The organism is Corticimicrobacter sp. (assembly GCF_040137905.1).
Classification (GTDB): Bacteria; Pseudomonadota; Gammaproteobacteria; order Burkholderiales; family Burkholderiaceae_B; genus Corticimicrobacter.
Map to the genome: position 1 here is coordinate 1 of NZ_JBEFDG010000066.1, position 111,358 is coordinate 111,358.

106 protein-coding genes and 7 tRNA genes are annotated in these 111,358 nt (G+C 61.0%); 76 read left to right on the forward strand and 37 right to left on the reverse strand.

Annotation, left to right across the window (positions count from 1 at the left end):
* From ABN482_RS10665 to ABN482_RS10685, 5 genes are all read left to right on the forward strand, one after another.
* The coding region (locus ABN482_RS10665) for an efflux transporter outer membrane subunit (protein ID WP_349503973.1) at positions 1-1,021 on the forward strand (1,021 nt) is incomplete at its 5' end.
* A 109-nt stretch (positions 1,022-1,130) separates the two neighbouring features.
* On the forward strand, positions 1,131-1,460 hold the full coding sequence (locus ABN482_RS10670) for a DUF7878 domain-containing protein (protein ID WP_502877279.1): 330 nt from the start codon (positions 1,131-1,133) through the stop codon (positions 1,458-1,460).
* 143 nt (positions 1,461-1,603) lie between these two features.
* A complete protein-coding gene (locus tag ABN482_RS10675; RefSeq protein ID WP_349503975.1) occupies positions 1,604-2,212 on the forward strand; it encodes an imm11 family protein in 609 nt (202 codons plus the stop codon).
* Between the two features lie 23 nt (positions 2,213-2,235).
* A complete protein-coding gene (locus ABN482_RS10680) occupies positions 2,236-2,808 on the forward strand; it encodes a hypothetical protein (protein WP_349503976.1) in 573 nt (190 codons plus the stop codon).
* A gap of 138 nt (positions 2,809-2,946) precedes the next feature.
* On the forward strand, positions 2,947-3,474 hold the full coding sequence (locus ABN482_RS10685) for a hypothetical protein (RefSeq protein ID WP_349503977.1): 528 nt from the start codon (positions 2,947-2,949) through the stop codon (positions 3,472-3,474).
* A gap of 18 nt (positions 3,475-3,492) precedes the next feature.
* On the opposite strand, the gene ABN482_RS10690 is transcribed toward ABN482_RS10685, so the two are convergent.
* From ABN482_RS10690 to ABN482_RS10715, 6 genes are read right to left on the reverse strand one after another with little or no spacing between them, the layout of a single operon-like run.
* On the reverse strand, positions 3,493-4,014 hold the full coding sequence (locus tag ABN482_RS10690; RefSeq protein WP_349503978.1) for an SMI1/KNR4 family protein: 522 nt from the start codon (positions 4,012-4,014) through the stop codon (positions 3,493-3,495).
* A 16-nt stretch (positions 4,015-4,030) separates the two neighbouring features.
* Complete coding sequence (locus ABN482_RS10695) at positions 4,031-4,435, reverse strand: hypothetical protein (RefSeq protein WP_349503979.1); 405 nt, start codon at positions 4,433-4,435, stop codon at positions 4,031-4,033.
* A 43-nt stretch (positions 4,436-4,478) separates the two neighbouring features.
* Positions 4,479-5,357, reverse strand: coding sequence for a formyltetrahydrofolate deformylase (gene purU, locus ABN482_RS10700; protein WP_349503980.1), 879 nt, complete (start codon positions 5,355-5,357; stop codon positions 4,479-4,481).
* Between the two features lie 29 nt (positions 5,358-5,386).
* Positions 5,387-5,908, reverse strand: a complete 522-nt coding sequence (locus ABN482_RS10705) for a flavin reductase family protein (RefSeq protein ID WP_349503981.1) — start codon at positions 5,906-5,908, stop codon at positions 5,387-5,389.
* A 7-nt stretch (positions 5,909-5,915) separates the two neighbouring features.
* Positions 5,916-6,551, reverse strand: a complete 636-nt coding sequence (pdxH, locus tag ABN482_RS10710) for a pyridoxamine 5'-phosphate oxidase (protein WP_349503982.1) — start codon at positions 6,549-6,551, stop codon at positions 5,916-5,918.
* Positions 6,552-6,583: 32 nt separating this feature from the next.
* Entirely contained in the window at positions 6,584-7,135 is a 552-nt protein-coding gene (locus ABN482_RS10715; protein ID WP_349504068.1) for a gamma-glutamylcyclotransferase, read from the reverse strand.
* A gap of 250 nt (positions 7,136-7,385) precedes the next feature.
* Between ABN482_RS10715 and ABN482_RS10720 the strand changes: the two genes are divergently transcribed.
* From ABN482_RS10720 to ABN482_RS10765, 10 genes are all read left to right on the forward strand, one after another.
* Positions 7,386-8,210 carry a tRNA threonylcarbamoyladenosine dehydratase gene (locus ABN482_RS10720; protein WP_349503983.1) on the forward strand — a complete coding sequence of 275 codons (825 nt, stop codon included), beginning with the start codon at positions 7,386-7,388 and terminating at the stop codon, positions 8,208-8,210.
* Complete coding sequence (locus ABN482_RS10725; RefSeq protein ID WP_349503984.1) at positions 8,207-8,926, forward strand: alpha/beta fold hydrolase; 720 nt, start codon at positions 8,207-8,209, stop codon at positions 8,924-8,926. The genes ABN482_RS10720 and ABN482_RS10725 overlap by 4 nt, the downstream gene beginning before the upstream one ends.
* Positions 8,920-9,855: a LysR family transcriptional regulator gene (locus tag ABN482_RS10730; protein WP_349503985.1), complete on the forward strand. Its 936-nt coding sequence runs from the start codon at positions 8,920-8,922 to the stop codon at positions 9,853-9,855. Before ABN482_RS10725 ends, ABN482_RS10730 begins: the two co-directional genes overlap by 7 nt.
* Before the next feature lie 123 nt (positions 9,856-9,978).
* The gene (locus ABN482_RS10735) at positions 9,979-11,007 is read left to right on the forward strand and encodes a TRAP transporter substrate-binding protein (protein WP_349503986.1); all 1,029 of its coding nucleotides are present in this window, start codon (positions 9,979-9,981) and stop codon (positions 11,005-11,007) included.
* 20 nt (positions 11,008-11,027) lie between these two features.
* The gene (locus ABN482_RS10740; protein ID WP_349503987.1) at positions 11,028-11,522 is read left to right on the forward strand and encodes a TRAP transporter small permease; all 495 of its coding nucleotides are present in this window, start codon (positions 11,028-11,030) and stop codon (positions 11,520-11,522) included.
* Between the two features lies 1 nt (position 11,523).
* Positions 11,524-12,801: a TRAP transporter large permease gene (locus ABN482_RS10745; RefSeq protein ID WP_349503988.1), complete on the forward strand. Its 1,278-nt coding sequence runs from the start codon at positions 11,524-11,526 to the stop codon at positions 12,799-12,801.
* Positions 12,798-13,568 carry a M15 family metallopeptidase gene (locus ABN482_RS10750; protein WP_349503989.1) on the forward strand — a complete coding sequence of 257 codons (771 nt, stop codon included), beginning with the start codon at positions 12,798-12,800 and terminating at the stop codon, positions 13,566-13,568. Before ABN482_RS10745 ends, ABN482_RS10750 begins: the two co-directional genes overlap by 4 nt.
* 8 nt (positions 13,569-13,576) lie before the next feature.
* A complete protein-coding gene (locus ABN482_RS10755) occupies positions 13,577-13,873 on the forward strand; it encodes a hypothetical protein (RefSeq protein WP_349503990.1) in 297 nt (98 codons plus the stop codon).
* A gap of 12 nt (positions 13,874-13,885) precedes the next feature.
* Positions 13,886-14,380 carry a hypothetical protein gene (locus ABN482_RS10760; protein ID WP_349503991.1) on the forward strand — a complete coding sequence of 165 codons (495 nt, stop codon included), beginning with the start codon at positions 13,886-13,888 and terminating at the stop codon, positions 14,378-14,380.
* 14 nt (positions 14,381-14,394) lie between these two features.
* Positions 14,395-14,763 (forward strand): hypothetical protein, encoded by a 369-nt coding sequence (locus ABN482_RS10765; RefSeq protein WP_349503992.1) that lies wholly within the window; start codon positions 14,395-14,397, stop codon positions 14,761-14,763.
* A gap of 20 nt (positions 14,764-14,783) precedes the next feature.
* Here ABN482_RS10765 and ABN482_RS10770 read toward each other — a convergent pair whose 3' ends face one another.
* The 6 genes from ABN482_RS10770 to ABN482_RS10795 all read right to left on the reverse strand — a co-directional run bounded on the left by ABN482_RS10770 (position 14,784) and on the right by ABN482_RS10795 (position 22,340).
* The gene (locus ABN482_RS10770; RefSeq protein ID WP_349503993.1) at positions 14,784-15,179 is read right to left on the reverse strand and encodes a hypothetical protein; all 396 of its coding nucleotides are present in this window, start codon (positions 15,177-15,179) and stop codon (positions 14,784-14,786) included.
* Between the two features lie 3 nt (positions 15,180-15,182).
* Positions 15,183-16,364: a 2-methylaconitate cis-trans isomerase PrpF gene (gene prpF, locus ABN482_RS10775; protein WP_349503994.1), complete on the reverse strand. Its 1,182-nt coding sequence runs from the start codon at positions 16,362-16,364 to the stop codon at positions 15,183-15,185.
* The gene (acnD, locus tag ABN482_RS10780) at positions 16,361-18,973 is read right to left on the reverse strand and encodes a Fe/S-dependent 2-methylisocitrate dehydratase AcnD (protein ID WP_349503995.1); all 2,613 of its coding nucleotides are present in this window, start codon (positions 18,971-18,973) and stop codon (positions 16,361-16,363) included. Before acnD ends, prpF begins: the two co-directional genes overlap by 4 nt.
* Before the next feature lie 20 nt (positions 18,974-18,993).
* On the reverse strand, positions 18,994-20,244 hold the full coding sequence (gene prpC, locus ABN482_RS10785; RefSeq protein ID WP_349503996.1) for a bifunctional 2-methylcitrate synthase/citrate synthase: 1,251 nt from the start codon (positions 20,242-20,244) through the stop codon (positions 18,994-18,996).
* A 57-nt stretch (positions 20,245-20,301) separates the two neighbouring features.
* On the reverse strand, positions 20,302-21,195 hold the full coding sequence (prpB, locus tag ABN482_RS10790) for a methylisocitrate lyase (RefSeq protein WP_349503997.1): 894 nt from the start codon (positions 21,193-21,195) through the stop codon (positions 20,302-20,304).
* A 155-nt stretch (positions 21,196-21,350) separates the two neighbouring features.
* Entirely contained in the window at positions 21,351-22,340 is a 990-nt protein-coding gene (locus ABN482_RS10795; RefSeq protein ID WP_349503998.1) for a malate dehydrogenase, read from the reverse strand.
* 270 nt (positions 22,341-22,610) lie between these two features.
* Between ABN482_RS10795 and ABN482_RS10800 the strand changes: the two genes are divergently transcribed.
* From ABN482_RS10800 to ABN482_RS10850, 11 genes are all read left to right on the forward strand, one after another.
* Entirely contained in the window at positions 22,611-23,426 is an 816-nt protein-coding gene (locus ABN482_RS10800; RefSeq protein ID WP_502877280.1) for a GntR family transcriptional regulator, read from the forward strand.
* A 125-nt stretch (positions 23,427-23,551) separates the two neighbouring features.
* Positions 23,552-23,965: a succinate dehydrogenase, cytochrome b556 subunit gene (gene sdhC, locus ABN482_RS10805; protein ID WP_349503999.1), complete on the forward strand. Its 414-nt coding sequence runs from the start codon at positions 23,552-23,554 to the stop codon at positions 23,963-23,965.
* Positions 23,966-23,968: 3 nt separating this feature from the next.
* Positions 23,969-24,352 carry a succinate dehydrogenase, hydrophobic membrane anchor protein gene (gene sdhD, locus ABN482_RS10810; protein ID WP_349504000.1) on the forward strand — a complete coding sequence of 128 codons (384 nt, stop codon included), beginning with the start codon at positions 23,969-23,971 and terminating at the stop codon, positions 24,350-24,352.
* Between the two features lie 3 nt (positions 24,353-24,355).
* Positions 24,356-26,134 carry a succinate dehydrogenase flavoprotein subunit gene (sdhA, locus tag ABN482_RS10815; RefSeq protein WP_349504001.1) on the forward strand — a complete coding sequence of 593 codons (1,779 nt, stop codon included), beginning with the start codon at positions 24,356-24,358 and terminating at the stop codon, positions 26,132-26,134.
* Between the two features lie 14 nt (positions 26,135-26,148).
* On the forward strand, positions 26,149-26,865 hold the full coding sequence (locus tag ABN482_RS10820) for a succinate dehydrogenase iron-sulfur subunit (RefSeq protein ID WP_349504002.1): 717 nt from the start codon (positions 26,149-26,151) through the stop codon (positions 26,863-26,865).
* 13 nt (positions 26,866-26,878) lie between these two features.
* Positions 26,879-27,142, forward strand: a complete 264-nt coding sequence (locus ABN482_RS10825) for an FAD assembly factor SdhE (protein WP_349504003.1) — start codon at positions 26,879-26,881, stop codon at positions 27,140-27,142.
* A gap of 97 nt (positions 27,143-27,239) precedes the next feature.
* On the forward strand, positions 27,240-28,550 hold the full coding sequence (gltA, locus tag ABN482_RS10830; protein ID WP_349504004.1) for a citrate synthase: 1,311 nt from the start codon (positions 27,240-27,242) through the stop codon (positions 28,548-28,550).
* A 276-nt stretch (positions 28,551-28,826) separates the two neighbouring features.
* A complete protein-coding gene (locus ABN482_RS10835; RefSeq protein WP_349504005.1) occupies positions 28,827-31,694 on the forward strand; it encodes a 2-oxoglutarate dehydrogenase E1 component in 2,868 nt (955 codons plus the stop codon).
* A 91-nt stretch (positions 31,695-31,785) separates the two neighbouring features.
* Complete coding sequence (odhB, locus tag ABN482_RS10840; protein ID WP_349504006.1) at positions 31,786-32,982, forward strand: 2-oxoglutarate dehydrogenase complex dihydrolipoyllysine-residue succinyltransferase; 1,197 nt, start codon at positions 31,786-31,788, stop codon at positions 32,980-32,982.
* A gap of 34 nt (positions 32,983-33,016) precedes the next feature.
* The gene (gene lpdA / locus ABN482_RS10845; RefSeq protein ID WP_349504007.1) at positions 33,017-34,447 is read left to right on the forward strand and encodes a dihydrolipoyl dehydrogenase; all 1,431 of its coding nucleotides are present in this window, start codon (positions 33,017-33,019) and stop codon (positions 34,445-34,447) included.
* A gap of 209 nt (positions 34,448-34,656) precedes the next feature.
* Entirely contained in the window at positions 34,657-35,079 is a 423-nt protein-coding gene (locus ABN482_RS10850; RefSeq protein WP_349504008.1) for a hypothetical protein, read from the forward strand.
* An 80-nt stretch (positions 35,080-35,159) separates the two neighbouring features.
* Here ABN482_RS10850 and ABN482_RS10855 read toward each other — a convergent pair whose 3' ends face one another.
* Positions 35,160-37,082 (reverse strand): TonB-dependent receptor plug domain-containing protein, encoded by a 1,923-nt coding sequence (locus ABN482_RS10855; RefSeq protein ID WP_349504009.1) that lies wholly within the window; start codon positions 37,080-37,082, stop codon positions 35,160-35,162.
* Between the two features lie 2 nt (positions 37,083-37,084).
* Positions 37,085-38,245: a YncE family protein gene (locus ABN482_RS10860; protein ID WP_349504010.1), complete on the reverse strand. Its 1,161-nt coding sequence runs from the start codon at positions 38,243-38,245 to the stop codon at positions 37,085-37,087.
* Positions 38,246-38,531: 286 nt separating this feature from the next.
* On the opposite strand from ABN482_RS10860, the gene zapE reads away from it, so the two are divergent.
* Complete coding sequence (gene zapE / locus ABN482_RS10865) at positions 38,532-39,626, forward strand: cell division protein ZapE (RefSeq protein ID WP_349504011.1); 1,095 nt, start codon at positions 38,532-38,534, stop codon at positions 39,624-39,626.
* Here the strand turns inward: zapE and ABN482_RS10870 are convergent.
* Positions 39,596-39,976, reverse strand: a complete 381-nt coding sequence (locus ABN482_RS10870; protein WP_349504012.1) for a DUF423 domain-containing protein — start codon at positions 39,974-39,976, stop codon at positions 39,596-39,598. The genes zapE and ABN482_RS10870 overlap by 31 nt on opposite strands.
* 55 nt (positions 39,977-40,031) lie before the next feature.
* Here ABN482_RS10870 and ABN482_RS10875 point away from each other — a divergent pair, with 55 nt between their 5' ends.
* The 3 genes from ABN482_RS10875 to ABN482_RS10885 all read left to right on the forward strand — a co-directional run bounded on the left by ABN482_RS10875 (position 40,032) and on the right by ABN482_RS10885 (position 42,235).
* Positions 40,032-41,393 (forward strand): tryptophan--tRNA ligase, encoded by a 1,362-nt coding sequence (locus ABN482_RS10875; protein WP_349504013.1) that lies wholly within the window; start codon positions 40,032-40,034, stop codon positions 41,391-41,393.
* Positions 41,394-41,513: 120 nt separating this feature from the next.
* Positions 41,514-42,047 (forward strand): rhodanese family protein, encoded by a 534-nt coding sequence (locus ABN482_RS10880; protein ID WP_349504014.1) that lies wholly within the window; start codon positions 41,514-41,516, stop codon positions 42,045-42,047.
* Entirely contained in the window at positions 42,044-42,235 is a 192-nt protein-coding gene (locus tag ABN482_RS10885) for a YgaP family membrane protein (RefSeq protein ID WP_349504015.1), read from the forward strand. The genes ABN482_RS10880 and ABN482_RS10885 overlap by 4 nt, the downstream gene beginning before the upstream one ends.
* Here ABN482_RS10885 and grxB read toward each other — a convergent pair.
* Both grxB and ABN482_RS10895 read right to left on the reverse strand, forming a co-directional pair.
* Positions 42,229-42,867, reverse strand: a complete 639-nt coding sequence (gene grxB / locus ABN482_RS10890; RefSeq protein WP_349504016.1) for a glutaredoxin 2 — start codon at positions 42,865-42,867, stop codon at positions 42,229-42,231. The genes ABN482_RS10885 and grxB overlap by 7 nt on opposite strands.
* A gap of 8 nt (positions 42,868-42,875) precedes the next feature.
* Positions 42,876-45,278 carry a Tex family protein gene (locus tag ABN482_RS10895; RefSeq protein WP_349504017.1) on the reverse strand — a complete coding sequence of 801 codons (2,403 nt, stop codon included), beginning with the start codon at positions 45,276-45,278 and terminating at the stop codon, positions 42,876-42,878.
* 99 nt (positions 45,279-45,377) lie between these two features.
* Between ABN482_RS10895 and yoaA the strand changes: the two genes are divergently transcribed.
* Positions 45,378-47,354: a DNA repair helicase YoaA gene (gene yoaA, locus ABN482_RS10900; RefSeq protein ID WP_349504018.1), complete on the forward strand. Its 1,977-nt coding sequence runs from the start codon at positions 45,378-45,380 to the stop codon at positions 47,352-47,354.
* A 79-nt stretch (positions 47,355-47,433) separates the two neighbouring features.
* Here the strand turns inward: yoaA and ABN482_RS10905 are convergent, their stop codons facing one another.
* Positions 47,434-48,225, reverse strand: a complete 792-nt coding sequence (locus ABN482_RS10905; protein WP_502877281.1) for an outer membrane protein assembly factor BamD — start codon at positions 48,223-48,225, stop codon at positions 47,434-47,436.
* Between the two features lie 109 nt (positions 48,226-48,334).
* Here ABN482_RS10905 and ABN482_RS10910 point away from each other — a divergent pair, with 109 nt between their 5' ends.
* The 5 genes from ABN482_RS10910 (at position 48,335) to phaR (ending at position 53,318) form a co-directional block, all read left to right on the forward strand.
* On the forward strand, positions 48,335-49,321 hold the full coding sequence (locus ABN482_RS10910; RefSeq protein ID WP_349504019.1) for an RluA family pseudouridine synthase: 987 nt from the start codon (positions 48,335-48,337) through the stop codon (positions 49,319-49,321).
* A gap of 48 nt (positions 49,322-49,369) precedes the next feature.
* Positions 49,370-50,179: a peptidoglycan editing factor PgeF gene (gene pgeF, locus ABN482_RS10915; protein WP_349504020.1), complete on the forward strand. Its 810-nt coding sequence runs from the start codon at positions 49,370-49,372 to the stop codon at positions 50,177-50,179.
* A gap of 136 nt (positions 50,180-50,315) precedes the next feature.
* Positions 50,316-51,905, forward strand: coding sequence for a class I poly(R)-hydroxyalkanoic acid synthase (phaC, locus tag ABN482_RS10920; RefSeq protein ID WP_349504071.1), 1,590 nt, complete (start codon positions 50,316-50,318; stop codon positions 51,903-51,905).
* Between the two features lie 94 nt (positions 51,906-51,999).
* Complete coding sequence (gene phbB / locus ABN482_RS10925) at positions 52,000-52,737, forward strand: acetoacetyl-CoA reductase (protein ID WP_349504021.1); 738 nt, start codon at positions 52,000-52,002, stop codon at positions 52,735-52,737.
* Between the two features lie 17 nt (positions 52,738-52,754).
* Complete coding sequence (gene phaR, locus ABN482_RS10930; RefSeq protein WP_349504022.1) at positions 52,755-53,318, forward strand: polyhydroxyalkanoate synthesis repressor PhaR; 564 nt, start codon at positions 52,755-52,757, stop codon at positions 53,316-53,318.
* Between the two features lie 52 nt (positions 53,319-53,370).
* Here the strand turns inward: phaR and ABN482_RS10935 are convergent, their stop codons facing one another.
* Positions 53,371-53,535 carry a DUF1328 domain-containing protein gene (locus tag ABN482_RS10935; RefSeq protein ID WP_349504023.1) on the reverse strand — a complete coding sequence of 55 codons (165 nt, stop codon included), beginning with the start codon at positions 53,533-53,535 and terminating at the stop codon, positions 53,371-53,373.
* Between the two features lie 188 nt (positions 53,536-53,723).
* Between ABN482_RS10935 and ABN482_RS10940 the strand changes: the two genes are divergently transcribed.
* Both ABN482_RS10940 and ABN482_RS10945 read left to right on the forward strand, forming a co-directional pair.
* On the forward strand, positions 53,724-55,700 hold the full coding sequence (locus tag ABN482_RS10940) for a BCCT family transporter (RefSeq protein WP_349504024.1): 1,977 nt from the start codon (positions 53,724-53,726) through the stop codon (positions 55,698-55,700).
* A gap of 157 nt (positions 55,701-55,857) precedes the next feature.
* Positions 55,858-57,057 (forward strand): NAD(P)H-dependent flavin oxidoreductase, encoded by a 1,200-nt coding sequence (locus ABN482_RS10945; RefSeq protein WP_143857738.1) that lies wholly within the window; start codon positions 55,858-55,860, stop codon positions 57,055-57,057.
* A 151-nt stretch (positions 57,058-57,208) separates the two neighbouring features.
* Here ABN482_RS10945 and hemN read toward each other — a convergent pair whose 3' ends face one another.
* Both hemN and ABN482_RS10955 read right to left on the reverse strand, forming a co-directional pair.
* On the reverse strand, positions 57,209-58,630 hold the full coding sequence (hemN, locus tag ABN482_RS10950) for an oxygen-independent coproporphyrinogen III oxidase (RefSeq protein WP_349504072.1): 1,422 nt from the start codon (positions 58,628-58,630) through the stop codon (positions 57,209-57,211).
* 127 nt (positions 58,631-58,757) lie between these two features.
* Positions 58,758-60,938 (reverse strand): malate synthase G, encoded by a 2,181-nt coding sequence (locus ABN482_RS10955; protein ID WP_349504025.1) that lies wholly within the window; start codon positions 60,936-60,938, stop codon positions 58,758-58,760.
* Between the two features lie 123 nt (positions 60,939-61,061).
* Here ABN482_RS10955 and ABN482_RS10960 point away from each other — a divergent pair, with 123 nt between their 5' ends.
* A complete protein-coding gene (locus ABN482_RS10960; RefSeq protein WP_349504026.1) occupies positions 61,062-61,958 on the forward strand; it encodes a LysR family transcriptional regulator in 897 nt (298 codons plus the stop codon).
* 46 nt (positions 61,959-62,004) lie between these two features.
* Positions 62,005-62,571 carry a cob(I)yrinic acid a,c-diamide adenosyltransferase gene (locus ABN482_RS10965; RefSeq protein WP_349504027.1) on the forward strand — a complete coding sequence of 189 codons (567 nt, stop codon included), beginning with the start codon at positions 62,005-62,007 and terminating at the stop codon, positions 62,569-62,571.
* Between the two features lie 9 nt (positions 62,572-62,580).
* Here ABN482_RS10965 and cycA read toward each other — a convergent pair whose 3' ends face one another.
* Positions 62,581-63,984 carry a D-serine/D-alanine/glycine transporter gene (cycA, locus tag ABN482_RS10970; RefSeq protein WP_349504028.1) on the reverse strand — a complete coding sequence of 468 codons (1,404 nt, stop codon included), beginning with the start codon at positions 63,982-63,984 and terminating at the stop codon, positions 62,581-62,583.
* Between the two features lie 246 nt (positions 63,985-64,230).
* Between cycA and ABN482_RS10975 the strand changes: the two genes are divergently transcribed.
* Positions 64,231-65,181 carry an MBL fold metallo-hydrolase gene (locus ABN482_RS10975; protein ID WP_349504029.1) on the forward strand — a complete coding sequence of 317 codons (951 nt, stop codon included), beginning with the start codon at positions 64,231-64,233 and terminating at the stop codon, positions 65,179-65,181.
* Positions 65,182-65,311: 130 nt separating this feature from the next.
* Here ABN482_RS10975 and ABN482_RS10980 read toward each other — a convergent pair whose 3' ends face one another.
* Together ABN482_RS10980 and ccoG are read right to left on the reverse strand one after the other, a co-directional pair.
* Positions 65,312-66,340, reverse strand: coding sequence for a DUF3829 domain-containing protein (locus ABN482_RS10980; RefSeq protein WP_349504030.1), 1,029 nt, complete (start codon positions 66,338-66,340; stop codon positions 65,312-65,314).
* Positions 66,341-66,522: 182 nt separating this feature from the next.
* Positions 66,523-67,935, reverse strand: coding sequence for a cytochrome c oxidase accessory protein CcoG (ccoG, locus tag ABN482_RS10985; protein ID WP_349504031.1), 1,413 nt, complete (start codon positions 67,933-67,935; stop codon positions 66,523-66,525).
* A 203-nt stretch (positions 67,936-68,138) separates the two neighbouring features.
* Here ccoG and ABN482_RS10990 point away from each other — a divergent pair, with 203 nt between their 5' ends.
* The 4 genes from ABN482_RS10990 to ABN482_RS11005 all read left to right on the forward strand — a co-directional run bounded on the left by ABN482_RS10990 (position 68,139) and on the right by ABN482_RS11005 (position 72,562).
* The gene (locus ABN482_RS10990; RefSeq protein ID WP_349504032.1) at positions 68,139-69,533 is read left to right on the forward strand and encodes an aminotransferase-like domain-containing protein; all 1,395 of its coding nucleotides are present in this window, start codon (positions 68,139-68,141) and stop codon (positions 69,531-69,533) included.
* Between the two features lie 84 nt (positions 69,534-69,617).
* Positions 69,618-70,088 carry a hypothetical protein gene (locus ABN482_RS10995; RefSeq protein WP_349504033.1) on the forward strand — a complete coding sequence of 157 codons (471 nt, stop codon included), beginning with the start codon at positions 69,618-69,620 and terminating at the stop codon, positions 70,086-70,088.
* Between the two features lie 103 nt (positions 70,089-70,191).
* Positions 70,192-71,967, forward strand: a complete 1,776-nt coding sequence (locus ABN482_RS11000; RefSeq protein WP_349504034.1) for a sensor histidine kinase — start codon at positions 70,192-70,194, stop codon at positions 71,965-71,967.
* Positions 71,930-72,562: a response regulator transcription factor gene (locus ABN482_RS11005; RefSeq protein WP_349504035.1), complete on the forward strand. Its 633-nt coding sequence runs from the start codon at positions 71,930-71,932 to the stop codon at positions 72,560-72,562. Before ABN482_RS11000 ends, ABN482_RS11005 begins: the two co-directional genes overlap by 38 nt.
* 22 nt (positions 72,563-72,584) lie before the next feature.
* On the opposite strand, the gene rarD is transcribed toward ABN482_RS11005, so the two are convergent.
* Positions 72,585-73,487 (reverse strand): EamA family transporter RarD, encoded by a 903-nt coding sequence (rarD, locus tag ABN482_RS11010; RefSeq protein WP_349504036.1) that lies wholly within the window; start codon positions 73,485-73,487, stop codon positions 72,585-72,587.
* A 106-nt stretch (positions 73,488-73,593) separates the two neighbouring features.
* Here rarD and ABN482_RS11015 point away from each other — a divergent pair, with 106 nt between their 5' ends.
* The gene (locus ABN482_RS11015) at positions 73,594-74,085 is read left to right on the forward strand and encodes an Lrp/AsnC family transcriptional regulator (protein ID WP_349504037.1); all 492 of its coding nucleotides are present in this window, start codon (positions 73,594-73,596) and stop codon (positions 74,083-74,085) included.
* A 122-nt stretch (positions 74,086-74,207) separates the two neighbouring features.
* On the opposite strand, the gene ABN482_RS11020 is transcribed toward ABN482_RS11015, so the two are convergent.
* The 4 genes from ABN482_RS11020 to ABN482_RS11035 form a co-directional block, all read right to left on the reverse strand.
* Positions 74,208-75,098 (reverse strand): c-type cytochrome, encoded by an 891-nt coding sequence (locus ABN482_RS11020; RefSeq protein WP_349504038.1) that lies wholly within the window; start codon positions 75,096-75,098, stop codon positions 74,208-74,210.
* A 13-nt stretch (positions 75,099-75,111) separates the two neighbouring features.
* On the reverse strand, positions 75,112-76,473 hold the full coding sequence (locus ABN482_RS11025; protein ID WP_349504039.1) for a c-type cytochrome: 1,362 nt from the start codon (positions 76,471-76,473) through the stop codon (positions 75,112-75,114).
* 208 nt (positions 76,474-76,681) lie between these two features.
* Positions 76,682-76,766: transfer RNA gene (locus ABN482_RS11030), tRNA-Leu, on the reverse strand.
* A gap of 100 nt (positions 76,767-76,866) precedes the next feature.
* A tRNA-Leu gene (locus ABN482_RS11035) sits at positions 76,867-76,951 on the reverse strand.
* Positions 76,952-77,131: 180 nt separating this feature from the next.
* Between ABN482_RS11035 and rnr the strand changes: the two genes are divergently transcribed.
* From rnr to ABN482_RS11090, 11 genes are all read left to right on the forward strand, one after another.
* On the forward strand, positions 77,132-79,600 hold the full coding sequence (gene rnr / locus ABN482_RS11040; protein WP_349504040.1) for a ribonuclease R: 2,469 nt from the start codon (positions 77,132-77,134) through the stop codon (positions 79,598-79,600).
* 73 nt (positions 79,601-79,673) lie between these two features.
* Entirely contained in the window at positions 79,674-80,411 is a 738-nt protein-coding gene (gene rlmB / locus ABN482_RS11045) for a 23S rRNA (guanosine(2251)-2'-O)-methyltransferase RlmB (RefSeq protein ID WP_349504041.1), read from the forward strand.
* Between the two features lie 27 nt (positions 80,412-80,438).
* Positions 80,439-81,680 carry a cystathionine gamma-synthase family protein gene (locus tag ABN482_RS11050; protein WP_349504042.1) on the forward strand — a complete coding sequence of 414 codons (1,242 nt, stop codon included), beginning with the start codon at positions 80,439-80,441 and terminating at the stop codon, positions 81,678-81,680.
* Positions 81,681-81,926: 246 nt separating this feature from the next.
* Complete coding sequence (locus ABN482_RS11055; RefSeq protein WP_109060223.1) at positions 81,927-82,199, forward strand: HU family DNA-binding protein; 273 nt, start codon at positions 81,927-81,929, stop codon at positions 82,197-82,199.
* A gap of 47 nt (positions 82,200-82,246) precedes the next feature.
* A tRNA-Val gene (locus tag ABN482_RS11060) sits at positions 82,247-82,322 on the forward strand.
* A 110-nt stretch (positions 82,323-82,432) separates the two neighbouring features.
* Positions 82,433-82,702, forward strand: a complete 270-nt coding sequence (rpsO, locus tag ABN482_RS11065; protein ID WP_109060224.1) for a 30S ribosomal protein S15 — start codon at positions 82,433-82,435, stop codon at positions 82,700-82,702.
* 89 nt (positions 82,703-82,791) lie between these two features.
* Positions 82,792-84,960: a polyribonucleotide nucleotidyltransferase gene (gene pnp, locus ABN482_RS11070; RefSeq protein WP_349504043.1), complete on the forward strand. Its 2,169-nt coding sequence runs from the start codon at positions 82,792-82,794 to the stop codon at positions 84,958-84,960.
* A 177-nt stretch (positions 84,961-85,137) separates the two neighbouring features.
* Entirely contained in the window at positions 85,138-86,355 is a 1,218-nt protein-coding gene (locus ABN482_RS11075; RefSeq protein ID WP_349504044.1) for a threonine ammonia-lyase, read from the forward strand.
* A 106-nt stretch (positions 86,356-86,461) separates the two neighbouring features.
* Positions 86,462-86,977, forward strand: coding sequence for a sigma-70 family RNA polymerase sigma factor (locus ABN482_RS11080; RefSeq protein ID WP_349504045.1), 516 nt, complete (start codon positions 86,462-86,464; stop codon positions 86,975-86,977).
* Positions 86,974-87,984: a FecR family protein gene (locus tag ABN482_RS11085; protein ID WP_349504046.1), complete on the forward strand. Its 1,011-nt coding sequence runs from the start codon at positions 86,974-86,976 to the stop codon at positions 87,982-87,984. Before ABN482_RS11080 ends, ABN482_RS11085 begins: the two co-directional genes overlap by 4 nt.
* Positions 87,985-88,100: 116 nt before the next feature.
* The gene (locus tag ABN482_RS11090; RefSeq protein ID WP_349504047.1) at positions 88,101-90,575 is read left to right on the forward strand and encodes a TonB-dependent siderophore receptor; all 2,475 of its coding nucleotides are present in this window, start codon (positions 88,101-88,103) and stop codon (positions 90,573-90,575) included.
* Between the two features lie 43 nt (positions 90,576-90,618).
* On the opposite strand, the gene ABN482_RS11095 is transcribed toward ABN482_RS11090, so the two are convergent.
* From ABN482_RS11095 to ABN482_RS11110, 4 genes are all read right to left on the reverse strand, one after another.
* A complete protein-coding gene (locus tag ABN482_RS11095) occupies positions 90,619-92,055 on the reverse strand; it encodes an FAD-binding oxidoreductase (RefSeq protein ID WP_349504048.1) in 1,437 nt (478 codons plus the stop codon).
* Positions 92,056-92,189: 134 nt separating this feature from the next.
* A complete protein-coding gene (locus ABN482_RS11100; RefSeq protein WP_349504049.1) occupies positions 92,190-92,795 on the reverse strand; it encodes a PIN domain-containing protein in 606 nt (201 codons plus the stop codon).
* Positions 92,796-92,935: 140 nt separating this feature from the next.
* On the reverse strand, positions 92,936-93,139 hold the full coding sequence (locus ABN482_RS11105) for a helix-turn-helix transcriptional regulator (protein ID WP_349504050.1): 204 nt from the start codon (positions 93,137-93,139) through the stop codon (positions 92,936-92,938).
* A 3-nt stretch (positions 93,140-93,142) separates the two neighbouring features.
* The gene (locus ABN482_RS11110; RefSeq protein WP_349504051.1) at positions 93,143-93,553 is read right to left on the reverse strand and encodes a hypothetical protein; all 411 of its coding nucleotides are present in this window, start codon (positions 93,551-93,553) and stop codon (positions 93,143-93,145) included.
* 127 nt (positions 93,554-93,680) lie between these two features.
* Here ABN482_RS11110 and ABN482_RS11115 point away from each other — a divergent pair, with 127 nt between their 5' ends.
* Positions 93,681-94,580, forward strand: a complete 900-nt coding sequence (locus ABN482_RS11115; RefSeq protein ID WP_349504052.1) for an alpha/beta fold hydrolase — start codon at positions 93,681-93,683, stop codon at positions 94,578-94,580.
* 76 nt (positions 94,581-94,656) lie between these two features.
* Here ABN482_RS11115 and ABN482_RS11120 read toward each other — a convergent pair.
* Positions 94,657-94,733: transfer RNA gene (locus ABN482_RS11120), tRNA-Arg, on the reverse strand.
* Between the two features lie 372 nt (positions 94,734-95,105).
* On the opposite strand from ABN482_RS11120, the gene ABN482_RS11125 reads away from it, so the two are divergent.
* Positions 95,106-95,306: a CsbD family protein gene (locus tag ABN482_RS11125; RefSeq protein WP_349504053.1), complete on the forward strand. Its 201-nt coding sequence runs from the start codon at positions 95,106-95,108 to the stop codon at positions 95,304-95,306.
* A 58-nt stretch (positions 95,307-95,364) separates the two neighbouring features.
* Entirely contained in the window at positions 95,365-95,529 is a 165-nt protein-coding gene (locus ABN482_RS11130) for a DUF1328 domain-containing protein (protein ID WP_349504054.1), read from the forward strand.
* Between the two features lie 41 nt (positions 95,530-95,570).
* Here the strand turns inward: ABN482_RS11130 and ABN482_RS11135 are convergent, their stop codons facing one another.
* The 3 genes from ABN482_RS11135 to ABN482_RS11145 form a co-directional block, all read right to left on the reverse strand.
* A complete protein-coding gene (locus ABN482_RS11135) occupies positions 95,571-95,873 on the reverse strand; it encodes a hypothetical protein (RefSeq protein WP_349504055.1) in 303 nt (100 codons plus the stop codon).
* Between the two features lie 21 nt (positions 95,874-95,894).
* A tRNA-Leu gene (locus ABN482_RS11140) sits at positions 95,895-95,981 on the reverse strand.
* 5 nt (positions 95,982-95,986) lie between these two features.
* Positions 95,987-96,076 (reverse strand) — tRNA-Ser (locus ABN482_RS11145).
* A 150-nt stretch (positions 96,077-96,226) separates the two neighbouring features.
* Here ABN482_RS11145 and ABN482_RS11150 point away from each other — a divergent pair.
* From ABN482_RS11150 to rpoD, 16 genes are all read left to right on the forward strand, one after another.
* The gene (locus ABN482_RS11150; RefSeq protein ID WP_349504056.1) at positions 96,227-97,204 is read left to right on the forward strand and encodes an NAD(P)H-quinone oxidoreductase; all 978 of its coding nucleotides are present in this window, start codon (positions 96,227-96,229) and stop codon (positions 97,202-97,204) included.
* 64 nt (positions 97,205-97,268) lie between these two features.
* Positions 97,269-98,060 carry a triose-phosphate isomerase gene (tpiA, locus tag ABN482_RS11155; protein WP_349504057.1) on the forward strand — a complete coding sequence of 264 codons (792 nt, stop codon included), beginning with the start codon at positions 97,269-97,271 and terminating at the stop codon, positions 98,058-98,060.
* Positions 98,061-98,084: 24 nt separating this feature from the next.
* Positions 98,085-98,558 (forward strand): preprotein translocase subunit SecG, encoded by a 474-nt coding sequence (secG, locus tag ABN482_RS11160; RefSeq protein WP_349504058.1) that lies wholly within the window; start codon positions 98,085-98,087, stop codon positions 98,556-98,558.
* Positions 98,559-98,610: 52 nt separating this feature from the next.
* Positions 98,611-98,695, forward strand: a tRNA-Leu gene (locus tag ABN482_RS11165).
* Positions 98,696-98,931: 236 nt separating this feature from the next.
* Positions 98,932-99,180, forward strand: coding sequence for a glycine zipper 2TM domain-containing protein (locus ABN482_RS11170; protein WP_349504059.1), 249 nt, complete (start codon positions 98,932-98,934; stop codon positions 99,178-99,180).
* Entirely contained in the window at positions 99,180-99,566 is a 387-nt protein-coding gene (locus ABN482_RS11175; RefSeq protein ID WP_349504060.1) for an EF-hand domain-containing protein, read from the forward strand. Before ABN482_RS11170 ends, ABN482_RS11175 begins: the two co-directional genes overlap by 1 nt.
* 180 nt (positions 99,567-99,746) lie before the next feature.
* On the forward strand, positions 99,747-99,983 hold the full coding sequence (hfq, locus tag ABN482_RS11180; protein WP_109060241.1) for an RNA chaperone Hfq: 237 nt from the start codon (positions 99,747-99,749) through the stop codon (positions 99,981-99,983).
* Between the two features lie 146 nt (positions 99,984-100,129).
* Positions 100,130-101,236 carry a GTPase HflX gene (hflX, locus tag ABN482_RS11185; RefSeq protein WP_349504061.1) on the forward strand — a complete coding sequence of 369 codons (1,107 nt, stop codon included), beginning with the start codon at positions 100,130-100,132 and terminating at the stop codon, positions 101,234-101,236.
* Entirely contained in the window at positions 101,202-102,542 is a 1,341-nt protein-coding gene (gene hflK, locus ABN482_RS11190) for an FtsH protease activity modulator HflK (protein ID WP_349504062.1), read from the forward strand. The genes hflX and hflK overlap by 35 nt, the downstream gene beginning before the upstream one ends.
* A gap of 13 nt (positions 102,543-102,555) precedes the next feature.
* Positions 102,556-103,440 carry a protease modulator HflC gene (hflC, locus tag ABN482_RS11195; protein ID WP_349504063.1) on the forward strand — a complete coding sequence of 295 codons (885 nt, stop codon included), beginning with the start codon at positions 102,556-102,558 and terminating at the stop codon, positions 103,438-103,440.
* Between the two features lie 222 nt (positions 103,441-103,662).
* The gene (locus tag ABN482_RS11200) at positions 103,663-104,826 is read left to right on the forward strand and encodes an ATP phosphoribosyltransferase regulatory subunit (RefSeq protein ID WP_349504064.1); all 1,164 of its coding nucleotides are present in this window, start codon (positions 103,663-103,665) and stop codon (positions 104,824-104,826) included.
* A gap of 80 nt (positions 104,827-104,906) precedes the next feature.
* Positions 104,907-106,202 carry an adenylosuccinate synthase gene (locus ABN482_RS11205; RefSeq protein WP_349504065.1) on the forward strand — a complete coding sequence of 432 codons (1,296 nt, stop codon included), beginning with the start codon at positions 104,907-104,909 and terminating at the stop codon, positions 106,200-106,202.
* 8 nt (positions 106,203-106,210) lie between these two features.
* Positions 106,211-106,762, forward strand: coding sequence for a phosphoribosyltransferase (locus tag ABN482_RS11210; protein WP_109060247.1), 552 nt, complete (start codon positions 106,211-106,213; stop codon positions 106,760-106,762).
* Positions 106,763-106,872: 110 nt separating this feature from the next.
* Positions 106,873-107,085: a 30S ribosomal protein S21 gene (gene rpsU, locus ABN482_RS11215; RefSeq protein WP_066130597.1), complete on the forward strand. Its 213-nt coding sequence runs from the start codon at positions 106,873-106,875 to the stop codon at positions 107,083-107,085.
* A 67-nt stretch (positions 107,086-107,152) separates the two neighbouring features.
* Positions 107,153-109,264: a DNA primase gene (gene dnaG, locus ABN482_RS11220; protein ID WP_349504066.1), complete on the forward strand. Its 2,112-nt coding sequence runs from the start codon at positions 107,153-107,155 to the stop codon at positions 109,262-109,264.
* 132 nt (positions 109,265-109,396) lie between these two features.
* On the forward strand, positions 109,397-111,358 hold a 1,962-nt coding region (gene rpoD / locus ABN482_RS11225), incomplete at its 3' end, for an RNA polymerase sigma factor RpoD (RefSeq protein WP_349504067.1).

A 111,358-nucleotide genomic window follows, 5' to 3' on the forward strand; every position in this document is an offset into this window, starting at 1 on the left:
GCTACCGGATATATGGGGGCGCGTGAGCCGACAGGTCGAGGCGGGCCGGGCAGACCTCGATGCCAGCCAGGCCGATCTGGCGGCGGTGAAACTGGCGATGCAACTGCAACTGGCGCAACAGGTGTTCGGTGTGCGCGTGCTGGATGCGCAGAAGTTCGTGCTGGAGGGCGCAGTCCAGGCCTACCTGCGCTCGCTGCAACTGACGCAGAACCAGTACGAGGCAGGCCTGGTGGCGCGCAGTGATGTGGTGCAGGCACAGACTCAGCTGAAAGTGGCGCGGGTGCAATTGTCCGAGCTGGAATGGCAGCGGGCGCAGATGGAGCATGCCGTCTCTGTGTTATTGGGGCGTACGCCGGGCGCGCTCGACTGGGCCGGCCAGCCGGGTTTCATGCCGTCACTGGCACCGGTGCCGACACTCGTGCCTTCGACCTGGCTGGCCAGCCGGCCCGATATCGTCGCGGCAGAACGCCGCGTGGCGGCTGCCAACGCGCGGGTCGGCGTGGCGCAGACCGCCTGGTTTCCTGACCTGACGCTGGGTGGTTCGGGAGGCTGGCAGGGCAGCCGTGCCAGCCAGTGGCTGTCCGCACCATACCGGATCTGGTCGCTAGGGCCTGCGCTGGCGCTGACCCTGTTCGATGGCGGCAAGCGCAGCGCCGCACTGGATCAGGCCGAAGCGCAGTATGACGAGACCGTGGCTGCCTATCGCCAGAAAGTGCTGGATGCCTTTCGCGAGGTCGAGGATGCGCTGGCGATATTACGGGTGCTTGAAACAGAAGCTGGACAGCAGGCGCAGGTGGTGGCGCTGGCCGAGGAGGGCGAGCGGCTGGTATACAACCGCTATCAGTCCGGCATGGTGTCGTTCCTGGAGGTCACGGTGGCGCAGAACACCACGCTGGCTGCGCAGCGCACGATGCTTGATCTGGAGGGGCGGCGGCTGGATGCTGCCGTCAAGCTGCTGGCGGCGCTGGGCGGGGGATGGCAGGGGTTGGACGATGAGCAGTCTGGTCGCGTGACGCAGTAGGTTGCTGCTGTGAATCTGAAAGGGGCTCTGGATGGAAATAGGTTTCAAGAATCTGGGTTTTGGAAGCAGCACATCCGGTTCGATTCTTACATCCTAGATTGAAGGTACGGTGTGGATAAGAGTCGGAAGGCGCTTATTTTTTGAGGAACAGAATATTTTGGTTGTGGAGTTGGCAGAATGCTTGACCCGATGGCTCGATTCTGGTGGTGATTTTTATTATTTTTCAATGGATTATGAGGAGGGGCCGATTTTTTCCTTTGTGGAGAAAAGTGGTGGTTGGCATTTGTCCAGTGTGTGGTCTCAACAGTCTTTCGATGGTGTGAAAAAGATTGATTTGTTGTATGCCGTAAAGGGTTTTCTGTCTGGCATTACTGATGCCCTGAAGGATAGGGGTATCGATTTTATTTATGTGGGAAGTGCCATTCAATATGTGCGGTAGACTGGTTTTTATGAGAGAGTGTCGAAAATCAGGATTTATATTGCATGGCAGAGATTTATTGTAAAGTTTGTTGTCAGTGTTTGATATGAAATGTTAATTGCCCTGTTTCAATTAATATTGAAATGCTCGTTAAGGCCTTGTTTATGAAATCTGGAGATGAGTTTTTTATCGTCAATTCCGCTCCTGGAGAGCCGGGTGTTCCGTATTTTTTTGATAAAGACTGGATGCCTGACTTGCCGGATTGCTTTGCTGATTTTTACACCTCACCACTCGATGAGAGCATGTTTTCAGGTCACTATGCGCTTCGGGCCAAAACTTATCAGTTGAACGGTGACTTTTTTATCGACGATCATCTGGCTTCGCGGCAGATGTGTGATGTGTGTGCAAGGCTGGATGTTGACTACATACAAATTCCTGTCGATGTCAGCCTGTATCGAGGCAAGGTTCCGGAGAAGAAGTATTTTCTATTTTTCTTGAAAAAATACATTTCCATATTGGATGCAGATAAATCGATCTATACAATTTTCTCAGACTCCGAAGATCTGGAGCACACGTATTACGATTCGATAGATCTTTTCAAGATCAGGGCTGGGGTGGTCGATAATCTGTTCTTTTGCAAAGAGCTGAAGATGCCGGTCTGTTCGGGGCTTTTCAAAGATGAATGCGAAAAGCTTGGTCTGACGGGATTTGCCTTTCAGCCCCTGAATGATACATATAGGTATTCAGCTTGGGAGGATCTGGATCTTGCCTGATCAGATTGGTTGAGTTAATTTTTATGAGAAGAATCAAGGGAGTGAAAGTGAAAATTTCATGGCTGGCCAGCCTTGCTGTGATGGCTGCTTTGGTTTCAGGATGCTCAATATGGCCGAATAATTCGTTTTTTAGTCCGCCCGCTGAAAAAGATGATTCACCATGGGTGCGTATCGTAGATAACACGGAGCAGACAAGCATCTACCAGACGTTAAACGGCACACGCATCGGCGGTCTTGTCCGTTCCAGCGAGTGGGTTTTGCAGAATACCCGGGATCGCGGAGTGCCAAAAGTGTCTGGAGAAAAATACGATATTGACTACTACGAAACCCCATTGGAGCCAGGCCTTGAAACGGCAATTATCAATGTTTATGTTGAAGGCAAATACTCATGCCTTGTTGCCACGCGCTTTGTTCCAGAAAAAGGCAAAAAATATCAATTCCAGTTGGAAGCCGATACCTTGCGCTACCAGTGTCGCGTACAGGCCAGCGAGCTTGTGAAAGACAGTGATGACCAGTGGAAGCTTGTGCCGCTGCAGAATGTTCGCTACGGCGCGAAAGAGGGAAATGGTTGGCATCCGATGCACAGTGGGAGCTGATCATAGCGGTTTCCACCTGTTCCGGATCCCTGTTGACGTCAGTCTGTTCGGGATTTTTTAAAGACGAGTCCGAGAGGCCTGGCCTGGCAGAGTTGGCCTTTCAGCTTTTGGATGATGCATATAGGTATCTAGCCTGGCATGAACTGGATCTTGCTTGATTTGGCTGTGCACAAGAGGCAATCCTTTGGCGGGGATTGCTGTGTTGCTCCAGCGGATGCTGACCAAACTTTCTCTGGAAAAATTCCGAGCTTAATGAAGGGGGTCTACAAAAACGCCAGCCCGATGCTGGCAGCACGCTTTTCCCGGTATGGACGCTGGGCGCATGCAACACATGGGCATTGGTTGAGCGTTGCCGATATGGAAACGCTATGGCAAGACGATATTCAGGACGCATTTCTTGATCAGATCAAGTTTCAGGCTGAGTGTCTGAAGACCGATTGGGACAACAATGCGTTTGGTTTGTTTCGGGAAGATCGCCTCTCGCTGTTCGCGGGGAGCGATATGGGCAATGAGGCCATATTCCTGCTGTGGCTGGATGGCTACGATGAGCCTGAACTGTGGGTCTATGACGCCAACGGCGAGTCCAGATATGCAAACCTTGAGGCCTATCTGGCTGCGTATCTGGCCGATGATGTGAGTGCTGCAAACGTTTCGTGGCGTCTTTGAGCAGGTGATCGGCAACCCTTAAAATTGAGTGAAACCAACCTCTCCATCTGGAAAACTGCCAGGCAAAGATTGTGGCTTCAACGTACCTGCCAGGATGCCGAAAAGCAGGGTCGTCAGATTTTGATCGAAATATTCCACATCAGGTGATCTGGCGGCAATGATGGCAGTGCCCCATGTGTTGCTATCGCGAGTGTTGGAGACAGTCCAGAACAGATAGTCACCATTGTCTGTCAGGCCGATTGGTAACAGGCCATTTTCTTCGGGGTAAAGCGGGTACTTGAAATAATCTGGGTCTTCCTGGTTCAGAGACTCAAGATCGCCAAGGATCAGTGTTTTCTGCTTGAAGAAGTTAATATCTTCATTAGCGGTAAATGGATTGAATATGGCGATGAAGTCGGCGATCCGGCCCGTACCGTAACTGCGAATGAACGCGACATAATCGTCCGGAAAAGAGAGGTCGCCATCTATGCTGGGCCAGGTTTCGCTGTTTCCGGATTCGGATGGATGCCTGGGTGGCGGCATCAGTGCTGTCAACGCCATCAACTGAACCAGGCCGCTATTCCGGGCCAATCTGAACCCCGTCGAGCACGGCCCACATTGCCCAGCCGTCCGCTGCCTGCTGACACCATTCGGCCTCGCTCAACCCTTCGGAATTCTGTTTGATCGGCTTGCGTGTTTCGAGCAGGAATCCCTTGGCACCATAGGCCTGGGCGGCATCTCCACCACTTTTGTCCGGCTGCCAGCGTTCCAGCGAGGCCGTCAGCGTGTTGGCATGTTCGATGCTTTCCTGAGTCAGGTAGCCTTTGCGAACACAGTAGGCGGCCAGTCCCTGCATATTGCGCATGACGGCATAGGCTTCGGTGGCTGTCTCTTGGTCGAGGGTGTAAGCCAGTGCGGGGGCAGGGGCTGTTGCAGCGACCACAAGGGTGGCTGAAAGCAAAACCAGGGTTTTTGAAATCATCGCGGTGTTTCTTGAATGATGGGTCCGTGCAAAGGCCGAAGCCTTAGCGGAACACCACCGTCCGATTGCCATTGAGCAGGATGCGATGCTCGACGTGGCGCCGCACGGCACGCGAGAGCACCAGCGACTCGATGTCGCTGCCCACGCGGGTCAGGTCTTCGGCACGCATGGTGTGATCCACACGGGCAATGTCCTGCTCGATGATCGGACCTTCGTCCAGGTCCGAGGTCACGTAGTGGGCCGTGGCACCGATGATCTTGACGCCGCGCTGCCAGGCCTGGTGGTAGGGGCGTGCGCCCTTGAAACTCGGCAGGAAGCTGTGATGAATATTGATGGCCCGCCCGGTCAAGGCTGCCGACATGTCGGCCGACAGGATCTGCATGTAGCGCGCCAGTACCACCAGGTCGATCTGTTCGCGCTCGACCAGGTCCAGGATCTGGCGTTCCTGCTGGGGCTTGGTATCGGGTGTGATCGGCAGGTGGTGGAAAGGAATGCCGTACGATTCGGCCAGTGCCGCATAGTCGGGATGGTTGGAGACGATGGCGGCGATGTCGGCCTTGAGCTGGCCGCTGTGCGCACGAAACAGCAGATCGTTGAGGCAGTGTCCCTGCTTGCTGACCATGATCAGCAGGCGCGAGCGCTTGCTGTTGTCGCGAATCTGCCAGTTCATCTGCAGTGGGCCGGCCAGTTCCGCGAAGCGTTCGCGCAACGTATCGATGTTGTGCGCCGTGGGCAGCGCAAAATGCACGCGCAGGAAAAAACGGCCGGTTTCCGTGTCGCCATACTGCTGCGCGTCGAGAATATTGCCTTCGTGCTGGTAGAGCAGACCCGATACGCGATACACGATACCGGTGGTATCCGGGCAGGACAGGGTCAGGACGAAGTCCTGATTCGAAGCGGCTACATCGACAGGCTGGGACATGAAAAAAACCGGAAAGACTGAAGGGAAGGCTAGCGTTCGGACGCGGTGGCCGGGATGGCCGGCGTGAGGTCGAACCCGCCGGCATGATACACCAGCGGCAATGATTCGTTATGGCCGCAGTGCTCGACCTCGCCCACCAGGATCAGGTGATCGCCTTCCGGGTAGCGGCTGCGGTTGCGGCACTCGAACCAGGCTGCGCTGTCGATGGCGGGCATGAATGTGCCACCAGGGGCACGGTCTGCCGGCAGGTCGGCAAAGCGTCCGGCCATGTCGCCATAGGCAAAGCGCCCGGCCAGTTCAGGCTGGTCGGCACGCAGAACCTGGATGACGTAGCGTTCGCATTGCTGGAATACCTCCAGCAGGCTGGACGTATTGGACAGGCTCCAGAGGACCAGTGGCGGTACCAGCGAGACCGAGTTGAATGAGCTGATCGTCAGGCCGACAGGGGCCTGACCGGGCAACTGGGCGCAGACGATGGCCACGCCGGTCGGAAAGCGGCCCAGTGCCTTGCGGAAATGGGTTGGGTCGGAGGCGATAGGGGAAACGGACATGTCTCTCTTAGGGGGCCAGGCGCTGGGTAGTCCAGCCACCCTGGCCGTTGGTGTGGTAGACAATGCGGTCGTGCAGGCGTGACGGACGGCCTTGCCAGAACTCGACTCGCTCGGGCAGCAGGCGGTAGCCGCCCCAGTGGTCGGGGCAGGGAGGATGGTCGCCATACTGTGCTTCGAACTGCTGTACGCGACGCTCGAGTTCGCTGCGGTCGCCGATGGGGTGGCTCTGCTGCGAGGCCCAGGCACCAATGCGTGATCCCAGCGGACGGCTGTGGAAGTAGGTCTGGCTTTCTTCGCGGGAGACCTGTTCGGTCGTGCCCTCGATCAATACCTGGCGCTGCAGCGGTTGCCAGAAGAATGACAGACTGGCTCGCGTATTGTGGGCCAGCTCATGGCCTTTGCGCGACTGGTAATTGGTGTAGAACACGAAGCCGCGTGCGTCGTAGTCCTTGATCAGGACGATACGGGCCGAGGGTTGGCCGCGTTCGTCGACCGTGGCCAGCGTCATGGCGTTGGGCTCGGGTACGTCGCCTTGCAGGGCCTGGCTGAACCACAGGTCGAACTGGTCGAACGGGGTGGCAGCGAGATCGGATTCCTGCAGATTGAATTTATCGTAATCCTGGCGCAGATCTGAGACGGACATGACGGGTTCCTGTCGAACGGCAAAATGCCAGTTTAATGCGGCTGCAACAGGTGCTGGGCGAAATTTTCCAGACGCATGTCGCGGATGCCGGCTGCACGCAGGGCCGAGGCCGTCTCGAGTACGTATTCGACGCAGGGGCCATTGGTGCCGTGCGCCCGGCGCACGACGGCCAGCATGTGCTCATGCTGCAGGTCGCCGGCATAGCCGGGATTGCGCCGGTCCATCAGGAACGCCAGTGCCTGTACCCGGCCTTCCGGCGTGTCGCAATGAATCCAGCGCGGGATATAGGCACCGGTGGACATCTCGCGCGCCCACAGTGGCGGGAAAACATCCTGCACGCTGTCACCTGAGATCCTGAACACCATGCCGCGGCAGGCACCGCCACGATCCAGGCCGAAGACCAGACCGGGCACTTCAGGTGTGCCCCGGTTGACGCGCGACCACAGGCACAGCGAGCGGTGATGGCCGCGCAAGGTGGCCAGCCGTCGCTCCAGGTATTCGAATTCGGGACGCCAGATCAGCGAGCCGTAGGCATAGATCCAGATGTCCTGGCCGGGCCGCCAGTGGCACAGCGTGGCGTTCATCGAGGCGAGACGCTCTTCCGGCGTCCAGAGGCGGATCGCGTTCGGGGAGGGCTCAAGGGCGGAAGACAATGCAGTCAGTGAGGCAGGGGAATCCATGCGGTGGCAAGTCAGGTCGTGCTGAAAACTGGTGATTGATTTTAGTCATTGGATTGGGCGTTGTCATCGGAGTGCATAAAAAGCAACATGCTTATTTCCTGTGCTTATATGAATGCAAAAAAATCATCATCGATTCGTGGGAAAATAGCCACCCATGAATATGCAGCAACCTGACCTCGAACGCCGTTTCGGCGGCCTGAACCGACTCTATGGCGCAACCGCCCCTGATGTACTGGCGCGTGCTCACGTTGCAGTGGCCGGCATTGGCGGTGTCGGCTCCTGGTCGGCCGAGGCCCTGGCGCGCTGCGGGATCGGTGCGCTGACGCTGATCGACATGGACCATGTTGCCGAATCCAACATCAATCGCCAGATCCATGCGCTGGGTGCCACGCTGGGGCAGGCCAAGATCGAGGCCATGGCGGCGCGTATCCGCGACATCAATCCGGCTTGTCGCCTGACACTGGTCGACGATTTCGTCTCGCCCGACAATATCGAGTCGCTGTTCACGGCCTGCCTGCCGGATTTCCTGATCGATGCCACCGATCAGGCCGCCGCCAAGATTGCCATGATCCTGTGGGCACGTCGCCAGCGTTGTGGCCTGCTGGTCTGTGGCGGCGCGGGCGGCAAGACCGATCCGCTCGCCCTGCGCGGTGGCGACCTTTCAAGCAGCGTCAATGATGCGTTGCTGAGCAAGCTGCGCCAGCGCCTGCGCAAGGAACATGGTTATCCGGGCGGTGGCATGGCGGCTGGCAGGGCAGGCAAGCGAGTGCCGAAAATGGGTGTGTCGGCGCTCTGGTTCGACCAGCAGGCCCTGTTGCCCGACGCCTGGGCGCAGCAGCAGTCATCGCCGGCCCAGGGGCCGCAAGGGCTGTCGTGTGCCGGCTATGGCTCGGTCGTCATGGTGACGGCAGCCATGGGCATGGCGGCGGCAGACAGGGCCGTCAAGGCAGTGCTGGCTGCGGCCCCGTCCAACCGATGACGGCGCTGGTTCTGCTGCCTGGCCTGGATGGTACCGGCCGCCTCTTCGATGCCTTTGCCACCGAGATGGCCGTGCAGCATCCGGGACTGGAGATCATCGTGGCCTCGTACCCGGTGGATGAACCGCTGGACTACGATGCGCTGGAGCCAATGGTACGCGCGCTGCTGCCGCAGGGACAGCCCTTTTTCCTGCTGGGCGAATCCTTTTCAGGCCCGCTGGCCATCCGTCTGGCGGCGACACAGCCGCCAGGGTTGCAAGGCCTGATCCTGAGCTGTTCTTTTGCCAGCATGCCGGGTTTCGGTTGGCTGTCGCCGATGCTGCCCACGGTACCGCTGTCTTTCCTGCCGACACCGTTGCTGGGCTATCTGACGCTGGGCCGGATGTCTGCTTCGCCCCTGCTGGATGATCTGCTCGAGATTCTGGGGACTGTCGATTCTGCCGTGCTGCGTACGCGTGCGCAGGCCGCGATGTCGATCGATTGCAGTGCGCTGCTGGGCAGAATCCAGACACCGCTGCTGTATCTCCAGGCACGCAACGACCATATCGTGCCCGAGTCGGCTGGTTTGCTGGTGCGCCGCCTGGCACCGCAGACCCAGTTGAAGGTGTTCGATGCGCCGCACCTGCTGCTGCAATCGCTGCCTGTGGATGCGGCGCTGACTGTCTGCGGCTTCATGGCAGCCAGCCAGCCGGTGCAGGCCGGGATGGCGGCATGCTGAATGTGCGTGCCCTGCATTACCTGTCCGAGGTGGTGCGCAAGGGTTCGGTGCGCAGGGCGGCGGCTGCACTGGGGGTGGATGCTACCGCCATCAGCCGGCAACTGAAGGCGCTGGAAGAAGAGATCGGCCTCGAACTGTGCGAGCGTACGGCAGCAGGCATGAGGGCGACGGACGCCGGGGAGTTGCTGGTCAGGCACTACCAGAACCAGAAAACGACCGAAGAGGCCGTGCTGTCGCGTCTTGATGCGATGCGCGGACTGCATGCCGGGCAGGTACGGATTGCACTGGGCGAGGGGTTCATCGCCGATCTGATCGCGGCACCGTTGCAGTCATTTCTGGCACGGCATCCCGGCATTGCGCTGGATGTCCAGATGGCGGGTGTGAACGAGGCCGTGCAATTGCTCAAGGACTACGATACCGATGTGGCGCTGCTGTACGCACCGCCGCAGGATCGCGATCTGGTGGCGCATGTGGAAACCCGCCATCCCCTGCACCTGATCGTGCCGCCGAACCATGCCCTGGCCGGCAGCTCGCGCCAGCTTGACCTGGCCGACATCCAGGATTGCCGGCTGGCCCTGATGGGGAACCAGTTCGGCATGGGCCAACTTGTTGGGATGGTGGCGCAGCAGGAGCGCGTGGAACTGGCTCCCGTGCTGCGAACCAACTCGGTTGCCGTCCTGCGTCAGTTCGTCCTGTCGGGAACCGGCGCAGCCTTCATGCCCGAGACGACCGTGCAGAACGATGTCAAGCGTGGTGACCTGGTCGTGCTGCCGATGCGCCATCCCGTGTTTGCCCAGGCGCGGGCGCAGATCGCCAGCCGTGCGGATCGCAACCTGACGGTAGCCACCCAGGCCTTCCTGGATCACCTGCGTCGCAATATGCGCTTCTTCCGCGAGCACGCACCTGATCGACACGGTGTTCCAGCGTAGCTTTTTAGGCTACGGATGTGCAATTGATTTGTCTACGCGGCTACGGTTAGGATGCCCTGACCGTCTGGTGCCCGTGTGCCTGCGGATATTTCAATAAATCATCGAAAGGGGAAACCAATGCGAATGACCGCATCCGCCATCGTCAAGAAACTGTGCGCAGCCGGCCTGCTCGGTCTGGCCGGCATGGGGGCCGCCGTGGCCGCCACGACTGTCAACCTGAGCTACAACGGTGCGCCTGATCCGCAGAAAAACGCCGTGCATGTCTTCGCCCAGACGCTCAAGGAATTGGTCGAGGAAAAGACCCAGGGCGAACTGAAGATCACGCTCTATCCGAACAGCATGCTGGGTGACGAAGAGGCCCGCATGGAGCAGACCATGGCGGCAGCCAACCTGAACATCGCCTCTTTCTCGGGCATCTCGCCGCTGGCACCGGAAATTTTCGTGAGTGCGATCCCCTTCATGTTCAGCGGTTTCGAGCCGGCCCGCCATTTTTTCGATGAGGGCGAGTACTGGAAAGCGCTCAGCGAGGCGTTCCGCGAGCGTACCGGGGTGGAAATGCTGGCAGTCGTCGAGGAAGGCGGTTTCCTGGCATTCACCAACAGCAAGAAGGCGATCCGCACGCCTGATGACTTCAAGGGCCTGCGTTTCCGTGCCATGGACCCGAGCCAGGTCGCGCTCTATGAATCGTTTGGCGCGACCGGCACGCCGATTCCCTGGACCGAGGTCTACATGGCGTTGCGCACGGGCGTGGCCGATGGGCAGATGAACCCGCCCATGTACATCATCCTGGGCAGTCTCTACGAAGTGCAGAAGTACCTGACGCTGGCCAATATCCAGTATTCGGATCAGTTCCTGGTGGGCAATGCGGCATTTCTCGACAGTCTGTCGGAACCTGTCCGGGCGGCGTTCCACGAGGCCGTGCGCGAAGCCAACCAGAAGGCACGCACCGAGAACGAACGTGATGTCGAGAACCGCATCCAGTACCTGGCCGACAAGGGCATGGAAGTGATTCATCTCACGGATGAAGAGCGCGCCGCATTCCGCGGCAAGGCACAGCCTTCGTACATGAACTGGTTGCATGCACAGGGCATCGATCGCAAGTGGATCGACATGGCGCTGAAGGATGCCGGGCTGGAACCGGTCAAGGAATAACCTGCGCAGGATGATCTGACATGAACATGCATACGCTGCGCGAATGCCTGCTCAGGTACAGCCGCGCAGTGACGATTACCGTCGCTGCGCTGTTGCTGCTGGGCAACCTGACCGTGATTCTGTACGGCGTCTTTATGCGCTACCTGGCAGGGGGCGCACCTGTCTGGATGGATGAACTGTCCCGCTTTCTGATCATCTCGACGGTGATGCTGGCTGCCGGTGCCGTCTGGGTCGAGGGCATACACATGAGGGTGGCGCTGGTGGAGCGCCTGCTGCCTGCGCCGGCGGGTCGTGTGCTGGCCCTGTACCAGTGGGTGCTGACGATCGTGCTGGCGTTTGCCGGGGCCTGGATCTGCTGGCGTTATGCGCAGTCGGTGGCCATGTTCCGCACCATGGGGCTGGGGATCAGCCGCAGCATTCCCGTCATGGCAATGCCCATCGGTTTCGCACTGCTGGGCTGGCAGGCCTTGCTGTACGGCCCGCGTTTCCTGCCTCTCCAGGAAGAGGACATCTGACATGATCATCGCTATTTTGCTGACCTTCCTGGTCCATGTCTTCCTGGGACTGCCGCTGTTCCTGGCGTTGCTGTCGAGTGCCGTGGTCGGATTTTTCTTCATCGATCCCGCCATGATCCCGCGCATGATGCCGCAGCAGTTCTACGGTGGCATCAATGCCTTTTCGCTGATGGCCATTCCGCTGTTCATCCTGGCGGGCAACCTGATGAATGCGGCTGGCATGACCGAGCAACTGATGCGCCTGGCGCGTCTGCTGGTCGGTCACCTGCGCGGTGGCATCGGTCATGTCAACGTGCTGTCCAGCGTGTTCTTCGCGGGTGTCAACGGTTCGGCCGTTGCCGATACGTCGGCGCTCGGGCCGCTGCTGGTGCCGGCCATGCGCAAGGAGGGCTACGACAAGGCTTTTGCAGCGGGGCTGACGGCGGCCAGTTCTCTGGTGGGGCCGATCATCCCGCCCAGCATTTTCATGATCCTCTACGCATCGCTGACCAATGTGTCGGTCGGCAGCCTGTTCCTGGCCGGCGTGATTCCGGGGTTCGTGATCGCCGCGGCCTTCATGGCAATGAATGGCTGGTACGCCTGGCGTCACCAGTTGCCACGCAATGGCCGTGCGCCCACCATGAAGGAACTGGGCGCTGCCGTCGTACAGGCGATTCCCGCACTGGTTGCGCCAGTGATCATTGTGCTCGGGATCGTCATGGGGCTGGTTACGCCCACTGAATCCGGTGGATTGATTGCGCTCTATGTCGTCATCTGCGGCGTATTGCAGCGACGCCTGCGTCTGCGGGATGTCTGGGCCAGCCTGACCGAAACGGTGCGCCTGACATCAGCGATCTTCCTGATCATGGCGGCATCGGCCACCATCAGCTGGCAGTTGTCGTATGCCCAGGTGCCGGCACAACTGACGACGCTGTTCACGCCGTTCCTGGACAGTCCACTGCTGATCCTGCTGTTGCTCAGCCTGATCATCTTCACGGTGGGGATGTTCATGGAGGAGGTGTCTGCCCTGATGCTGCTGACGCCCATTCTGGTGCCGGTTGCGCTGGCGGCAGGGATCGACCCGGTGCAACTGGGCGTTATCGTGACACTGAACATCACGATCGCCCTGATTACCCCGCCCATGGGGGCCTGCCTGCACGTGGCGGCGGCAGTGAGCAAGCTGGAAATCACGGCGCTGTTCCGTTCCATCTGGCCGTTCGTGCTGGTGGCGCTGGGCGTGCTCGGCTTGCTGATTGTCTTCCCGCCTCTGACCCTGTGGCTGCCAGGATTGTTTGCATGACGGCTGCCGATATGATGCATACGCCCATTCCCTTGCTGGCCGATCCCGATTGGCCACAGGTGGGGGCCATCGCCATTGGCGAGTGTGGCGAGCGCCTGGTACCGACCAGTCTCATGCCACGTCCCGTGCTCACTTTTCCTGCCTATGCGCGCCAGGGGGTCGCCGGGGCGCACCAGGAGTGCTATGTACGCGAGGATGTGGGCCGGCGTCTGTTGCAGGCGGCCCGCAGCCTGCCGGATGGCCTGCATCTGGTCGTGCTGGATGGCTGGCGTCCATGGCGGGTGCAGCAGCAACTGTTCGATGCCTATCAGGATACGCTGCGGCGGCACCATCCTGACCTGTCGGCCGAACGGCTGCTGGCCCTGACCCGCGAGTTCGTGTCGCTGCCCAGTACCCATCCTGCCCGTCCCAGTCCGCACCTGACCGGGGGGGCGGTCGATGTCACGCTGTGCAGTCATGATGGTGTCTGGCTGGACATGGGGACACCTTTCGATGCCACGGTACCGGCATCGCACACGGCCTATTACGAAAGCACGGTCGACAGTGATTCGCAAGCCGATGCTGCCGTGTTCCGCCAGCGTCGCCGGATTCTCTACCATGCAATGCGGGCGGCAGGCTTTACCAACCTGCCCAGTGAATGGTGGCATTTCGACTGCGGCGACCAGTTGTGGGCATGGTATGCCGGCCAGCCGCAGGCACGCTATGGCCCGGCCCCCCTGACGGGTTGCGTGCCGCTGGTGCCGATGGAGATTGCGGACCACGCATAACTCTGGGTATGCTGTGCGCCACTATGGGCGTCGAATATCTGATCACATATCCAGCGCATCCTGCCGAGTCACTGCAGGAGACGCTGGCACGTTTGGCGAGTCACTGGGACAGTGAGGCCCGGGCCGGTTATTTCAGTACGGTGGAGATGCTGGCTGAAAACGCCATGCCCGATGCTTCCCTGGCGATCGAACCGGCAGGCATCTATTTCTGCGATCATGGCGGGCAGGGCAGGGCATTTCTGGGGCGGCTGGTGGCTGCACTGGTGTCCCGCTACGATCAGGTGACGGTGCAGGAGTATGAGTAGTGCGGGAGAGTAATGCCAGATGCTGCTGGAGGGCATGTGTCAAATGACGTTTTTGGATACGTGCAGCCATTCCCGGCTCCGGCGGCCTATGCAAAACTGATGGAGTATGTCACCGGTGTAGGGGTTGGTCTGATCCGGATCGACAGGAAAGCGCTTTTTAATTTCCCTGATGAAGCCTTGCCTGATGGGGATTGTTTTGCTTTCCTGGTGGGAGACAGGCCGGATTATCCTAATGCGACATACTTGATTGACTACTGCGAGTATGATCCGGATGATTTTAATATCGGTTTTCCACCTGATCCAAAGGCCAGGCTGAAATTGCTGCTGGATGTTTTGAGCAATATTTTTTCCCTGGTGAACCCTGACAGGATGTTTGTGGCGATTTCCGATAGCAGTCAGATCGAGACTTTCAGAAAAATAAAAATCCATGAAATCCACGAAGAGATTGGTCATGACTTTGAGATCCATGACGGACCTCCTGATACCTTGTACGAGATGGTGCGCTAGTGCAATCTGAAGAGATGGAGATACACAGGGTTCTGGATGCCATCACGCATGGCGATGACGGTCTGGTCAGGAAAGTATGCCTGCTGTCGCTCAGTGATGCCGTGGTGGTCATTTCCGCCAGACGCAAGGACAGCGCCGAGTGGGTGAATGTCGAATTCAGGATCTCGGGGCTGACGGAGTTCTCGGTCAGGCAGTCCGCCGGTTTTTCGAATGTCGTGCTGTCCGGTGGCATTGCGCATCAATGTATAGGTGGCATCCAATTTCTGGACTTTGCGCCGTATTCCGATGCCATGGAGGGCGCTGATGACTTCAGGATGTCCGGTCTGTATTTTGCGGGCGCGAGTGTGGCTTGCGGCTTCCTGCCTTATTCGGAATGCGCGTGACTTGAAAGAACCGTAATCTTTCACCATGACTTCAGCGCCGTCGCGAACATGCCGTTCTCAAAATAGATTTTTACATGCTGCGTTGTGACCAGAATCTGTTGGTCGTCCTGGGTGCATTCAGTATAGGAAATGCGCATAGCATCAAGATACCCCTTGAAATCCTGGAGGGAGGTCTGACCAGTGATGAGATTGCCTGCCAGGCAGAGCGTCCCCAGCCTGGCAATTTCATATTGAACCAGGCATAGCCTGCCATCTTCGAATAGCAGTTCTATGCCGTCAGGATACAGGGCGAAAGCGCCAGACGCTTTGTCGATGTCGTGGCGTCTGATGGTTTTGACGCCTTCGGGTAACGCCTCATATGTCGTCCCGAAGGCCACCGATACCTGCCCATGGGCGATAAAAGACTGAAAATCCACGGATTACCCCGGTATATGAATCCGTCCGTCCATCAGGACCCGCGCACTGCGACTCATGATGGCCTTGGTCACGGTCCAGTGTCCCTCCTGCTGGTGGGCTTCGGCACCGACTCGCAGCGTGCCGGACGGATGGCCGAAGCGGACTGACTGGCGTGCGCCACCGCCGGCAGCCTGGTTGACCAGCGTGCCGGGAATGGCGGCTGCGGTGCCGATGGCGACAGCAGCCGTGCCCATCATGGCGTGGTGCAGCTTGCCCATCGACAGTGCCCGCACCAGCAGGTCGATGTCACCCGCCTCGATATGCCTGCCGCTTGAGGACGTGTAGGCAGCGGCAGGCGCGACAAATGCGATCTTGGGGGTGTGCTGGCGTGTGGCAGCCGCTTCCAGGCGGTCGATCAGGCCCATGCGCAGGGCACCATGGGCCCGGATGGTTTCGAAGCGAGCCAGCGCCTGGGCATCCCCGTTGATAGCTTCCTGCAACTCGGCCCCGGTATAGCCCAGTGCTGCGGCATCCAGAAAAATCGTCGGGATGCCGGCATTGATCAGCGTGGCTCTGAACGTGCCGATGCCCGGCACCTCCAGTTCGTCCTGCACGTTGCCGGTCGGGAACATTGCGCCACCATCACCGTCTTCGTCGGCAGCAGGATCCAGGAATTCGAGCTGGATCTCGGCGGCCGGAAACGTCACGCCATCCAGCTCGAAATCGCCGGTTTCCTGCACGGCACCGTTCGTGATGGGGACATGTGCCACGATGGTCTTGCCGATATTGGCCTGCCAGATGCGGATGGTGGCCACACCATTCAGTGGAATGCGGGCTGGGTCCACCAGCCCGCTGGCAATGGCAAAGGGGCCGACGGCCGCCGACAGATTGCCGCAATTGCCGCTCCAGTCGACAAAGGGGCGGTCAATGGCGACCTGCCCGAACAGATAGTCGACATCATGGCCGGGCCGTTCGCTGCGCGAAACGATCACTGTCTTGCTGGTGCTGGAGGTGGCACCGCCCATGCCGTCGATCTGTTTGCCATAGGGATCGGGGCTGCCGATGGCGCGCAACAGCAATGCATCGCGGACGACACCGGGCTGCCGGGCGGCCAGCGGCAGGTCCTGCAGCCGGAAAAACACGCCCTTGCTCGTGCCCCCACGCATGTAGGTGGCCGGGATGCGGGTTTGAGGGGCCTGGCTCATTGTGTTTCCTCCATCTCCAGGAAGTCCTGGGCGAAACGCTGCAGGACACCGCCTGCCTCATAGATCGAGACTTCCTCTTCGGTATCGAGCCGGCAGGTGACCGGCACCTCGAGGGTGTCCCCGTTGCGACGGTGGATCACCAGTGTCAGGTCGGCGCGCGGGGTGCGGGCACCGGCCACATCATAGGTTTCGGTGCCGTCGATGGCCAGTGTCTTGCGGGTGGTGCCCGGCTTGAACTCCAGTGGCAGCACACCCATGCCGACCAGGTTGGTACGGTGGATGCGTTCGAAACCTTCGGCCACGATGGCCTCGACACCGGCCAGGCGCACCCCCTTGGCGGCCCAGTCGCGTGACGATCCCTGGCCGTAGTCGGCACCGGCGATGATGATCAGCGGCTGCTTGCGATCCATGTAGGTTTCGATGGCTTCCCACATCCGCACGACCTGGCCTTCCGGCTCGATGCGGGCCAGCGAACCTTTCCTGACCTGACCGTCGACCACGGCCATTTCGTTGACCAACTGAGGGTTGGCGAACGTGGCGCGCTGCGCGGTCAGGTGATCACCCCGGTGGGTGGCGTAGGAGTTGAAGTCCTCTTCCGGCAGTCCCATTTTTGCCAGGTATTCGCCGGCGGCCGAGTCGGGCAGGATGGCGTTGGAAGGCGACAGGTGATCGGTGGTGATATTGTCCGGCAGGACAGCCAGCGGGCGCATGCCGCGCAGTGTGCGCTCGCCTGCCAGTGCGCCTTCCCAGTACGGCGGGCGACGGATGTAGGTGCTGGTCGGACGCCATGCATACAGCGGGCTGTCGGCTTCCTGCACCGTGCCCAGGTCGAACATCGGCATGTAGACCTGGCGGAATTGCTCGGGCTTGACGCTGGCGGCGACCAGGGCATCGATTTCCTCGTCGCTGGGCCACAGATCCTTGAGCGTGATGGGTCGGCCCGACGCATCGTGGCCGAGTGCATCCTGCTCGATATCGAAACGTATCGTACCGGCAATGGCGTAGGCCACCACCAGGGGAGGCGAGGCCAGGAATGCCTGCTTGGCGTAGGGATGGATCCGACCGTCAAAATTGCGGTTGCCGGACAGCACGGCGGTGGCATACAGGTCGCGGTCAATGATTTCCTGCTGGATCGCAGGGTCAAGCGCGCCGGACATGCCATTACAGGTGGTGCAGGCATAGGCCACGATGCCAAAGCCCAGTTTCTCCAGCTCGGGCAGCAGGCCGGACGCTTCCAGGTACAGACGGGCGACCTTGGAGCCGGGGGCAAACGAGGTCTTGACCCAGGGCTTGCGTGTCAGGCCGAGAGCATTGGCCTTGCGAGCCAGCAGCCCGGCCGCTACCACGTTGCGGGGATTGGATGTGTTGGTGCAACTGGTGATGGCGGCGATGATGACGGCACCATCCGGCATCAGGCCCTGTGCCTGTTCAGCCTGGCCAGCCGCCAGCCGGGCGGGATCGGCGATGCCGCGTTCGCGCAGGGCCGAGGTTGGCAGACGCCGATGCGGATTGGACGGCCCGGCCATATTGCGCTCGACGGTCGAGAGGTCGAACGTCAGTGTGCGCTCGTATTCGGCGCTGCGCAGCGCGTCGCTCCACAATCCGGTGGTTTTCGCATAGTTTTCCACCAGTGCCACCTGCTCGGGCTCGCGGCCGGTCAGCCGCAGGTAGTCGAGCGTCTGCTGGTCGATATAGAACATGGCCGCCGTGGCACCGTACTCCGGGCACATATTGGAGATGGTGGCGCGGTCTCCGATGGTCAGGCTGTCGGCCCCTTCGCCAAAGAATTCGACATAGGCACCGACGACCTTCTCGCGGCGCAGGAACTCGGTCAGCGCCAGCACGATGTCGGTGGCGGTGATGCCGGGCTGGCGTCGTCCCGTCAGCCTGACGCCGACGATATCCGGCAGTCGCATCATGGAGGCGCGGCCCAGCATGACGCTTTCGGCCTCGAGGCCGCCCACGCCGATGGCGATCACGCCCAGCGCATCGACGTGCGGCGTGTGGCTGTCGGTGCCGACACAGGTGTCGGGAAAGGCGACGCCGTTACGGCTCTGGATCACCGGCGACATTTTCTCCAGATTGATCTGGTGCATGATGCCGTTGCCCGGCTGGATCACGTCCACGTTCTTGAAGGCAGTTTTGGTCCAGTTGATGAAGTGGAAGCGGTCATCGTTGCGGCGGTCCTCGATGGCGCGGTTTTTTTCGAAGGCGTCGGGCTCGAAGCCGGCATGCTCGACTGCCAGGGAGTGGTCCACGATCAACTGGGTTGGCACCACCGGGTTGACCTGTGCCGGATCGCCGCCTTTTTCGGCAATCGCATCGCGAAGCCCGGCCAGATCCACCAGTGCGGTCTGGCCCAGGATGTCATGACAGACGACGCGGGCCGGATACCAGGGAAAATCCAGGTCGCGGCGACGCTCGATGAGCTGTTGCAGCGCTTCGGTCAGCCGGGCTGGATCGCAGCGCCGCACCAGGTTTTCCGCCAGTACGCGCGAGGTGTAGGGCAGCGTGTCGTAGGCACCGGGCTGGATAGCCTCGACGGCAGCGTGTGCGTCGAAGTAGTCCAGTGCGGTATGGGGCAGGGGTTTGCGGTATGCGCGGTTCATGGCAGCATCCTCGGTATGGGTCAGCGCTTGCCGATAGGCACGAACTTGCGGTCTTCCGGGCCGACATAATTGGCCGTCGGGCGGATGATCTTGTTGTCGGCGCGTTGCTCCAGAATGTGCGCCGCCCAGCCGGCCGTGCGGGCGATCACGAACAGCGGCGTGAACATCGCGGTCGGTACACCCATCAGGTGATACGACACGGCCGAGAACCAGTCCAGGTTGGGGAACATTTTCTTGGCGTCCCACATGACTGCCTCCAGGCGTTCCGCAATGTCATACATCTTGGTGTTGCCTGCCTTCTTGGCCAGGCTGCGTGACACGTCCTTGATCACCTTGTTGCGCGGATCGGAGACGGTATAGACCGGATGGCCGAAACCGATCACCACCTCCTTGTTCTCGACGCGACGCCGGATGTCGGCCTCGGCCTCGTCCGGGGTTTCGTAGCGTTGCTGCACCTCGAAGGCGACCTCGTTGGCACCGCCGTGCTTGGGGCCGCGCAGTGCGCCGATGGCTCCGGCGATGGCCGAATAGATATCGGAACCGGTGCCGGCGATCACGCGTGACGTGAAGGTGGATGCGTTGAATTCATGCTCGGCGTACAGCACCAGCGAAGTGTGCATGGCCTGGACCCATTCGTCGGAGGGTGCCTGACCGTGCAGCAGGTGCAGGAAGTGGCCGCCGATGCTGTCATCATCGGTTTCGACGTCGATGACCCGGCCATTGTGGCTGTAGTGATACCAGTAGAGCAGGGCCGAACCCAGGTTGGCCATCAGGCGATCGGCGATGTCGCGTGCGCCGGGGGCGTTGTGGTCATCCTTCTCGGGCAGCACGCAGCCGAGCACCGAGACTGCCGTGCGCATCACATCCATGGGATGGCTGGCCGCAGGCAGCGACTCCAGAATCTGCTGCAGATGCAGGGGCAGGCCGCGCAGGCCACGCAGCTTTTGCTTGTAGGCAGCCAGCTCGGTCTTGTTGGGCAGTTTGCCATGCACCAGCAGGTGAGCGATTTCCTCGAACTCGCTGGCCTTGGCCAGATCCAGGATGTCGTAGCCGCGATAGTGCAGGTCATTGCCGCTGCGGCCGACCGTGCAGAGCGCGGTGTTGCCTGCGACCACGCCCGACAGGGCGACGGATTTCTTGGGCCTGGGGCCGGTCGCAGGTGCCGCGCTGGCAGCGGTCGTGGTATCGACCGGGGCGGCGGCCTTGGCTGCCGCCTGGGGGGCGGTCGAACGTTTGTTACTATTCTTGGCGGTCGTTTTGCGGGTATTCATTTGTCTCTGCTCCTTGAGTTTTCTGGGGGTGCCCCGATGCGGGGTGCCGAACTGGGGTCAGGCTTTCTTGCCCTGGGCGAAAAGGGCATCGAGGCGAGCCTCGTAATCGTGGTAGCCGATGCGGTCGTAGAGTTCTTCGCGGGTCTGCATCAGTTCCAGGACATCATGCTGGTGACCGTCGCGGCGGATGGCGGCATAGACCAGTTCGGCGGCCTTGTTCATGGCGCGGAAGGCCGACAGCGGGTACAGCACCATGCCGACGCCTGCGCTGTCGAGTTCTTCGACGGTGAACAGCGGCGTCTTGCCGAATTCGGTGATGTTGGCCAGTACCGGTACGGGTAGCGATTCGGTGAAACGGCGATAGGTGGGCAGGTCGTAGGCGGCTTCGACAAAGATCGCGTCAGCGCCGGCTTCGGCGCAGATATGGGCGCGCTCGAGTGCGGCGTCCACACCATCGACGGCAATCGCGTCGGTACGGGCAATCAGGTAGAAGTCTTCATCGGTACGAGCATCGGCAGCAGCCTTGACGCGGTCGGCCATCTCGGCGGTGGAGACGATCTCCTTGCCCGGGCGGTGGCCGCAGCGCTTGGCACCGACCTGATCCTCGATATGGCAGGCGGCTGCGCCGAACTTGATCAGGCTCTGTACGGTCCGCGCAATGTTGAAGGCGGAGGGGCCGAAGCCGGTATCGATGTCAACCAGCAGCGGCGTATCACAGACATCGGTGATGCGGCGTACATCGGTCAGCACGTCGTCCAGCGTGTTGATGCCCAGGTCGGGCAGTCCCAGCGAACCTGCGGCGACGCCGCCACCCGACAGGTAGATGGCACGATAGCCTGCACGTTTGGCCAGCAGTGCATGGTTGGCATTGATGGCACCGATGATCTGGAGGGGATGCTCTTCCTGCAGGGCGCGGCGAAAGCGTGCGCCGGCGGATTCGGGTCGTGACATGGAAACTCCGTATGAAATGACAGTGGGAAATGTGTCTTGAAACATCCCAGGTGTCCGGAGCCGCCGTCCGGCTCGACGTTTCCACCATGGGGTCGGAAAGCGCGGCCGAGCCGGGCCGGCAGCGTCCGCGCAGAACGCGGACGCCGGGGGGCTGTTTAGGCCAGCAGGTCCTTGACGCCGTCGCGCTCTTCGAGCAGTTCGTTCAGCGTGAAGTCCATGCGCTCACGGGAGAAAGCATCGATCTCGAGGCCTTCGACACGCTTGTACTCGCCATTCTCGGTCGTGACCGGCACACCGTAGATGATGCCTTCGGGGATACCGTAGGAACCATCCGAGGGCACGCCCATGGTGACCCACTTGCCGTTGCTGCCCAGCACCCAGTCGCGGATGTGGTCGATGGCGGCGTTGGCTGCCGAAGCGGCCGAGGACAGGCCACGGGCCTCGATGATGGCGGCACCACGCTTGCCGACCTTGGGAATGAAGGTGTCGCGGTTCCAGGCGTCGTCGTTGATGGTCTCGGCCAGTTTCTTGCCGTTGACGGTGGCGAAGCGGATATCCGGATACATGGTGGGCGAGTGGTTGCCCCAGACGATCAGCTTCTCGATGTCACCGACGGCCACGCCGGCCTTGGCCGACAGTTGCGACAGGGCGCGATTGTGATCCAGGCGCAACATGGCGGTGAAGTTCTTGGCGGGCAGGTCGGGTGCCGACTTCATGGCGATGTAGGCATTGGTGTTGGCCGGGTTGCCGACCACCAGCACCTTGACGTTGCGGCTGGCGACATCGTTCAGGGCCTTGCCCTGTTCGGTGAAGATCTTGGCGTTGACCTGCAGCAGATCCTTGCGCTCCATGCCGGGGCCGCGGGGACGGGCACCGACCAGCAGGGCCACGTCGGCATCCTTGAAGGCAGTGCGGGGATCGCTGTGGGCCGTGACGCTCTGCAGCAGGGGGAAGGCGCAGTCGTCCAGTTCCATGATCACGCCCTGCAGTGCCTTTTGCGCTTTTTCGTCAGGAATTTCCAGCAGTTGCAGGATGACGGGCTGATCTTTGCCGAGCATCTCGCCGGAGGCGATGCGGAACAGCAGGGCATAGCCGATCTGACCAGCGGCACCGGTTACGGCGACGCGCAAAGCGGGTTTGGACATGAAAAATCTCCGTATATATGTGAGTGGATAGAGCATCAAACAGTTTACCGGTCAAACTGTCGTGCTGACAGCCCCGGGACGCGTCATCCAGTGCAAATATCGTAGACCCATACTTGATCTTCGTCAATGGTCTTATATCTTATATAAGACATAAGATCTGGACGCTGGATTCGGCTTATGCCACAATGCTGAAAACCCTTTTCCGAAAAAGGCCGGGCGTGCTGTATGTGGAAACCGCATTCAGCAAGTGCGCCGGCCTGAACTGTGTGCATGAACCCAACGGATGACAACGCCCTGCAGTCTGCGGCGCCCGCTACAGCGGGCGGCCTGGCAGTGCCTGCGGCGCAGGCGCGTGCCGGACGCATGCATGGTGCCGCCTTCAGTCCGCTCTATCGTCAGATCAAGGCACTGTTGGTGCAAAGCCTGGATCGGGGTGACTGGAAACCCGGCGAAGCCATTCCCAGCGAAATGGAACTGGCAACGCGATTCCAGGTCAGCCAGGGTACAGTGCGCAAGGCGATCGATGAGCTTGCGGCCGAACACCTGCTGCTGCGTCGCCAGGGCAAGGGTACCTTCGTTGCCACCCATCATGAAGCTCGCGTGCGCTATCGATTCCTGCGGCTTGCGCCCGATCAGGGGGTGCCGCAGCCGGCCCAGAGCCAGGTTCTGTCGTGTGGACGCATCCGCTCCAGCGCAGAAATTGCCCGGGCACTCGAGATCCGTACCGGCGAGCAGGTCGTGGCGATCCGCCGCGTCCTGAGCTTTGCCGGAAAAGCCACCGTGGTGGACGATATCTGGCTGCCCGGCGATGTGTTTCGCGGACTGACGGCCGAGCTGCTGGGCAGCTATCGCGGCCCGTTGTATGGATTGTTCGAGACCGAGTTCGGCGTCAGCATGGTGCGCGCCGACGAAAAACTGCGTGCCGTCACGGCGGGCGAAGAATATGCCACCCTGCTGCAGGTCGAACCAGGTACGCCGCTGCTGCAGGTCGAGCGCGTTTCCCATACCTACGGCGATCGCCCCATGGAGGTGCGTCGCGGGCACTATCTGACTGAGGGGTATCATTACCGCAACAGTCTGAACTAAAAGGGTTTTTTCGCTTGCTTGGTGTTCGTGTGCCAAATGAGTGAAAATATTGTGTTTATGTCCGGATATGTAACCGGACGACGAGTTTGCAGTCTTTAGTCATTACGTATCCACCGAGGCCTTCAATGTCCGATACCGCCGCCAAGCCGCGCCCGCAGTTTCGCAATATCAGCATATCCAATCTCACGCAGTACCGGCTGCCCTGGGCCGGCAAGGTGTCGATCCTGCACCGTGTCAGCGGTGTGTTGCTGTTTCTCTGTATTCCCTTGGTCATCCTGCCGCTGTTCGAGCGCAGCGTGACCTCGGAAGCGGGTTTCGCCAGCCTGCACGCGCTGGTGTCGTTCCCCCTGGTCAAGCTGGTACTGCTGGCATTGATCTGGGGCTATCTGCATCACTTCTGCGCCGGCATCCGGTTCCTGGTGCTGGATCTGCACATCGGCACGACCAAGGAAGGCTCGCGCAAGAGCGCAGTATCCGTCCTGATCGTCAGCCTGGCCCTCACGGCCCTGTTCGGTCTCAAACTGTTTGGAGTCTGGTAAAAAATGGCAAGCCCGCAAAACGTCGGCCCCAAGCGTCTCGTAGTCGGGGCGCACTACGGCCTTAAGGATTTCATCGCCCAGCGCGTCACGGCCGTGGTGCTCGCGGTCTATACGCTGGTGCTGTTCATCGGCGTGCTGTGCATGCCTGCATTTACCTACGAGCACTGGAAAGCGCTTTTCACGTTCAAGGTTTTCGCGATCCCGCTGGGGCAGGTGCTGGCTTCGCTGGCGTTCATCGCGCTGGCCTGGCATGCCTGGATCGGCGTGCGCGACATCTGGATGGACTATGTCAAGCCTGCGGGCCTGCGTCTGACCCTGCATGTCCTGACGATCCTGTGGCTGCTTGGTTCGGTCATCTATTTCGCCCAAATCCTCTGGAGTATCTAAGCCGTGGTCGCTGTCAAGAATTCCCTTCCCCGCCGCAAGTTTGATGTGGTGGTCGTCGGTGCAGGTGGTGCCGGCATGCGTTGCTCCCTCCAACTGGCACAGGCCGGCCTGTCGGTCGCCGTGCTTTCCAAGGTGTTTCCGACCCGCTCGCACACGGTTGCGGCCCAGGGTGGGGTGAGCGCCTCGCTCGGCAACATGAGCGAAGACAACTGGTACTGGCACATGTACGACACCGTCAAGGGTTCGGACTGGCTGGGCGACCAGGATGCCATCGAGTTCATGTGCCGCGAGGCACCCAATGCCGTGTACGAACTCGAACACTTCGGCATGCCGTTTGACCGCAATGCCGATGGCACCATTTACCAGCGTCCGTTCGGCGGCCATACCGCCAACTTCGGCGAAAAGCCGGTGCAGCGCGCCTGTGCCGCCGCTGACCGGACCGGCCACGCCATGTTGCATACGCTGTATCAGCGCAACGTCGCTGCGCGTACCCATTTCCTGGTGGAATGGATGGCGCTCGATCTGCTGCGCGACGATGATGGCGATGTGGTCGGCGTGACTGCGCTCGAAATGGAAACCGGCGACATCTATATCCTCGAAGCCAAGACCACGGTCATGGCCACGGGCGGTGCCGGCCGTATCTGGGCCGCCTCGACCAACGCCTTCATCAATACCGGCGATGGCCTGGGCATGGTGGCGCGTTCGGGTCTGCCGCTCGAAGACATGGAGTTCTGGCAGTTCCACCCGACCGGCGTGGCCGGCGCGGGCGTGCTGATCACCGAAGGCGTGCGCGGCGAGGGCGGTATCCTGCTCAACAAGAACGGCGAGCGGTTCATGGAGCGCTATGCGCCCACCCTCAAGGATCTGGCACCGCGCGATTTCGTGTCGCGCTCGATGGACCAGGAAATCAAGGAAGGCCGTGGCTGTGGTCCCGATGGCAGCTATGTGGTGCTCAAGCTCGATCACCTCGGTTCCGATGTGATCAACAAGCGCCTGCCCTCGATCCGCGAAATCGCCATCAAGTTCGGCAACGTCGATCCCATCAAGGACCCGATCCCGGTCGTGCCGACCATTCACTATCAGATGGGCGGCATCCCGACCAATTACCACGGGCAGGTCATGGCGTGGGCCGATGGGGCCAACCGTGTGGTCAATGGCCTGTACGCGATCGGCGAGTGTGCCGCTACCTCGGTGCATGGTGCCAACCGTCTGGGTACCAACTCACTGCTCGACCTGATCGTGTTCGGCCGCGCTGCCGGCAACCACATCGTGGCTGCCCACCCGGAACGCCAGAAAACCCACAAGCCACTGCCCCAGCAGTCGCTCGAGTTCTCGCTGGATCGCGTCAATGCCCTGGAGTCGCGCGCCAATGGCGAAAAGACCCAGGATGTTGGCAACGCCATCCGCGTGTCGATGCAACGCCACTGTGGCGTGTTCCGTACCCTCGAACTGCTGGAAGAGGGTGTGGGCCAGATCGCCGATCTCGCCGAGCGCGTTCAACACGTTTCGTTCAAGGACAAGTCCAAGGTCTTCAATACCGCTCGTATCGAGGCGCTTGAGCTGAGCAACATGATCGAAGTGGCACGTGCCACCGTCCTGGCAGCGTCCAAGCGGACCGAAAGCCGCGGCGCGCATGCCCTGGACGATTTCCCGACCCGTGATGACGAGAACTGGCTGAAGCACAGCCTGTGGTATTCCGATACCAACAGTCTGGACTACAAACCGGTCCAGATGAAACCCCTTACGGTTGATAGCTTCCCGCCCAAGGCGCGGACTTTCTAAGCAGGACGCTGGCAATGAGCACCAAACGCATCGTTAAATTCGAAATCTACCGCTACGATCCTGACAAGGACGAGCGCCCCTACATGCAGAAGCTGGAAGTCGAGCTGCAACCGACCGACAAGATGCTGCTGGACGCGCTGGTCCGCATCAAGAACGATGTGGACGACAGTTTCGCCATCCGCCGTTCCTGCCGCGAGGGGGTCTGCGGGTCGGATGCCATGAACATCAATGGCAAGAACGGCTTGGCCTGTACCACCAACCTGCTTGAACTCAAGGAACCCATCGTGCTGCGCCCGCTGCCGGGCCTGCCGGTGATCCGCGACCTGATCGTCGACATGACGCACTTCTTCAACCAGTACCACTCGATCCGGCCGTACCTGATCAACGATACGCCGCCGCCCGAGAAGGAACGCCTGCAATCGCCCGAGGCTCGCGAGGAGCTCGACGGCCTGTATGAGTGCATCCTGTGTGCGTGCTGCTCGACGTCGTGCCCGTCGTTCTGGTGGAATCCCGACAAGTTCGTGGGGCCGGCAGGGTTGTTGCAAGCCTATCGCTTCATTGCCGATAGTCGTGATGAGGCAACCAGTTCGCGACTGGATGATCTGGAAGACCCGTATCGCCTGTTCCGTTGCCACACGATCATGAACTGTGTCGATGTCTGTCCGAAGGGGCTGAACCCGACACGCGCAATCGGCAAGATCAAGGAACTGATGGTGCGTCGCACTGTCTGAGCAGGAGTAGAGCATGGCTGCATTGCTGTCCGAACTGGATCGTACCCGTCTGCGGTGGCGCGCCCGCCGCGGCCTGCTGGAAAACGATCTGATCATCACCCGTTTCCTGGATGCCTGGGAAACGACGCTGACCGACGAGGATGTAGCCTCGCTTACCCAGCTGTTCGAGCTTGGAGACAACGAACTGCTGGATCTGCTTTTGGCGCGCAAGGAGCCCGACGGTGCGCTGGATACGCCCGAAATCCGCACCATGCTGGGGCGGTTGCGTACGGCGTAGGGATTGATCGGGCTGACAGCCCAAACGTTGCAGGCCCCGGTCAAGGTCGGGGCCTTTTTCCAAAATAACGAGTTGCAAGAAACGAGAGGAACGATCGATGAAGCTGTCCGATAAGAAAGCCACGCTGAGTTTTTCAGATGGTTCGCCTTCCATTGACCTGCCGGTCTATCAGGGGACCGTGGGCCCCGATGTCATTGACATCCGCAAGCTCTACGGCCAGACCGGCATGTTCACCTATGATCCGGGTTTTCTGTCGACGGCGGCCTGCGCCTCGGGCATTACCTACATTGACGGCGACAAGGGCGAGCTGCTCTATCGCGGCTACCCGATCGAACAACTGGCGGTCAAGTGTGATTTCCTGGATATCTGCTACCTGATTCTCAATGGCGATCTGCCCAATGGGAACCAGAAAACCGATTTCGACGGCCTGGTCGTTCACCACATGATGGTGCACGAGCAGATGCAGTTCTTCCTGCGCGGATTCCGTCGTGATGCCCACCCGATGGCCGTGTTGACGGGTCTGGTCGGTGCCATGTCTGCCTTCTACCACGACTCCACCGACATCACCAATCCGCAGCATCGTCAGATCTCCGCAATCCGGCTGATTTCCAAGATGCCGACGCTGGTGGCCATGGCCTACAAGTATTCCCAGGGCCAGCCCTTCATCTATCCGCAGAACAATCTGTCCTACACGGGCAATTTCCTGCGCATGATGTTCGCCACGCCGTGCGAAGACTACAAGGTCAACCCGGTGGTCGAGCGTGCACTGGACCGCATCTTCATCCTGCATGCCGATCACGAGCAGAATGCCTCGACTTCGACCGTGCGCCTGTGCGGTTCGTCCGGTACCAATCCGTTTGCTGCCATCGCGGCTGGCGTCGGCTGCCTGTGGGGCCCGGCACATGGCGGTGCCAACGAGGCATGCCTGCAGATGCTCGAAGAGATCCAGGCCAGCGGTGGCTTGGCCAAGGTCGGCGAGTTCATGGAAAAGGTCAAGGACAAGAATTCGGGCGTGCGCCTGATGGGCTTTGGTCACCGCGTCTACAAGAACTACGACCCGCGCGCCAAGCTGATGCAGGAAACCTGCAAGGAAGTGCTGCAGGCGCTGGGTCTCGAAAACGATCCGCTGTTCAAGCTGGCCATGGAACTCGAGCGCATCGCGCTGGAAGATCCTTACTTCGTCGAACGCAAACTGTATCCCAATGTCGATTTCTACTCCGGCATCGTGCAGCGCGCCATCGGCATCCCGACCTCGCTGTTCACTGCCATCTTCGCGCTGGCCCGCACCGTGGGCTGGATTGCGCAGTGGGGTGAAATGCTGTCCGATCCCGAGTACAAGATCGGCCGTCCGCGCCAACTCTTCACCGGTGCCGTGCCGCGTGACGTCGTTGATATCGCCAAGCGCTGAGCCACTTCGCAGCCAGTTCTGCAAGCCTTGTTCTGTGTGCGGCGCAGCATGATTTCGTTTCAGTTGCACTGACACCTCAGGCAAGCCCACCCATCAAAAATGGGTGGGCTTTTTTGTGGTACTCATGGTCGCAACAGGGTTATACTGGTTTCACAACGGCTCTTTAGGCTTGTTATCGTGCCTTCTGCCCCCGCTATCCGCTATCCGGTCTGGCCGTGTCGCGGAAGGTTTTCCTGCATCGCACCGGGTGAAACACCCGTATAGGTGAAGCGTTATATGTCTACGGAAAAAGAAGTCCAGTCTTACTCCTATCTGTTCGGGGGCAATGCTCCCTATGTCGAAGAGCTTTATGAAGCCTACCTCGACAATCCCGCCTCGGTAGCGGACAACTGGCGCCAGTATTTCGACCAGCTCCAGCATGTGCCGGCCACCGACGGTCAGGAAAGCACTCGCGACCAGGCCCACGCTCCCATCATCGAGTCGTTCGCGCAGCGCGCCAAGGCCAACGCCTTCGTGACCCGCGCCCAGGAACCCGATCTGACCGTGGCCAGCAAGCAGGTTTCGGTGCAGTCCATCGTCGCTGCCTATCGTTCGCTGGGTCTGCGCTGGGCCGATATCGATCCCCTGCAGCGCCAGGAGCGCCCCGAGATTCCCGAGCTGACGCCGGCCTTCTACGGCCTGACCGAAGCCGATCTCGACAAGGTCTATTCGGCCACCAATACCTACTTCACCACGGCCGAAACCATGACGCTGCGCGACTTGATCAAGTCGTTGCGCGATACCTACTGCCGCTCCGTTGGTGCCGAGTTCATGTATATCTCGGATCCGGTGGCCAAGCGCTGGATCCAGGAACGTCTCGAATCGACCGTCGCTGCGCCCAACTACTCGGTCGACGAAAAGCGCCACATCCTGCAGCAGCTTACCGAGGCCGAAGGCCTGGAACGCTTCCTGCACACCAAGTATGTCGGCCAGAAGCGCTTCTCGCTCGAGGGTGGCGAAAGCTTCATCGCCTCGATGGATGCCGTGGTCAGCCACTCCGGTGAAAACGGCGTACAGGAAATCATCGTCGGCATGGCCCACCGCGGTCGCCTGAACATGCTGGTCAACATCATGGGCAAGATGCCCGGTGACCTGTTTGCCGAGTTCGAGGGCAAGCATGCCGAAGGCCTGACCGATGGCGACGTGAAATACCACAACGGTTTCTCCAGCGATGTCTCGACCAAGGGCGGTCCGGTCCACCTGTCGCTGGCTTTCAATCCGTCCCACCTCGAAATCGTCAACCCTGTGGTCGAAGGCAGCGTCCGCGCCCGCCAGGAACGCCGCAGCGACACTGACGGCAGCCAGGTGCTGCCGGTGCTGGTGCACGGTGATGCCGCCTTCGCCGGCCAGGGTGTGGTCATGGAAACCCTCAGCCTGGCGCAGACCCGCGGCTACGGCACGGGTGGTACGCTGCATATCGTCATCAATAACCAGATCGGTTTCACTACCTCCGACCCGCGTGATACGCGCTCGTCGCTGTATTGCTCCGATATCGTCAAGATGATCGAGGCCCCGGTGTTCCACGTCAACGGCGATGATCCCGAGGCCGTGGTGTTCGTTACCCGCCTGGCGTTGGACTACCGCCGTCAGTTCCGCCACGACGTGGTGGTCGATATCGTCTGCTTCCGCAAGCTGGGTCACAACGAGCAGGATACTCCGGCGCTCACGCAGCCCCTGATGTACAAGAAAATCGGCAAGCACCCCGGCACCCGCCAGGTCTATGCCGACAAGCTGACCACTCAGGGTGTATTGGCTGAAGGTGAGTCTGACGAACTGGTCAAGAAATACCGTCAACTGATGGAAGACGGCAAGCAGACCATCGAACCCGTGCTGACCGACTACAAGGGCAAGTACGCTACCGACTGGTCGCCGTTTGCCAATGCCAAGTGGACCGATGCCGGCGATACGGCCGTGCCGATGGCCGAACTGCAACGCCTGGGCGAGCGGATCACGACGGTGCCGGAAAGCTGCACGGTGCATCAGCTGGTCAACAAGCTGCTCAACGACCGCCGCGCCATGCTCAAGGGTGAGCTCAATATCGACTGGGGCATGGGTGAGCACCTGGCCTACGCCAGTCTGGTAGCCGCCGGTTATCCGGTGCGTCTGTCGGGTGAAGATGCCGGCCGCGGCACGTTCTCGCATCGCCATGCTGTCTGGCATGACCAGAAGCGTGAGCGCTGGAACGACGGTACCTACATTCCCCTGCAGAATGTCTCCGACAAGCAGGCCCCGTTCGTCGTGATCGACTCGGTGTTGTCTGAAGAGGCCGTGCTGGGCTTCGAATATGGCTACTCGGCAACCGACCCCAACACGCTGACCATCTGGGAAGCACAGTTCGGCGACTTCGCCAATGGTGCCCAGGTCGTGATCGATCAGTTCATCGCGTCGGGCGAGGCCAAGTGGGGCCGTTATTCCGGCCTGGTGATGCTGTTGCCGCATGGCTACGAAGGCCAGGGTCCCGAGCACTCCTCGGCCCGCATCGAACGCTATCTGCAACTGTGCGCCGACAACAACATGCAAGTGGTGCAGCCGACCAACGGTGCGCAGATTTTCCACTTGCTGCGTCGCCAGATGATCCGTCCGTTCCGCAAGCCGCTGGTGGTGCTGACACCCAAGTCGCTGCTGCGCAACAAGGACGCGGGCGTGCCGCTGAGCCAATTGGCCGAAGGTCAGTTCCAGCCGATCATCGGCGAAACCGACAAGGCCATCAAGGCGGCGGCTGTCAAGCGCGTGCTGGTCTGCTCGGGCAAGGTCTACTACGATCTGGTCAACGCCCGCAAGGAGCGTGATGCCAAGGATGTGGCCATCGTCCGCGTCGAGCAGCTCTATCCGTTCGCGCACAAGACCTTCGAAACCGTGCTGGGCAAGTACAGCAAGGCTACCGAAGTCATCTGGGTGCAGGATGAGCCGCAGAATCAGGGCCCGTGGTTCTACGTGCAGCATCACATCTACCAGAACATGAAGGCCGGCCAAAAGCTGGCTTATGCAGGCCGTGCCGCATCGTCGTCACCGGCCGTCGGCTACCTGGCCAAGCACGTCGAACAGCAGAAGGCCCTGATCGAACAGGCTTTCGGCCGTCTCAAGGGCTTCAGCCTGACCAAGTAACGTCCTGCTGCGTGCGCTCTGCCGTGGAGCGCACGCGTTTTTGACCGATCACATCTCTGACAGATCAACTTTCATTACCGGAACCACCACCATGGCCAAAATTGACGTCGTTGTCCCCCAGCTTTCCGAATCCGTTTCCGAGGCGAGCCTGCTCAACTGGAAGAAGCAGCCCGGCGAAGCCGTTGCGGCGGATGAAATCCTGATTGAAATCGAGACCGACAAGGTCGTGCTCGAAGTGCCCGCACCGTCGGCCGGCGTGCTGGCCGAAATCGTCAAGGGCGATAGCAGCACCGTCACCTCGGGCGAACTGATTGCCCGCATCGATACGGCTGCCAAGGCCAGCGCTGCGCCGGCACCTGCCGCCGAAGCCGCTCCTGCTGCAGCGCCTGCCGCAGCCGCTCCGGCTGCTGCCGGTGCGATTGCCTCGCCTGCCGCTGCCAAGCTGATGGCCGACAACAACCTGACCGACGTGGCCGGCACCGGCCGTGGCGGTCGCATCACCAAGGGCGACGTGCTCAATGCACAGTCGGGCTCGGCTGCCAAGCCTGCCGCCGCTCCGGCTCCGGCCCCCACGCTGTCGCTGGACGGTCGTCCCGAGCAGCGCGTGCCGATGAGCCGCCTGCGTGCCCGCGTGGCCGAGCGCCTGCTGCAGTCGCAATCCGAAAACGCCATCCTGACCACCTTCAACGAAGTCAACATGAAGGCCGTCATGGATCTGCGCAACGCCTACAAGGACAAGTTCGAGAAGGAACACGGCGTCAAGCTGGGCTTCATGTCGTTCTTCGTCAAGGCTGCCGTGGCCGCACTCAAGAAGTACCCGGTCCTGAACGCCTCGGTTGATGGCAAGGACATCATCTATCACGGTTACTTCGACATCGGTATCGCCGTGGGCAGCCCGCGTGGCCTGGTGGTGCCGATTCTGCGCAACGCCGACCAACTCAGCATTGCCGAGATCGAAAAGACCATCGCCGATTTCGGTACCCGTGCCCGTGACGGCAAGCTGGGCATCGAAGAACTGACCGGCGGTACGTTCTCGATCTCCAACGGTGGCGTGTTCGGTTCGATGCTGTCGACCCCGATCATCAACCCGCCGCAAGCCGCGATCCTGGGCATCCACGCCACCAAGGAGCGTCCGGTCGTCGAAAACGGCCAGATTGTGATCCGTCCGATCAACTACCTGGCCATGTCCTACGACCATCGAATCATCGATGGTCGCGAAGCCGTGCTGGGCCTGGTCGCGATGAAGGAAGCGCTGGAAGATCCGCAACGCCTGCTGCTCGAAGTCTGAGCCCTGGCCAACCGAATACAGGAGTAACACAAGCATGTCCAAGAATTTTGACGTTGTCGTCATCGGTGCCGGCCCTGGCGGCTACATCGCCGCCATCCGCGCTGCCCAACTGGGCCTGAGCGTGGCCTGCGTCGATGCCGCAAGCAATGCCAAGGGCGATCCGGCTCCTGGCGGCACCTGCACCAATGTCGGCTGCATTCCCTCCAAGGCGCTGTTGCAATCGTCCGAGCACTACGAGCAGGCCGGCCACCATTTTGCCGAGCACGGCATCGAGGTCAAGGGCCTGTCGCTCAAGCTCGACACGCTGATCGGCCGCAAGGATGAAGTCGTCAAGCAGAACAATGACGGCATCCTCTACCTGTTCAAGAAGAACAAGGTCACGTTCTTCCACGGTACGGCTGCATTCACCGGCCAGGTCGAGGGTGGCTGGGGTGTTGCCGTCGAAGGCAAGAAAGCCAAGGAAGCGCTGGTCGCACGTCATGTGATCATCGCCACCGGCTCCGCGCCGCGCGAGCTGCCGGGTCTGCCGTTCGACGAAAAGACCGTGTTGTCCAATACCGGCGCACTGGCACTGGGCAGCGTGCCCAAGCGCCTGGGCGTGATCGGTGCCGGCGTGATCGGCCTGGAGTTGGGCAGCGTCTGGCGTCGCCTGGGTTCCGAAGTCACCGTTCTCGAAGCTGCGCCTGAGTTCCTGGCCGTGGCCGACCAGCAGGTGGCCAAGGAAGCCCACAAGGCATTGACCAAGCAAGGCCTCAAGATCGAAACCGGCGTCAAGCTGGGCGATACCAAGGCCACGGCGCGCACGGTCAATGTGCAGTACACCGACGCGGCAGGCGCAGCCCACAAGCTGGCAGTGGACAAGCTGATCGTCTCGATCGGCCGCGTGCCGTTCACGGGTGGTCTCAATGCCGAAGCGGTCAGCCTCAAGCTGGACGAACGTGGTTTCGTGGTCGTCGATGACGACAACAAGACCAACCTGCCCAACGTCTGGGCCGTCGGCGACGTGGTACGCGGTCCGATGCTGGCGCACAAGGCCGAGGAAGAGGGCGTTGCCGTGGCCGAGCGTATCGTCGGCCAGCACGGTCATGTCAACTTCAATACGATTCCGTCGGTCATTTACACCTCGCCCGAGATCGCCTGGGTTGGCCAGAACGAGCAGCAGCTCAAGCAGGCCGGTCGTGCCTACAAGGCGGGCAGCTTCCCGTTCATGGCCAATGGTCGCGCTCGTGCGCTGGGCGACACCACCGGCTTCGTCAAGGTGCTGGCCGATGCCGCTACCGATGAAGTGCTGGGCGTGCACATCGTGGGCCCGCAGGCTTCCGAGCTGATTTCCGAAGCCGTGACCATCATGGAGTTCCGCGGCGCTGCCGAGGACATCGCCCGGATCTGCCATGCGCACCCGACGCTGTCCGAAGCCGTCAAGGAAGCGGCCCTGGCCGTGGACAAGCGCACGCTGAATTTCTGAGTGCGTACTGATCTCTGTCTGCCGCATAATATGGGATAGGCAGGGATCGGACAGGTTCCGTCAGGTTTTGCGCCTGTTCGGGAACGACACAGCCCCGGCATGCCGGGGCTTTTTGTCGCCGGGCCGCCCCAAGGCAAAAAACGTCCCTCCAGGGAGCAGCGCCGGAGCGTAGCGACAAGCGTGGGGGCTGTTTTGTTTTGGATGATATTGTGAAGCGTATCGAAAAGCTCAGACGTTCATGCGAGGATCAGCAGCGTGCTCTGGATCAGGCTACGCGGGAGATTGCGCGCAGCCGGGCAAAGCGGTGGTACCTGTTGGGGGCAGGGTTGCTGTTCGGCGTGACGGTGGCTGGCATCTTTGCCTATCAGCTATTTCAGGCCGTCACACAGGGCTATCTGCTCGACTGCCCCCGCTTTTCGACGCTCAATTGCCATCGCCTGTTCCCGGGTGATGTGTCATATTGGGTGGGCATGGCCGTACGGGTTGTGGTGAGCGTGCTGTTTTTGTCTGCTGCGGTGGTGATGGCTGTTTTCATGCGGGCCTTGACCCGGCCTGCGCCTGTCCTGCAGATGATGCGCCAGCGCCTGCAAAGATTGCAGGCTGATCTGGAGGCACTGGAAGGCCGAGAGTAATTCCGACAGGGCGGGTGGCCCTGCACGGCAGATACGGCATGACGACCATGCTGTATCTGCGCAGTGCTGGTGCTGGTGCCTCAGAAGGTCACATCCATGCCCAGCCAGAAGGTGCGGCCCTGTTCGGCATAGCCGAACAGATCGGACTTGGCCTCGAGGTCGGTGTCGGTCAGGTTGGTGATGCCGGCACGCAGGTCCACCTGTCGGTTCAGCGCGTAGCGCACGTTGGCATGGAAGAGACTGTAGCCCGGGGCGCGTGCCAGTGCGTTGGATTCATCGGACATGTACTGGCGACCGATGTATTGCCATTCCAGCCCGGCATCGACCTGTCCCTGCTGCCAGCGCAGCGTGGTAGAGCTGCTGACAGAGGGACGGTAGGGCAGATCTTCCCCGGTATCGCGGTTGCGGCTGTGCAGCAGGTTGACCGAAGCATCGACCGAGAAGCCATGCGTCAGGGACTGGCTGGTTGCCAGTTCCATGCCGCGCAGGCGGCTGCGGGCGATATTGTCGTAGATGTAGGTCCGGCGTACGCCCTGGATGCTGACGAGGCGGGTGCTGATCAGGTTCTTGATCGAGCTTTCGAACACGGTGGCTGAATAGCTGCTGCGATCGCCTTGCCAGCTCAGGCCGAGTTCGTAGGAGCGACTGATTTCCGGCTTGATGTCGCTGTTGCCCAGGAATGTATGAGGCCCTTCTGCACCCACGTAGCTGCTGGAACTCTGCTTGAGCGTAGGCGCACGGAATGCGGTACCGAAGCCGGCTTTGACGGTCAGGCGATCGGTGGCATGCCAGACCGTATAGGCGCGTGGGCTGAAGCGTGAACCGAACGTGCCGTGGTGATCGTAGCGTCCGCCCAAGGTCAGGCCCAGGTCGTCGAGCAGGCGGATTTCATCCTGCAGGTAGACCGACCGGTGATCGACCTCGTCGGAACCGCCGATCATGCCATCATTGCGCAGGTACTCATTGCGATGTTCTGCCCCCAGCGTGAAGTCATGACGATTGCCCAGCGAGAAATAGGCGTTGCCATTCCAGATCCTGTCGCGCAGATATTGCGGACGGGTTGCCGCCACGCCGTTGCTGCGGCGGTTGGTGACATCGAAGCTCGAGACGGCATAGCTCATGTCGGTGCGCAATGCCTGCCAGTCGCTCTGCCATGACAGGCTCTTGTGTTCGCGGGTCAGGGCATATTCGTTGCGGTAATAGACCTGGCGGCTGTTGACGGTATCGTAGGCGCGGTCCTCAAGGGTGCGGCTGATGTCGGCCTGCAGACGTTGCCCCTGGATCGGCGTGAAGCCCAGTCGCGCACTGCCGCTGCGGCGGTTGCTGCTTTCGATGGAAGTCAGGCGGGGATCCTTGTCGGAGGCCACGCTGCCGCGCCGGGACTGCTCGGCGGTCATGCTCAGGTCGAAATGCTCGCCCAGCCCGCCGGATACCCAGGCCGACGCCTGGTGGCCATTGCCGCCATGGCCATTGGTGGCATCGCCGCGCAGCGAGAAGCGGGCCGTCCATTCATCCGGTGCCTTGCGGGTGATGATGTTGACGACACCGCCCAGCGCCTCGGAACCGTACAGAGCCGACATGGGGCCGCGTATGATCTCGATGCGTTCGATCTGCTCCATCGGCACCCAGCCGTACTGGTAGTCGGAATGGCCGATGTAGTCATCCGTCGACGAAATGCGCTGGCCGTCGACCAGCACCAGGGTGTGCTTGTCGTCGGCACCGCGAATGCCGAATGTCTTGCGCCCGGCCAGGCCATGACCGGTCACGGTGATGCCCGGCGTGCCGCGAATGGCTTCCAGCAGGTTGCTGGCACCTTTGCGGCGGATGTCTTCGGCCGTCACGACGCTGATCGAGGCAGGGGCGTCGTTCAGGTTCTGCTCGCTGCGGGTTGCCGTGACCACCACCGTGTCGAGCTGGTCGACCGGTGTGTCCGGCTGGGCAGCCAGCACGCCAGGTGTCAGGGCCAGGATCGGCAGGCAATGCATGAGTGTGTTTTTCTTCATGATCATTGCTCCGACGGCAGGGTGATCTTCAGCAGGCGCTCTTTCGCACCCTCGACGAAATCACCGGTCGAAGAGCGTGGACTGTAGACCTCCTTGAGGCCGACATAGAGACGTCGCTGCGCGGCATCGTAGGCCAGCTCGTTCGGCAGGGGACCGATGTCGAACGTACGGACAACGCTGTAGTCCTTGCCACTGATGACGCGGATGGTGCCTTCACGGAAATTGGCGACATAGGCCTCGTCGCGCTCCGGGTTGTAGGCGACGTTGATACTGCCGCGTCCGCTGCGCACAAAGGCCAGTTGCTTGCCGGTTTCCAGGTCGAATACATACAGGCCGTCCTGTTCTCCTTCGCTGCGGAAAATGTTCTGTGCAGCAAAGATCCGCTTGTGGGCATGGTCGATGCCGAGACTGAGCAGATTGGCGGCCTGCGGCTCGGCCTGGCTCATGTCCAGGCTGCGGACAACCTGCAGGGAGGCGGGATCGATGACATTGATATAGCCACTGCCGCCGGTATAGATGCGCTGCTCGGTATCGTCATAGGTCAGCGCGTAGCCGGTCCGAGGGTAGGCCCCTTCGACCTGGCCGACCAGTTCCAGCGTGTCGGGATCAATGACCAGCAGCTTGTGGTAGCGCCCCGATTCCGTCGAGGATTCGCCCGTGGCGCTGTAGCTGACGAAAAGACGGTTGACTTGCGGGACGTACACCATATGGCGCAGGCTTTCATTGCCCTTGAAATCTTCGGGCTGGATGGGCAGGCGCGCACTGGTCTGCTCCAGCGTGCCGGTCGCGATATCGACGCGGCTGATGCTCAGAGCACGGTTCTTGCCGTGGCTGACGAAGAGCTTGTTGTGCGTACGGTCCTGCGCCAGGGCGAAAGCCTGGTGCGGCATGGCCAGGCGCCAGCGCTTTTCCAGTGTGTCGGCATCGAAGGCATAGACATAGCCCAGGTCCTGGTCTGCCTGGGCCCGGTCGATAACGGCTGTCATGACCAGATTGCCGGGCGTGTTGTACTGGATTTCATACAGGCCTTCGGCAGCATGATCCAGATAGCCGACCTTCAGCGTGTAGTCGGCGACAGGCGCGGTAGTGGGCGGAGTGGCATGGGCGTGCGTGGTCATCGCGCAGGCCATGATGAGGGCGCGGAGCAGAGCGGAGGGAGACATGTGTGACAGGTGCAGCGAGTTGATGAATCGCTTTCTATTCTATGTTAATCAGAATTGTTTTTATTGGTAATTAATACTGATTTGTTTATTTATTGTCTTTTTATTGATGAAAGTCATGATTTCAATGGGCGATTTTGATCGGGTACCTGATCCGGTTTGATTGGAAACTGTCGTATGACGGAGAAGCCGGGCCCTGCCAAAGCGGGCGGCTACAATAGATGGTTTAACCCTGCGGCAGGAGCAGCCTGCAGCAGCGGCACCGGAACAGGCGGATCAAGGCAGACGTATGAGTGTCATCCAGTACTACGAGAAGGCGCTGGCCGAGCACGGCTATCAGCCGGATGCAGCGCAGCGCACGGCGATCGAGCGCCTGCAGCGCTATTACGACGAGTGGGTTGCCTTCAAGGCCGCCCGCTCCAGTTCGCTCAAGCGGCTGTTCAGCCGCCCGGAAGTGCCGCGAGGCGTCTACATGTGGGGGGGCGTCGGGCGGGGCAAGAGCTTCCTGATGGATGCCTTTTACGAAGCCGTGCCGTTGCGGCGCAAGACCCGCCTGCACTTCCATGAGTTCATGCGTGGCGTGCATCGCCAGCTCGAAGAGGTCAAGGGCAAGACGGATCCGCTCGACGAAGTGGCCCGGCGCATCGCCGCGAAGTACCGCCTGATCTGTTTCGACGAGTTTCATGTGTCGGACGTGGCCGACGCCATGATCCTGCACAAGCTGCTGGATGGCCTGTTCAGGCATGGTGTGTCGTTCGTGATGACCTCCAACTACGAGCCGTCCACGCTCTACCCGGATGGGCTGCACCGTGACCGCATCCTGCCCGCGATTGCGCTGATCAAGGAAAAACTCGATATCCTCAACGTGGATACCGGGGTAGATTACCGGCGGCGCGCGCTGGAGCAGGTCAAGCTATACCACAGCCCGCTCGACGAGGCTTCGCGCCAGGCGCTGGAACAGACCTTTGCGCGGCTGGCCGAAGGGCCGGAAGCCGCCGATCCTGTCCTGCATATCGAGAACCGCGATATTCGCCCTGTGCACATGGCGGCCAATATCGTATGGTTCGATTTCGCGACATTGTGTGGCGGCCCGCGTTCGCAGAATGACTACCTGGAACTGGCCAGCCGATTCGAGACGGTGATCCTGTCGGACGTGCCGCGCATGACGGCGCGGCAGGCCTCGGAGGCGCGGCGCTTCACCTGGCTGATCGATGTGTTCTATGACCACAAGGTCAAGCTCATCATGTCGGCCGAGTGTGAAATCGAGCAGGTCTATACCGAAGGGCCGATGGCCAACGAGTTCCATCGTACCGTGTCGCGCGTGCTCGAAATGCAGTCGCAGGAATACCTGGATCAGGAACGGCGCGCCACCGCGACGCTGTAGGCCGCCATCAGCCAGCCTGCCAGGAAGGCCACGCCGCCGATGGGCGTGATCATGCCGAGCCAGCGGATGCCGGTCAGTGACAGCAGGTACAGGCTGCCCGAGAACAGCACGATGCCGACCGACAGCATGGTGCCTGCGCGGCACAGGGCGCGGGCATCGTACTGGGCCGCCAGCCAGGCAATCGCGAACAGGCCCAGTGCATGCACCTGCTGGTATTGCACGGCCGTCTTCCAGACCTCCAGTTCCCGCTCCGTGAAACCGGGGGCCAGGGCATGGGCACCGAAGGCCCCGGCCGCGACGGCCAGAAACAGGTTGAGTGCGCCGAAGATGACAAGCTGGCGTTCGTTCATGGTACGACTCCAATGTAAACTGTCAGGACTTTTTCCTGTCCTTTCTGGTTGATTCATGAATACCCGTGTACTGACTGGCATTACCACTTCCGGCACACCCCACCTGGGCAATTTCGCGGGGGCGATCTGGCCTGCGATCCTGAGCAGCCGGCAGCCCGATGTGGACGCCTTCTATTTCATGGCCGACTACCATGCCCTGATCAAGTGCGGCGACCCTGCCCGGGTCGCGCGTTCGCGGCTGGAGATCGCGGCGACCTGGCTGGCCGCAGGGCTGGATCCGGAACGGGTCACATTCTACCGCCAGTCTGACATTCCCGAGATCCCGGAGCTGTCATGGTTCCTGACCTGCGTCACGGCCAAGGGATTGATGAATCGCGCCCATGCCTACAAGGCATCGGTGGACCAGAATCAGGCACAGGGCGTCGAGCCGGACGATGGTGTCACCATGGGGCTGTATTCCTACCCTGTGCTGATGGCGGCGGATATCCTGATGTTCAACGCGCATCGCGTGCCGGTTGGGCGTGATCAGATCCAGCATATCGAGATGGCACGCGATATCGCCCAGCGCTTCAATCATCTCTATGGCGCAGGCCAGGATTTCTTCGTGCTGCCCGAGGTGGCGATTGCCGAGGATGTGGCGACCTTGCCGGGGCTCGATGGGCGCAAGATGTCCAAGAGCTACAACAACACGATTCCGCTTTTCGAGGGGGGGGCGCAAGCGACGCGTGCCGCCATCATGCGCATCGTGACCGATTCGCGTCAGCCGGGCGAGCCCAAGGATGCCGAAAACTCGCACCTGTTCATGCTCTACAAGGCATTTGCCACCGAGGCCGAGAGCACGGCCTTTCGCCGTGAACTGGAAACCGGCCTGGGCTGGGGCGATGCCAAGCAGGCGCTGTTCGAACGTCTGGAGCAGACGCTGGCCCCGATGCGTGAACGCTACGAGAGCCTGATTGCCGCGCCCGAGCGCATCGAGGATATTTTGCAGGCCGGTGCCGCCAAGGCACGCCGCATCGCCACGCCATTCATGCAGACGCTGCGCGAGGCCGTCGGCCTGCGCCGGCTGGCAACGGTGTCGCAGGCCGGCACGCAGGCCGCCAGGGCCAAGGGCAAGGGCGGCAAGGCGGCGCGTTTCGTCAGCTATCGTGACGAAGACGGCAAGTTCAGGTTCCGGCTGCTGGATGCCGATGGCAGCCAGTTGCTGCATTCCGTGCCGTTCGACGAACCCCGCGCTGCGGGTGCCGCCAGCCGCAACCTGGTGGAACGGCAAAAAGACCTTGCCTGGGCGACGGTGCCGGAGGGCGGTGGACAGTTGTTGCTGGATGGCAATGTGCTTGGCTTTACGGCTGCCACGGATCTGGAGCCTGCACAGTTGCGCGTGCAACAGGCACTGGAAGCACTGGCGCAGCAGGACTGATTCCTGCCTGGCTGGCCGCATGGCATGCGGCCAGCCATCGACAATGGGTACGATACCAGCTTGTTAATTAGTAAATTCTAAATTAGAATTAAATAATTAATTAACCCAGGCAGGTGTGACATGCCCATCGAACCGATCGATCCCGGCCGCGCCGATTTTCTCCTGCGGCAGGGTGCTGTGCTGGTCGACATTCGTGATGTGGACGAGTACGCGCGCGAGCGCATTCCTCAATCCGTCAACATGCCGCTGGCGCAGCTCTGCCTGTCGGCACTGCCCGCTGGCAGCGAGGTTATCTTTCATTGCCGCTCGGGCCTTCGCACGCAGCGGGCGGCGGAGCAGCTTGCCGAGCAGGTCACCTGCCAGGCCTATTGGATCGAAGGCGGGCTGGATGCGTGGAAACGGCAGGGATTGCCGGTTGAGCGCGATCCCTCGCAGCCGCTGGAGCTGATGCGCCAGGTGCAGATCGTGGCCGGCAGCCTGGCGCTGGCCGGCACACTGCTGGGCAGCCTGCTGTCTCCCTGGTTTTTTGTCTTGCCCGGCCTGGTGGGGGCTGGCTTGATGTTCGCCGGTATCACCGGGTTCTGCGGGATGGCGCGTTTGCTGCTGCGCATGCCGTGGAATCGTTCCTTTCAGCAGCGGGAGTTCAAATCATGAAAAGCAATATCGGCGGTGTCGACCGCTTTCTGAGAATCGTGCTGGGCCTGCTCCTGATCGGGCTGACCCTGGGCGGGCAGATCGGTGCCTGGGGCTGGATCGGTGTAGTGCCTCTGGCGACCGGTCTGGTCAAGTGGTGCCCGCTGTACCTGCCGTTCGGCTGGAGCACCACCTGCAAGCGTCAGTGAATCTGCTGGTCGAAAAGCAGTGGCACGCCGCTTTGTCGCTCGAGCCGCTGCGCATAGGCCAGGACCGGCGCGGGGAATTCCAGCCCGCCGACAATGCTGAGGCAGCGCAGCAGTGGCCACAGCAGGATGTCGGACAGGCCGATTTCCTCGCTGCGTCCGTCGAGCAGCGTGGCCAGTTGTGCCATCAGCGGGTTGATCTGCGCGAGGAGCTCAGGGGTGCGCTGCAGCAGGGCATCGAGGTCGCCGAAAGCCTTTTGCTCACGCAGGCGATAGGCTTCGCGGGCCTCGGGCGTGGCCAGTTCTGCAAAGTCGCCTTGGGTGAAGCGCGGGATGATGAGGCCGAGCGCCGGTTTCCAGACAGCCTGGCCCCAGGCATCGAGTGCTGCGTCGGGTTTTGCTGTCAGTACGGGGGCACCGAGGCTCTCGACATATTGCACGATATCCAGGCTTTCAGCCATGTGGCTGCCGTCTTCTTTCTGCAGGATGGGAACGACCTTGCGGCCGACCAGCCGGGTGGGGGTGTCGGTGTCGCCTTCCATGATGATGGCGAGTTCGACCGGCAGTTTTTTCAGCCCGAAGATCATCCGGGCGCGCGTGCAGAATGGGCAGTGTTCGTAGATGTAGAGTTTCATGGCAGATCTCAGCGCTTGAGCTTGGCGAAGGCGGCGGCCATGGCGTTGTTGGATGGGGCGGCCGCTTCCTGCTGACGACCGCCACCCTGGCGACCCTGGTTGCGGCCACCGTTGTTGCGGGGGGCGGGCTGGTCGCCACTGCGTCGTGCCGGCAGTACGTCGTCCTTGAGCCGCATGGTGAGTGCAATGCGCTTGCGCGGCACGTCCACCTCCAGCACCTTGACCTGTACGGTCTGGCCGACACGGACTACGTCGCGCGGATCCTCGACGAATTTTTCCGACAGGGCCGAGATGTGCACCAGACCGTCCTGGTGTACGCCGATGTCCACGAAGGCCCCGAAGTTGGCCACGTTGGTGACCACACCCTCGAGCACCATGCCCGGCAGCAGATCGTTGAGCGTTTCGATGCCTTCCTTGAACTGGGCAGTCTTGAACTCGGGACGCGGGTCGCGGCCCGGCTTCTCGAGTTCGCTCAGGATGTCGCGCACGGTCGGCAGGCCGAAGCGCTCGTCGGTGAACTCGGCCGGCGATACGCCCTTGAGTGCCTCACGATTGCCCAGGACCTGTTTCACATCGGCCTGGATCTTCGTCAGGATGCGTTTGACCACAGGATAGGCTTCAGGGTGCACGGCGGAAGCGTCCAGCGGATTGTCGCCGCCGGGGATGCGCAGGAAGCCGGCCGCCTGCTCGAAAGCCTTGTCGCCGAAGCGCGGTACTTCCTTGAGTGCCTTGCGGTTGGGAAAGGCTCCGTGGCTATCGCGGTAGGCCACCATGTTGCGTGCCAGCAGGCTGTTGAGGCCCGAGACACGAGCCAGCAGGGCGGCAGAGGCCGTGTTCACATCCACGCCCACGGCGTTGACGCAGTCCTCGACCACCGCGTCGAGCGAGCGCGCCATTTCGCGCTGATTGACGTCGTGCTGATACTGGCCGACACCAATGGCCTTGGGTTCGATCTTGACCAGTTCGGCCAGGGGATCCTGCAGACGACGGGCGATGGACACGGCTCCGCGCAGGCTGACATCCAGATCGGGAAATTCGTTGGCAGCGGTTTCCGAGGCGGAATAGACCGAAGCACCCGCTTCGGAGACGACGACCCGGGTCAGTTTGAGTTCGGGCAGGCGATCGCACAGATCGGCCACCAGTTTCTCGGTTTCGCGCGAGGCCGTGCCGTTGCCGATGGCCACCAGTTCGATCTTGTGGCGGTGGGCGATGGCAGCCAGCGTGGCCATTGCGCCTTCGCGGTCGCGACGCGGCTCGAAAGGATAGACCGTGGCCGTCTCGACCAGTTTGCCGGTCTTGTCGATGGCAGCGACCTTGACGCCGGTGCGGATGCCGGGATCCAGGCCCAGTACCGACTTGGGGCCGGCCGGTGCGGCCAGCAGCAGATCCTTGAGGTTGGCGGCGAACACCCGGATGGCTTCGGTTTCCGCACTCTCGCGCAGGCGCGTGACCATTTCGGTCTCGAATGCGGGTGACAGCTTGACGCGCCAGGTCCAGCGGCAGACCTCGGCCAGCCAGCGTGCGCGCGGCGTGGCATCGAGTTCGAACAGACGGGGTCCGAGCTTGAGGAATTCGGCGACCCGGCTCACGCAGGGGTGCGGTACTTCGGCCTCGCGTTCGACATCCAGCCCCAGGCGCAATTCGAGCACCCCCTGCTGGCGGCCGCGCAGCAGCGCCAGGACACGGTGCGAGGGCAGGTTGCGCAGGGGTTCACTGAAATCGAACCAGTCGCGGAAGTTCTCGCCTTCGGCTTGCTTGCCTTCTGCAACCTTGGAGTACAGGAAGCCGGTCTGCCAGAGGTGATCGCGCATGTGCGACAGCAGGTCGGCGTGCTCGGCGAAGCGTTCGGCGAGGATGTCGCGGGCACCGTCGAGCGCCGCCTTGGCATCCGCCACGCCGGCCTCGGCGTTGAGGTAGCCTGCGGCCAGTACGGCAGGGTCAGCCTGCGTGTCAGCCAGGATGGCATCGGCCAGCGGTTCAAGGCCGGCTTCACGGGCAATCTGGGCACGCGTGCGGCGCTTGGGCTTGAAGGGGGCATAGAGATCCTCCAGGCGCTGCTTGGTGTCGGCCTCGGTCACGTCTTTCTTCAGGGCCGGGGTGAGCTTGCCTTGCTGGGCAATGGACTCGAGGATGGCACCGCGCCGGCCTTCCAGTTCGCGCAGGTAGCCGAGTCGGGTCTCCAGATTGCGCAGGACGGTATCGTCCAGGCCGCCCGTGGCTTCCTTGCGATAGCGGGCAATGAACGGTACCGTGGCACCTTCGTCCATCAGTGTGATGGCGGCATTGAGCTGCGCTGGACGGGCATTCAGTTCGGAGGCGAGCTGGGCGACGATGCGGGCGGCAACGGTGGCTTGCGGCTCCGGCGTATAGGTGGCCACGTCGGTCGGCTGTGCAGCGATGGAATCGGTCATGGGAACGGCGGACTCTCTTGGGTCTGGAAGATGGCAAAGCGGATGATTTTGCCACAAGTCGGTACGCACGATGCGTGACAGGCAGTATCATGCGAACCCATGTTCAAGGATGATCTCGCTTCGATTTTTGCGGAAGACGGCCCGTTCGCCCAGGGGGCACCCGGCTATCGCCTGCGCCCGGCCCAGCTGGAGATGGCGCAGGCCATTGCCGAGGCCATCCGCACGCGCGGTACGCTGGTGGCTGAAGCCGGCACAGGTACAGGCAAGACCTGGGCTTATCTGGTCCCGGCCATCCTGTCGGGCGGCAAGACCATTATCTCGACGGGTACCCGCACCTTGCAGGACCAGTTGTTCAAGCGCGATCTGCCCAAGGTGCGCAAGGCGCTGTCGGTGCCGGTAGCTGTGGCCTTGCTCAAGGGCCGTTCCAACTATGTCTGTCATTATCATCTCGAGCGGCTCGAGGAGGATGATCGCGGCTTTCGTTCGCGTACCGAAGCAGCACAGTTGCGCAAGATCCAGCTGTTTGCCAAACAGAGCCAGACGGGGGACAAGGTCGAGTTGTCGGCCGTACCCGAGAACGCCGATATCTGGAACCGCGTCAGCTCCACCCGCGAGAATTGTCTGGGGCAGGACTGTCCGCATGTGCGCGAGTGCTTCGTGATGAAGGCGCGCAAGCAGGCTCAGGAAGCCGAGGTGCTGGTCGTCAATCATGCGCTGTTCATGGCAGATCTGGCATTGCGCGAAGAAGGTATCGTCGATCTGTTGCCGCAGGCCGATACCGTGGTGTTCGATGAGGCGCACCAGTTGCCGGATACGGCGACCCGCTTTCTCGGGGAAAGCGTATCCACGCACCAATTGCTGGATCTGGCCCGCGATATGGCGGCCGTCGGCCTGGCACAGGCGCGCGAGGCGCTCAATTGGAGCGAGGCCGGTCGCCAGCTCGAACATGCCGTACGCGAGTGGCGCCTGAGCGCGGCCGCCATCGAGCAGATGCCCGGGCGCAAGGCCACGGCCGAGGCGCTGCCCGATGCCGACGGTTTCCATGCCGCGCTGGATGTGCTGATCGAACGCGTGGGCGAGGCAGCGGACCGGCTCAAGAAGATCGAGGAAAAGCACCCCGACCTGGCCGCCCAGGCCAAGGTCGCGCAGACGCTGCTGGGCAAGCTTGGCCAGTGGCTTAAACCGGAGGATCCTCAGGGCTGTGTGCGCTGGGTCGAGATGACGCACCAGGGCATGCGCCTGCACAGTGCACCGTTGTCGGTGGCCGAGGCTTTTTCCCGTTGCCGGCGCAAGGAGCAGGCCTGGGTCATGGTGTCGGCCACCCTGTCGGTACAGGGCAACTTTACCCACTTTACCCGCCAGTTGGGCCTGTGGGAGCCACAGGTTGCCAAATGGGAGTCGCCGTTCGACTATGCCTCGCAGGGGCTGCTGTTCGTGCCTTCGGATATGCCATTGCCCAGCAGTCCGGCTTTCAACGAACGCTTCATCGATACCCTGATGCCATTGCTGGATGCCTGTCAGGGCGGTGCGCTGGTGTTGTGCACCACGCTGCGCGCCGTGGATATCTTTGCCGACAGCCTCGTACGCCATTTCGAGGCACGTGGCTGGGACTGGCCGCTGCTGCGCCAGGGGCAGACCAGTCGCCATCTGTTGCTGGAGCGTTTTCGCACCGAGGCGCATGCCGTGCTGGTCGGCAGCGCCAGTTTCTGGGAGGGCGTGGACGTGCCGGGTGATGCCCTGCGGCTGCTGGCCATCGACAAGCTGCCGTTTGCCCCGCCCGATGATCCTGTCATCGAGGCGCGTCTGCGGTCCTGCCGCGAACGCGGCGGCAATCCATTCGCGGAATTCCAGCTTCCCGAGGCGGCCATTGCCCTCAAGCAGGGGGCTGGCCGGCTGATTCGCACCGAGCGTGACTGGGGTGTTCTGATGGTGGGGGATGTGCGGCTGGTGGACAAACCCTATGGCCGTCGCCTGTGGCGTGGCCTGCCACCGTTTGCGCGGACTCGCGATCTGCAGGTTGCGCTGGATTTCTACACGGACCGCATGGCAGAAGTGGATAAGCCCAGTACTGACTGATATGTAAAACGGGCCGGGCGAATCTGTTCGCCCGGCCCGTATCCACTACAAATTTATCTGCGCTTGGTTGACGCGTCGCTCAGAACCAGTTGAGCGGGTTCCACCACGATCGGTCCTTGCCGCCACTCTGCTCGTTGGCAAACGAACGGTTGGGGAAGTTGGCCTGTTGTACACGCAGGATGTCGTCACGCAGATCGGTCATGCCCAGCTTGTCGTAGGCGTTGTAGAGAATATCCAGCGCTTCCTCGGAGGCCGGCACGCCTTCGAAATCGGTAATCACGGCCTGGGCCCGGTTGATTGCAGCCACATAGGCATCGCGCTCGTAATAGTAGCGGGCGACGTGCACTTCGTTCATGGCGATGGTGTTGACCAGCCATGCCACGCGCAGCTTGGCATCAGGGGTGTAGCGGCTGTTGGGAAAACGCTCGATCAGTTCGTTGAATGCTTCGTACGACTGGCGCAGGCCCTTGGGGTCGCGCTCACTCGGGTCCTGCCCGGTCACGCTGCTCAGAAAGGCACTGTTGGGCGTGAAGTTGACCAGCCCCTTGAGATACAGCATGTAGTCGGTACCGGGATGGTTGGGGTAGAGCTGCTGAAAGCGGTCGATGGTGACCATCGCCTGCTCGGGTTCGTTGTCTTTCCAGTTGACGTAAGCGGTATCGATCAGGGCCTGCTGTGCATAGACACTGAACGGGTAGCGGCTCTCGATGCTTTGCAGGCGGGTACGTGCCTGGGCCCAGTTGCCGGCGGCAATTTCTTCCTTGGCATCGCGGTAGAGCCTGTCGGCACTCCAGCCCGCTGTGGGGTCAGGCTCCTTGTTACCGGTGCCGCCGCAGCCGGCGACCAGCAGCATGGCCAGCGCGAGCAGCATCGCCAGAAGCAGGCGGTGCGGTTGTGCAGCAGGGGAGAGGATGGCAGGAACACGAATCACGAAAGCACCCTTGGTGTTAGCATTGCGGGCAATTATAGGGCGTGTAGCGATGGATGATTCAATAAAACATTCCGGGGCGCATCCGGATGAAAGCGTCGACGAGTCGGCAGAGGATAGCGTGCTGCTGCTGACAGTGCCTGACGACAGTGACGTGGACCGGCTCGACAAGGTACTGGCCCGCCTTTTGCCGTCACATTCGCGCAGCCGCCTGCAGGGCTGGATCGAGGCCGGTCATGTGCTGCTGAATGGCCGGCCTGCCAAGGTGCGCCAGAGCGCCGGGCCGGGCGACGAGATCACGGTGCAGGCCCAGCCTGCCCCCGAAGATCTGGCTTTCATGCCCGAGCCCATCGAGTTTGCCGTGATTGCCGATGCGCCGGACTGGATCGTGGTCGACAAACCCGCCGGGCTGGTCACGCATCCCGGTGCCGGCAACTGGAGCGGCACGCTGCTCAATGGCCTGTTGCATCGTTACCCCGAACTTGCCAGGGTGGCACGGGCCGGTATCGTGCATCGGCTGGACAAGGACACATCCGGCCTGATGGTGGTGGCACGTCATGAGCAGGCGCAGACCTTGCTGGTGCGACAGCTTCAGGCGCGCAGCGTGGGCCGCGAATATGTGGCGCTGGTCCACGGCTGGCTGCGTCGTCCGGGCGTCGTCAGTCAGCCCATTGGTCGAGATCCCAAGGTGCCGGTGCGCATGAGTGTGACGCGGCCGGTGGCCCCCAAGGAAGCCATTACTCATTATGCGCCACAGCGCCTGGGGCGGCTGGATGGTCAGCCGGTCACCGAGGTGGTCTGTCGCCTGGAGACGGGGCGCACGCACCAGATTCGTGTGCATCTGGCCAGTCTGTCGCATCCGCTGGTGGCCGACGTGCTCTATGGTGGCCGGTTGCTGGGCGTAGCAGAGCGGCAGATGCTGCATGCCCGCGCCCTGCGTTTCGATGCACCCGGACAGGAGGGAGCATTGACCTTCGAGGCAGCCTTGCCGCAGGATATGCGGACGGTGCTGGATCAGGTAGACTGGCAGGATGGGTAGGCGATAGCCTCACAGGCCCAGTCGGATCGACACAAAAAGGGGGCAGGCATGCGGACTTTGGATGAGTGGGCGGGCTTGCCGTGTGTGTCCGGCCCGCAATGGGCAGGCGTGCACAGTCTGGCGACGACCCGCGAGGGTGGCTTCGGCAAGGCTCCCTACGATACGTTCAATCTCGGTGATCATGTCGGCGACGATCCACTGATCGTGCGCCGCAACCGGGAGCACCTGCGCGCAGCCTTGCCCAGCGTGCCAGTCTGGTTGCGCCAGGTGCATGGCGTGACGGTCCATGATGCAGATCTCGCCGGCTTGTCGACGGCAGAAAACCGCTCGATCGAAGCCGATGCCGCCGTCACCATGCAGCCAGGCCGGGTCCTGGCCATCATGACGGCCGATTGCCTGCCGGTCGTGCTCACGGATGCTTCGGCGCGCGTGCTGGGCGTGGCCCATGCCGGCTGGCGTGGATTGCTTGATGGCGTGCTGGAACGCACGCTGACACAGATGCAGGCCCGATTGTCCGAGGCGCAGGGCAGCACGCCTGACGCACCGGGTTGGCGCGCCTGGATCGGTCCGGCGATCGGGCCGCAGGCCTACGAGGTAGGGGAAGATGTGCATGCCGGCTTTCTGGCCAGGGCTCCCGAGGCGGCTTCCTGCTTCCTGCCGGTGGGCTGGAAGCCTGGCAAATGGTGGATGGACCTGCCTGCACTGGCAGTACAGCGGCTGCAGCGCGCCGGTGTGCAGGAGGTCGAATGGTGTGGTTTCTGTACTGCCACGGATCGCCGTTTCTTTTCCTATCGGCGTGCCAATGTGACGGGTCGAATCGCCACGCTGGCCTGGCTGGACGAGGCTTTTCCAGGTTGACAGCATGGGTTTGCTGATGCAAGATGATTTCGATCAAGAATTGATATATAGTGAGTGAATATTTCTGGATGCTACAAAGCGAGGTGCGAGAGTGAAGGCAGCGCAAGGCAAGCAGGATACGTATTCCCCCCCTTCCATGGATCCTGCATTGCTGCAGGCCATTCAGGACGAGTTTCTGCAGGAATGGAGCGGATTGATGGATGCGGCCCGACAGGGGGCGCTCCCGGCACTCAAGGACCGACGCTTTGCGGCCGAGGCGTGGCAGCAAAGCCAGCCTCATCTGCTGCTGGCCCATCTTTATCTGCTGTCGACGCGCACGCTCAAGCGCATGGCCGATGCGGCCGACCTGGGTGATTCCACGCGCCAGCGCCTGCACTTTGCCCTCATGCAATGGACCGATGCGCTGGCACCGTCCAATTTCCTGGCACTCAATCCCGATGCCTTGCAGAGCATGATCGACAGCAAGGGCGCCAGCCTGCAGGCTGGCCTGAGCAACTTCCTGCAGGATGTCGGTCGTCGCCGTATTTCCCAGACCGACGAGAGCCAGTTCGAGGTGGGCGGCAATGTGGCCACCACGCCGGGCCAGATCGTCTATGAAAACCGCTTTTTCCAGTTGATCCAGTACGCGCCGCAAACGGACAAGGTCTACGAGCGACCGTTGCTGTTCGTGCCGCCCTGCATCAACAAGTACTACATCCTTGATTTGCAGCAGCACAATTCGCTGGTGCGCCATGCCGTCGAGCAGGGGCATCGCCTGTTCCTGGTGTCCTGGCGCAATCCGCTGCCCGAGGATCAGGATCTGCTGGCAGCTACCTGGGATGACTATATCGAACAGGGCGTGCTGGAGGCGATTCGTGTCGTGTCCGACATCACGGCGCAGCCCAGGATCAATATCCTGGGGTTCTGCGTGGGTGGCACGTTGCTGGCGTCGGCGCTGGCGCTGGCCAAGGCACGGGGTCAGGACCTGGCCGAATCGATCACGCTGCTGACAACCATGCTGGATTTCAGCGACACGGGCATACTCGATGTGTTCGTCGATGAAACCCACACCCGTCTGCGCGAGCAGACCATCGGGCAGGGCGGCCTGCTGTCGGCACAGGAATTGGCGACGACCTTTTCGTTCCTGCGCCCCAACGAGCTGGTCTGGAACTATGTGGTCGGCAATTACCTGAAGGGCGAGTCGCCCAAGGCTTTCGACCTGCTTTACTGGAACAGCGACAGTACCAATCTGCCTGGGCCTTTCTTTACCTGGTATTTCCGCAATACCTACCTGGAAAACAATCTTTGCCAGCCGGGCCGGCTGTCCGTGGGCGGACAACCCCAGGACCTGCGCCTGCTCGACATGCCGGCCTATGTCTTCGGTTCGCGCGAGGATCACATCGTGCCCTGGAAGACGGCCTACCTCAATACCGGCATCCTGCAGGGGCCGATCCGCTTCGTGCTGGGGGCGTCCGGGCACATCGCCGGGGTCATCAATCCTGCCGCCAGCAACAAGCGAAGCTACTGGGCCGAAGAGGGCATGGCTGCGCCGGGCGCTCTGCCGCAGCAGGCCGACGACTGGTTTGCTAGGGCTGCAGAGCATCCCGGCAGTTGGTGGCCGGACTGGATGAACTGGCTGTCGGGCTATGCGGGCAAGCAGGTGGCGGCCAGGAAGCGACTGGGCAGTACCGCCTATCCGCCGATCGAGCCGGCACCCGGCCGCTACGTCAAGGTACGTGCAGTCTGATTTATAGAGCTTATAGAAACAGCACAATTATGATGTGCAAGACCGGAAACGCAGGGTCCGCTCCGGCGATCCTGCTTTCCCAAAGGAGAGAGAGATGAGTGAAAAACTGGCGTACGTAACGGGTGGCATGGGTGGTATCGGTACGGCGATCTGCCAACGGCTGGCTCGCGATGGTTATCGTGTGATTGCAGGTTGCGGCCCAAGTCGTGATCACGAACAATGGCTGGCCGACCAGACCGAGCAGGGGTTTTCCTTTATCGCATCGGTTGGCAATGTATCTGACTGGGAGTCCACGGTTGTTGCGTTCGAACGCATCCGTGCCGAGCATGGTCCCGTCGATGTGCTGGTCAACAATGCCGGCATTACCCGCGATGGCCTGTTTCGCAAGATGTCGCTGGATGACTGGCGTGCCGTGATCGATACCAATCTCAACAGCCTGTTCAACGTGACCAAGCAGGTGATCGACGGCATGGTCGAGCGCCAGTGGGGGCGCATCATCAATATCAGTTCGGTCAATGGTCAGAAGGGGCAGTTTGGCCAGACCAACTATTCGACTGCCAAGGCCGGCATTCATGGCTTCACCATGGCATTGGCTCAGGAGGTCGCCAGCAAGGGGGTGACGGTCAACACCATTTCTCCGGGTTATATTGGTACGGATATGGTTCGGGCCATTCGTACCGATGTGCTCGACAAGATCGTCGCCACCATTCCCGTGCGCCGCCTCGGTTCTCCCGAAGAGATCGCGTCGATGGTGGCATGGCTGGCTTCCGACGATGCCGGGTTCGCAACGGGAGCGGATTTCTCGCTCAACGGCGGACTGCACATGGGTTGAATTTGTAGGAAATCGATATGACGCAAGCCAAGACCGGCGCGCCGCAGCGCCTGATCAAGAAATACCCCAACCGCCGGTTGTACGATACGCAGACCAGTTCCTACATTACGGTTGCCGATGTCAAGCAACTGGTGCTGCAGCACGAGGTGTTCCAGGTGGTCGACGCCAAGAGCGGCGAGGATCTGACACGCAGCATCCTGCTGCAGATCATTCTCGAGGAAGAAAGCGGTGGCATGCCGATGTTCTCGTCGGAGATGCTGGCCCAGATCATCCGCTTCTATGGCAATGCCATGCAGGGCATCATGGGGTCGTATCTCGAAAAGAACATGCAGGCCTTCATCGATATCCAGAATCGCATGGCCGAGCAGACCAAGGGGCTCTATGGCCCGCAGTTCGGTCCCGAGGCCTGGGCCCAGTTCATGAACCTGCAGACACCGATGATGCAGAACATGATGAACAACTACGTCGAGCAGAGCAAGAACATGTTCGTGCAGATGCAGGGGCAGATGCAGGATCAGACCCGCAGTATGTTTACAGGCTTTGGTTTTCCCGGCGGGCGCGGCCCCGATGGCAAGCAGTAGAGGGTGAAGCGTGTAGTGGATGGCAGGGTGCCGTGCGGCACCGATGCCATGCCTACTCCTTGCTGAAGCGGCTGCCGATCAGCGAGAGGATCGCCAGGATCATGAAAATGAAAAACAGGATCCTGGCCAGTGCGATGGCACCGACCTCGATACCGCTGTATCCGAGTGCGCCGGCGACGACGGCGATGATGAAAAATACGATCGAATATTTAAGCATTGTCAAAATCCCCTGCGGCCGTATCATTTTGTGACGGAAGGGCAATGTCACATGAACAGTGGCTTTGGGGGCCATGATACGAGGGGATGCAGGAAAAGATTATTCCGTATGTAATATTTTGTGGGTGATTTTAGGTGGGCCTCTGTAGTAGCATTGTTTTATCTTGTTGATTTTCAAGGATAACGTGCATGGCCAATGATTCCGCCCGCAGACCGAAAGTTGTGATTAATCCACCTGTTTTCTTCGGCTCGGCCGGCATCATCATGGTGATCCTGGCGCTGACGCTGGCCTTCAAGCAAGAGTCGCAACAACTGTTCGCGCAGGTGCAGGACTGGATCGTCATCAATGCCAGCTGGTTCTATATCCTGGCCGTGGCACTGATCCTGATGGCTGCCATATTCTGCATGGTGAGCCGCTATGGCAACATCAAGCTCGGGCCCGATCACAGCCAGCCCGACTACAGCAATGTCACCTGGTTTGCGATGCTGTTCTGCGCCGGTATGGGCATCGGGCTGATGTTCTTCGGCGTGGCCGAGCCGCTGATGCACACCCTGCAGCCCCCCGTGGGCGATGCCTCCACGGCAGCGGCTGCGCGCGAGGCCATGCAGATCACCTTTTTCCACTGGGGCCTGCATGCCTGGGCGATCTATGCCATGGTGGCGCTGATCCTGGCCTTCTTCGCGTTCAGGCATGGCTTGCCGCTGACCCTGCGGTCGGCGCTCTATCCGCTGATCGGCGAGCGGATCTACGGTCCCATCGGCAATGCCGTCGATATCTTCGCCATCATCGGTACGGTGTTCGGCGTGGCGACTTCTCTGGGCTTTGGCGTGCTGCAGATCAACAGCGGCCTGAACTACCTGTTCGGCATCCCGGTCGGGGTGCCCGAGCAGGTCATCCTGATCGTGGTCACGACCACGCTGGCCACCCTGTCTGCTGCCAGCGGACTGGATAAGGGTATCCGCCGCCTGTCCGAGCTGAACATGATCCTGGCGGTTGCACTCATGCTGCTGATCCTGTTCCTGGGGCCGACCGTATTCCTGATCAAGGCCTATGTGCAGGCGACCGGCACCTACCTGTCGGGCATCGTCAGCAAGACCTTCAATCTGTATGCCTATGAGCCGACCGAGTGGCTGGGGGGCTGGACCCTGTTCTACTGGGGCTGGTGGCTGTCCTGGTCACCGTTCGTGGGCATGTTCATCGCCCGTGTGTCGCGCGGCCGAACCATTCGCGAATTCATCGCCGGAGTGATCTTCCTGCCGGCCGGTTTCACGTTCCTGTGGATGACGGTGTTCGGCGAAAGCGCGATCAGCATGTACTTGCAGGACGGCCTGACCAGCCTGGCCGATACCGTGCAGAACGACAATTCGCTGGCGCTGTTTGCCTTTCTGGAGCAGTTCCCGTTCTCTTCGTTCCTGTCCGGCCTGGCCATCGTCATGGTGGTGATTTTCTTTGTGACCTCGGCAGATTCGGGCGCGCTGGTGGTTGATATGCTGGCTTCGGGCGGCAAGGAACATACGCCAATCTGGCAGCGCATCTTCTGGTCAGTGGCGGCCGGCCTGGTGGCAATCGTGCTGCTGCTGGCAGATGGTCTGCAGGCGTTGCAGACAGCTACCATTGCCAGTGCGCTGCCGTTCTCGGTCATCCTGCTGGCGTCGGTATGGGGGTTGCTCAAGGCGCTCAGCCTGGATATCACCAAGCGGGGTACCTACTATCGTACTCACCTCGCGCCGCGCACCGGTGGTTCCAGCGACAACTGGCAGCAGCGACTGCGAACCATGATGATGTTTCCTCGGCGGACCCACGTCACCCGTTTCGTGACCGACGTGGTGCAGCCGGCCTGCGAAGCGGTGGCTGCGGAGCTGCGCGACAGGAATGTTGACGTCAAGGTCGTGCAGGACGACAATGGACGAATCAGGATGGAAGTCCTGCATGGCGATGAAGTCGATTTTGTCTACGAAGTCCGGCCTCGCGCTTATGTACAGCCTGCGTTCGCCTTCCGCGATACGGAAGATGAGCGCGAAGACCGCAAATACTTCCGTGCCGAGGTTCACCTCCAGGAAGGTGGGCAGAATTACGACATCATGGGATGGAGCCGCGACGCCATCATCAGCGACATTCTCGACCAATATGAAAAGCACCTGCATTTCCTGCATCTGGTCCGCTGACACACCTGCTTCGCAGCGCCGTTGCCGGGTTGACCCGGCTGGCTGCGGGGCTTTTCGGTCGTTCTGTCAAAAATATGCGGTATAACTTGATCTCACGCAACGACAGGGCAGCCAATTTGCCCTAGTCTCGCGTGACATTATCTACAGGGTATCAGGAATGACTTGGTTTAAACCTTTGGTGCTGGCTGGACGTGAGTTGCTGCCGGTGGTACAGGGCGGCATGGGCGTAGGCGTATCGGCCCACCGGCTGGCCGGCGCTGTCGCCAGCGAGAATGCGGTCGGCACGATTGCCAGCGTCGATCTGCGCCACCATCATCCTGACCTGCTCGAACAGACCGAGAAGTGCAAGGACCGCGAGCTGATCAACCAGGTCAATCGCGTGGCACTGGATCGCGAGATCAAGGCTGCCCAGACGCAGGCCAAGGGGCGCGGCATGATTGCGGTCAACGTCATGAAGGCAGTGCGTGATCACGTCGAATTGGTGCGCCAGGCGTGCGAAAGCGGTGCCGATGCCATCGTCATGGGTGCCGGTCTGCCGACCGATCTGCCCGAGATGACCGAGGATTATCCCAAGGTCAACCTGATTCCCATCCTGTCCGAGGTGCGCGGTGTCGGCATCGTGCTCAAGCGCTGGATGAAGAAGGGTCGCAATGCGGCCGCCATGGTCATCGAGCATCCCGGCTTCGCTGCGGGCCACCTGGGTGCAGCCAAGATCGAAGAATTGCGCAATGACCGCTTCGATTTTGCCCGCGTGCTGCAAGGCTGCCACGACCTGTTCCGCGAACTGGGTCTGGGCCGAGATGCGCCGCGCCTGATCGTGGCCGGCGGTATCGATTCGCACGACAAGGTCAAGCACTGGCTCAACAATGGTGCCGATGCGGTGCAACTGGGTACTGCCTTTGCCGTGACCGAAGAGAGCGACGCGCACGTCAATTTCAAGAAGGTGTTGATCGGTGCCGAACAGGGCGATCTGCGCGAGTTCGTCAGCGTGGCTGGTCTGCCGGCGCGCGCCGTGGGCACACCCTGGCTCAACCGCTACCTGCGCAGCGAAAGCACGCTGCAGGCCAATGCCAAGTCCGATCCGCGCCGTTGCTCGCAGCGCATGGACTGCCTGACGCACTGCGGCCTGCGTGATGGTATCGAAAAGATCGGCCAGTTCTGCATTGACCTCAAGCTGGCCGCAGCACTGCGCGGCGAGGTCGATCGTGGCCTGTTCTTCCGGGGGGCGGGCAAGCTGCCGTTCGGCGACCAGATCCGCACGGTGCGCGAATTGATCGATTATCTGCTGACCGGCAACCGCCCGGCCCAGGAACAGAAAATCTCCTTCTTCGAAAAGCCGGTCGCTGCGCTGGCCTGAGCACTCGATATGAAACGCCCTGAGGCTGCAGGGCGTGTGCTGGATCCACTATAAAAATGCCTGCTTCCGGAAGGAAGCAGGCATTTTTTGTCGTCGGGCCCCAGTCCCAGGGCAAAAGCGCCGCCTTGGCAGGCAACGCTGGAACTGCAGATCAGACAATCCGCGAAAAGCTCGCCAGTCGTCCGCTGGCGCGGATATGGTAATCGAAGGTCATGGCGATGGCCCGGATGAAGAACCAGCCTGTGGGCGTCACCTGGATGCCCTGGGGCGTGCGTTCCAGCAGGCCGTGCTCTTCGAAGGCATCGAGTTCCGACAGCTCGGTGGCGAAGTAGTACTGGGGATTGATGCCCAGGTGGCAACTGGTGAGCTCGTAATCGAGGCGGCCCTGGCACATCAGTTCCATGATGACGGCGCGTCGGATCAGGTCGTCGCGCGTCAGCTTGAGGCCGCGTTCGATGGCGAACTGGCGCTGCGAAATACGGGCATAGTATTCGTCGAGCGTCTTGACGTTCTGGCTGTAGGTCGGGCCGATGCGGCCGATGGCCGAGACGCCGAGTGCGATGATGTCGCAGTCGGGGTGTGTGCTGTAGCCCTGGAAGTTGCGCTGCAGCCGGCCTGCTTGGCGCGCCTTGGCCAGAGTGTCATCGGGCAGGGCGAAGTGATCCATGCCGATGTAGACATAGCCTTCGTCGAGAAAGTCATTGATGGCGCTCTGCAGCAGCGTCAGTCGGGTCGGTGCCGACGGCAGGTCGTCTTCGCTGATGCGGCGCTGGGGCTTGAAGCGGGTTGGCAGGTGCGCATAGGCGTACAGGGCGATCCGGTCGGGACGCAGTGCACGCACGCGTTCCAGCGTGGTGGCAAAGGACTCTGCGGTCTGGAAGGGCAGGCCGTAGATCAGGTCCATATTGATGGACGTGTAGCCCAGTTCGCGGGCCCCTTCCATCAGGTCGCGTACCGATTCGTAGCTCTGGATGCGGTGGACAGCCTTCTGGACGGTTTCGTCGAAATCCTGAACGCCGAAGCTGAGGCGATTGAACCCCATGGCCTGCAGGCTGGCGAGGCGTTCGCGGTTGGCCGTGCGGGGATCGACCTCGATGGAGATCTCGGCATCCGAGGTGATGCTGAAGGCATGGCGCAGGCTGGCCATCAGCCGTTCGAGTTCGGCATCGCTCAGGAAAGTCGGTGTGCCGCCGCCGAAGTGGATCTGGGATACCGGCTGGCCTCGTCCAAGCGCCTGCACATGCATGTCGAGTTCGGTCTCGAGTGCATCGAGGTAGGGCATGGCCCGCTCATGGTGCTTGGTGATGATCTTGTTACAGGCGCAGTAGTAGCACAACGACTCACAGAACGGAATGTGCAGATAGACCGAGAAGGGTGCTCGCTTGCCGATGTCGGTACCGATGACCCGATGCTGGAGTGCCTGCGAATATTGCAGCGGTCCGAATCTTTCATTGAAACGGTCTGCTGTGGGGTACGAGGTATAACGTGGCCCGCTGGTATCCAGTTTTGCCCTGAGCGCGTCAGAGAAAACCGGACGGATGATAGACGAAGTCGTGGGCGTGTTGGTGTGCATGGACAGATTGTGCGATGGGCGTATGCCCATCGCTTTGATTTGCCTCAAAGTGGCGGACGATGACCCGCCGGCACCAAGGGTTTCCACCGATTGGGGGGCCGGCGGCGGTTCGCTGCCGAGGCCCGCTTCAGTGCTGTGCCGCAGCCTTGAATTCCTGGCGGAAGCGATGCAGCAGTGGCTCGGTATAGCCGTTGGGTTGGCGCAGTCCTTCGAAGACCAGTGCTGTGGCTGCACGGAAGGCGAATGAGGTCTCGAAACGCCCATGCATCGGTGCGTAGGCGGGATCGCCGGCATTCTGTCCGTCGACGATGCTGGCCATGCGCCGGAAGGTTTCCTCGACCTGCGTGCGGGTTACGATGCCATGCAGCAGCCAGTTGGCGATATGCTGGCTGGAAATGCGCAGCGTGGCCCGGTCTTCCATCAGGCCGACATTGTGGATGTCGGGCACCTTGGAGCAGCCGACGCCCTGTTCGACCCAGCGCACCACATAGCCCAGGATGCCCTGGACGTTGTTGTCCAGTTCCTGCTGGATGTTTTCGGCAGACCACGGATGGTCGGCCGGCACCGGGATGGTCAGGAGGTCGCGCAGCAGTTCGTCGCGGACCGAGGCCAGGCGGATCTGTTCCAGTTCCTGCTGGATCGAGGCCACGCTGACCCGATGGTAATGCAGGGCGTGCAGGGTGGCAGCCGTGGGCGAGGGTACCCAGGCTGTATTGGCACCTGCCTTGGGATGGGCGATCTTCTGCTCCAGCATCGCCGCCATCAGGTCGGGCATGGCCCACATGCCTTTGCCGATCTGGGCGCGGCCGCGCAGGCCGGTGTCGAGACCGGTCAGTACGTTGCTGCGCTCATAGGCCAGGATCCAGGGGGTGCTCTTGATGTCGCCCTTGCGGTAGACCGCACCGGCGCGCATCACGCTGTGGATTTCGTCGCCGGTACGATCAAGAAAGCCCGTATTGATGAAGGCCACGCGTGCGGCGGCGGCCTGGATGCAGGCCTTGAGGTTGACGCTGGTGCGGCGCTCCTCGTCCATGATGCCCATCTTGAGCGTGTGGCGCGGCAGCTTCAGCAGGTCCTCGACGCGGGCGAACAGGGTGTCGGCAAAGGCCACCTCGTCGGGTCCGTGCATCTTGGGCTTGACGATGTAGACAGAGCCGACGCGCGAGTTGCCCTTGCGCGGCAGGTCGTGCAGTGCGCACAGGCTGGTGAGCACGCCGTCGAGGATGCCTTCCGGGATCTCGTTGCCGTCTCGGTCGAGGATGGCCGGGTTGGTCATCAGGTGGCCGACGTTGCGGATGAACAGCAGCGCACGGCCGTGCAGTGTCAGGGTCGAGCCATCGGGCGCGGTATAGCTGCGGTCGGGATTCAGGCGGCGGGTGAAGGTCTTGCCGTTCTTGGCGACTTCTTCGGTCAGGTCGCCGCGCATCAGGCCGAGCCAGTTGCGGTAGATCTCGGTCTTGTCCTCGGCATCGACGGCGGCAACCGAGTCCTCGCAATCCATGATGGTGCTCAGCGCGGCCTCGACCAGGACATCCTTGACATGGGCCGGATCGGTCTTGCCGATGGGGTGGCTGGCGTCGATCTGGATTTCGAGATGCAGGCCGTTATGGCGCAGCAGGATGGCCTGCGGGGCTGAACTGTCGCCCTGGTAGCCGCGAAACTGGTCGGGCTGCTTCAGTCCGGTCGTGCCGTTCGCCAGGGAAATTCTGAGGGCGCCGTTTTCGATGGTGTAGCCGGTGGCGTCGGCATGCGATCCCTGTGCCAGTGGGGCCGCTTCGTCGAGCGCGGCCCGGGCGTAGGCGATCACTGCTGCTCCCCGCTTGGGGTTGTAGCCGCTGCCGGCTTCCTGGCCGTTGTCGGTGGGAATGACGTCGGTGCCGTAGAGCGCATCGTACAGGCTGCCCCAGCGTGCGTTGGCGGCATTCAGCGCATAGCGCTTGTTGGAAATGGGCACGACCAGTTGCGGACCTGCCTGTTGCGAGATCTCGGGGTCGACCTGGTCGCTGCCGGCCTTGACCTGTCCGGGTTCGGGAGCCAGATAGCCGATGCCTTCCAGGAATGTCCGGTATGCGGCGATATCCTGGATCGGGCCGGGGTGAGCGGTATGCCAGGTGTCCAGTTCGGCCTGGAGCTGGTCGCGGCGGGCCAGCAGCTCGCGGTTGCGCGGTGCGAGCTCGTGGACCAGCGCCGAGAAACCCTGCCAGAAACTGTCGCTGTCGAGGCCGGTGCCCGGCAGTGCCTCGTCCTGCACGAAGCGGTCGAGGATCTCGGCGACCTGGAGGCCGTGGCGGGAGGTGCGGGTAGTCATTTTGTTTGTCTCCTGTGGCGCGTGGATGGAATGCTGCAAGATAGCAACCAGTGTATGGACTGGCGGCATAAATAAAAAGGATGTAAAAGTAGATTTATTTTTTACTTAAAGTATAAGGTTGGCATGGATCGCTTCAAGCAGATGAGCAGTTTCGTGGCTGTCGCCACGCTGGGCAGCCTGTCTGCTGCCGCGCGTGATGAAGGGGTGACGCCAGCCATCATTGGTCGGCGCATCGATGCCCTGGAAGCACGGCTGGGCGTCAAGCTGCTGGTGCGAGCCACGCGGCGGCTGTCGCTGACGGCCGAAGGCGAAACCTTCCTGGCTGAATCACAGCGTATCCTGCGCGACCTCGAGGCCACCGAAGGCATGGTGGCACAGGGTAGCCGGCGTCCCAGCGGCCGTCTGCGGGTCAGTGCTCCGGCCGGTTTCGGGCGGCGCCATCTGGCCCCGCTGTTGCCAATCTTTGCGCGTGCCTGGCCGGATGTCCATGTCGCACTTGAGTTGAACGACCGTCTGGTGGATCTTGTCGAGGAGCGCTTTGACTGTGCAGTGCGTATTGGTGATCTGGTCGACTCCAGCCTGATCGGCATCCGGCTGGCCGATAACCAGCGGGTCGTGGTGGCAGCACCTGCCTATCTGTCGCGCCGGGGGTGCCCGCGTACGGTCGCCGATCTGGCGCATGTCGATTGCCTGACTTTCGGTGGTGCCGGGGGCAACCAGTCGCGGGGCTGGCTTTTCAGCGTCAAAGGCCAGACCGTGGCGCAGCGTGTCAGCGGGGCACTGGAGTGCAGCGATGGCAGTGTGCTGCATGAGTGGACACTGCAGGGTCTGGGGCTGTCGTGGCGATCGATGTGGGAGGTGCGCGATGACCTTGCCCAGGGACGGCTGGTGACGGTGCTGGATGAATTCCGTGCCCCGCCCAACGGGATTTTCGCTATCCTTCCGGAACGCAAGCATTTGCCGTTGCGCACGCGGGTGTTCGTGGACTGGTTGCGGGACAGTTTTGCCCGCGATTTTTGATCACCTGCGCGCTGAATCTGTATTGACTGATACCTGGAGCATGAGCATGGGGCACCGCCTGAGTGTGATTTCAACCCGTACCGGAGATGATGGCACGACCGGCCTGGGCGATGGGCGGCGGGTGGCCAAGGATGACCTGCGCATTGCTGCCCTGGGCGACGTGGATGAACTGAACAGTCATCTGGGCGTGCTGCTGGCCGAGAACCTGCCGGATCCGGTTGATACGGACCTGCTGGCCATCCAGCATGATCTGTTCGATCTGGGGGGGGAACTGGCCATTCCGGGTCATGTGATGCTGCAGGAGACACATGTGCAGCGTCTGGATCGCATGCTGGCACACTACAACGCGACGTTGCCGCCCCTGCGCGAATTCATCCTGCCTGGCGGCAGTCGGCCGGCGGCGTTGGCGCATGTGGCGCGTACCGTGGCGCGTCGGGCGGAGCGGTCGGTGGTGGCGCTGGCGCGTCAGGAGACGTTCGGTGTCCTGCCGCAGCAGTATCTCAATCGTCTGTCCGACCTGCTGTTCGTGCTGGCCCGCAGCCTCAATGCCGTTGCCGGTGGCCAGGACGTTCTGTGGGATCGCTCCTGGAGCCGCAATCGGCCCCAGTCCTGATCATCGGGCTCAGCCCTTGCGTCTGTTGCGGATGAAGAAGTAGACCACGCCCAGGAACACGAACCAGAGCGGCGTGACGACGAGCGCCAGGGCCGTATCGGGTTTCTGGGCCAGTGCCCACAGCACGAAGCCGAAGAAGGCGAAAACGACCAAGGCCATCGGCACACCACCCGGCATCTTGAAGTGCGAGCGTGCGTGCAGTTCGGGGCGCGTGCGGCGGTACTGAATGTACGATGCCAGGATGATCGACCAGACGAAGATGAACAGCACGGCCGAGATCGTGGTGACCAGCGTGAAGGCTTCGATGATGCTCTTGCCTGCGTACAGCAGGGCGACACCTGACAGCAGGAAGATGCACGAGAAGAACAGGGCGTTGACGGGCACTTTGCGCTTGTTGAGTTCGCCGAGCTTCTTGGGGGCATGACCACTGTCGGCCAGGCCGAAGATCATGCGCGAGGTCGAGTAGATGCCCGAGTTGGCGCTGGAGGCCGCCGATGTCAGGACCACGAAGTTGACCACATGGGCGGCGATGCTCAGGCCGGCCAGCGAGAACATGGCGACGAACGGGCTGTGCTCGGGGCTGATGCGATCCCAGGGCGTGACCGTGACGATCACGAAGAGCGCGCCGACATAGAACAGCACGATGCGCCAGGGAATGGAGTTGATGGCCTTGGGCAGGTTGCGCTCGGGATTTTCGGTTTCGGCGGCCGCGGTGCCGACCAGCTCGATACCGACGAAGGCAAAGACGGCGATCTGGAAACCCGCCACGAAGCCCATGAAGCCGTTGGGGAAGAAGCCGCCATTGGCCCATAGGTGCGTGATCGAGGCTCGCGTGCCATCGGGCAGGGCAAACTGGGTCAGCAGCATGAACATGCCGGTCACGATCAGGCCCACGATGGCGATGATCTTGATCAGTGCGAACCAGAATTCGATTTCACCGAAATTGCGTACCGATGGCAGGTTGAGCACCAGTAAGACCAGGATCAGGCCCAGTGCCGGTATCCACAGCGCCAGTTCCGGAAACCAGAACGCCATGTAGCCGGCCACGGCTACTACGTCGGCTACGCCGGTCACGATCCAGCACAGCCAATAGGTCCAGCCGGTATAGAACTTGGCCCATGGGCCGAGCAGGTCGCCGGCGAAGTCGGCAAAGGAGCGGTAGTGCAGGTTGGACAGCAGTAGTTCGCCAAGCGCCCGCATGACGAAGAACAGCATGAAGCCGATGATGGCGTAGACCAGCAGGATGGAAGGCCCGGCCAGCGAGATCGTCTTGCCTGAACCCATGAACAGGCCGGTGCCGATGGCACCACCGATGGCGATCAGTTGCAGGTGGCGGTTGCTGAGATTGCGGGCGAGCCGGGTCGGCTCTTCCTGCCCATCGTGGGCGGTGTGGTGCGAAGGAGCTGCGCTCATGGTGTCAGGATGTTTCAGGAAGGAAACCTTGAAGTGTACGGCAACTTTTCAGGCAGGGTGATCCAGCATTGCGCAGAGCGATTGGCATGACATCCATTGTTTGTTTTTTCAATACGGTAAGTTTGAATGTGTTGTATTTGTTTTTTGATGAGAGGCAGATAAGATGCATGGCTGTAGCAGAGGCCTTTCCGGACAGTCGATCCTGTTGTGTGTAGCCAATCAATCATCCAGGAGAAAAACATGGGCATGAAAAAAAACGTATGCGCTTTTTCCGTTGCCGCGCTGGCCGTGGCGCTGGCAGCCTGCAGCGATGAATCCAGCAAGGCACCTGCCGCTGCTGTGAGCCAGGAAGCACCCGCGATCCAGGCCACCTCTGTGCAGCCACAGGCAGAGGTCCTGATCACCGAGGTGTTCAATCCGGGTGAGGCGGCCATTTTTGCCGTGTCGTCGGTGCTGGTGCAGGGCAAGGACGAGGCTATCCTGATCGATGCCCAGTTCTCCGCCGAACAGGCTCGCAAGCTGGCGGACCAGATCAAGGCCAGTGGCAAGAAACTGAGCACCATCTATATCAGCCATGGCGATCCCGACTACTACTTTGGACTGGATACGCTGCAGGCCGCGTTCCCGGAGGCAAAAATTCTGGCAACGCCCCAGACCATTGCTCATATCGAGGCCACCAAGGATGAAAAGCTGAAGGTCTGGGGGCCGCAACTGGGCGAGAATGCCCCTGGCAAGATCATCGTGCCGCAGCCGCTGGAAGGCGATACGCTGACGCTGGAAGGCCAGGAACTGAAGATCATTGGCCTGGACGGTGCCACGCCGGATCGTACCGTGGTCTGGATTCCGTCGATTCGTACTGTGGCGGGTGGCATTCCGGTGCTGTCAGGCGAACATGTGTGGATGGCCGACACCCAGACGCCGGAGTCGCACAAGCAATGGCTCGAAACGCTGGCACAGATCAAGGCGCTGAATCCGGCAACCGTGATTCCGGGCCATTTCGTCGGAACGCTGCCCGAGGGCGTGGGCGCGGTTGACTTTACCAGCGAGTATATCCAGGCATTCGACGAGGAAACGGCCAAGGCCGCCAATTCGGCCGAGTTGATCGCGGCCATGCAGGCCCGCTATCCCGGTCTGGGTGGGGACGGCTCGCTGGAATTGAGCGCCAAGGTCGCCAAGGGCGAAATGGAATGGAAATAAGCGCCTGAAGGGGCGGCCTTGGGCCAGACGTTGAATGTAAAAACGGTCATTGCCGCAATGAGGCAATGACCGTTTGATGGCCTGGATGGCTGTTGCGCACAGGGCGACTCAGCCTGGGAAGGTCATGTGATCAGCTGTTCAGGCTGTCGATGTAGCGGTTGCGGCTGTCGTTGCTGCGGTTGTACTGCTCGACCAGCCGGTTGAACGAATTGATCATGCTGTTGTAATTGCTTTCCAGGGTTTGCTGGTTGGCGATATTGCGGCGCACATCCTTGATATTACTCAGCAGGGAGGATGCATAGCTTTCGAGCTGCGGCCAGAACGGATCGGTAGGATAAGAGGTTTTCTTGTCCGGCCGGATTTCGTCGGGATGGCTGTCTGCATAGGCCTTGGCGGCATCATAGACTTGCTGATAGGTCGTTTCGATCGCCTGCAGGTTTTCAGTGGTCGCGCGATCCTGCTGGATCAGGGCCTCGATGCCGTCGGCAGCCAGGCGGGCTTCCAGCATGAGGTTCTCGGTATGCCACCAGGCATCCTTGCCGTTGCGCTGTTCCATGGCATCCAGCGTCTTGCGCTGCAAAGCCAGATTGCGTGCAGCCACGATTGTATGGATATTGTCCGACGTTGCGAACAGGTTCTGGAACAGCGGCTCGATCTGGGCCTGCAGGGCCTTGCCCTTGGCCATCTTGTCGTCTTTGTAGTCATGCTGGGCGTAGTAGGTATCGACTTCCTGGACCAGCGGCAGCAGTTGGCGCAGGGTCTGGGCGTAATCGGCACCGGCTTGGTCCAGTTCCGCGTCGACAGGTTCGGTCTTGATGATGGCTTCCAGCCCCTCTGCGCAGCTCAGGACGCCGGTATATTGGTCGCCGTGCTGTTGCAGCGTGAATTTGGTCTGGAGGCTCCACATGGCCATTCTGTCATTTGCCAGTTGACCTTCATAGGTGTCATGGTAGCGGGCATAGCTGCCGCGCCACTTGTTGTCCACGCCGTTGACGCAGGTGATGAATGGTTCCATCTTGGTCACGATGGCCGTGTCTTCCTGCGACAGCAGAGGGGTTGTGTCCTGACTGTTCAGCAACGAATGGAACAATCCCATCTTGTAGGCTATCAAGGCGGCAAAAATGGCCACCGCGACCAGGCCGTTTACTACTTTCTTCATGCATACTCCAGCAAAATGAAAAGGCCCCGGATGTGGAGCAGGGGGATGCCTGGCACATGCGGGGAACGAAATCGCGGCGGAATTGTAACAATGCAGGGTTTTCCCTGATTGGGTGAAGTAGTAAAGAAAATGGCGCAATTCTCTGAGGAATTGCGCCATTTTGTTTTATTTGAAACTATTTGTTATTGCGGCACGACGAAGCTCGATTTCTCCTGGAGGCCGATTTCATTGCCGCCGGAGGATTTTCCTTCGGCCACGAACTTGATTTCGTGCAGGCCAGCCTGCGCCTCACTGGCCGGCATGCGGACAATGACCGGCTCCAGACGGTTGGCTGCGGGCTCCAGCGTGATGTGCGATGTCCGCTGCTGACCGATCAGGACTTCGAGGTTTGGCAGGCCGGTTGCCTGGATGGTCAGCGTAAGGGGTTCTTCGGCAGCATTGATCATCTGCAGGCGGTAGACATTCTCGATCCAGCCGCCGGGCGCTTCACGCCCCAGGGCACCGCGGTCACGGATGACATCGATGCGCAGCGGATTGCGGGTAGCCAGGGAGCCGATGAATACAGCGATGAACACGACAATCAGCGTGGTGTAGACCAGAATGCGTGGTCGGAACGTATGACGGCGGACCTCCTGCGGGCTCAGTCGTTCCGTGATGGCGCGTTCCGAGCTGTAGCGGATCAGGCCGCGGTCATAGTTCATCTTGTCCATGACTTCGTCGCAGGCATCAATACAGGCACCGCAGCCAATGCACATATATTGCAGGCCGTTGCGGATATCGATGCCGGTCGGACAGGCCTGCACGCAAAGGCTGCAGTCCACGCAATCGCCCAGGCCTGCCGCCTTGTGGTCGGTCTTGCGGGAACGCTTGCCGCGCGGGTCGCCGCGTACTGGATCGTAGGTCACGATATAGGTGTCCTGATCGACCATCACACTCTGGAAGCGGGCATAGGGGCACATATGCTTGCAGACCTGATCGCGCAGCACGCCGCCGAATCCCCAGGTCATCAGGCTGTACAAACCCAGCCAGAACCATTGCCATGGGCCAAGAGACAGGTTTACCAGGTCATGCCCGAGTTCGCGAATCGGCGCAAAATAACCAATGAAGGTGAAGCCGGTGATGAACGCGACCAACGCCCACAAGACGTATTTTGTGGATTTCAGGCGCAGCTTGCGCCCATTCCAGGGACCCTCGTCGAGTCGGATGCGGGCCATCCGGTCTCCTTCGACGTGCTTTTCGATCCACATGAATATTTCCGTGTAGACCGTCTGGGGACAGGCGTAACCGCAGAACAGGCGACCGGCTACTGCCGTGAACAGGAACAGCCCGAATGCCGACAGGATCAGCAAAAAAGTCAGGTAGATCACATCCTGTGGCCACAGGACCAGCCCGAAGATATAGAACTTGCGCGCACCCAGGTCGAACATGAATGCCTGGCGATCATTCCACGTCAGCCAGGGCAGTCCATAGAAAATGATCTGTGTGAACCAGACCATGGCGATGCGCCAGTTGGCATACAACCCCCTGACCGACTTGTTGTAGATCTTGCCGCCCGTGTCCGTCACAGTCGGCTGGATATCCTGTATTGCCTTCATGGAAATCGTGGCCGACCCATCAGCTTGTGGCTTGGACAGGGCTGAGGGTCCGGGTTTTCGAGAGGCCTCTTCTGCTTTCACGTGATGCTCCGGGTTGCGTTGGATCAAATGAGAATTCCAACATTATGCATACTATTGTGGTGTGATATCGTATTGTAGGTTTTATGTATGTACCATGATTTTTGTCAAGGAAAGAGTCCGGCATGAACCAGGCGCAACCTGACGGCCCGTGGCGGCCGAGTATCGACCGGACACATGGTCCGCTGTATCTTGCCATTGCAGATGTCATGCAATCGGATATTCTCGCCGGTCGCCTTCGAGGCGGAGACCGTTTGCCGCCACAGCGGCAACTGGCTGAACACCTCGATATCGATTTCACCACCGTGACGCGTGCCTATGCCGAAGCGCGGCGTCGCGGTCTGGTCGAAGGGCAGGTCGGGCGCGGCACTTATGTCCGACAGGCTACACCTGCCCGGACCCAATTGTCACGGGGGCAGGTCGATCTCAGCATGATCATGCCGCCCCGTTTCGATGATGCTGCCGTGGTGGCGCGCATGTGTCGGGGCATGGCCGAGTTGCAGACTGGGGATGTATTGGGCCTGCTGCTGCGCTACCAGGAAGCGGGCGGTACCGAGCATGATCGCATGGCGGGGGCCCGCTGGCTGGCGCGTCGCCTGGATGGTGCGCCCGAGAACAGGTTGCTGGTGTGTGCCGGAGTTCAGGGCGCGCTGGAAATCGTACTGAACATGCTGGCTGCGCCGGGGGATGCGATTTGCGTCGAGGCACTCAGCTATTCCGGCTTTCTGTCTCTGGCGGCACATCAGGGGGTGCGCCTGCTGCCTATCCCCATGGATGATCAGGGTCTGCAGCCAGAAGCCTTCGAAGCGGCCTGCAAGACCCAGCGTCCCAAGGCACTGTACTGCAACCCGACCCTGCACAATCCCACCACGGTGACCATGCCGCTGGCGCGACGCAAGATGTTGATCGATATTGCCCGTCGCTATCATGTACCCATCATCGAGGACGATGCGCACGGTGCCTTGCCGCTGTATCCCGAGCCAGCCCTGGCGCGGCTGGGCCCGGATGTCGTCTATTACATTGCCGGTCTGGCCAAATGCCTGTCGCCGGCCTTGCGGATCGCCTATCTGGTGCTGCCGGATCCTCGCCAGTTCAACGGGGCCATCCATGCCATGCGCGGCACGGCTGCAGTGGCATCCCCACTCACGGCGGCGCTGGCAACGCAGTGGATCGAGGACGGCACGGCCGATGCCGTACTGGAAGCAATCCGGCGCGAAGTCGGGCTGCGCCAGTCCCTCGTGGCGGAGATCCTGCCGGAAGGGATGTTCCAGGCCGATCCCTGCGGATCCCTGGTCTGGCTGAACCTGCCGCATCCCTGGACACGCCGTGAGTTTGTCGCCAGCATGCGTGCCGAGGCCATCGGCGTGGTGGGCAGCGATGCCTTTTCGACCGGCATGCCGCCCGAGGCAGTGAGGCTGGGGGTCGGCGTCGCAGCCGATCATGACGAACTGGCCCGCAGCCTGCACCGGGTGGCCTATCTGCTTGCCCATCCGCCTGCAGCCACGACCATGGTGGTGTGAATGTTGAAATGCATGTCGATACTCCCTGGGAGCATGCGCTAGAATCCCGGAACCACTGGGCTACAGGATTTCGAGGGACGCTGCATGGCCAGATTGTATGTATCAAGTGCTGCAGTGATCGGACTGCTTTCCGGTTGCGCTTACCTGCATGATTACTCCGCACCGCCGGCAAGTGCACCCTGGCCGGCCTCCCATGCCCGGACCGAGGCAGCAAGGCTGGCGGGTTGCCCCGCCTCGATGGTCTTCAACGTGCCATCGGCAGGCAACCCCGTCTCGGATGCCGCTACCGTGCTCGAAATCAAGACGGGCCTGCAGACATCCATGTCCATGGCACTGGATCAATACCTTCGCAATCCTTCCCTGGAAGGCGTGATCGTGGTGTCAGACAACAACGCGCTGGCTGCAGCCGTGGCCGCAGCCGCGATGCAGCGTTGGACGGGGGCCGTGCAGTATCCGTTGTTGTGCGTTGTGGCCGATGCCAGCGAGGTAACCGAACTGGATGCGCTGGCCGTACGCAAGCACATACGCCTGCGCGGCGTGATCGCGGCAGACTGATCGAGAAAAGGTGCGGCCGGCAGGTCAATGCCGTATAAAATCTCAGGTTATGAAAGCCTGGATATTATCCCTGTTGGCGGTTATATGTTTTGCAGGGATATCCATGGTTCCTGCCCAGGCTGCCGTGTCCAGGCCGTCATCGCCCCAGGGTCAATCCGGCAACACGGTCAGGGTCGGCATCCTGGCCTATCGGGGTGTGGAGCAGTCGATCCGTGAATGGTCTCCCCTGATCGATCACCTCAACCACGCGCTGCCTGGGCACCGTTTCGTCGCCCTCTATCTGGAACTGGACAATCTGCGCAAGGCCGTTGCGGCCCGCAGCGTGGATTTTGTGCTGACCAATCCGGGGCATTACGCCGAACTCGAGGCTGCAGTCGGCATCAGTCGCATTGCCACGTTGCAGCAGGCGTTCAGCCCTGTGGCCGACCAGGCCCTGGGGGCGACCGTGATCGCCGCAGCTGGACGCCAGGACCTGCGGACACTGGAAGACATGCGGGGGCAGGTGCTGGCGGCCACGTCACAGGAAGGATTCGGTGGTTACCAGATTATCTGGCGCGAACTGGCAGAGCTGGACCTCGATCCCGAACGTGATCTGGCCGGCCGCCTGTTCGTGGGATTTCCGATGCAGCGTGTGCTGGAAGCTGTAGCTGATGGCCGGGCCGATGTCGGTATCGTCCGGGCCTGTCTGCTGGAAAGCCTGCCTGACTGGCAGCGTCACTACCGGGTTCTGGGCCAGCGCGAGCACAGTGCGCTGGATTGTGTGGTGTCCTCACGCCTGTATCCGGACTGGCCGATGGCGACGCTGCGTCATACGCCGCCCGACCTGGCGCGCGCCGTGGCCGTGGCCTTGTTGCAGATGCCGGACAACCCCCAGGGCATCGCCTGGACCGTGCCTGCCGATTATCAATCGGTCCATGCCTTGTTCCAGGCCTTGCAGATCGGCCCCTATGCGCATCTCAAGGTGCCGACCCTGCAACATCTGGCTCAGCGCTATTGGCTGTTTCTGCTGCTGGCAACGCTGGCATTGCTGGGGTGGGGGGGCTATACGCTGAGGGTGGAGTATCTGGTGCGTCAGCGTACATCTGCGCTGGAGCGGGCATTGCAGGAGCGCGAAGCCCTGGAAGCCCGCATGCGAGCGGGCCAGGAACAGGCCGATCATCTGTCGCGTCTGTCCGTGCTGGGGGAACTGTCCAGCACGCTGGCGCATGAACTGAACCAGCCGCTGGCCGGCGTCGGCAATTATGCACAAAGCCTGTTGCGCAGGCTTGATAATGGCCGGCTGACGCCGGAGGCCGTGCGCGAAGCCTCGACCGGCATCATGTCGCAGGCGCAGGCAGCCGAGGGAATCGTGCGGCGTATCCGGGGTTTCGTGCGCAAGCGCGCCGGCCTGCGCGAGATCCATGCCTTGCCTGCACTGGTGCAGGATGCCGTGGCGCTTTTCAGCGGCATGCTGTCGCAGGCTCCGCATATCGAAATCGATGATCGTCTGGCACCAGGGCTGCGGGTCATGGTCGATCCGTTGCAGATACAGCAGGTGGTGCTGAATTTTCTGAAAAACGCGCTGGATGCGTTGCGTACCGCATCGCCGGACGCGCAGCGTATCGATATCGTGCTCGAAGCCTGTGGTGAGTGGGTCTGCCTCCGTGTTCGTGACCGTGGCGTCGGCATGGGCGATGCCCAGTTGGCGCGTCTGTTCGAGCCGTTCTACACGACCAAGGAGGATGGTCTGGGGCTGGGGCTGTCCATTTGCAAGAGCATCGCCGAAGCGCATGGCGGCCAGCTTTCCGGTGCCCGTCCGGACGACGGTACGGGCATGGTTTTTTCCCTGTGTTTACCTGTCTATGAGCGAACCGCAGAACCTGTCGATTTATCTGATTGATGACGATGCCGCCTTCCGGCGGTCCCTGGCATTCCTGCTGGAGTCGGTTGGCTGGCCGGTCGTCGAGTACGACAGTGCCGCAGCCTTCCTGTCGCAGCATGCCGTACCGCCGGAGAACCTGGGGTGCCTGCTGCTGGATATCCGCATGCCGGTGATGAGCGGGCTGGCTCTGCAGCAGCAGTTGCGCTGGATGGGATGGGAGTTGAGCGTCATTTTCATGACGGGTCATGGTGATGTCGAACTGGCCGTGGAGGCCATGAAGACCGGTGCCTGCGATTTCCTGGAAAAGCCCTTCAAGGACCAGGCCTTGCTCGATGCCGTGGATCTGGCCGTGCGCAAAAGCCGTGAGGCCTTTCGGCATGCCGGTCGCCGTGCCCAGGCTCGGGCCGCACTGGATCGGTTGTCGCCGCGCGAATGCGAAGTGGCGCGTCTGGTAGCGCTGGGGCAACCCAACAAGCAGGTGGCCCGTGAGCTTGGCATCAGCGAGAAAACGGTGCACGTGCATCGCCAGCACGTGATGGAAAAGACCGGGGTGGGCAGTGCGGCGGAACTGACGCGCCTGATGCTGGCAGCAGATGCCGCCGCGCTGGACTGAACGACAAGCAGCGCGGGGGGACTCAGGCGTACTGCGCGTGCTTGCCTTTGCGCAGTACACAGCCGCCTTCGATGATCAGGGCCAGTACCGCCAGCCATATGGCGGTATAGGCAGGCCATTGTGCGGCGGGAATGGTTTCGCCCAGCAGCAGGGAAGCGGCCACCAGCAGTACCGGTTCCACGTAGATCAGCAGCCCGAACAGCGTCAGGTTGAGCCGGGGGGCGGACAGTGCCTGGCAGCCCAGTGCCGAGGCGCTGATGAGGCCAAGCCCCAGGATCAGCCAGGGCAATGCTGCCGGTGCCTCCGGTGGCAGCAGGTTGCCATCCTGGAGGATGAAAAACAGGCTGGCCGGCATGCTCAGCAGCATGTCGAACCAGAGTGCTCCCAGCGTATTGGTATCGGTTGCGCGTCGCAGCCAGAAATAGCCAGGATAGCCCAGGCAGACCAGCAGGGCAGGCCAGGAGACGCTTCCGGTTGCGACAACCTGGGCAGCGATGCCGGCCATGGCCAGCAGGCAGGCCAGCAACTGCAGCGGCGTGATCCTGTCGGCGAAGGCGAAGCGCCCCAGGATCACCATCGAAATCGGCAGCAGGAAATAGCCCAGCGACACATCCAGCCCGTAGCCGTTGATGGGAGCCCACATGAACAGCCAGAGCTGGGTGCCGAGCAGGGCGGCAGACAGCAGGCGCTGCAGCCAGAAGAATCGTTCCTGCCTCAGCCGGGTGAACAGGATGCGGACTTCGTGCCAGCGTGCCGTTGCAAGGATCAACAGTGTCAGGCAGGGCAGAGTCAGCAGCATGCGCCAGCCATACACTGCTTCGCCAGTCAGCGGCTGGAGCAGGCTGGTATATGCATACAGCACGGCAAACAGCATGGAGCCGAGTACGTTGAACAGGATGCCGGCCGAGGCATGGCTGGGTGACATGTGATGTCCTTCATGTAAGGCAAATGGAAACAGGGTGGGTAATATATTTCTTCTGCTGCGATAATTGGCCTTGTTTTTGAGTGCTTATTCGGGAAAATTTATCGTCATGAGCCTGCCTTCAGCCTCCCCTCTCGATAGCTTTGATGTGGCCCTGCTCGATGCCCTGCAACTGGACAATGGCCGGCCCCTGCGCGAATTGGCTACCCTGGTGCATCTGTCCACGGCATCCGTGCAACGGCGGCTCCAGCGTTTGCGCAAAGAGGGCTATATCCTGGCCGATACCGCCGTGGTCGATCCGGATCGCGTCGGCCAGGTGATCACGCTGATCGTCGAGGTACATGCCGAGCGCACGCAATCCGTGGACCTGGAGGACATGAAGCAGTCCTTCTCGGGGCCAGAGATCCAGCAGTGCTATTACGTGACGGGCGAGGCAGACTTCCTGCTGGTCCTGACCGTGGCCAGCATGACCGTCTATCAGCAGATTGCCCAGCGCCTGTTCCATGACAATCCGAATGTCCGTTCCTTTCGGACGACCGTGGCCCTGGAGCGGGTCAAGACAACCTTGCATGTACCGCTGGAAACGCTGCGCAAGTCATAATGGACCATCGTCTGTGGCTGGGCCTGGCGGGATGAAAAAACCGGCCTCCCGCAAGGAAGGCCGGCCGCGCCTGCGAACCATGGAGAGCGTACAGGCGCTAGGGGATGGTCGGTGGCAGACGCTCAGTAGCGTGCGTCCTTGGGGCGTTTCGACGGGTCGGGCCAGTCATTGACCTTGGCCGGAAAGTCGGGACGCGGCTGATGGGTGAAATAGCCGGCCACGTCCACTGCTTCCTGGTCAGACAGGACGTAGCCCTGGCCGAGGCGGCCGTCGGTGTGGACGCCGACCGGCATGCTGGTCTTGACGAATTCGGCGGCCTTGTACAGCCGGGCCATGCCGGCACCGATATTGAACGACAGGTCGCCCCAGAGTGGCGGGAAGATGAATTCGCCTGCGGCATCCTGCAGGCCCTGCCCCTCTGCGCCATGACAGGAGGCACACTGGGCGGCATAGATGCGCCGGCCGTTTTCCATGTCGGGAACCAGCGTCGTGTCGACTTTGCCGATGCCCATGCCCTGGACCAGTCCGTGCTCGGGTACGTCTTCCGACAGCCAGTCCATGTAGGCGATCATGGCGGCCATCTCGCGCGAACGCTTGTCCAGCGGCTTGCCATTCATGGAGCGCATCATGCAGCCGTTGACACGATCTTCGAGGGTGACGACGCGGTTGGCACGCGGGTTGTACTGGGGGAAACGGTGGGAAATGCCGACGAAGGGCGATGCAAAGGGGACTTTGGCCTCGCCCAGGTGGCAACTGGTGCAGTTCATGGCTGCGCCGACATTGTTGGGCAGCAGGCGGCGGGTTTCGACCATCAGGCGTCGGCCGTAGTCGATCAGTTCGCCCTCCGGGCCGGCAGGCATGTCGCTGTTGCGCGGGGCCACGAAGGGGACGGGTTCGGGGCGCGGGGTTGCCTGGTCCGCGGCGTGTGCCGCCAGGGTGCCGATGGTGGCTGCGGATGCAAAAAGCAGGCCCAGCAGGCGAACGGGTGTCAGGGCGGGAAGATGGGCTTTCATGATGGATTCCATTTCATTGCGCGCGCGATGCGGCACTCGGGACATGGCTGGCGGCAGGGGCGTCGAGCTGTTTGCGCTCGCGGCTCACATCGGTGGCGGCGACGGCCTGGGCCTGGTTGCCCCAACTGCTGCGAATGAAGGTGAGCGCCTCTGCCACTTCCCGGTCGGTCATCTCATGCAGGGCTGGCATGGCAAAGGCCATGGCATCGTGCTGCGTGCTGGCCATGCGACCGCCCTGCAGTACGACGCGGATCAGCGAGCTGGTGTCGGTCGCCAGGATCGAGGGATTGCCGGCAAGCGCCGGGAATACGCGGGGGGCACCCATACCGTCCTGGCGATGGCAGCCGGCGCAGAATTCGACGTATTCACGCGAGCCGGCACGGTCGTAGACGCCTGCCTGCAGCGCATCAAAGGCACCATCGTCGGCAATCAGGGCACTTTGGGCCGATGTGTCCGAGGCATCCCTGGCGGGCAGTGATTTCATGAATTTCGCCATGGCATAGAGATCACTGTCGGTCAGGTATTGCGTGCTGTGGCCGACCACCTCGGCCATGGCCCCGATGGCGGCCCCCTTGGCGGTACGGCCGGTCTTGAGCAACTCGACGATGTCTTCCACGCTCCATGCACCCAGCCCGGCAGCATGTTCGCCTCGCAGGCTTTTTGCATACCAGCCATCGATTTTCGAGCCTGCCAGGAATGCGTTGCCCTCGCGGCTGCTCAGGGCCTTTTCCTGCAGGGCGATGCCGCGCGGGGTATGGCAGGTGCCACAGTGGCCCAGGCCTTCGACCAGATAGGCACCCCGGTTCCAGGCGCCATCTTCTTCCAGGTCGGGCGTGAAGGGCTTGGCGTTCGAGAACAGGGCATTCCAGATGCCCAGCGGCCAGCGGGCCGACAGGTACCAGGGCACCTCGTCCGGCTGGTTGGCGTGTGCGACGGCCGGTACTTCTTCCATGAAGTAGTCATACAACGCCTGCATGTCTTCTGTCGTGATGCGGGCATATGACGGGTAGGGCATGGCGGGATAGAGGCGGCGTCCGTCGGCCGTGACTCCATGGCGCATCGCTTTGTCGAATTCCTCGAAGTTGTAGTTGCCGATGCCCGTGTCGGTATCGGGCGTGATATTGGTCGAATAGACCCGTCCCAGATAGGGCATGTCCAGTGCGAGGCCGCCTGCCATGAAGTCGCCGCCGGGGGCAGTATGGCAGGCAACACAGTCGCCGACGCGCGCCAGGTAGGCTCCGCGTGACATGATCGTGACATCTTCGTCGCCGGCCTGGGCGACCGGCAGATGACAGAGCGCCAGTGCCGCCGGCAGGATGCGCGCAAGCAGAAGGCCGGCGCGTGCCAGGGGCCTGAGGGAGGCGGTGAGTCGCATGATACTTTCCTTGCCTTGGTGTAATGACAGGAAAAGGTTACGCGAGCAATACCCATGCCGCTATTGGGGTGATAAGTCACGCGAATAGACGATTCTGCAGAGGGCAATAGGTAATTTGATCTATCCGGCAACCTGGCTGGAAGCGGACGTAAAAAAACCCGCATGTGCGGGTTTTCTACATATTCATCAGAGATGAATCCTTGGAATTTGGTGCCCAGAAGAGGACTCGAACCTCCACACCCGAAGGCACTAGCACCTGAAGCTAGCGCGTCTACCAATTCCGCCATCTGGGCGTTCGTGCAATGCACGCGTACTGCAGTCCGTTATCAGAAAACTCGCATGCTGCGAATTGCTGACTGTGTTTCTGGCGAAGTGAAACACAACCGGAATACTTGGTGCCCAGAAGAGGACTCGAACCTCCACACCCGAAGGCACTAGCACCTGAAGCTAGCGCGTCTACCAATTCCGCCATCTGGGCACTGCACTCTGTGTTCGTTGCCGTTCACAGAAGAATGGCATTATATGCAGTTCTCGATTGTTCCTGCAAGCCCCATGTCTCATTTTTTTATTTTTTTGGTGCGCAGGGCGTTCCTGACGTGTATCTTTGCTACAACTGTGCCTTGATTCACTCCTCTATATATTGCTGCATCCTCTGCTTATGCCTCAACTGCCCCCTGGTTTCGATCCTGATGTCCCGACGCGTGAAGCGATTCTTCAGGCCCTGCGCGATGCCCCGTCACCGCTGTCGCCCGAAGAACTGGCGCAGCGCATGGGGCTCAAGCGCCGGGCTACGCTCGACGGCTTTGAGCGGCGGCTGGGTGCCATGGAGCGGGATGGGCAGTTGATGCCCAACCGCAAGGGGGTGCTGCTGCTGGCGACCAAGCTGGATTTCGTGGCCGGCAAGGTGGTGGGGCATCGCGACGGTTTCGGCTTCCTGGTGCGCGAAGATCGTGCTGGCCCGGACTTCTTCCTGTCCCCCCGCGAGATGCGCAAGGTGCTGCACGGGGATCGTGTGCTGGTCAAGCCCACGGGCGAATATCGTGGCAAGCCGGAAGCGACCATCGTCGAGGTACTGGAGCGTCGCACCGCCCGGCTGGTGGGACGCTTCCTGGATGAACGCGGCGTGCACATCGTGGTGCCGGAAGACCAGCGCATCAAGCACGATATCCTGATTCCGCCGGACGAGATCGGTGATGCCGAGCATGGGCAGGTCGTCACTGTCGAGATTACCGGGCAGCCGACCCGCCACAGCCAGCCGCTGGGGCGGGTGATCGAGGTGCTGGGCGAGGTGGATGACCCCGGTATGGAGATCGAGATCGCGGTGCGCAAGTTCGATGTGCCTGTCGAATTTTCCGAAGCTGCGCAGCGACAGGCCGGCAAGCTGCCGGAGGAAGTGCGTGCCTCGGATCTCAAAGGGCGCGTTGACCTGCGTGATCTGCCTTTCGTGACGATAGATGGCGAGGATGCGCGTGACTTCGACGATGCCGTCTATTGTGAAGCCATCGATCTGGGTACGGGTGGGCGCAAGCGGCCCGCCTGGCGCCTGCTGGTGGCGATTGCGGATGTCAGTCATTATGTCAAGCCGGGTGATGCGCTGGATCATGATGCCTTCGAGCGTGGTACCAGCGTCTATTTCCCGCGCCGCGTAATCCCCATGCTGCCCGAGGCGCTGTCCAACGGTCTGTGCTCGCTCAACCCTTCCGTCGACCGCCTTTCGCTGGTATGCGACATGGTGATCCCGGCAACGGGTGCCAAGGCCGGACAGGTCTTGGCGTATCAGTTCTACGAGGCTGTCATCCATTCGCATGCCCGTACGACTTATACCGAGGTATGGGAAGCACTGCAGCATGGCAGCGGCCCTGCTGCGCGCGCCATGCAGCATGTGCTGCCACAGCTCCAGGGTTTGTATGAGCTCTACCAATTATTGATTCAGTCGCGCAAGAAGCGTGGTGCCATTGATTTCGATACGGTCGAAACCCGCATCGTCTGCAACCCGCTGGGCAAGATCGAACAGATCGTGCCGATGGTGCGCAACGATGCGCACAAGCTGATCGAGGAGTGCATGCTCGCGGCCAATACCTGCGCGGCCGATTTCATGGCGCGCAGCAAGCATCCGGGGCTTTTCCGCATCCACGAGGGGCCGTTGCCCGAAAAACTGGCCGATCTGCGCGAGTTTCTGCGTACGCTGGGCCTGACGCTGGGGGGCGGTGATGAACCGGCCGCCAGCGACTATGGCGCGACCATCCAGGCCGCGCGGGCACGTCCCGATTTTGCGCTGGTGCAGACCATGTGCCTGCGTTCCATGCAGCAGGCCATCTACAGTCCTGACAATGTCGGCCACTTTGGCCTGGCCTATCCGGCCTATACCCATTTCACCTCGCCGATCCGGCGCTATCCCGATCTGCTGACGCATCGGGTCATCAAGGCGTTGCTCAAGCGGGGGCGCTATGTTCCCGACGCCATCGTCAAGATGGTGCCGGTGGGCACCCGCAAGGAAAGCGAACATGCGCTCTGGGAGCGCCAGGGTCTGATGCTGTCGGCCACCGAACGCCGCGCCGACGAAGCCTCCCGCGACGTGGAGGCCTGGCTCAAGTGCTGGTTCGTGCGTGAGCGAGTGGGCGAAGAATTCAGCGGCAAGGTCACGGGCGTGGCCGGTTTCGGCATTTTCGTCACGCTCGATACCCTGCACGTCGAAGGGCTGGTTCATGTGTCCGAGCTGGGCAGCGAGTATTTCAGCTTCAACGAGGCCCTGCACGAATTGCGCGGCGAGCGTACCGGCATGCGTTATCGCCTGATGGATGCCGTGCAGGTGCAGGTTGCCCGAGTTGACCTGGAGGCGCGCCGGATCGAATTCCGGCTGGTCGAGGGAACCGGATTCCAGGCGCTGAACAAGGCGGCGGCGCGTCAGTCCCAGCAGGATCAGGGTGGGCGACGCATCAAGAAGGCCGCAGGGGCCAAGCCCGAGGCGCTCAAGGGCACCACGGCCAGCCAGCGTCGTGCTGCTGCCCGCAAGGAGGCCAAGGATGCGCGCCAGCCGGAAATCAGGACGCGTCCGGATGAGCATGTTCCGGCCAAGTCCGGTGCACGCAAGGCGGCCGCCAAGCGGGGCGGTCGCGGCAAGAAGTGATGGTGTAATGTATGCCACGCCGCTTTCCCGGACGGGGGCGGCATGGTGATGGATCTATCGAGTCAATTTTCCTATGCAAGCAACACAAGTATTGAGCGGCTTCCACGCAGTGACGGCCCGGCTGCGCCATGCGCCTGATTCCGTGCGTGAACTTTATGTCGATGCCAGTCGGCGCGACAAGCGCATGCAGTCGCTGACTGATCAGGCCCAGCGGCATGGCTGCCGGGTACATGCGGTCGATGCCGCGCGCCTGGACGGGCTGGCCAAAGGCGTGCGCCACCAGGGCGTAGTCGCTGTGGTCGAGGCCCGCGAACTGGCTGTCGACCTCGATGAAGTGCTTGAAAGCATCACTGTGCCACCGTTGCTTCTGATTCTGGATGGCGTGACCGATCCCCACAATCTGGGGGCCTGCCTGCGCACGGCAGATGCTGCTGGCGTGCATGCCGTGGTGGCCCCGCGTGACCGTTCGGTTGGACTGACGCCGGCGGTGCAACGGGTTGCCTGCGGTGCGGCCGATACAGTGCCCTATATAACCGTCACAAATTTGGCGCGCACGATGCGTCACCTGAAGGAATGTGGCATCTGGCTGGTCGGTACCGATGATCAGGCGACTGATACACTGCATGCTGTCGATGCTGCCGGCCCCATGGCATGGGTCATGGGGGCCGAGGGCGAGGGCATGCGCCGACTGACCCGTGAAAGCTGCGACCAGTTGGTGCGCATCCCGATGCTCGGGTCGGTCGAAAGCCTCAATGTCAGTGTGGCATCTGCCGTCTGCCTGTACGAAACCGTACGCCAGCGACAATCCTGATTTCCATTTTCTGCAAGTAGATTCATCATGGCCTCGCACGGCTTTACTTCATCCATCCTGCACTCCGACCGCCGTCAATCCATCGAGTACGGTGCCACTCACCAGCCCATGCATACGGCAGCCGCCTATCGCTACGATGACGTACGCGATCTGGTGGCCGTGTTCCAGGGGCGCCCGGGCTTCAGCTATGGGCGCCAGGGTACGCCAACCACCGCCGCGCTTGAGAGCAAGGTCAGCGTGATGGAGGCCGGTGTCGGTACGGTCTCGTTCGCCACAGGCATGGCGGCGCTGGCAGGGATCTTCGTCAGTCTGCTGCGCGCCGGTGACCATCTGGTGGCCAGCCAGTATATTTTCGGCAATACCAACAGTCTGCTGGGCACGCTCAGTGCGCTGGGCGTGGAGGTAACGCTGGTCGATGCCACCGATGTGGCCCAGGTCGAAGCGGCGCTGCGGCCCGAAACCCGCATGGTCTTTGCCGAGACGATCGCCAATCCGGGCACGCAGATCGCTGATCTGGCGGCCATCGGCGCGTTATGCCAGGCACGCAATCTTGTCTATGTCGTCGATAACACCATGACCTCGTCGTGGATGTTCCGTCCGGCTACGGTGGGTGCCTCGCTGGTCATGAATTCCCTGTCCAAGTACATGGGCGGGCATGGGCACGCACTGGGCGGCTCGGTCACCGACACAGGGCTTTACGACTGGAGCGCCTATCCCAATATCTATGATGCCTACAAGGGAGGCAAGCCCACCTCCTGGGGGCTGACCCAGATCAAGAAAAAAGGCTTGCGCGACATGGGTGGCACGCTGTCTTCCGAGACGGCACATCGGATTGCGATCGGCTGCGAGACGCTGGCGCTGCGCATGGCTCGAGCCTGCGACAACGCGCTGGCACTGGCCCGTTTCCTGGAGGTGCATCCTGGCGTTGCGCGCGTGCATTATCCAGGCCTGGCACAGCATCCCCAGCATGCGCGGGCTGGCGAGCTGTTCGGCAACCGCTACGGTGCGCTGCTGGGCGTGGAGTTGGCCGAAGGCATTGATTGCTTCGAATTTCTCAACCTGCTGCAGGTCGTGATCCTGTCCACCCATGTGGGCGATACGCGTACGCTGGCGTTGCCCGCTGCACACACCATCTACCATGAAATGGGTGCAGAGCGTCGTGCGCAGATGGGAATTGCCGATAGTCTGATCCGTGTTTCGGTCGGAATTGAAGAAATCGATGATCTGATTGATGATTTCGGGGCAGCCCTGAAAAAAATGCTGGCATAATGCGCTTTTTTCGGATGCTCGCGCAGCAATGCGGGATTGTCCGGAGGCAGGCGCAGCTTGACAGTGCGGGCCCTGAACGGGCTTAATACGCGTCTGTGTCTGCCACATCTTGCCCGGCCGAAACTGTTCGGGCATTGCAACGTGCAGGCGCCAGGGGGAGGTTCCAGGCTGTGCCAGGCCGTTCCGTAGTCTGGCGCTCTGGCTTGCACATTTAATTTCACGACCTTGCATAGGGGTATTACTTCAATGAACAAAACAGAGCTCATCGATCACATCGCCAGTGAAGCCGACATCTCCAAAGCCTCCGCTGCGCGTGCGCTGGATGCATTTGTGGATGCCGTGACGACCACGCTCAAGAACGGCGATACCGTGACCCTGGTTGGCTTCGGTTCCTTCGCTGTGTCGACCCGTGCTGCCCGCACCGGCCGCAATCCCCGCACCGGCGAAGAACTCAAGATCAAAGAGGCTCGCCTGCCCAAGTTCCGTCCCGGCAAGAGCCTGAAGGACGCAGTGAACTAAATTTCTGCTATAATCGCATTCGCGTTTGCATTGCGAGTGGTGCCTCCGGGTGCTTAGCTCAGTTGGTAGAGCGGCGCCTTTACACGGCGTAGGTCGGGGGTTCGAGCCCCTCAGCACCCACCACACCGAATGCGATTGCAGAAGTCAGAACGGTCGTGCATGCGACCGTTTGTTTTTTTATCATTCCACGTCAAGGCTCCTCGGCCCTGACGCCAGTACATACGAGGATAGAAATGTCTGTTGCTGATATCAAGAAGTCCGACATCGTCGCCGAATTCCAACGTGCCCAGGGCGACACCGGTTCCCCTGAAGTCCAGGTCGCACTGCTGACCGCCCGCATCAACGAACTGACGGGTCACTTCAAAGAGCACAAGAAAGATCACCACTCGCGTCGCGGTCTGCTGCGCATGGTCAGCCGCCGTCGCAAGCTGCTGGACTACCTCAAGGGTCGCAATCCTGACGCCTACCGTGCTCTGATCGAAAAGCTCGGCCTGCGCAAGTGATCGACAGGACCGGCATCCGGTAAAAGCAACCGTGGTCGATGCGATTTCATCGCAGCGGCCACGGTTTTTTATTTGCAAGGAAAAAATCTATGTTCAACAAAGTGAGCAAATCGTTCCAGTACGGCCAGCACACTGTGGTGCTGGAAACGGGCGAGATCGCCCGCCAGGCTTCCGGCGCCGTCAAGGTGTCGATCGAGGACACCGTTGTGCTGGCGACCGTCGTGGCCCGCAAGACAGCCAAGCCCGGCCAGGACTTCTTCCCGCTGACCGTTGACTACATCGAGAAGACCTACGCCGCCGGCCGCATTCCCGGCGGTTTCTTCAAGCGCGAAGGCAAGCCTTCCGAAAAGGAAACCCTGACCTCGCGCCTGATCGATCGTCCGCTGCGTCCGCTGTTTCCCGAAGGTTTCTACAACGAAGTCCAGGTCGTGATCCACACGCTGTCGGTCGATCCCGAGATCGATCCCGACATCGCTGCCATGATCGGTTCGTCGGCTGCGCTGGCCATCTCCGGCATCCCCTTCAATGGCCCGATCGGTGCTGCCCGCGTCGGCTACATCGATGGCCAGTATGTACTCAACCCCACTGCCAGCCAGCTCAAGGGTTCGCAGATGGACCTGGTTGTCGCCGGTACCGACAATGCCGTGCTGATGGTCGAATCCGAAGCCAAGCAACTGTCCGAAGAAGTGATGCTCGGCGGTGTGGTGTTCGGTCACGAGCAACTGCAGCAAGTCATCCAGGCCATCCGTGACCTGACCGCAGAAGCCGGCAAGCCGGCCTGGGACTGGCAGCCTGCAGCGCGCAACGAAGCGCTGATCGCCACTGTTTCGGCTACCGCACAAAGCGGCCTGCAGACCGCCTACCAGATCCGTGAAAAGCAGGCCCGTACGGCCCAGCTGTCGCAGGTCTATGCCGAAGTTCATGCCAAGCTGGCTGCCGATGCGCAAGCGCAAGGCCAGTCTGCACCGGACTCGGTCGAAGTCGACAACATCCTGTTTGATCTGGAGTCGCGCATCGTGCGTGGCCAGATCCTCAACGGCGAGCCCCGCATCGACGGCCGCGACACCCGCACCGTGCGTCCGATCAGCGTACGCCTGGGCGTGTTGCCGCGCGCGCACGGCAGCGCCCTGTTCACCCGTGGCGAAACCCAGGCGCTGGTTGTGGCCACGCTGGGTACCAAGCAGGATGAGCAGATCATCGATGCACTGATGGGCGAGTACCGCGATCGCTTCATGCTCCACTACAACATGCCACCGTTCGCCACCGGCGAAACCGGTCGCATCGGTGTGCCCAAGCGCCGCGAGATCGGCCACGGCCGTCTGGCCAAGCGTGCCCTGGTGCACCTGCTGCCCGAACCTCAGGATTTCCAGTACACCATCCGTCTGGTGTCCGAGATCACCGAGTCCAATGGCTCTTCGTCGATGGCATCGGTCTGCGGCGGTTCACTGGCCATGATGGATGCCGGCGTGCCGGTGGGTGATCACGTGGCTGGCGTGGCCATGGGCCTGATCAAGGAAGACAACAAGTTTGCCGTGCTGACCGACATCCTGGGCGATGAGGATCACCTGGGCGACATGGACTTCAAGGTGGCGGGTACCGAAAACGGTATCACCGCGCTGCAGATGGACATCAAGATCCAGGGCATCACCAAGGAAATCATGCAGGTTGCGCTGGCTCAGGCCCGCGAAGGCCGCCTGCACATCCTCGGCAAGATGCGCGATGCACTGGGCGAGTCGCGCCAGGAGCTGTCTGCGTTCGCACCGCGCATGCTGACCATGAAGATCAACCCCGAGAAGATCCGCGATGTGATCGGCAAGGGCGGTGCCACCATCCGTGCGCTGACCGAAGAAACCGGTGCACAGATCGATATCTCCGACGATGGCACCATCGTGATCTCCAGCGTGGATCTGGAGCGCGCCAAGGACGCCGAGCGTCGCATCGCCGAACTGACGGCCGATGTCGAGGTGGGTCAGGTCTACGAAGGTACCGTGCTGCGTCTGCTGGACTTCGGCGGCATCGTGCAGGTCCTGCCGGGTCGTGATGGTCTGCTGCATATCTCCGAGATTGCCAACTACCGCATCGCCAACATCAATGATGTGCTCAAGGTGGGTCAGCACGTTCGCGTCAAGGTCATCGAGGCTGATGACAAGGGCCGTCTGCGCCTGTCGGTCAAGGCCATCGGTGGCATCGAACAGCAGGGCGGTCCGGCAGCACCGGGTGCCGAACCGGCTGCGGCTGCAGACAACACGGCCGAGTAATCGGCCTGCACATATCCGCCGACCTCTGTCGGCGGGTATGGTCAAGTAGCATAATGGCACCTCAGGGTGCCATTTTTTGTCGCCGGGCCGTCCCAAGATAAAAAACACCCCCTTTGTGGGGGTAGCGCCGGCGCACAGCGACAAGCGTGGGGGCATTTTTCATTTCAAGGATTCGGGATGATCGATCTGGATGCAGTCAGGCTGGCCAAGGCGAATATCGGCGGCCAGGTGCAGAATACGCCGTTCGTGCTGTCGCGCACGCTGTCCGACATTGTCGGTGCCGAACTCTGGCTCAAATTCGAAAATCTGCAGTTCACGGCTTCGTTCAAGGAGCGCGGTGCCCTGAACCGGATGCTGGCGCTGACCGAGGTTGAGCGGCAGCAGGGTGTGATCGCCGTGTCGGCCGGCAATCATGCCCAGGGCGTGGCCTATCATGCACAACGCATGAATGTGCCGGCAGTGATCGTGATGCCCCGCTTCACACCGACCGTCAAGGTAGCCAATACGCGCCGCTTCGGTGCCGAGGTAGTTCTGCACGGCGAGACGTTCGATGATGCCAAGGCCCACGGCGAAGTGCTGGCGCACGAACGCGGCCTGATCATGATCCATCCCTACGACGATGCCCTGGTGATGGCAGGGCAGGGCACGGTCGCGCTGGAAATGCTGGACGTGCAGCCGGCCCTGGATATGCTGGTCGTACCCATTGGTGGTGGTGGCCTGATCTCGGGCATTGCGGCGGCGGCCAAGGGGTTGCGGCCGGATATCCAGGTGATCGGCGTGCAGACCGAACGTTTCCCTGCCATGTTTTCTGCGATTACCGGACAGGTGCGGGAGTCGGGCCACTATACGATTGCCGAAGGAATTGCGGTCAAGTCGCCAGGCGACTTGACCCGCGAGGTCGTGGCGCGGCATGTGGATCGTATCGAACTGGTCGATGAAAGCGATATCGAGCATGCCATCGTCATGCTGCTCGAAATCGAAAAGACCGTCGTCGAAGGGGCGGGGGCTGCCGGCCTGGCAGCTTTGCTGCGAGCGCGCAAGGACGGGCGCATGGATTATCGCGGACGCCGCATCGGGCTGGTGCTGACGGGAGGCAATATCGACCCCCTGATGCTGGCTGACCTGATCGAGCGCGGTATGGTGCGGGCAGGTCGCCTGGCACGCATCCGGGTCAAGTTGCGTGATCTGCCGGGTGCGCTGTCACGCGCCACGCAATTGATCGCCGATGCCCATGCCAACGTGACCGAAGTGCATCACCAGCGCGCCTTCACGGCACTGCCCGTGCAGGATGTCGAGGTCGATTTCGTAATCCAGACTCGCGATCATGCGCATGTGCAGGATGTGATTGCACGCCTCAATGCGGCCGGATTCCTGGCTGGGGATCACGGTCACTGAGCGCTTTTTGGCGCAATGCTGGTTGGTTTGCTCATCACGATAATCGGAAAGCTTCTCATGCTATATTTGTTTGATTATGCTTTCCGTTTTCATTTGATGTTGACCGATGTCGGAGTCTCCTGCCGATCCCAAATCCGCTGTTCGGACGTTGTATCTGGACCACCACGGCTGGCTGTTGTCCCGGTTGCGCAGGCGCACGCGCAACCATGCCGATGCTGAAGACCTGACGGCAGACACGTTCGTCGAAATCATCCGTTCGCGTGTCGATCCCCTCTCACTGGGCGAGCCCCGGGCGTTCCTGACCACGATCGCGCAGCGCCTGCTGTATCGTTTTCAGCGGCGTGCCGAACTCGAGCGGGCCTATCTCGAACGCCTGGCGTTGCTGCCTGAAGCGCTGGCCCCTTCTCCCGAAGACCAGTTCCTGGTGATGCAAGCGATCCGCCTGCTGGACAGTGCCCTGTCAACGCTGACGATAGAGGCGCGCACGGCTTTCCTGTGCAACCAGCTTGATGGCATGAGCCATGAAGAAATTGCCGTCTGCCTCAATGTATCGGTGCGCACGGTTGGTCGCTATATCCGGCAGGCCATGACCTGTTGCTATCTGGCGGAGTGGGCTGCATGACGAATACCACCAGGCTGGAACGTACCATCCACGAAGCCATTGACTGGGCGGTGCGCCTGCAAAGCCAGGGGGCCGGGAAAACGCCGGACCCTGTGCAGCAGGCGGATTTCGAGCGCTGGCTGGCCCAGAGTCCCGATCATGTCAATGCCTGGGCACGCCTGCAGACGCGTCTCGATATTCCCGCTGCTGTCCGAGGGGTGGATCAGCGTGCTATCGGCCAGGCCCGGCAAGCCCGCGAAATACTGACCCTGCCGCGTCGTCGCGGTGCGCTCAAGAGCTTGCTCGGGCTTGGGCTGGGCGCAGGGGCGGCGGCTTTGCTGGTGCGGGAAGGTGTGCAGTGGTCAAGGCCCATGCTGGCCGATCTGCGCACCGGGATCGGAGAACGGCTGCAACGGCAGTTGGCCGACGGCAGCGCGCTTTATCTCAATGCCGCCTCTGCCGTGGACATGGTGTTCGACGCCAGCCAGCGATCATTGACGCTGCATGCCGGTGAGTTGCTGGTGCAGGTGGCACCCGATCCGGGCAGGCCTTTTGTCGTTCGTACGGCACAGGGACAGGTGCGGGCGCTGGGTACGCGCTTCCTGGTACGTTGCGATCCCGATGCGGGGCGTACCTGGGTCAGCGTGCAGGAGCATGCGGTACAGGTCTCTGCCAATCAGACAAAAGATCCTGCTGGCAACACATCATTGCGGCTTGATGCAGGCAGTCAGGCCTGGATCGATATCGATGGCGTGCATCGGGCTGGCCTTGCGTCTGTGTCCATGGATGCGGATGCCTGGCTGCACGGGCGTCTGGCAGTGCTGGATGCGCCTTTGTCCGATGTCCTGGACCGGCTGCGGCCCTACCGCAGTGGCATTATCCGGATTGATCCCGCCGTGGCTGACCTGCGCGTGCAGGGTGTGTTTTCGCTGGACGACACCGACCGGACGCTGCGTGCCCTGGCCGAGACGCAGCCTCTGCGTATCGATTACTACAGCCGCTGGATCGTCATGGTGCGGCCTCGTTGATGCCTGCATGATTTGCCGAGGCCATCTGGCCAATTTGTAACTGCGTGTCCGATGGTGTCGGTTTCAATGCACATACCTCCTGAACACAACACGAAATATCTATCAGGAGCGTTTCAATGAACAAGCAGTACATGCCGTTTCGTCCAGGCATCCTGGCGGCAGCCATTTCCCTGGCGCTGTGCATTCCCACTCTCTGGCACCAGGAGGTCAGGGCGGAGCAGGGCAGTGCGGAAATCCAGACATTCGACCTGCCGACAGCGCCGCTGGCCGAAACTCTTAATGCCATTGCTACCCGTAGCGGACGCCTGATCTCGGTCTCCCCATCGTTGACGCGTGGCCTGCAGGCACCTGCAGTACGTGGTGACCTGACGGCCGAGCAGGCCGTCCGGCAGGCGCTGGCAGGGAGTGACCTTGTGCTGCGTGTGACGACAAGTGGCGTGCTGACATTGGAGCGCGCGCCTGCTGCGGATGTGCAGGCCCTGGATACAGTCACGGTGCGCGGGGCTTCCGATGCGGCTACCGAAGGCAGCGGCAGTTATGCCGTGGCGGGTGTGTCGCGTACGGCCACGCGCCTGCCGATGACGCTGCGCGAGACACCACAGAGCATCAGCGTAGTGACACGCCAGCGTATCGAGGACGAAGGACTCAACAGCGTCGAAGCAGTATTGAACCAGACACCGGGCATCTCGATAGAGAATGTCGGTGCAAGCCGCTATACGATCTATTCGCGCGGTTATGCCATCGACAATTTCCAGCTCGATGGCATCGTGACGGCCATGGATATTGTGTCGCAGAATATTCCCCAGAGCCAGTCGGACATGGCCATCTATGATCGGGTCGAAGTCTTGCGCGGCGCAGCCGGCCTGATGACCGGGGCAGGGGACCCGTCCGGGACGTTGAATCTGGTCCGCAAGAAACCCACGCATGAATTCCAGGGGCATGTTGCCGTCAGTGGTGGTTCATGGGATCGCTACCGCGCCGAACTGGACCTGTCCGGTCCGCTGGCCGCCAATGGCCGCCTGAGAGGCAGGGTCGTGGGAGCCCATGAGGAAGGCAATACCCATATCGACTACTACAGCCAGAACAAGACGGTGCTGTATGGTGTGCTGGAGGCCGATGTCACCGACAGTACGCTGGTCACGCTGGGGGTGGATTACCAACATACCAATCCACGCGGCCAGTCCTCTACCGGATTGCCTCTGTTCTACAACGATGGCTCGCAGACTGATTTCGATGCCTCGGACAATGCGGCGGCACGCTGGAACCGCAACGAAATGAGGGTCTACAACACGTTTCTGAGTGTGGAGCAGCAATTGCCTGCGGACTGGACTTTCAAGGTGTCGGCCAATCATCTTGAAGGCACGCGCAAGTTCTCGGGGGCCGCGGCAAGTTGGGGTTTTCCGGATCGGGATACCGGTGAAGGCGTGCGACTGTATGGGGGACTTGGCCGCGCTGCGCAGCGCCAGAGCGGAATCGATGCCCAGTTCCAGGGACCGTTCGAGCTATGGGGCCGACGCCATGATGCCGTACTGGGTGTCAACTGGACCGAATACGAAAATCACCACGAACCCATGCGGGGTGCCGGTATCGAAGGGCGCTACGTCAATATCCATGACTGGGGCAATCAGACGGCAGGGCCAGCCGTGACCGGGGAAAAGCTGATGGATTACGACGGCTGGCAGAAACAGCGTGGTGCCTACGCCGCCCTGCGTCTGAGGCCACGTGATGATCTGGCTGTAATCGTGGGTGCGCGCGTCAGCAGCTATGACTACCAGCTGTCTCAGATCTATGTCAGTCCGGCCCTGGCACGTAACAACAAGATCACCCGCATGCGCGAATCCGGCGTGGTGACGCCCTATGCCGGCATTGTCTACGATCTTGACGATACGCATTCGGCCTATGCCAGCTACACCAGTATTTTCAAGCCGCAGAGCCAGCGCGACAGCAGCGGGGCCGTACTTGACCCGCGCAAGGGAGACAATTTCGAAATCGGTCTCAAGAGCGAGTTCCTGGAGGGGCGGCTCAACAGCGCGATCGCGCTCTATCAGATCCGTCAGGACAACCTGGCCGAGCTCGATCCGGGACAGACCGTGCCGGGGACTTCACCGGTGGAAGCCGCCTATCGTGCGGTCAAGGGTGCGAAGACCACGGGTCTGGACATGGAACTGGCGGGTGAGGTCCTGCCTGGCTGGCAACTGGGGTTGAGCTATAACTATGCTCTCTCCATGAATGCCGACGGCGAACAGATCCGCACGATCTTTCCGCGCCATATGGCCAAGCTGTGGACGACTTACAGGTTGCCGGGTGATCTGAACCGACTGACGCTGGGCGGCGGCGTCAATTGGCAGAGTCGCATTCACTACAGTGCCACGACGTGGGATTTGCCTGGTGTGGTGTTGCAGGGTCAGCAGTCGGCATATGCCGTGGTGAACCTGATGACGCGCTATGATTTCAGTCATCAGTTGTCGGCCACGTTGAATATCAATAACGTGTTCGACAGAAAATACCTGCAGGGTCTGGACCAGACCTTCCATACCGGACTGTACGCACCGACGCGCAATGCCATGCTGACACTGCGCTATCAGTTCTGATGTGGAACAGGCCCCTTGCGGGGCCTGTTCGAGAGCGGCTGCTTTACAGTACCTTGCCAGGATTCATGATGCCATGCGGATCGAGCGCCTGTTTGATCTGCCGCATCAGCTTGAGTGCCAGCGGATCCTTGTATTCCAGGAAGGCATGACGCTTGAGCTGGCCGATTCCGTGCTCGGCGCTGATGCTGCCACCGTGCCTGATCACTTCGTCGTAGACTGCCTCGGTCAGGGCATCTCCCTCATCGGCAGCCCAACGGGTGGCGGCACCTTCCGGGCGAGACAGGTTGTAGTGCAGGTTGCCATCGCCGAAGTGGCCGAATACGAACAGGCGCGTACCGGGACGGGTCGCCTCGACCCGTTGGGCGGCGGATGCCATGAAGTCCGGGATCTGACCGATGGGTAGCGAGATATCGTGCTTGAGGTGCGGGCCGTCGGCGCGCTGAGCCTCCGAAATCTCTTCGCGCATGCGCCAGAATTGGGTGGTCTGCGCCAGCGACGTGGAGATCACCACATCCACGCACAGTTCCTGCTCCAGTGCTTCGCCCAGTGCCTCTTCGAGCAGTGCCGACAGGCCTGCCTCGTCGGTGGTGTCGCCCAGCTCGATCAGCACGTAGCCTGCGTAGGGCGCATCGAAGGGCGAGCGCATCTGCGGCACGTGTGTCTGCACCAGTTCCAGGCAATCGTGGGTGAAGTACTCGAAAGCCTGGATGCGCTGGCCACAACTGCGGTACAGCAGGCTGAACAGTTCCAGTGCATGTTGCGGGTTGTCGACTGCGGCCAGGGCCACGCCGCGCGCCGTGCACTGTGGTAACAGCTTGAGGACTACGCCGGTAATGATGCCCAGCGTACCCTCTGCACCGATGAACAGTTGCTTGAGGTCGTATCCGGTGTTGTCCTTGCGCAGCGTATTCAGCCCGTTCCAGATTTCACCGTCAGGCAGCACGACTTCCAGGCCCAGGACCAGATCGCGGGTCATGCCGTAGCGCACGACATTGATGCCTCCCGCATTGGTGGCGACGTTGCCACCGATCACGCAGGAGTCCTGTGCCGCCAGGCTCAGGGGCAGAAAGCGGTGTTCGGCCTCGGCGGCACGCTGCAGTTCGCCCAGAATGCAGCCGGCATCGGCCACCATGACGTTGGCCAGCGTGTCGATAGTGCGGATCTGGTTCATCCGGTCCAGGCTGATGACCACGTTGCGCGGGTCCTGATCCGGGGTGGCACCACCGCATAGCCCGGTATTGCCGCCACGGGGGGAAATGGGCGCACGCAGTTCGTGGCACAGGCGCACGCAATGCGACACTTCTTCTGTATTGCGCGGGCGCAGGACCGCCACGGCCTGACCCTGGTACATGCCGCGCCAGTCGCGCACGTAGGGCGCGATGTCGTCAGGCTGGGTCAGGAGAATGGGCGCGTCGAGTTCGGCGCTCAGGCGGGCCAGGATATCTGCGGGTGCCGGCAGCGGCGTGGAGGAATGCGACATGGCAGGCAATGATCGGTCAGAAAGACGGAAAGCGTGTGCGGGCAGGCTGTTTCGGACACTGTGCCGATACAGGAGGCAAACGACTATTTTAGCGGTTTGAACAGGGCTTTGCAGTGTTCAGGCCAGGCCCGGAATCAGGGCTGCAGCCTGCCACCCAGCCAGAATAGCCGCTCGCGTTTCAGAATGGCATGGAGATCGGTGTCTGTGCGGCCCAATGTCAGGGCATCGTCGGGGGCCTGAGCCAGTGCCGCGATGATGGCATCGGCATGCGCCGGCCAGAGGGCCTGCATCAGCATATCCGGTGTCATGGCCCGCAAGCCCAGGCGGCGCAGCTCGGAACGATTGAAATCCTTGAGGTTCCAGGTGATGATCCAGGTCAGTGTGTCCGTTGTATCAGATTGCTGTTGCAACTGATCCTGGATGTGGCGGGCGGCTGCAATGACATGCCAGTCCTTGGGGTCGCTGTAGTGCAGGCCCGATTCCCACTGCGATGGATCGGGGGTCAGGGCCTGTGGAAACTGCTGTTGCATGTCGTCCCAGGCCTGTTCCAGCACCTGCGGCTCGACCTGCCAGATACGTGTCGCGTTGCGTCGCCATTCTTCGCCGATGCGAGGGCTCCATGCCGGACGCAGGCAACCGGCATCGGCCAGCCTCAGCAGGAAGGGGCGCACGATGCCCGACATCAGTACGCAGGCATCGAGTACGCAGACAGGTGGTGTGGTCAGGGACATGGAAAGCATGGGTGCGCATCTTACAGGACTGTCGCAGGGCTGCGCTTTTCTTGCGCAGGGAACCGGCGGCGCGCATGGTTGTGTCGTTTGCGCTACATGTGCCGGGGTTGTGCCCAGGGTTGTCCACAATGGATGGGGAAAACTTCCTCTTACCGGATGGTGTGGGGGTTTTCGAAGATGTCTTCAACCGGGCGCTCGAAAAGGACGCTGATCCGGAATGCCAGATCCAGGGAAGGATCGTGCTTTCCGGTTTCCAGTGCGTTGACCGCCTGGCGCGAGACACCCAGGCGCGTCGCGACGTCGGCCTGTGTCCAGCCGGCCTCGGCGCGCAGTACTCGCAATCTGTTTTTCATGTTTCAGCGGCTTGTGCGAACAAAGGGAGACACCAGGGCGTATATGCCCCAGAACACCGGATAGATGAGCCAGCCCGGCAGGTGCGGGGCTGCTGCGTAGGTTTCCCCGAATCCCCAGGTACTCCACAGGGCCATGGTGGCACCTGCCGAGATGATGAAGTTCTTGGCAACGATGGCACGCACGTATTCGTCACTGTCTGCCATGAGCCGCAGGGTGGCCCAGATCTGGGCCGCCACGGGCAGCGCCACTGCCACTGCCAGGATCCAACCGAACGCCTGTCCGAGAATGCCGTCGAACACCCCCAGGATGGCGGCCAGATTGAGCAGCACATAGATGCCCATGAATGCGGCGGTGCGGATCATGTAGGTGCGGGTGGGCGAAGGGATGCTTGAGGTAGCGGCGCGGGTGTGCATGGCGTGACAGCCCATAGAGGAAAGAGGATATGGATGGGGAATACATGACTTTGAGTATGTCGTGTTTTCTTGTCAATAAGTAAAGTTTACCTTACATTAAGGGCTATACACACAAAGGAAGAACTCCATGCGCCTATCGACTATGCTGACAGCCATCGGACTGTCGTTCTCCCTATCCAACGCCGCCTTGGCTCAATCCGAGGTGATTGATGCCGAGAGTGTCGGACACGACCGGATTTCCGTGGTGGTCGAGGGGGAGGGGCCGGATGTCATTCTGGTACCGGGCATGGCGTCGTCGCGCGACGTCTGGTCCGGCCTGGCGGATCGTCTGCGGCAGACCCATCGGCTGCATCTCGTGCAGGTGGCCGGGTTCGCTGGAGCGCCTCCCGTTGCCGGCGGGTCCGATGGGCCTGTGGTTGCGCCGGTGGCCGAGGCCATTGCTGATTACATCGAGCAAGAGCGCCTGGACAGACCGGTCATCATCGGTCACTCGCTGGGAGGGGAGGCAGCTTTGATGCTGGGTGCCCGTCATCCTGGTCAGGTGGGCAAGTTGATGATCGTCGATGCCTTGCCTTTTTACAGCTTGTTGTTCGATCCGGCGGCTACCAGCGAGGCGGCCCGGCCGGGTGCCGAGGTGTTCCGGGCGGCCTGGCTGGCTGCAACGGATGCGCAGGCCGAAACCATGCAGGCGGCCGCGCTTGCCAGCCTTGTGCGCAATGAGGCCGCCAGGCCTGCGTTGCTTGCTGCCAGCATGCGCTCCGACCGGCAGACTGTGGCCAATGCCAGTCATGAGTTGATGACGACAGATCTGCGGGGGGAAATCAGCCGTATCGCGGTACCCGTGGAAGTGGTCTACGCCTATGACACAGCGTATGGTGTGCCGGTTGCCAGCGTCGATACAACCTTCCGTACGGCTTATGGCGAAGTGCCGGAGGTCGTTTTCAGGCGCATCGATGACAGTTTTCACTTCATCATGCTGGATCAGCCGGAGCAGTTCGAGCGTACCGTGATCGAGTTTTTGCGGTAATAAGGTTAATGGGGCTATCCGTAACCTGCGACAGCCAAACGAAAAGGGGTCTTCCGCATGGAAGACCCCTTCAAATTGGTGCGCCCGGCAGGATTCGAACCCACGACCCCTTGGTTCGTAGCCAAGTACTCTATCCAACTGAGCTACGGGCGCATTTGCTGTTGCACGAACTGCGTGTTCAGCAAAGAGGAAGAACTATAGCAGACTGATTTTTCTTTTGCAAGAGGCTTTTTGGGGGAGAGAGGGAGTTGCATGCAAGCCTGTGCGCCTGCATGGTCACATTGCTCGGGATGCCCCGGAGCCTGTTGCGTTTGAATGAAACGAAAATTTAAATTTAAAAAATAAATTTATTCTTGCAGTAGTGAAATCTGTGTGCCAGTATAAAAATCATTGGTTCACATGAACGAATTAATTTTTTTAGGTGTGATCCATATAATAAAGAAGTGGTCGTTATTTCATGAACTGCGATTCTCGATGATTTTATGGCCAATAAATAGTGAGTCGCTATTTTTCAGGAGCTGATCAATGAATAATGATATTGTCGCTGGAAAATGGAAGCAGTTGACAGGCAAGGCCAAGGCCGCATGGGGCGAGCTGACCGATGACGAGTTGACCCGAACCGAAGGCAATGCCGAGCGTCTGGTCGGGCTGGTGCAGGAGCGCTATGGCAAGACCAGGGATCAGGCAGAGAAAGAAGTGCGCGAGTTTTTCAAGCGCAATCCCTGACCGGCGGTACGTATTTGGCAGGAAGCACCCATAAACTGGCTTAACCGGGAGGTGACTGATGCTTTATTATGCTGCGGTTTTCTTCGTGATCGCAATCATTGCGGCCGTACTGGGGTTTGGCGGTATTGCTGCTGGCGCGGCAGGGATTGCCAAGATTCTGTTTTTTGTTTTTCTGGTTCTCGCCGTTCTGTCGATCCTGAGTGGCGTGCTGAGAAAGAAATAAGGCAGGCCATATCGTCAGGTGTGCGTGTGCCTGAATAATAATTACAGGTTGTCGCCAAATGCGATCAGTGCTGCAACGAAGGTTGTGGCACTGACGCCAGCCAGCCAGTAGGCACGCCTGGCCGCCCAGGCATTGTCACGGCTGAAGGCTGTGAGAAGGGCAACCAGGGACCACAGGCCACTGAAGGCGAGCAGACAAAGCGTGTAGACAAAACCGCTCAGATCGTACGACCCTCCGCCTATGGAAGGGTGTTGCGGGCTGCGAGGCCACAGCCAAGCCACCAGCGGGATGGCAACCACGGCGAAGATGACAAGCCAGACTTGAAATCGACGGTCTTTCAGCATAAGGCAAGTGATTGATCTGGCTGGTGCCCGAGACCGGAATCGAACCGGTACGACCGCAAGGCCGAGAGATTTTAAGTCTCTTGTGTCTACCAATTTCACCACTCGGGCTGATCTGGCGGAAGCGGTGAGATTCGAACTCACGAAGGGCGCAAACCCTTGCCGGTTTTCAAGACCGGTGCAATCGACCACTCTGCCACGCTTCCTTGTGTACACTCCATGGGGTCTTCATGGAAGGTTTCGTGCTCTGCGATCTTGCATCGTAGCAGCATGAAGGGCGCCATGATAATCGATTTGCAACATCCAAGGCAAAGGTCCGGCAAAAAACGGACACAGACAACACAGGAATCCGCATCATGCTGGCAATCGAAATCTCCAAACCGGGTGGCCCGGACGTACTGGTGCCTGTCGAGCGTGCCATCCCGGAGCCTGGTCCCGGGGAGGTGCTGATCCGGGTGGTGGCAGCAGGTATCAATCGACCCGATGTATTCCAGCGCATGGGCAGCTATGCGCCGCCGCCGGGGGCTTCCGATCTGCCGGGGCTCGAGGTGTCGGGCGAAATCGTGGCAGGTGATGCGCAAGCTGGCGGCTTTCGGATCGGTGATGCGGTGTGTGCCCTGACACCGGGTGGTGGTTATGCTGAATACTGCGTTGCGCCGGCCAGCAACTGCCTGCCTGTGCCGGCAGGCTTGTCGGCGGTCGATGCAGCAGGGTTGCCCGAAACCTGTTTCACGGTCTGGAGCAATGTGTTCGATCGCGGCGCGCTGGCACCGGGTGAGCGCCTGCTGGTGCATGGTGGTGCCAGCGGGATCGGTACGACGGCGGTCCAGATCGCCCATGCGCTGGGGCACGAGGTCTATGCCACGGTCGGCAGTGACGACAAGGTGCGTGCCGTCGAGGCACTGGGGGCGACACGGGGCATCAACTACCGCACGCAAGACTATGTGGATGTCGTAAAGGCGGCCACGGATGGACGTGGCGTGGATGTGATCCTGGATATGGTGGCAGGCGACTATATCAATCGCAACCTGCGCTGCATTGCCGATGATGGACGTATCGTCGTCATCGCACTGCTGGGGGGCGGCAAGGCCGAAATCAGCATGAGTCATATCCTGTTGCGTCGCATCACCCTGACCGGCTCTACCCTGCGTCCCCGCTCTGTCGAGTTCAAGGCGCAGATCGCACAGTCCTTGCGCGAACGGGTCTGGCCGCTGATCGAGCAGAAGAAGATCAGGCCGGTTGTCCATGCCACCTTTCCGTTGCGTGACGCGGCGCAGGCGCATGCGTTGATGGAGTCGAGCGGTCATACCGGGAAAATCCTGCTGACGGCTTGATGGTGCTGTTGTGTTGGGTGGTACAACACGCCGGGCGCAACACACGCTACAATAGCGGGTTTTCATGTGCGCCCAAATCGGGCCAGATCTCAGTATCCATCGAGTGAATACCACCGCAATGCGTCGCCTGGTCATAGGCAATTGGAAAATGAACGGCAGTCTGGCAGAGAATGCCCGGCTGTTGTCGGCCTTGCTTGAGCAGTCGGGTCGAGTGTCCGGTGCCGAGCTGGCTGTCTGTGTGCCCTATCCTTACCTGGCTCAGGTCGCACAGGCGCTGGATGGTCACGATGCGGCCATTGCCTGGGGTGCGCAGGATGTCAGCGTGCATGTGCGCGGTGCCTTTACTGGCGAGGTATCGGCCGACATGCTGCATGATTTCGGCGTGTGCTGGGTGCTGGTGGGGCATTCGGAACGGCGTGCCTATCATGGCGAGTCCGACGAACTGGTGGCGCTCAAGGCCGAAGTGGCGCTGGCTGCAGGCTTGATGCCGGTGGTCTGTGTGGGTGAGACCCTGCAACAGCATCAGGACGGACTGGCGCATGAAGTGATTACCCGCCAGTTGGCTCCGGTTCTTGCGTTGGGTGCCGAACGGCTGGCGCGTCTCGTGGTGGCCTACGAGCCTGTCTGGGCCATTGGCACAGGGCAGACCGCCACGCCGGAGCAGGCCCAGGAAGTGCATGCATTTATTCGTGCAACGCTGGCGGCAGCCGGCGCAGCACAGGTCAGGTTGTTGTATGGGGGCAGCGTCAAGCCAGACAACGCCGCCGGATTATTTGCCATGGAAGATATCGATGGTGCCCTGGTGGGCGGCGCATCCCTGGATGCGGATGAATTCATTGCCATTGCTGCTGCTTAAAAAAGTATTTCGGAGTCTTTTCTGATGTCATTTGCTCTCAATATCCTGATGGTCGTCCAGATCATCGCCGCGCTTTCGATCATCATCCTGGTGCTGTTGCAGCAGGGCAAGGGGGCCGACATGGGGTCTTCTTTCGGTAGTGGTTCGGCGGGCAGCCTGTTTGGTGCCACCGGGGCGGCCAATTTCCTGTCGCGCATGACAAAATGGGCTGCGGTCGTGTTCTTCTGCGCCACTGGTGGCCTGGCTTATCTGGGCTACGGCTCACGCCAGGCCGTGGACAGTGGCAGCCTGATGCAGGAGTACAGCAGCGACCGTTCCGTGCCGCAACTGCCGGGTTCCGATCCCGTGCCGGCACCTGCCACTGCCGTACCCGATGCCTCCGTGCCTGCTGCACCTGCCGCTATCGACGTACCGCAAGCGCCTGCCGCCAGCGATGTCCCGACGGCCGTGCCGGAGGCGCAGCAAGCGCCCGCTGAAACGCAGCCAGCACAGCAATAACGAGTTTGTACAAAGTCATAAATGTTGTGCTATAATTTATGACTTTCCTGATGCCGTCGTGGTGGAATTGGTAGACACGCTATCTTGAGGGGGTAGTGGCGAAAGCTGTGCGAGTTCGAGTCTCGCCGACGGCACCAAAATTTAACCTGTTGATATCCAGAATCAAAAATTATCAGATTCAACAGGTTGGGCAATGTCTGATGTTGTCCTCCGGTTTTCATTTTCAAAGTCCTCATCTCTGTTGTTCTCGTTTTCCCGGGTTGTGTGCAGACATGCTTATGTCTTGTTGCATTGGCTATTGCCATGCAATACGATGCTTTCAGCATTGCGCCGCAATGCTTTCATCATCGAGGGATTGAGTGGGAACGAAAACATGAGAAAAGCCACTATCATCATTGCGCTTGTCAGCCTGGGGGCGCTTGCGGCCTGCCAGGCACCTTCCGGTTCGCACGGCTCGCAATCGGGTACGTCCGAGTTCGATTGCATTGCAGGCACGGTAGGTGGTGCCCTAATCGGCGGCCTGCTGGGCAATACGATCGGAGGCGGCCGTGGCCGTACGGTCGCAACCGCTGCCGGCATCGGTGCCGGCGGTTATCTGGGTAACAGCATGGGGTGCCACTGATGATCAAGACCACATTCGCAAAAACGACCCGCCACGTGGCGTTATCCCTGGTCATGATGCTGCCCGTGTCGGCAATGGCGCAGTCCGGGCCCTCCTCGATGCAGTGGGATGATGCCTATTTCGTGGAAATCGATATCGATAAAGATGGCCGCATCAGCCTGGAAGAGTATGAGATCTTCATGCGTGATGCTTTCGGCAAGCTCGACAAGGATGGCAATGGTCGCCTGACCCGTGCCGAGACCGTCGAGGTGCTGACCGAAGAGCAGTTCGACTTTCTGGACAAGAACAAGGACGGTGAAATAGAGCTGGACGAGTTCATCGTGCAGGTCACGGCTGAATTCAAGCGCCAGGATCGCGATGGAGATGGGTACCTGAAGCGTCGCTGATCGCGTTGTCTGGCAGAGGCGCTGTCTTTTGCCGGGCTGTCCGACCCTGTGTTTTGCTCGTTCTCCAGAAGTCCAGTCCAGGTGGCGTCTGCCGGGAAAACCCTGTAAAGTAACGCATTCGACCACTTTTCAGGTGGTCGCCACCGATGAACCAAACAACAACATGATGGAGCCTTGTCAATGAGCAACAAGGGGCAAATCCTGCAGGATCCTTTCCTTAACACACTGCGCAAAGAGCATGTGCCTGTGTCGATCTATCTGGTCAACGGCATCAAGCTGCAGGGCCAGATCGAGTCCTTCGACCAGTACGTTGTGCTGCTGCGCAATACCGTGACCCAGATGGTCTACAAGCATGCCATCTCGACTGTCGTGCCTGCCCGCCCGGTCAATCTGCCGGTCGAGGAGTCCGAAGACTGAGTGCAGCAGCACCTTTCGGCATGGCTTGCGATGGCGCGGCAGCTTCGGCGGCTTGCGCCATTTTTTTGTTCTGGCACACAAGGCGGACTCCGCTTCGTGGATGCCAGCATGCATGATGACCTATTGCCTATCGGCAGGAACTATACGTGAAAGCGCTGATCATTAGCGTAGATATGGGGCAACCCGACTACGAGGCCCATGCTGCCGAATTCGACATGCTGGCCAGAGGGGCAGGTGCCGAAATCGTCGGGACCCTCAAGGTGCGCCGGGCGCGTCCCGATGCGGCACACTATATCGGTTCGGGCAAGCTTGAAGAGGCGGCTCTGATGGCCGAGGCTGAAGGGGCCGAAATCATTCTCTTCGATCAGTCGCTATCGCCAGCACAGCAACGCAATCTGGAGCGGGTTCTTCATCTGAGGGTGGTGGATCGAGTCACGCTGATCCTGGATATTTTTGCCCTGCGTGCGCAAAGCCACGAGGGCAAGCTGCAAGTCGAACTGGCTCAACTGCAGCATTTGTCTACAAGATTGACGCGCCTCTGGACTCACCTTGAGCGCCAGCGTGGTGGGATCGGCATGCGTGGACCGGGTGAGTCGCAGCTCGAAATGGATCGGCGCATCATCGGTGACAAGGTGCGGGCGCTCAAGGAACGGCTGGCCCGACTGGCCCGCCAGCGCAGCACGCAGCGTCGTGCCCGTGCTCGTGGCGGCGTGTTGTCCGTGTCGCTGGTGGGATATACCAATGCCGGCAAATCGACGCTGTTCAATGCACTGACACGGGCCGGTGCCTATGCGGCCGACCAGCTTTTCGCCACGCTGGATACCACGACGCGCCGGATCTGGATCGAGGGTGCGGGTGCGGTCGTGGTGTCGGATACGGTGGGTTTCATCCGGGATCTGCCGCACGCCCTGATTGCCGCGTTCCGTGCTACTCTCGAAGAGACCGTGCAGGCTGATCTGCTGCTGCACGTCATCGATGCTGCCAATCCGCAGCGCGATGAGCAGATCATGGAAGTAGACAAAGTGCTGGAGGAAATCGGTGCGGCCGATACCCCTCGCATCCTTGTGTATAACAAAATCGACCGGGCTGGTATTTCGCCCCGGATAGAACGTCACGAGCATGGTACGATTGCGCGGGTATTCGTCAGCGCCGCAGAGCGCTCGGGACTCGACCTGCTGCGCAGCGCCATCGCCGAGGCGGCTCAACCTATCGGAAACAATGCGTTCAATCACCAAACTCTTCAATCTGAATGACCCGGGCTGGGGCCGGGGGAGCCAAAACAACGGATCCAAGCCGGGTTCGGAGCCTCCTCGCAAACCGCAGCGTGATAACGAACCCCCGGATCTCGACGAGGTCTGGCGAGATTTCAATGACAAGCTCGGCTCGCTGTTCGGACGCAAGAAACGCAACGGCGGCGGTGGCGGTTTCGGGGGCAATGGCGGCAACGGTCCGCAGATGCCTTCGCCGCGTGCCACCCGCATCGGCGCGGGCGTGGTCGTTGTGGGCGCGCTGGGCCTGTGGCTGGCCAGTGGCTTCTATATCGTCCAGGAAGGTCAGGTGGCCGTCGTCACCCAGTTCGGCCAGTACGAAAAAACCGTTGGGCCTGGTTTCCAATGGCGCATTCCGTACCCGATCCAGCAGGAAGAACTGGTCAATATTTCGCAGTTGCGCACCTTCGAAGTCGGCTTTCGCGGTAGCTCCCGCAACAAGGTGCTGCCCGAGGCCATGATGCTGACCGACGACGAAAACATCGTCGACATGCAGTTCGTGGTGCAGTACCGTCTGCGTGCCGATGGTGCGCCTGATTACCTGTTCAAGACCAGCAATCCCGATGAGTCGGTGCGTCAGGCATCCGAGACGGCCATGCGTGAGGTCGTTGGCAAGAAGCACATGGACTTCGTCCTGTATGAAGGCCGTACCGAAGTTGCCGGCGAAGTGCAGGCGCTGATGCAGAGCATTCTCGACCGTTACAAGACGGGCATCGAGGTCAGCACCGTGGCCATCCAGAACGTGCAACCGCCCGAGGCTGTGCAGGCTGCATTCGACGACGCCGTCAAGGCAGGTCAGGATCGCGAGCGCCAGATCAACGAAGGTCAGGCCTACGCCAACAAGGTCATCCCGCTGGCTGCCGGCCAGGCCTCGCGCATGCTGGAGCAGGCCGAAGGTTATCGTGCCCGTGTCGTTGGCGATGCTCGCGGTGACGCCGCACGCTTCAACAGCATCGTGGCCGAGTACCAGAAGTCGCCGCAGGTGCTGCGTGATCGCATGTACCTCGAAACCATGGAAGATATCTTTGGTCGCGTCAGCAAGGTCATGGTCGATACCAAGGATGGCAACAACATGATCTATCTGCCGCTGGACAAGATCATCCAGCAGGCCAGCAGGTCCAATACGGATGCCGGGCAGGATGCTGCCGCAGGCAATTCCGGTCCGGCAGGTGCGGCTCCGGCCGCAGCGGCAGCGCAGGCTGCCCCGCAACCCGCCAGCGTCCCGTCGCGCCCCGCACCCAGCGGTTTCGGCGATGTCGGCGGCCTGACGCGCGACCGTTTTTCCCGTTGATTGGAGCCTGATCATGCATCGTCTTGTGCCTATCGTCGTTGGCCTGCTGATTGCTGTGGCGGCCTTTTCTTCCATGACCTTCATCGTGCGCGAGCGCGACTACGCCCTGGTGTTCGCACTGGGTGAGGTGCGCCGTGTCATCGACAAGCCCGGCCTGTATTTCAAGCTGCCGCCGCCGTTCCAGAATGTGGTTCTGCTGGACAAGCGGGTGCTCAGCATCGAGAGTCCGGATGCCGAGCGTATCCAGACTTCCGAAAAGAAGAATCTGCTGATCGATTCCTATATCAAGTGGCGAATCGCGGATCCGCAGAAGTATTACGTGACTTTCGGTGCCACCGATCGTGCTGCGCAAGAGCGCCTGCTGGCGCAGATCCGCGATGCGCTCAACGCTTCGGTCAACGTGCGTACCGTCAACGACGTCGTATCCAAGGAACGCGACAAGATCATGAGTGAAGTGCTCAGCAACGTGGCACGTCGTGTTGCGCCACTGGGTGTCGAAGTGGTTGATGTGCGCCTCAAGCGGATCGAGTTCGCGCCCGAGATTTCCGAGTCGGTCTACAACCGGATGATGGCAGAGCGTACCCAGGCTGCCAATAATCTGCGTTCGGTCGGTGCGGCGGAAAGCGAACGCATCCGCGCCAATGCGGATCGCCAGCGCGACGAAATCGTGGCCGATGCCTATGCCAAGGCCCAGGCCGTTCACGGTGAGGGTGATGCCGAGGCGGCAGGTATCTATGCCGAGGCATTCGAGAAGGATCCCGAGTTCTATCGTTTCTACAAGAGCCTGGATTCCTACAAGCAAGCCTTCAAGGATGAGTCCGATGTGCTGGTGGTCGATCCCAGTTCCGACTTCTTCCGCTTCCTCAAGTCTGCCGAGGGTACGCCCCAGCAACAGTGATGTGGCATGAGGAGGACAGTCCGGGCCTGATTTCGGCCCGCTGTTTCCTCCGGGCTTTCGCGTTTTGTCAGAACATGTACAATACCGCGTAAGCTAGATATATCTTGATATCTATTTCGCAGGCGGCTCGCCGGGCTTACGTCCCCGAGCCGCTTTTTATTTGTCCGTACCCGGCGTGCAGCAAATGCCGGGCAGGACCGTTCACCAACGTATTGCGAAGTTATGAAGGGTAATTGGCTGCTGCCAGAACAACTGGCGGATATTTTGCCTGCCGAGGCCAGGCGGATCGAAGAGCTCCGGCGTGTCATGCTGGATCTTTACCGCACCTACGGCTACGAGCTGGTCGCGCCACCACTGGTCGAGTACATCGACTCCCTGCTGTCCGGCGCGGGCACCGATCTCAACCTGCGCACCTGCAAACTGGTGGATCAGGCGTCGGGTCGTACGCTGGGCGTGCGTGCCGACATGACTCCCCAGGTGGCGCGCATCGATGCGCACTTGCTCAATCGCAGCGGGGTGGGACGCTTCTGTTATTGCGGCAGTGTTTTCCATGCACGTCCCGTCGGCTTGCTGGATCGTCGCGAACTTTTGCAACTGGGGGCCGAGATCTACGGTCATGCCGGCCTGGAAGCCGACCTGGAAATCCTGCGACTGGTCATGGAAAGCATGCGGCTGGCCAATGTCGGCACCATGCGCCTTGATCTCAGCCATCCGGGTGTGGTCGGGGCGATCCTGGCAACCGATCCGGGGGCAGCCGCCCAGGCAGACGAGATTCATCGCCTGCTGAGCGAAAAGAATATTCCCGCACTGCTGGCCCTGGCCGGGCAGGGCGATGCGCCACGCGACGAAACCCTGGCGGCGCTGCGCACGCTGGCAATGCTGTACGGCACGCCTGCCGATGTACTGGCAGAGGCGCGCCAGGCGCTGCCGCCGTTGCCTGGCATTGTGCGTGCGCTGGATGACCTCCAGGCGCTGGTACGGGCCTTGCCGGATATCGATATCAGCCTGGATCTGGCCGATGTCGGTGGCTATGGCTATTACTCGGGCGTCATGTTCTCGCTGTATGCCGAGGGCTGGCATGATGCCCTGGTACGGGGCGGCCGCTACGACAATATCGGTGCGGCCTTTGGTCGGGCGCGTCCTGCGACCGGTTTCAGTTTCGATCTGCGCAAGGTGGCGGCAGGCTTGCCCCCGGCCCGGCGCAGTGGTGCCATCTCAGCTCCCTGGAGCGAGGATCCGGCGCTTGCGTTGCGGATGCAGGAATTGCGTCGGCAGGGCGAGATCGTGATCCAGTTGCTGCCGGGCCATGTCCACGATCAGGAAGAGTTTTTCTTTGATCGTGAACTGGTGCGGCAGGATGGCGCATGGGTGCTGCGTCAGCTGTAAGGCGTGCAGTTTTATCTTGAACTTCCCGTCTCGTGCGGGTGGCCGCAGCTTGTGGCCGAAACTTTTTCATGTGATCGGATATGAGCAAAAACGTTGTTGTGATTGGCACCCAGTGGGGTGACGAAGGCAAGGGCAAGATCGTCGACTGGCTGGCGGAGTCCGTGCGCGGTGTAGTGCGTTTCCAGGGGGGGCACAATGCCGGCCATACGCTGTGGATCGGCGGCAAGAAAACCATCCTGCGCCTGATTCCGTCGGGCATCATGCATCCTGATGTCACCTGCTATATCGGCAATGGCGTGGTGCTGTCGCCCGAGGCACTGCTCAAGGAAATCGAAGAACTGGAAGCGGCTGGCCTGGACGTGCGTTCGCGCCTGCTGATCTCCGAGGCTTGCCCGCTGATCCTGCCGTACCATGTGGCCGTCGATCAGGCGCGTGAGCGTCGCAAGGGCGAGGGCAAGATCGGCACTACCGGCCGCGGCATCGGCCCGGCCTATGAAGACAAGGTGGCCCGTCGTGCCATTCGTGTGCAGGATCTGTACGACGTCGAAGCCTTCCGGGCCAAGCTCGACGAAGCGCTCGACTACCATAACTTCGTGCTGACCCAATATCTGGGTGCCGAGGCAGTTGATGCGCAGCAGGTGTTTGACCAGGCGCAGGCGCTGGCTGCCGTGATCAGACCGATGGTGGGCGATGTCTCGCGTGCGCTGTATGCGGCACAGCAAGCCAACCAGAATCTGCTGTTCGAAGGTGCTCAGGGCGCGCTGCTCGATATCGATCACGGTACCTATCCCTACGTGACCAGCAGCAACTGCGTGGCAGGTGCTGCATCCGCAGGTGCCGGTGTCGGCCCCAATGCGCTCAACTATGTGCTGGGTATCACCAAGGCCTACGCTACCCGCGTGGGCTCGGGTCCGTTCCCGACGGAACTGAACGATGATATCGGCGCGCGACTGGCCGATGTCGGCAAGGAGTTCGGCTCGGTGACCGGTCGTCCGCGTCGCTGTGGCTGGTTCGATGCGGCGGCACTGCGCCGTTCGGTGCAGCTCAATGGCATTTCCGGCCTGTGCCTGACCAAGCTGGATGTGCTCGACGGTTTGGAAACCATCCAGTTTGGTGTCGGCTATCGCCTGGATGGCGAGTTCCGCGATGTGCTGCCCTATGGTGCAGCCGCCGTGGCACGTGCCGAACCGGTGCTCGAGGAACTGCCGGGCTGGTCGGAATCCACCGTCGGCATCACCGAATACGATAAACTGCCGGTCAACGCGCGGCGCTACCTGGAACGTATTGCCGAAGTGTGCGGCGTGCCCATCGATCTGGTGTCCACCGGTCCCGATCGGCTCGAAACCATCGTGCTGCGCCATCCGTTCAAGGGTTGAATTGAATCATGACTCAAAATCCGAAAAGCACCGATACTGATGTCTGGGTCAGCTGGGAAGACTACAACCGCCTGATCGAGCGACTGGCGCTGCAGGTCTATGAATCCGGCTGGGCGTTCGACAAGATCATCTGCCTGGCGCGCGGCGGCGTGCGCGTGGGTGATGTGATGTCACGCATTTTCGATGTGCCGCTGGGCATCCTGGCCACCAGCAGCTATCGCGAGGCCGCCGGTACACAGCAGGGACGCCTCGATATCGCCCGCTACATCACGATCACTGACGGTACCCTCGATGGTCGTGTGTTGCTGGTCGATGACATGGTCGATACCGGCCATACCTTCAACAAGGTGCGCGAACACCTGCGCGAGCAGTTTCCCGCCATCACCGAGCTGAAGAGCGCCGTACTGTGGTGGAAAGGCCACTCCAAGGCCATTCCCGACTATTTTGTCGACAAACTGCCGACGAATCCCTGGATTCATCAGCCTTTCGAGGTATATGATGGCCTGCGCCCGCACCAGCTCAGCCCCTGGCTGCGCAAGGGCGGATTCGAGGCAGCATGATGCAGGCGCGCCGTATGGTCGGCGCGCATTGTGCTTTATGCTACGACCGTGCTAGAATGCACAGTTGATTCCAAGCTATATTTAGTCAATCAAAGATCACAAGACCATCCATGCCTATCGTTCGCCTGAAAGAAAACGAGCCGTTTGAAGCCGCACTGCGTCGCTTCAAGCGCACCATCGAAAAAACCGGCCTGCTGACCGAACTGCGCGCACGCGAGTTCTACGAGAAGCCCACGGCCGAGCGCAAGCGCAAGCACGCTGCCGCTGTCAAGCGCCACTACAAGCGCATCCGCAGCCAGCAACTGCCCCCGCGCCTGTACTGATTTTCTTTTCAGGCCACCTCGGGCACCTTAGGGTGCCCTTGTTTATGGCCTGGGGATGGTGCCCGCATTGATCCCCGATTCATACGTACAAGATCTGCTTGCCCGCGTCGACATCGTCGACGTGGTTGGCAAGTATGTCCAGCTCAGGAAGGCCGGGGTCAACCTGCTTGGCCTCTGTCCCTTCCACAACGAAAAAAGCCCCTCGTTCACGGTCAGCCCGTCCAAGCAGTTCTATCACTGTTTTGGTTGCGGCGCACATGGCACGGCCATCGGTTTCCTGATCGAGCATACCGGTGCCAGCTTTCCCGAGGCCGTGCGCAATCTGTCGGCCACGGTGGGCATGCGCGTGCCCGAAGAGCCGCGCAACCCTCGTCAGATGGCGGCAGATCGCGAGCGCCGTGCAGAACGCTCGCTCCATGAGCAGGCGCTGGAAAGTGCCCAGCAGTTTTATCTCAAATCGCTCCGAGCCTCTCCCGATGCCATTGCCTATCTCAAGAAGCGCGGCCTGACCGGGCAGGTCGCCCAGCGTTTCGGGCTGGGCTGGTCAGGGGAAGAGCGCCAGGGCCTGATGCGCGTGTTTGCCGATTACCAGGCCGCCTCGCTGGTCGAGACCGGGTTGGTGATCGAATCGGAGGATGGCCGGCGCTATGACCGCTTCCGTGAACGCATCATGTTCCCGATCCGCAATGGGCGAGGGGTGTTGATTGGCTTCGGCGGGCGCCTGATCCGACCTGGCGAGCCGAAGTATCTCAATTCGCCCGAGACTCCGCTGTTTTCCAAGGGGCACGAACTATACGGTCTCTGGGAGGCCCGGCAGGGTATCCGCAAGGAAGGCCAGGTGATCGTGGTCGAGGGCTACATGGATGTGGTCGGCCTGGCTCAGCATGGCCTCGAGAATGCCGTGGCGACATTGGGCACGGCCACGACCGAGCATCATGTGCAGAAACTGATGCGGGCCAGCGAACGCATCGTGTTCAGCTTCGATGGAGACCGTGCCGGCCGCAAGGCAGCCTGGCGTGCCCTGCAGGCATGTCTGCCGCTGTTGCGCGACGATGTTTCGATCCGCTTCCTGTTTTTGCCTGCCGAGCACGATCCGGACTCCTATATTCGTGATCTGGGCCTGGAGGCTTTTCGTGCCTGCCTGGGAGAGGCGGTGGCCTTGTCGCGCTTTTTGCTCGACGAGCTGTCTTCCCGGCATGACCTGCGCGAAGCCGAAGGGCGCTCGGCCTGCGTGCACGAAGCCCGTCCGCTGTTTGCCATGATGCCCGAAGGCGTGCTGAAGATGCAGTTGCAGCGCGACCTGGCCGAACGAGTCAAGTTCACACCGGAAGAGTTGGCTGCCGTTATGGGTGGGGCACCCTCGGCGACATCGCCTGCTGGCGGGCGTGCCCACGGTGCGTCTGGTACGGGGGCCGGGGCGTCGCATGAATCATCTGTCGCACATGTCCCTGATGGTATGGGGCATTGGATGCCCGACGATCATCTGGTTCCCTATGAGCAGGACGAGGGTGGGCAGGTCTGGTATCCGGAGTTCGATGTACCCGATCAGGGCGGGGCATTCGATGGCGCACAGTCGGCAGGCATGCCGCCGCAGGCCAGGCATCTGCAGGGGCAGTCCGCGGGCTGGAAGGCGAGCGGCGGCAACAAGGCGGGCTGGCAAGGCAAAGGTGACTGGAAAGGGAAGAAGGGCGACTGGAAGGGCAAGGGCGGCAAACCGGGCTGGCGCGATGAGGACCGGGGACCGGTGCGCAACGAGCCCAAGGTCGTGCCTTCGCTCGCCAAGCGCCTGCTGCGATTGCTGATGGTGCATCCCGGGCTGGTCGAGGGGATGGGGGAGCAGCAGATTGAAATGCTGGCACAAATCCCCAGATTCGATCTGGTAGTCGAGTTGATTGCATTGGCGAAATCCTCGGGGGCACAGCACGTCGGTGCGCTCAAGCACGCAGTCTCTCCCGGCTCGGATCTCGAGGCCATGTTGCGTGGCATGGAAGCCGAGGCGCTGGTCCAGGAGGAACTGCCCAATCCGCAGGCCGAATGGGATGATGCGCTGCGTCGGGCGGAGATGGATTCGATCCGTGTGCAGCAGGCGGCTTTGGCGCAGGCGGGGTTGCCTGATGAGGCCTCGCGCCAGCAGTACAAGGATCTTTCCATGCGACTGCTGCTGTTGACGCGCACCTAAGTTGAAGTTTCATCTTGTTTCATGTGTTTGGGGAACTTTCTGTTTTATTCATTGGTCTAATTACGTCACACACCCCCAAAGTATCCCCCTTTCTTCTCCCGTAGCAGCCCTTTCAGGGCTGTAGGCATATATATGACAAAAATCACGATCAAGAAAAAAGTCTCTACCCCGAAGACCGACGCCGCTGCCAAGCCGGCCGAGGCCGAGGTCGCGGCAGCAACGCCCGCCGCACCCAAGGTCCGGCGTGTGGTGCGCAAGTCGGCAGATGCAGCAGCGCCCGAAGCGGCTGCGCCCAAGATCGTGCGCAAGGTGGCCAAAGCGGCCAAGCCGCAGGACGAGTCAGCAGTGGATACCGATGATGACGTCAAGCCCAAGGCTCGCAAGTCGTCCAAGGCTGTGCCGTCGGGCCGCAAGCCTGGTCGCCCTGCACGTCACAATAACGATGTCGATTTCGATGACGGCGACAATGAGTCGGATGAAATCCTGCCCGACCTGAAGCCGCCCAAGCGGGGCAAGCGGGGCAAGGGAGATGCCAAGGATCTGATTGCACGTGGTCCTGTGACGCCAGAAGAATATGAAGCCCGTCGCAACCGTCTCAAGCAACTGATCAAGCTGGGCAAGGATCGCGGCTATCTCACCTATGGCGAGATCAATGATCACCTGCCCGACGATCTGGTCGACGCCGAGGCCATCGACGGTATCATCAGCACGTTCAGTGACATGGGGATTGCGGTCTATGACCAGGCCCCCGATGCCGAAACCCTGCTGATGAGCGAGAACGCACCGGTTGCGTCCAGCGACGACGATGTCGAGGATGAGGCCGATGCCGCCCTGACCACGGTGGATTCGGATTTTGGCCGTACCACCGACCCGGTTCGCATGTACATGCGTGAAATGGGCTCGGTCGAGCTGCTGACCCGCGAAGGCGAAATCGAAATCGCCAAGCGTATCGAGGATGGTCTCAAGCACATGGTGATGGCGATCTCGGCGTGTCCGACCACCATCAACGCGATTCTCGAGCACATCGAGAAGGTCAAGGCTGGCGACATGCAGATCGACGAGATCGTCGATGGCCTGATCGATACCGACGACGGCACCGAATATGCCGGTTCGGGTGCGCGCGGCGGTGCCGACGAAGATGGCCCGGCCGGTGGCATGAGCAGCAAGCAGCTTGAAGAACTGCGCGTGATGGGCCTGGCCAAGTTCGACCAGATCGCCCAGTGGTTCGACAAGATGCGTCAGGCCTATGAAAACGATGGCTACAAGTCGCCGACTTATACCCAGTCCCAGGAAGCCATCCTGCAGGAAATGATGGGCGTACGCCTGACCGCCAAGATGGTGGAGCGCCTGGCTGACACGCTGCGTGCCCAGGTCGATGAAGTGCGCGAGCTCGAACGTGCCGTGCTCAAGGCGTGTGTGGATCGCGCCGGCATGCCGCGCAGCCATTTCATCAAGGTGTTTCCCGGCAACGAAACCAACCTGCAATGGGCACTCGACGAGATCGCGGCAGGCCATGCCTACTCGGGCACGCTGGAGCGCCAGTTGCCCGACGTGCAGGAACTGCAGCAGAAGCTGATCGACATGCAGACGCGCGTGGTGCTGCCGCTCAAGGAGCTCAAGGACGTCAACAAGCGCATGGCCACCGGCGAGGCCAAGGCCCGCAAGGCCAAGCGCGAAATGACCGAGGCCAACCTGCGTCTGGTGATCTCGATTGCCAAGAAGTACACCAATCGCGGCCTGCAGTTCCTCGACCTGATCCAGGAAGGCAACATCGGCCTGATGAAGGCGGTGGACAAGTTCGAATACCGCCGCGGCTACAAGTTCTCGACCTATGCCACCTGGTGGATCCGTCAGGCGATCACTCGCTCGATCGCCGACCAGGCCCGCACCATCCGTATTCCGGTGCACATGATCGAGACGATCAACAAGCTCAACCGTATTTCCCGGCAGATGTTGCAGGAAATGGGTCGCGAACCGACCCCGGAAGAGCTGGGTGAACGCATGGAAATGCCCGAGGATAAAATCCGCAAGGTATTGAAGATCGCGAAAGAGCCGATCTCCATGGAAACCCCGATCGGTGACGACGAAGATTCG

Bases quoted from the DNA above. Each gene is read 5' to 3' on its own strand.
- ABN482_RS10675 (WP_349503975.1), top strand. From the start codon at position 1,604: ATGAAATCTGGAGATGAGTTTTTTATCGTCAATTCCGCTCCTGGAGAG.
- ABN482_RS10680 (WP_349503976.1), top strand. From the start codon at position 2,236: ATGAGAAGAATCAAGGGAGTGAAAGTGAAAATTTCATGGCTGGCCAGC.
- ABN482_RS10685 (WP_349503977.1), top strand. From the start codon at position 2,947: ATGAACTGGATCTTGCTTGATTTGGCTGTGCACAAGAGGCAATCCTTT.
- ABN482_RS10690 (WP_349503978.1), bottom strand. From the start codon at position 4,014: ATGGCGTTGACAGCACTGATGCCGCCACCCAGGCATCCATCCGAATCC.
- ABN482_RS10695 (WP_349503979.1), bottom strand. From the start codon at position 4,435: ATGATTTCAAAAACCCTGGTTTTGCTTTCAGCCACCCTTGTGGTCGCT.
- purU (WP_349503980.1), bottom strand. From the start codon at position 5,357: ATGTCCCAGCCTGTCGATGTAGCCGCTTCGAATCAGGACTTCGTCCTG.
- ABN482_RS10705 (WP_349503981.1), bottom strand. From the start codon at position 5,908: ATGTCCGTTTCCCCTATCGCCTCCGACCCAACCCATTTCCGCAAGGCA.
- pdxH (WP_349503982.1), bottom strand. From the start codon at position 6,551: ATGTCCGTCTCAGATCTGCGCCAGGATTACGATAAATTCAATCTGCAG.
- ABN482_RS10715 (WP_349504068.1), bottom strand. From the start codon at position 7,135: ATGAACGCCACGCTGTGCCACTGGCGGCCCGGCCAGGACATCTGGATC.
- ABN482_RS10720 (WP_349503983.1), top strand. From the start codon at position 7,386: ATGAATATGCAGCAACCTGACCTCGAACGCCGTTTCGGCGGCCTGAAC.
- ABN482_RS10725 (WP_349503984.1), top strand. From the start codon at position 8,207: ATGACGGCGCTGGTTCTGCTGCCTGGCCTGGATGGTACCGGCCGCCTC.
- ABN482_RS10730 (WP_349503985.1), top strand. From the start codon at position 8,920: ATGCTGAATGTGCGTGCCCTGCATTACCTGTCCGAGGTGGTGCGCAAG.
- ABN482_RS10735 (WP_349503986.1), top strand. From the start codon at position 9,979: ATGACCGCATCCGCCATCGTCAAGAAACTGTGCGCAGCCGGCCTGCTC.
- ABN482_RS10740 (WP_349503987.1), top strand. From the start codon at position 11,028: ATGAACATGCATACGCTGCGCGAATGCCTGCTCAGGTACAGCCGCGCA.
- ABN482_RS10745 (WP_349503988.1), top strand. From the start codon at position 11,524: ATGATCATCGCTATTTTGCTGACCTTCCTGGTCCATGTCTTCCTGGGA.
- ABN482_RS10750 (WP_349503989.1), top strand. From the start codon at position 12,798: ATGACGGCTGCCGATATGATGCATACGCCCATTCCCTTGCTGGCCGAT.
- ABN482_RS10755 (WP_349503990.1), top strand. From the start codon at position 13,577: ATGCTGTGCGCCACTATGGGCGTCGAATATCTGATCACATATCCAGCG.
- ABN482_RS10760 (WP_349503991.1), top strand. From the start codon at position 13,886: ATGCCAGATGCTGCTGGAGGGCATGTGTCAAATGACGTTTTTGGATAC.
- ABN482_RS10765 (WP_349503992.1), top strand. From the start codon at position 14,395: ATGGAGATACACAGGGTTCTGGATGCCATCACGCATGGCGATGACGGT.
- prpF (WP_349503994.1), bottom strand. From the start codon at position 16,364: ATGAGCCAGGCCCCTCAAACCCGCATCCCGGCCACCTACATGCGTGGG.
- acnD (WP_349503995.1), bottom strand. From the start codon at position 18,973: ATGAACCGCGCATACCGCAAACCCCTGCCCCATACCGCACTGGACTAC.
- prpC (WP_349503996.1), bottom strand. From the start codon at position 20,244: ATGAATACCCGCAAAACGACCGCCAAGAATAGTAACAAACGTTCGACC.
- prpB (WP_349503997.1), bottom strand. From the start codon at position 21,195: ATGTCACGACCCGAATCCGCCGGCGCACGCTTTCGCCGCGCCCTGCAG.
- ABN482_RS10795 (WP_349503998.1), bottom strand. From the start codon at position 22,340: ATGTCCAAACCCGCTTTGCGCGTCGCCGTAACCGGTGCCGCTGGTCAG.
- ABN482_RS10800 (WP_502877280.1), top strand. From the start codon at position 22,611: ATGAACCCAACGGATGACAACGCCCTGCAGTCTGCGGCGCCCGCTACA.
- sdhC (WP_349503999.1), top strand. From the start codon at position 23,552: ATGTCCGATACCGCCGCCAAGCCGCGCCCGCAGTTTCGCAATATCAGC.
- sdhD (WP_349504000.1), top strand. From the start codon at position 23,969: ATGGCAAGCCCGCAAAACGTCGGCCCCAAGCGTCTCGTAGTCGGGGCG.
- ABN482_RS10820 (WP_349504002.1), top strand. From the start codon at position 26,149: ATGAGCACCAAACGCATCGTTAAATTCGAAATCTACCGCTACGATCCT.
- ABN482_RS10825 (WP_349504003.1), top strand. From the start codon at position 26,879: ATGGCTGCATTGCTGTCCGAACTGGATCGTACCCGTCTGCGGTGGCGC.
- gltA (WP_349504004.1), top strand. From the start codon at position 27,240: ATGAAGCTGTCCGATAAGAAAGCCACGCTGAGTTTTTCAGATGGTTCG.
- ABN482_RS10835 (WP_349504005.1), top strand. From the start codon at position 28,827: ATGTCTACGGAAAAAGAAGTCCAGTCTTACTCCTATCTGTTCGGGGGC.
- odhB (WP_349504006.1), top strand. From the start codon at position 31,786: ATGGCCAAAATTGACGTCGTTGTCCCCCAGCTTTCCGAATCCGTTTCC.
- lpdA (WP_349504007.1), top strand. From the start codon at position 33,017: ATGTCCAAGAATTTTGACGTTGTCGTCATCGGTGCCGGCCCTGGCGGC.
- ABN482_RS10855 (WP_349504009.1), bottom strand. From the start codon at position 37,082: ATGAAGAAAAACACACTCATGCATTGCCTGCCGATCCTGGCCCTGACA.
- ABN482_RS10860 (WP_349504010.1), bottom strand. From the start codon at position 38,245: ATGTCTCCCTCCGCTCTGCTCCGCGCCCTCATCATGGCCTGCGCGATG.
- zapE (WP_349504011.1), top strand. From the start codon at position 38,532: ATGAGTGTCATCCAGTACTACGAGAAGGCGCTGGCCGAGCACGGCTAT.
- ABN482_RS10870 (WP_349504012.1), bottom strand. From the start codon at position 39,976: ATGAACGAACGCCAGCTTGTCATCTTCGGCGCACTCAACCTGTTTCTG.
- ABN482_RS10875 (WP_349504013.1), top strand. From the start codon at position 40,032: ATGAATACCCGTGTACTGACTGGCATTACCACTTCCGGCACACCCCAC.
- ABN482_RS10880 (WP_349504014.1), top strand. From the start codon at position 41,514: ATGCCCATCGAACCGATCGATCCCGGCCGCGCCGATTTTCTCCTGCGG.
- ABN482_RS10885 (WP_349504015.1), top strand. From the start codon at position 42,044: ATGAAAAGCAATATCGGCGGTGTCGACCGCTTTCTGAGAATCGTGCTG.
- grxB (WP_349504016.1), bottom strand. From the start codon at position 42,867: ATGAAACTCTACATCTACGAACACTGCCCATTCTGCACGCGCGCCCGG.
- ABN482_RS10895 (WP_349504017.1), bottom strand. From the start codon at position 45,278: ATGACCGATTCCATCGCTGCACAGCCGACCGACGTGGCCACCTATACG.
- yoaA (WP_349504018.1), top strand. From the start codon at position 45,378: ATGTTCAAGGATGATCTCGCTTCGATTTTTGCGGAAGACGGCCCGTTC.
- ABN482_RS10905 (WP_502877281.1), bottom strand. From the start codon at position 48,225: ATGCTGCTCGCGCTGGCCATGCTGCTGGTCGCCGGCTGCGGCGGCACC.
- ABN482_RS10910 (WP_349504019.1), top strand. From the start codon at position 48,335: ATGGATGATTCAATAAAACATTCCGGGGCGCATCCGGATGAAAGCGTC.
- pgeF (WP_349504020.1), top strand. From the start codon at position 49,370: ATGCGGACTTTGGATGAGTGGGCGGGCTTGCCGTGTGTGTCCGGCCCG.
- phaC (WP_349504071.1), top strand. From the start codon at position 50,316: ATGGATCCTGCATTGCTGCAGGCCATTCAGGACGAGTTTCTGCAGGAA.
- phbB (WP_349504021.1), top strand. From the start codon at position 52,000: ATGAGTGAAAAACTGGCGTACGTAACGGGTGGCATGGGTGGTATCGGT.
- phaR (WP_349504022.1), top strand. From the start codon at position 52,755: ATGACGCAAGCCAAGACCGGCGCGCCGCAGCGCCTGATCAAGAAATAC.
- ABN482_RS10935 (WP_349504023.1), bottom strand. From the start codon at position 53,535: ATGCTTAAATATTCGATCGTATTTTTCATCATCGCCGTCGTCGCCGGC.
- ABN482_RS10940 (WP_349504024.1), top strand. From the start codon at position 53,724: ATGGCCAATGATTCCGCCCGCAGACCGAAAGTTGTGATTAATCCACCT.
- ABN482_RS10945 (WP_143857738.1), top strand. From the start codon at position 55,858: ATGACTTGGTTTAAACCTTTGGTGCTGGCTGGACGTGAGTTGCTGCCG.
- hemN (WP_349504072.1), bottom strand. From the start codon at position 58,630: ATGCACACCAACACGCCCACGACTTCGTCTATCATCCGTCCGGTTTTC.
- ABN482_RS10955 (WP_349504025.1), bottom strand. From the start codon at position 60,938: ATGACTACCCGCACCTCCCGCCACGGCCTCCAGGTCGCCGAGATCCTC.
- ABN482_RS10960 (WP_349504026.1), top strand. From the start codon at position 61,062: ATGGATCGCTTCAAGCAGATGAGCAGTTTCGTGGCTGTCGCCACGCTG.
- ABN482_RS10965 (WP_349504027.1), top strand. From the start codon at position 62,005: ATGGGGCACCGCCTGAGTGTGATTTCAACCCGTACCGGAGATGATGGC.
- cycA (WP_349504028.1), bottom strand. From the start codon at position 63,984: ATGAGCGCAGCTCCTTCGCACCACACCGCCCACGATGGGCAGGAAGAG.
- ABN482_RS10975 (WP_349504029.1), top strand. From the start codon at position 64,231: ATGAAAAAAAACGTATGCGCTTTTTCCGTTGCCGCGCTGGCCGTGGCG.
- ABN482_RS10980 (WP_349504030.1), bottom strand. From the start codon at position 66,340: ATGAAGAAAGTAGTAAACGGCCTGGTCGCGGTGGCCATTTTTGCCGCC.
- ccoG (WP_349504031.1), bottom strand. From the start codon at position 67,935: ATGAAGGCAATACAGGATATCCAGCCGACTGTGACGGACACGGGCGGC.
- ABN482_RS10990 (WP_349504032.1), top strand. From the start codon at position 68,139: ATGAACCAGGCGCAACCTGACGGCCCGTGGCGGCCGAGTATCGACCGG.
- ABN482_RS10995 (WP_349504033.1), top strand. From the start codon at position 69,618: ATGGCCAGATTGTATGTATCAAGTGCTGCAGTGATCGGACTGCTTTCC.
- ABN482_RS11000 (WP_349504034.1), top strand. From the start codon at position 70,192: ATGGTTCCTGCCCAGGCTGCCGTGTCCAGGCCGTCATCGCCCCAGGGT.
- ABN482_RS11005 (WP_349504035.1), top strand. From the start codon at position 71,930: ATGAGCGAACCGCAGAACCTGTCGATTTATCTGATTGATGACGATGCC.
- rarD (WP_349504036.1), bottom strand. From the start codon at position 73,487: ATGTCACCCAGCCATGCCTCGGCCGGCATCCTGTTCAACGTACTCGGC.
- ABN482_RS11015 (WP_349504037.1), top strand. From the start codon at position 73,594: ATGAGCCTGCCTTCAGCCTCCCCTCTCGATAGCTTTGATGTGGCCCTG.
- ABN482_RS11020 (WP_349504038.1), bottom strand. From the start codon at position 75,098: ATGAAAGCCCATCTTCCCGCCCTGACACCCGTTCGCCTGCTGGGCCTG.
- ABN482_RS11025 (WP_349504039.1), bottom strand. From the start codon at position 76,473: ATGCGACTCACCGCCTCCCTCAGGCCCCTGGCACGCGCCGGCCTTCTG.
- rnr (WP_349504040.1), top strand. From the start codon at position 77,132: ATGCCTCAACTGCCCCCTGGTTTCGATCCTGATGTCCCGACGCGTGAA.
- rlmB (WP_349504041.1), top strand. From the start codon at position 79,674: ATGCAAGCAACACAAGTATTGAGCGGCTTCCACGCAGTGACGGCCCGG.
- ABN482_RS11050 (WP_349504042.1), top strand. From the start codon at position 80,439: ATGGCCTCGCACGGCTTTACTTCATCCATCCTGCACTCCGACCGCCGT.
- ABN482_RS11055 (WP_109060223.1), top strand. From the start codon at position 81,927: ATGAACAAAACAGAGCTCATCGATCACATCGCCAGTGAAGCCGACATC.
- rpsO (WP_109060224.1), top strand. From the start codon at position 82,433: ATGTCTGTTGCTGATATCAAGAAGTCCGACATCGTCGCCGAATTCCAA.
- pnp (WP_349504043.1), top strand. From the start codon at position 82,792: ATGTTCAACAAAGTGAGCAAATCGTTCCAGTACGGCCAGCACACTGTG.
- ABN482_RS11075 (WP_349504044.1), top strand. From the start codon at position 85,138: ATGATCGATCTGGATGCAGTCAGGCTGGCCAAGGCGAATATCGGCGGC.
- ABN482_RS11080 (WP_349504045.1), top strand. From the start codon at position 86,462: ATGTCGGAGTCTCCTGCCGATCCCAAATCCGCTGTTCGGACGTTGTAT.
- ABN482_RS11085 (WP_349504046.1), top strand. From the start codon at position 86,974: ATGACGAATACCACCAGGCTGGAACGTACCATCCACGAAGCCATTGAC.
- ABN482_RS11090 (WP_349504047.1), top strand. From the start codon at position 88,101: ATGAACAAGCAGTACATGCCGTTTCGTCCAGGCATCCTGGCGGCAGCC.
- ABN482_RS11095 (WP_349504048.1), bottom strand. From the start codon at position 92,055: ATGTCGCATTCCTCCACGCCGCTGCCGGCACCCGCAGATATCCTGGCC.
- ABN482_RS11100 (WP_349504049.1), bottom strand. From the start codon at position 92,795: ATGCTTTCCATGTCCCTGACCACACCACCTGTCTGCGTACTCGATGCC.
- ABN482_RS11105 (WP_349504050.1), bottom strand. From the start codon at position 93,139: ATGAAAAACAGATTGCGAGTACTGCGCGCCGAGGCCGGCTGGACACAG.
- ABN482_RS11110 (WP_349504051.1), bottom strand. From the start codon at position 93,553: ATGCACACCCGCGCCGCTACCTCAAGCATCCCTTCGCCCACCCGCACC.
- ABN482_RS11115 (WP_349504052.1), top strand. From the start codon at position 93,681: ATGCGCCTATCGACTATGCTGACAGCCATCGGACTGTCGTTCTCCCTA.
- ABN482_RS11125 (WP_349504053.1), top strand. From the start codon at position 95,106: ATGAATAATGATATTGTCGCTGGAAAATGGAAGCAGTTGACAGGCAAG.
- ABN482_RS11130 (WP_349504054.1), top strand. From the start codon at position 95,365: ATGCTTTATTATGCTGCGGTTTTCTTCGTGATCGCAATCATTGCGGCC.
- ABN482_RS11135 (WP_349504055.1), bottom strand. From the start codon at position 95,873: ATGCTGAAAGACCGTCGATTTCAAGTCTGGCTTGTCATCTTCGCCGTG.
- ABN482_RS11150 (WP_349504056.1), top strand. From the start codon at position 96,227: ATGCTGGCAATCGAAATCTCCAAACCGGGTGGCCCGGACGTACTGGTG.
- tpiA (WP_349504057.1), top strand. From the start codon at position 97,269: ATGTGCGCCCAAATCGGGCCAGATCTCAGTATCCATCGAGTGAATACC.
- secG (WP_349504058.1), top strand. From the start codon at position 98,085: ATGTCATTTGCTCTCAATATCCTGATGGTCGTCCAGATCATCGCCGCG.
- ABN482_RS11170 (WP_349504059.1), top strand. From the start codon at position 98,932: ATGAGAAAAGCCACTATCATCATTGCGCTTGTCAGCCTGGGGGCGCTT.
- ABN482_RS11175 (WP_349504060.1), top strand. From the start codon at position 99,180: ATGATCAAGACCACATTCGCAAAAACGACCCGCCACGTGGCGTTATCC.
- hfq (WP_109060241.1), top strand. From the start codon at position 99,747: ATGAGCAACAAGGGGCAAATCCTGCAGGATCCTTTCCTTAACACACTG.
- hflK (WP_349504062.1), top strand. From the start codon at position 101,202: ATGCGTTCAATCACCAAACTCTTCAATCTGAATGACCCGGGCTGGGGC.
- hflC (WP_349504063.1), top strand. From the start codon at position 102,556: ATGCATCGTCTTGTGCCTATCGTCGTTGGCCTGCTGATTGCTGTGGCG.
- ABN482_RS11200 (WP_349504064.1), top strand. From the start codon at position 103,663: ATGAAGGGTAATTGGCTGCTGCCAGAACAACTGGCGGATATTTTGCCT.
- ABN482_RS11205 (WP_349504065.1), top strand. From the start codon at position 104,907: ATGAGCAAAAACGTTGTTGTGATTGGCACCCAGTGGGGTGACGAAGGC.
- ABN482_RS11210 (WP_109060247.1), top strand. From the start codon at position 106,211: ATGACTCAAAATCCGAAAAGCACCGATACTGATGTCTGGGTCAGCTGG.
- rpsU (WP_066130597.1), top strand. From the start codon at position 106,873: ATGCCTATCGTTCGCCTGAAAGAAAACGAGCCGTTTGAAGCCGCACTG.